At 71.4% G+C, this 104,186-nt stretch carries 98 protein-coding genes; 44 read left to right on the top strand and 54 right to left on the bottom strand.

All coding sequences use genetic code 11. The features are described from left to right. Positions 1-55: 55 nt before the first annotated feature. The gene (locus tag BKE38_RS01050; protein ID WP_076955513.1) at positions 56-469 is read right to left on the bottom strand and encodes a rhodanese-like domain-containing protein; all 414 of its coding nucleotides are present in this window, start codon (positions 467-469) and stop codon (positions 56-58) included. Positions 470-587: 118 nt separating this feature from the next. Here BKE38_RS01050 and parA point away from each other — a divergent pair, with 118 nt between their 5' ends. Both parA and BKE38_RS01040 read left to right on the top strand, forming a co-directional pair. Beyond that, positions 588-1,220, top strand: a complete 633-nt coding sequence (gene parA, locus BKE38_RS01045) for a ParA family partition ATPase (RefSeq protein WP_076955512.1) — start codon at positions 588-590, stop codon at positions 1,218-1,220. Positions 1,221-1,226: 6 nt separating this feature from the next. Next, a complete protein-coding gene (locus tag BKE38_RS01040; protein WP_083747214.1) occupies positions 1,227-1,670 on the top strand; it encodes a GNAT family N-acetyltransferase in 444 nt (147 codons plus the stop codon). A 42-nt stretch (positions 1,671-1,712) separates the two neighbouring features. Here the strand turns inward: BKE38_RS01040 and glgX are convergent, their stop codons facing one another. Beyond that, positions 1,713-3,863: a glycogen debranching protein GlgX gene (gene glgX / locus BKE38_RS01035; protein WP_076955511.1), complete on the bottom strand. Its 2,151-nt coding sequence runs from the start codon at positions 3,861-3,863 to the stop codon at positions 1,713-1,715. A gap of 252 nt (positions 3,864-4,115) precedes the next feature. On the opposite strand from glgX, the gene BKE38_RS01030 reads away from it, so the two are divergent. Further along, positions 4,116-4,916 carry a hypothetical protein gene (locus BKE38_RS01030; protein WP_076955510.1) on the top strand — a complete coding sequence of 267 codons (801 nt, stop codon included), beginning with the start codon at positions 4,116-4,118 and terminating at the stop codon, positions 4,914-4,916. Then, the gene (locus BKE38_RS01025; RefSeq protein WP_076955509.1) at positions 4,913-5,296 is read left to right on the top strand and encodes a hypothetical protein; all 384 of its coding nucleotides are present in this window, start codon (positions 4,913-4,915) and stop codon (positions 5,294-5,296) included. The genes BKE38_RS01030 and BKE38_RS01025 overlap by 4 nt, the downstream gene beginning before the upstream one ends. 19 nt (positions 5,297-5,315) lie before the next feature. Here BKE38_RS01025 and metC read toward each other — a convergent pair whose 3' ends face one another. From metC to BKE38_RS01005, 4 genes are read right to left on the bottom strand one after another with little or no spacing between them, the layout of a single operon-like run. After that, positions 5,316-6,533, bottom strand: coding sequence for a cystathionine beta-lyase (gene metC / locus BKE38_RS01020; RefSeq protein WP_076955508.1), 1,218 nt, complete (start codon positions 6,531-6,533; stop codon positions 5,316-5,318). After that, a complete protein-coding gene (locus tag BKE38_RS01015) occupies positions 6,533-7,375 on the bottom strand; it encodes a sulfurtransferase (RefSeq protein WP_076955507.1) in 843 nt (280 codons plus the stop codon). The genes metC and BKE38_RS01015 overlap by 1 nt, the downstream gene beginning before the upstream one ends. Positions 7,376-7,382: 7 nt before the next feature. Further along, a complete protein-coding gene (locus BKE38_RS01010) occupies positions 7,383-8,096 on the bottom strand; it encodes an alanyl-tRNA editing protein (RefSeq protein ID WP_076955506.1) in 714 nt (237 codons plus the stop codon). Then, complete coding sequence (locus tag BKE38_RS01005; RefSeq protein WP_076955505.1) at positions 8,093-8,737, bottom strand: NUDIX domain-containing protein; 645 nt, start codon at positions 8,735-8,737, stop codon at positions 8,093-8,095. Before BKE38_RS01005 ends, BKE38_RS01010 begins: the two co-directional genes overlap by 4 nt. A 40-nt stretch (positions 8,738-8,777) precedes the next feature. On the opposite strand from BKE38_RS01005, the gene BKE38_RS01000 reads away from it, so the two are divergent. Both BKE38_RS01000 and BKE38_RS00995 read left to right on the top strand, forming a co-directional pair. After that, positions 8,778-9,719, top strand: a complete 942-nt coding sequence (locus tag BKE38_RS01000; RefSeq protein ID WP_076955504.1) for a DMT family transporter — start codon at positions 8,778-8,780, stop codon at positions 9,717-9,719. Between the two features lie 75 nt (positions 9,720-9,794). Then, on the top strand, positions 9,795-10,673 hold the full coding sequence (locus BKE38_RS00995) for an NAD(P)-dependent oxidoreductase (protein WP_076955503.1): 879 nt from the start codon (positions 9,795-9,797) through the stop codon (positions 10,671-10,673). A 37-nt stretch (positions 10,674-10,710) separates the two neighbouring features. Here the strand turns inward: BKE38_RS00995 and BKE38_RS00990 are convergent, their stop codons facing one another. Continuing rightward, on the bottom strand, positions 10,711-11,133 hold the full coding sequence (locus BKE38_RS00990) for a cupin domain-containing protein (RefSeq protein WP_076955502.1): 423 nt from the start codon (positions 11,131-11,133) through the stop codon (positions 10,711-10,713). 64 nt (positions 11,134-11,197) lie between these two features. Then, on the bottom strand, positions 11,198-11,716 hold the full coding sequence (locus BKE38_RS00985; RefSeq protein WP_076955501.1) for a Fur family transcriptional regulator: 519 nt from the start codon (positions 11,714-11,716) through the stop codon (positions 11,198-11,200). A 64-nt stretch (positions 11,717-11,780) separates the two neighbouring features. Between BKE38_RS00985 and hisI the strand changes: the two genes are divergently transcribed. The 5 genes from hisI (at position 11,781) to BKE38_RS00960 (ending at position 15,409) form a co-directional block, all read left to right on the top strand. Then, a complete protein-coding gene (gene hisI / locus BKE38_RS00980; RefSeq protein WP_076955500.1) occupies positions 11,781-12,188 on the top strand; it encodes a phosphoribosyl-AMP cyclohydrolase in 408 nt (135 codons plus the stop codon). After that, complete coding sequence (locus BKE38_RS00975; protein WP_076955499.1) at positions 12,178-13,272, top strand: CobW family GTP-binding protein; 1,095 nt, start codon at positions 12,178-12,180, stop codon at positions 13,270-13,272. Before hisI ends, BKE38_RS00975 begins: the two co-directional genes overlap by 11 nt. Before the next feature lie 151 nt (positions 13,273-13,423). Beyond that, positions 13,424-14,074, top strand: a complete 651-nt coding sequence (locus BKE38_RS00970; protein ID WP_076955498.1) for a GOLPH3/VPS74 family protein — start codon at positions 13,424-13,426, stop codon at positions 14,072-14,074. Between the two features lie 86 nt (positions 14,075-14,160). Beyond that, the gene (locus BKE38_RS00965) at positions 14,161-14,871 is read left to right on the top strand and encodes an SDR family oxidoreductase (RefSeq protein WP_076955497.1); all 711 of its coding nucleotides are present in this window, start codon (positions 14,161-14,163) and stop codon (positions 14,869-14,871) included. A 94-nt stretch (positions 14,872-14,965) separates the two neighbouring features. Continuing rightward, positions 14,966-15,409, top strand: coding sequence for a lysozyme inhibitor LprI family protein (locus BKE38_RS00960; RefSeq protein WP_165694086.1), 444 nt, complete (start codon positions 14,966-14,968; stop codon positions 15,407-15,409). On the opposite strand, the gene BKE38_RS00955 is transcribed toward BKE38_RS00960, so the two are convergent. Together BKE38_RS00955 and BKE38_RS00950 are read right to left on the bottom strand one after the other, a co-directional pair. After that, entirely contained in the window at positions 15,406-16,464 is a 1,059-nt protein-coding gene (locus tag BKE38_RS00955) for a 2OG-Fe(II) oxygenase family protein (RefSeq protein WP_076955495.1), read from the bottom strand. The genes BKE38_RS00960 and BKE38_RS00955 overlap by 4 nt on opposite strands. A 46-nt stretch (positions 16,465-16,510) precedes the next feature. Further along, on the bottom strand, positions 16,511-17,182 hold the full coding sequence (locus BKE38_RS00950) for a GntR family transcriptional regulator (protein WP_076955494.1): 672 nt from the start codon (positions 17,180-17,182) through the stop codon (positions 16,511-16,513). A 275-nt stretch (positions 17,183-17,457) separates the two neighbouring features. On the opposite strand from BKE38_RS00950, the gene BKE38_RS00945 reads away from it, so the two are divergent. The 6 genes from BKE38_RS00945 to BKE38_RS00920 are packed head-to-tail and all read left to right on the top strand — an operon-like array spanning position 17,458 to position 22,542. After that, on the top strand, positions 17,458-19,062 hold the full coding sequence (locus BKE38_RS00945) for an ABC transporter substrate-binding protein (RefSeq protein WP_076955493.1): 1,605 nt from the start codon (positions 17,458-17,460) through the stop codon (positions 19,060-19,062). Between the two features lie 59 nt (positions 19,063-19,121). Beyond that, positions 19,122-19,721 (top strand): GNAT family N-acetyltransferase, encoded by a 600-nt coding sequence (locus BKE38_RS00940; RefSeq protein WP_207553452.1) that lies wholly within the window; start codon positions 19,122-19,124, stop codon positions 19,719-19,721. Beyond that, positions 19,718-20,605 carry a carbon-nitrogen hydrolase family protein gene (locus BKE38_RS00935; protein WP_076955492.1) on the top strand — a complete coding sequence of 296 codons (888 nt, stop codon included), beginning with the start codon at positions 19,718-19,720 and terminating at the stop codon, positions 20,603-20,605. The genes BKE38_RS00940 and BKE38_RS00935 overlap by 4 nt, the downstream gene beginning before the upstream one ends. Then, positions 20,602-21,765 carry a lipid-A-disaccharide synthase gene (gene lpxB, locus BKE38_RS00930; RefSeq protein ID WP_076955491.1) on the top strand — a complete coding sequence of 388 codons (1,164 nt, stop codon included), beginning with the start codon at positions 20,602-20,604 and terminating at the stop codon, positions 21,763-21,765. The genes BKE38_RS00935 and lpxB overlap by 4 nt, the downstream gene beginning before the upstream one ends. Before the next feature lie 56 nt (positions 21,766-21,821). Beyond that, complete coding sequence (locus BKE38_RS00925) at positions 21,822-22,247, top strand: Nif11 family protein (protein WP_076955490.1); 426 nt, start codon at positions 21,822-21,824, stop codon at positions 22,245-22,247. Positions 22,248-22,269: 22 nt separating this feature from the next. Next, complete coding sequence (locus BKE38_RS00920; protein WP_076955489.1) at positions 22,270-22,542, top strand: hypothetical protein; 273 nt, start codon at positions 22,270-22,272, stop codon at positions 22,540-22,542. 87 nt (positions 22,543-22,629) lie between these two features. On the opposite strand, the gene BKE38_RS00915 is transcribed toward BKE38_RS00920, so the two are convergent. From BKE38_RS00915 to BKE38_RS00880, 8 genes are all read right to left on the bottom strand, one after another. Continuing rightward, positions 22,630-23,697 (bottom strand): ABC transporter ATP-binding protein, encoded by a 1,068-nt coding sequence (locus tag BKE38_RS00915; protein ID WP_076955488.1) that lies wholly within the window; start codon positions 23,695-23,697, stop codon positions 22,630-22,632. Beyond that, on the bottom strand, positions 23,694-24,695 hold the full coding sequence (locus tag BKE38_RS00910; protein WP_076955521.1) for an ABC transporter ATP-binding protein: 1,002 nt from the start codon (positions 24,693-24,695) through the stop codon (positions 23,694-23,696). Before BKE38_RS00910 ends, BKE38_RS00915 begins: the two co-directional genes overlap by 4 nt. Next, positions 24,695-26,128 (bottom strand): amidohydrolase family protein, encoded by a 1,434-nt coding sequence (locus BKE38_RS00905; RefSeq protein ID WP_076955487.1) that lies wholly within the window; start codon positions 26,126-26,128, stop codon positions 24,695-24,697. Before BKE38_RS00905 ends, BKE38_RS00910 begins: the two co-directional genes overlap by 1 nt. Positions 26,129-26,160: 32 nt before the next feature. Further along, positions 26,161-27,753, bottom strand: coding sequence for an ABC transporter substrate-binding protein (locus BKE38_RS00900; RefSeq protein ID WP_076955486.1), 1,593 nt, complete (start codon positions 27,751-27,753; stop codon positions 26,161-26,163). 187 nt (positions 27,754-27,940) lie between these two features. Further along, positions 27,941-28,834 (bottom strand): ABC transporter permease, encoded by an 894-nt coding sequence (locus BKE38_RS00895; RefSeq protein ID WP_076955485.1) that lies wholly within the window; start codon positions 28,832-28,834, stop codon positions 27,941-27,943. A 3-nt stretch (positions 28,835-28,837) separates the two neighbouring features. Continuing rightward, positions 28,838-29,779: an ABC transporter permease gene (locus BKE38_RS00890; RefSeq protein WP_076955484.1), complete on the bottom strand. Its 942-nt coding sequence runs from the start codon at positions 29,777-29,779 to the stop codon at positions 28,838-28,840. Positions 29,780-29,783: 4 nt separating this feature from the next. Then, the gene (locus tag BKE38_RS00885) at positions 29,784-31,445 is read right to left on the bottom strand and encodes an amidohydrolase (RefSeq protein WP_076955483.1); all 1,662 of its coding nucleotides are present in this window, start codon (positions 31,443-31,445) and stop codon (positions 29,784-29,786) included. Beyond that, on the bottom strand, positions 31,442-32,224 hold the full coding sequence (locus BKE38_RS00880; protein WP_076955482.1) for a class II aldolase/adducin family protein: 783 nt from the start codon (positions 32,222-32,224) through the stop codon (positions 31,442-31,444). The genes BKE38_RS00885 and BKE38_RS00880 overlap by 4 nt, the downstream gene beginning before the upstream one ends. 351 nt (positions 32,225-32,575) lie before the next feature. Here BKE38_RS00880 and BKE38_RS00875 point away from each other — a divergent pair, with 351 nt between their 5' ends. After that, positions 32,576-34,192: an ABC transporter substrate-binding protein gene (locus BKE38_RS00875; RefSeq protein ID WP_076955481.1), complete on the top strand. Its 1,617-nt coding sequence runs from the start codon at positions 32,576-32,578 to the stop codon at positions 34,190-34,192. A 272-nt stretch (positions 34,193-34,464) separates the two neighbouring features. Here the strand turns inward: BKE38_RS00875 and BKE38_RS00870 are convergent, their stop codons facing one another. From BKE38_RS00870 to BKE38_RS00850, 5 genes are all read right to left on the bottom strand, one after another. Next, the gene (locus BKE38_RS00870; protein WP_076955480.1) at positions 34,465-35,235 is read right to left on the bottom strand and encodes a class II aldolase/adducin family protein; all 771 of its coding nucleotides are present in this window, start codon (positions 35,233-35,235) and stop codon (positions 34,465-34,467) included. Beyond that, entirely contained in the window at positions 35,235-36,185 is a 951-nt protein-coding gene (locus BKE38_RS00865; RefSeq protein WP_165694085.1) for a 2-hydroxyacid dehydrogenase, read from the bottom strand. The genes BKE38_RS00870 and BKE38_RS00865 overlap by 1 nt, the downstream gene beginning before the upstream one ends. Positions 36,186-36,337: 152 nt before the next feature. Then, entirely contained in the window at positions 36,338-37,237 is a 900-nt protein-coding gene (locus BKE38_RS00860; protein WP_076955479.1) for a DMT family transporter, read from the bottom strand. 133 nt (positions 37,238-37,370) lie between these two features. Further along, positions 37,371-39,074: a gamma-glutamyltransferase gene (ggt, locus tag BKE38_RS00855; protein WP_076955478.1), complete on the bottom strand. Its 1,704-nt coding sequence runs from the start codon at positions 39,072-39,074 to the stop codon at positions 37,371-37,373. Then, positions 39,071-39,790 (bottom strand): gamma-glutamyl-gamma-aminobutyrate hydrolase family protein, encoded by a 720-nt coding sequence (locus BKE38_RS00850; protein WP_278247593.1) that lies wholly within the window; start codon positions 39,788-39,790, stop codon positions 39,071-39,073. The genes ggt and BKE38_RS00850 overlap by 4 nt, the downstream gene beginning before the upstream one ends. A 130-nt stretch (positions 39,791-39,920) precedes the next feature. Between BKE38_RS00850 and BKE38_RS00845 the strand changes: the two genes are divergently transcribed. After that, on the top strand, positions 39,921-40,415 hold the full coding sequence (locus BKE38_RS00845; protein ID WP_076955476.1) for an ankyrin repeat domain-containing protein: 495 nt from the start codon (positions 39,921-39,923) through the stop codon (positions 40,413-40,415). A gap of 3 nt (positions 40,416-40,418) precedes the next feature. On the opposite strand, the gene cuyB is transcribed toward BKE38_RS00845, so the two are convergent. Both cuyB and BKE38_RS00835 read right to left on the bottom strand, forming a co-directional pair. Then, the gene (gene cuyB, locus BKE38_RS00840) at positions 40,419-41,135 is read right to left on the bottom strand and encodes a cysteate racemase (RefSeq protein ID WP_076955475.1); all 717 of its coding nucleotides are present in this window, start codon (positions 41,133-41,135) and stop codon (positions 40,419-40,421) included. Further along, on the bottom strand, positions 41,132-41,896 hold the full coding sequence (locus tag BKE38_RS00835) for a sulfite exporter TauE/SafE family protein (protein ID WP_076955474.1): 765 nt from the start codon (positions 41,894-41,896) through the stop codon (positions 41,132-41,134). The genes cuyB and BKE38_RS00835 overlap by 4 nt, the downstream gene beginning before the upstream one ends. Positions 41,897-42,008: 112 nt before the next feature. On the opposite strand from BKE38_RS00835, the gene BKE38_RS00830 reads away from it, so the two are divergent. After that, a complete protein-coding gene (locus BKE38_RS00830; RefSeq protein WP_076955473.1) occupies positions 42,009-42,839 on the top strand; it encodes a sulfite exporter TauE/SafE family protein in 831 nt (276 codons plus the stop codon). Here the strand turns inward: BKE38_RS00830 and BKE38_RS00825 are convergent. Together BKE38_RS00825 and BKE38_RS30300 are read right to left on the bottom strand one after the other, a co-directional pair. Continuing rightward, positions 42,821-43,279, bottom strand: a complete 459-nt coding sequence (locus tag BKE38_RS00825) for a MarR family winged helix-turn-helix transcriptional regulator (protein WP_076955472.1) — start codon at positions 43,277-43,279, stop codon at positions 42,821-42,823. The genes BKE38_RS00830 and BKE38_RS00825 overlap by 19 nt on opposite strands. A gap of 158 nt (positions 43,280-43,437) precedes the next feature. After that, positions 43,438-45,024, bottom strand: coding sequence for a YcjF family protein (locus BKE38_RS30300; RefSeq protein WP_106409098.1), 1,587 nt, complete (start codon positions 45,022-45,024; stop codon positions 43,438-43,440). A gap of 63 nt (positions 45,025-45,087) precedes the next feature. On the opposite strand from BKE38_RS30300, the gene BKE38_RS31710 reads away from it, so the two are divergent. Then, positions 45,088-45,867, top strand: a complete 780-nt coding sequence (locus BKE38_RS31710) for a hypothetical protein (RefSeq protein ID WP_076955471.1) — start codon at positions 45,088-45,090, stop codon at positions 45,865-45,867. Positions 45,868-45,993: 126 nt separating this feature from the next. Here the strand turns inward: BKE38_RS31710 and BKE38_RS00810 are convergent, their stop codons facing one another. From BKE38_RS00810 to BKE38_RS00800, 3 genes are all read right to left on the bottom strand, one after another. Next, positions 45,994-46,233 carry a hypothetical protein gene (locus BKE38_RS00810; protein WP_076955470.1) on the bottom strand — a complete coding sequence of 80 codons (240 nt, stop codon included), beginning with the start codon at positions 46,231-46,233 and terminating at the stop codon, positions 45,994-45,996. Positions 46,234-46,389: 156 nt separating this feature from the next. Beyond that, positions 46,390-47,463 carry a tartrate dehydrogenase gene (locus BKE38_RS00805; RefSeq protein ID WP_076955469.1) on the bottom strand — a complete coding sequence of 358 codons (1,074 nt, stop codon included), beginning with the start codon at positions 47,461-47,463 and terminating at the stop codon, positions 46,390-46,392. 104 nt (positions 47,464-47,567) lie between these two features. Further along, positions 47,568-48,515 (bottom strand): mitochondrial fission ELM1 family protein, encoded by a 948-nt coding sequence (locus tag BKE38_RS00800; protein ID WP_076955468.1) that lies wholly within the window; start codon positions 48,513-48,515, stop codon positions 47,568-47,570. A 53-nt stretch (positions 48,516-48,568) separates the two neighbouring features. Between BKE38_RS00800 and BKE38_RS00795 the strand changes: the two genes are divergently transcribed. Further along, a complete protein-coding gene (locus BKE38_RS00795; RefSeq protein ID WP_076955467.1) occupies positions 48,569-49,282 on the top strand; it encodes an orotate phosphoribosyltransferase in 714 nt (237 codons plus the stop codon). Between the two features lie 279 nt (positions 49,283-49,561). On the opposite strand, the gene BKE38_RS00790 is transcribed toward BKE38_RS00795, so the two are convergent. Next, a complete protein-coding gene (locus BKE38_RS00790) occupies positions 49,562-49,972 on the bottom strand; it encodes a DUF4345 domain-containing protein (protein WP_076955466.1) in 411 nt (136 codons plus the stop codon). 86 nt (positions 49,973-50,058) lie between these two features. Between BKE38_RS00790 and BKE38_RS00785 the strand changes: the two genes are divergently transcribed. The 4 genes from BKE38_RS00785 (at position 50,059) to BKE38_RS00770 (ending at position 54,652) form a co-directional block, all read left to right on the top strand. Beyond that, on the top strand, positions 50,059-51,729 hold the full coding sequence (locus BKE38_RS00785) for a peptide ABC transporter substrate-binding protein (protein WP_076955465.1): 1,671 nt from the start codon (positions 50,059-50,061) through the stop codon (positions 51,727-51,729). Next, on the top strand, positions 51,714-52,658 hold the full coding sequence (locus BKE38_RS00780; protein ID WP_083747208.1) for an ABC transporter permease: 945 nt from the start codon (positions 51,714-51,716) through the stop codon (positions 52,656-52,658). The genes BKE38_RS00785 and BKE38_RS00780 overlap by 16 nt, the downstream gene beginning before the upstream one ends. Next, entirely contained in the window at positions 52,655-53,482 is an 828-nt protein-coding gene (locus BKE38_RS00775) for an ABC transporter permease (protein WP_076955464.1), read from the top strand. The genes BKE38_RS00780 and BKE38_RS00775 overlap by 4 nt, the downstream gene beginning before the upstream one ends. A gap of 117 nt (positions 53,483-53,599) precedes the next feature. Beyond that, entirely contained in the window at positions 53,600-54,652 is a 1,053-nt protein-coding gene (locus tag BKE38_RS00770; protein ID WP_076955463.1) for an acyltransferase family protein, read from the top strand. Here BKE38_RS00770 and BKE38_RS00765 read toward each other — a convergent pair. Further along, the gene (locus tag BKE38_RS00765; protein WP_076955462.1) at positions 54,649-55,299 is read right to left on the bottom strand and encodes an IclR family transcriptional regulator; all 651 of its coding nucleotides are present in this window, start codon (positions 55,297-55,299) and stop codon (positions 54,649-54,651) included. The genes BKE38_RS00770 and BKE38_RS00765 overlap by 4 nt on opposite strands. A 57-nt stretch (positions 55,300-55,356) precedes the next feature. On the opposite strand from BKE38_RS00765, the gene BKE38_RS00760 reads away from it, so the two are divergent. Genes BKE38_RS00760 through BKE38_RS00750 form a run of 3 tightly spaced genes read left to right on the top strand, consistent with a single transcriptional unit; the run spans position 55,357 to position 58,296 of the window. After that, positions 55,357-56,553: a CaiB/BaiF CoA transferase family protein gene (locus BKE38_RS00760; protein WP_076955461.1), complete on the top strand. Its 1,197-nt coding sequence runs from the start codon at positions 55,357-55,359 to the stop codon at positions 56,551-56,553. Next, on the top strand, positions 56,550-57,488 hold the full coding sequence (locus tag BKE38_RS00755) for a hydroxymethylglutaryl-CoA lyase (RefSeq protein WP_076955460.1): 939 nt from the start codon (positions 56,550-56,552) through the stop codon (positions 57,486-57,488). Before BKE38_RS00760 ends, BKE38_RS00755 begins: the two co-directional genes overlap by 4 nt. A 46-nt stretch (positions 57,489-57,534) precedes the next feature. After that, positions 57,535-58,296, top strand: a complete 762-nt coding sequence (locus BKE38_RS00750) for a tetratricopeptide repeat protein (RefSeq protein WP_083747206.1) — start codon at positions 57,535-57,537, stop codon at positions 58,294-58,296. Here BKE38_RS00750 and BKE38_RS00745 read toward each other — a convergent pair whose 3' ends face one another. From BKE38_RS00745 to cydD, 3 genes are read right to left on the bottom strand one after another with little or no spacing between them, the layout of a single operon-like run. Further along, entirely contained in the window at positions 58,297-58,860 is a 564-nt protein-coding gene (locus BKE38_RS00745; protein WP_076955459.1) for a nucleotidyltransferase family protein, read from the bottom strand. After that, positions 58,861-60,519: a thiol reductant ABC exporter subunit CydC gene (cydC, locus tag BKE38_RS00740; RefSeq protein ID WP_076955458.1), complete on the bottom strand. Its 1,659-nt coding sequence runs from the start codon at positions 60,517-60,519 to the stop codon at positions 58,861-58,863. It lies immediately after the preceding gene. Positions 60,520-60,524: 5 nt separating this feature from the next. After that, positions 60,525-62,204 carry a thiol reductant ABC exporter subunit CydD gene (gene cydD / locus BKE38_RS00735; RefSeq protein WP_076955457.1) on the bottom strand — a complete coding sequence of 560 codons (1,680 nt, stop codon included), beginning with the start codon at positions 62,202-62,204 and terminating at the stop codon, positions 60,525-60,527. A 114-nt stretch (positions 62,205-62,318) separates the two neighbouring features. Between cydD and BKE38_RS00730 the strand changes: the two genes are divergently transcribed. Beyond that, positions 62,319-63,206, top strand: a complete 888-nt coding sequence (locus BKE38_RS00730) for a polysaccharide deacetylase family protein (protein ID WP_076955456.1) — start codon at positions 62,319-62,321, stop codon at positions 63,204-63,206. A 273-nt stretch (positions 63,207-63,479) separates the two neighbouring features. Here BKE38_RS00730 and fzlA read toward each other — a convergent pair whose 3' ends face one another. The 5 genes from fzlA to BKE38_RS00705 form a co-directional block, all read right to left on the bottom strand. Continuing rightward, positions 63,480-64,148, bottom strand: coding sequence for an FtsZ-binding protein FzlA (fzlA, locus tag BKE38_RS00725; RefSeq protein WP_076955455.1), 669 nt, complete (start codon positions 64,146-64,148; stop codon positions 63,480-63,482). Between the two features lie 176 nt (positions 64,149-64,324). Further along, a complete protein-coding gene (gene gltB / locus BKE38_RS00720; protein ID WP_076955454.1) occupies positions 64,325-68,878 on the bottom strand; it encodes a glutamate synthase large subunit in 4,554 nt (1,517 codons plus the stop codon). 61 nt (positions 68,879-68,939) lie between these two features. Continuing rightward, positions 68,940-69,515, bottom strand: coding sequence for a DUF2059 domain-containing protein (locus tag BKE38_RS00715; protein ID WP_076955453.1), 576 nt, complete (start codon positions 69,513-69,515; stop codon positions 68,940-68,942). Then, positions 69,515-70,954: an NAD(P)-dependent oxidoreductase gene (locus BKE38_RS00710; protein WP_076955452.1), complete on the bottom strand. Its 1,440-nt coding sequence runs from the start codon at positions 70,952-70,954 to the stop codon at positions 69,515-69,517. Before BKE38_RS00710 ends, BKE38_RS00715 begins: the two co-directional genes overlap by 1 nt. Positions 70,955-71,199: 245 nt before the next feature. Beyond that, positions 71,200-72,150 carry a complex I NDUFA9 subunit family protein gene (locus BKE38_RS00705; protein WP_076955451.1) on the bottom strand — a complete coding sequence of 317 codons (951 nt, stop codon included), beginning with the start codon at positions 72,148-72,150 and terminating at the stop codon, positions 71,200-71,202. A gap of 188 nt (positions 72,151-72,338) precedes the next feature. Here BKE38_RS00705 and BKE38_RS00700 point away from each other — a divergent pair, with 188 nt between their 5' ends. Continuing rightward, positions 72,339-72,902, top strand: a complete 564-nt coding sequence (locus BKE38_RS00700; RefSeq protein ID WP_076955450.1) for a DUF1013 domain-containing protein — start codon at positions 72,339-72,341, stop codon at positions 72,900-72,902. A gap of 137 nt (positions 72,903-73,039) precedes the next feature. Here the strand turns inward: BKE38_RS00700 and BKE38_RS00695 are convergent, their stop codons facing one another. Together BKE38_RS00695 and BKE38_RS00690 are read right to left on the bottom strand one after the other, a co-directional pair. Continuing rightward, a complete protein-coding gene (locus BKE38_RS00695; RefSeq protein WP_207553451.1) occupies positions 73,040-73,285 on the bottom strand; it encodes a DUF3126 family protein in 246 nt (81 codons plus the stop codon). Between the two features lie 227 nt (positions 73,286-73,512). Next, positions 73,513-73,683, bottom strand: coding sequence for a YdcH family protein (locus tag BKE38_RS00690; protein ID WP_076955448.1), 171 nt, complete (start codon positions 73,681-73,683; stop codon positions 73,513-73,515). Positions 73,684-73,947: 264 nt separating this feature from the next. On the opposite strand from BKE38_RS00690, the gene BKE38_RS00685 reads away from it, so the two are divergent. From BKE38_RS00685 to BKE38_RS00670, 4 genes are all read left to right on the top strand, one after another. Continuing rightward, positions 73,948-74,148: a YdcH family protein gene (locus BKE38_RS00685; protein WP_076955516.1), complete on the top strand. Its 201-nt coding sequence runs from the start codon at positions 73,948-73,950 to the stop codon at positions 74,146-74,148. A 34-nt stretch (positions 74,149-74,182) separates the two neighbouring features. Then, complete coding sequence (locus BKE38_RS00680; protein WP_076955447.1) at positions 74,183-75,037, top strand: helix-turn-helix domain-containing protein; 855 nt, start codon at positions 74,183-74,185, stop codon at positions 75,035-75,037. 69 nt (positions 75,038-75,106) lie between these two features. Further along, positions 75,107-76,348 carry a M20/M25/M40 family metallo-hydrolase gene (locus BKE38_RS00675; protein WP_076955446.1) on the top strand — a complete coding sequence of 414 codons (1,242 nt, stop codon included), beginning with the start codon at positions 75,107-75,109 and terminating at the stop codon, positions 76,346-76,348. Positions 76,349-76,495: 147 nt separating this feature from the next. Next, a complete protein-coding gene (locus tag BKE38_RS00670; protein ID WP_076955445.1) occupies positions 76,496-77,032 on the top strand; it encodes a hypothetical protein in 537 nt (178 codons plus the stop codon). Positions 77,033-77,212: 180 nt separating this feature from the next. On the opposite strand, the gene BKE38_RS00665 is transcribed toward BKE38_RS00670, so the two are convergent. From BKE38_RS00665 to def, 5 genes are all read right to left on the bottom strand, one after another. After that, on the bottom strand, positions 77,213-78,319 hold the full coding sequence (locus tag BKE38_RS00665; RefSeq protein WP_076955444.1) for an OmpA family protein: 1,107 nt from the start codon (positions 78,317-78,319) through the stop codon (positions 77,213-77,215). A 177-nt stretch (positions 78,320-78,496) separates the two neighbouring features. After that, positions 78,497-79,621 carry a 5-(carboxyamino)imidazole ribonucleotide synthase gene (locus BKE38_RS00660; RefSeq protein ID WP_076955443.1) on the bottom strand — a complete coding sequence of 375 codons (1,125 nt, stop codon included), beginning with the start codon at positions 79,619-79,621 and terminating at the stop codon, positions 78,497-78,499. Next, positions 79,618-80,073 (bottom strand): 5-(carboxyamino)imidazole ribonucleotide mutase, encoded by a 456-nt coding sequence (gene purE, locus BKE38_RS00655; protein ID WP_076955515.1) that lies wholly within the window; start codon positions 80,071-80,073, stop codon positions 79,618-79,620. Before purE ends, BKE38_RS00660 begins: the two co-directional genes overlap by 4 nt. Positions 80,074-80,295: 222 nt before the next feature. Then, positions 80,296-80,916: a COQ9 family protein gene (locus BKE38_RS00650; protein WP_076955442.1), complete on the bottom strand. Its 621-nt coding sequence runs from the start codon at positions 80,914-80,916 to the stop codon at positions 80,296-80,298. Further along, complete coding sequence (gene def, locus BKE38_RS00645) at positions 80,913-81,461, bottom strand: peptide deformylase (protein WP_076955441.1); 549 nt, start codon at positions 81,459-81,461, stop codon at positions 80,913-80,915. Before def ends, BKE38_RS00650 begins: the two co-directional genes overlap by 4 nt. Positions 81,462-81,685: 224 nt before the next feature. Between def and rpsU the strand changes: the two genes are divergently transcribed. The 7 genes from rpsU to BKE38_RS00610 all read left to right on the top strand — a co-directional run bounded on the left by rpsU (position 81,686) and on the right by BKE38_RS00610 (position 92,009). Further along, entirely contained in the window at positions 81,686-81,889 is a 204-nt protein-coding gene (gene rpsU / locus BKE38_RS00640) for a 30S ribosomal protein S21 (protein ID WP_007006360.1), read from the top strand. A 282-nt stretch (positions 81,890-82,171) separates the two neighbouring features. Continuing rightward, positions 82,172-83,356, top strand: a complete 1,185-nt coding sequence (locus BKE38_RS00635; RefSeq protein ID WP_076955440.1) for an efflux RND transporter periplasmic adaptor subunit — start codon at positions 82,172-82,174, stop codon at positions 83,354-83,356. 12 nt (positions 83,357-83,368) lie between these two features. Then, a complete protein-coding gene (locus BKE38_RS00630; protein ID WP_076955439.1) occupies positions 83,369-86,449 on the top strand; it encodes an efflux RND transporter permease subunit in 3,081 nt (1,026 codons plus the stop codon). A gap of 72 nt (positions 86,450-86,521) precedes the next feature. Next, on the top strand, positions 86,522-88,192 hold the full coding sequence (locus tag BKE38_RS00625; RefSeq protein WP_076955438.1) for a solute carrier family 23 protein: 1,671 nt from the start codon (positions 86,522-86,524) through the stop codon (positions 88,190-88,192). A 111-nt stretch (positions 88,193-88,303) separates the two neighbouring features. Next, the gene (locus BKE38_RS00620) at positions 88,304-89,683 is read left to right on the top strand and encodes an MFS transporter (protein ID WP_076955437.1); all 1,380 of its coding nucleotides are present in this window, start codon (positions 88,304-88,306) and stop codon (positions 89,681-89,683) included. Between the two features lie 60 nt (positions 89,684-89,743). Beyond that, complete coding sequence (locus BKE38_RS00615; protein ID WP_076955436.1) at positions 89,744-90,481, top strand: SDR family NAD(P)-dependent oxidoreductase; 738 nt, start codon at positions 89,744-89,746, stop codon at positions 90,479-90,481. 181 nt (positions 90,482-90,662) lie between these two features. After that, positions 90,663-92,009 (top strand): globin-coupled sensor protein, encoded by a 1,347-nt coding sequence (locus tag BKE38_RS00610; protein WP_076955435.1) that lies wholly within the window; start codon positions 90,663-90,665, stop codon positions 92,007-92,009. 135 nt (positions 92,010-92,144) lie between these two features. On the opposite strand, the gene BKE38_RS00605 is transcribed toward BKE38_RS00610, so the two are convergent. Continuing rightward, positions 92,145-94,196, bottom strand: a complete 2,052-nt coding sequence (locus tag BKE38_RS00605; RefSeq protein WP_207553450.1) for a GAF domain-containing protein — start codon at positions 94,194-94,196, stop codon at positions 92,145-92,147. Positions 94,197-94,307: 111 nt separating this feature from the next. Further along, positions 94,308-94,517, bottom strand: coding sequence for a TOBE domain-containing protein (locus tag BKE38_RS00600; RefSeq protein WP_076955433.1), 210 nt, complete (start codon positions 94,515-94,517; stop codon positions 94,308-94,310). Between the two features lie 184 nt (positions 94,518-94,701). On the opposite strand from BKE38_RS00600, the gene BKE38_RS00595 reads away from it, so the two are divergent. Beyond that, the gene (locus BKE38_RS00595; protein WP_076955432.1) at positions 94,702-95,103 is read left to right on the top strand and encodes a (R)-mandelonitrile lyase; all 402 of its coding nucleotides are present in this window, start codon (positions 94,702-94,704) and stop codon (positions 95,101-95,103) included. 52 nt (positions 95,104-95,155) lie between these two features. On the opposite strand, the gene BKE38_RS00590 is transcribed toward BKE38_RS00595, so the two are convergent. From BKE38_RS00590 to BKE38_RS00580, 3 genes are read right to left on the bottom strand one after another with little or no spacing between them, the layout of a single operon-like run. Continuing rightward, positions 95,156-95,854, bottom strand: a complete 699-nt coding sequence (locus BKE38_RS00590; protein WP_076955431.1) for a hypothetical protein — start codon at positions 95,852-95,854, stop codon at positions 95,156-95,158. Continuing rightward, positions 95,851-98,412, bottom strand: coding sequence for an ATP-binding cassette domain-containing protein (locus BKE38_RS00585; RefSeq protein WP_076955430.1), 2,562 nt, complete (start codon positions 98,410-98,412; stop codon positions 95,851-95,853). Before BKE38_RS00585 ends, BKE38_RS00590 begins: the two co-directional genes overlap by 4 nt. Continuing rightward, positions 98,405-99,523 (bottom strand): ABC transporter permease subunit, encoded by a 1,119-nt coding sequence (locus tag BKE38_RS00580; protein ID WP_242662125.1) that lies wholly within the window; start codon positions 99,521-99,523, stop codon positions 98,405-98,407. The genes BKE38_RS00585 and BKE38_RS00580 overlap by 8 nt, the downstream gene beginning before the upstream one ends. 47 nt (positions 99,524-99,570) lie before the next feature. Here BKE38_RS00580 and BKE38_RS00575 point away from each other — a divergent pair, with 47 nt between their 5' ends. Beyond that, a complete protein-coding gene (locus BKE38_RS00575; protein ID WP_165694084.1) occupies positions 99,571-101,388 on the top strand; it encodes an extracellular solute-binding protein in 1,818 nt (605 codons plus the stop codon). Between the two features lie 39 nt (positions 101,389-101,427). Here BKE38_RS00575 and BKE38_RS00570 read toward each other — a convergent pair whose 3' ends face one another. Together BKE38_RS00570 and BKE38_RS00565 are read right to left on the bottom strand one after the other, a co-directional pair. Next, the gene (locus tag BKE38_RS00570; RefSeq protein ID WP_076955428.1) at positions 101,428-103,728 is read right to left on the bottom strand and encodes a TonB-dependent hemoglobin/transferrin/lactoferrin family receptor; all 2,301 of its coding nucleotides are present in this window, start codon (positions 103,726-103,728) and stop codon (positions 101,428-101,430) included. Between the two features lie 98 nt (positions 103,729-103,826). After that, a partial coding sequence (locus BKE38_RS00565; protein WP_131829451.1) for an energy transducer TonB occupies positions 103,827-104,186 on the bottom strand: 360 nt, incomplete at its 5' end.

Raw genomic sequence — 104,186 nt, 5'->3', positions numbered from 1 at the left:
AGAAAAAAGAAGGGGTCGAGGGGAATTCATTCCCCTCGCCTACCCCTACCTTCTCTTACCGCTGCCGCCAGGCCAGCCCCTCAGCCTTCCACCCCGCGACTTGTCCGCGATGCCCTTCCGCATCCGGCGGCCCTTCGAAGCCGTCCGAGATGTTGAAGGAATGCGCGAAGCCGGCGGCCTGGGCGGCCTGCGCCGCGGCCAGGCTGCGCGCGCCGGAGCGGCACAGGAAATACAGCTTGTTCAGCGGCGTCAGCCCGGCCTTGCGCAGGTGGTCGACGAAGGCGGCGTTCACCTGCATCGAGGGGAAGACCTGCCAGGAGATCATCAGCGGCTCCTTGCCGGCCTCGGACAGGTCGGGAAAGCCGACGAAGTTCCATTCGGCATTGGTGCGCACGTCGATCAGCGCGGCGTCGGGATCGGCGCGCAGCGCGTCCCAGGTGGCGCGGGGGGTGATGTCGTCGACGGCCATGGCGTGTCTCCTCAGACGGTCGCCCCTAGTGTGGGGTGGCGGGGCGCCGACGTCCATGCTGGCCGGATGCGCGGGCAGCGGGCAGGATGGGCCTCGGGTCCAGCCGGGGGGCATCGGGATGGCGTTCGTGGTGGCGGTGGCGCAGCGCAAGGGCGGCGCGGGGAAGTCCACGGTGGCGGCGACGCTGGCCACCACCCTGGCGCGGACGGGCAGCCGCGTCGCCCTGCTGGACAGCGATCCGCAGCAGAGCCTGGCGCGCTGGCAGCAGCAGCGGCTGGGCCAGGACCTGGCGGCGCCGCTGCATTTCGAGGCGGTCTCGGGCTGGCGCATGCCGGCGGCGCTGGACCGGCTGCGCGGCGCGCATGACATGCTGGTGATCGACACGCCGCCGCATGCCGACAGCGACGCGCGCATCGCCATCCGGAGCGCCGACCTGGTGCTGGTGCCGCTGCAGCCCTCTTCGGCCGATCTCTGGGCGATGGATGCGACGCTGGAGATGGCGGCGGCCGAGAAGCGCGCGGTGCGGCTGCTGCTGAACCGGGTGCCGGCGACGGGGAAGCTGCGCGACGAGATCACCGCCGAGCTCGGCCGCCGCGAGCTGCCGCTGCTGGGGGTGGCGCTCGGCAACCGCACCGCCTTCGCCACCGCCTTCGCGCAAGGCTTGGGGGTGGCAGAGGCGGCGCCGCGTGGTACGGCCGCCACCGAAGCCCGCGCGCTGGCGCAGGCCGTGCTCGACGCTGCCAGGGGATAGACTGCGATGCCGCCACGCCTTGCCGCCATGCCGCCCATCCCGCCCGAGGACATGGCCGAGGTCGCCGGCGCCGTCCGCGCCGGGCTGCTGGCGCATCGCCGGACCATGATGCCGGAGCGGCGCGACGGCGGCCTTGGCCGCCCGCTGGCCTTCGCCCGCCGCGATGCCGAGGGGCGCGTCGTCGCCGGCCTGGTGGGCGAGGTGGCGCTGGACTGGCTCTATATCGACAAGTTCTGGGTGGATGAGGGTCTGCGCGGCCAGGGCCTGGGTAAGCGGCTGCTGGCAGCGGCGGAGCTGGAGGCGCAGCGCCTCGGCGCGGTGGGGGCGCATCTGAACACCAGCAGCTTCCAGGCGCCGGATTTCTACCTGGCGCAAGGCTATGTCGAGATCGGCCGGCTGAAGGGCCGCCCCGCCGGCCATGACCGCATCTGGTTTTCCAAGTCGTTTTGACAGCGGCCCCGGGACGCGGTCCCGGGGCGGCCGGTCTCAAGCTCAGCGCGCCCGGCGCCGCTGCGTCTTCAGGCAGAACAACAGGCAAGAACGGCCGGTGACGGTGTAGCTCTCGCCGATCGGGAAGACGGGCTCCTCCTCCTCCTCGTCGGGCAGGTTGGTGTCGAGCAGGCGGATCCAGCCGGCGCCGTCCTGCACCGCTGGCAGGGTGAAGTCGACCGCATCGTGATGCGCGTTCATGATCAGCAGCAGCGTCGCGTCATGCGCGGCGACGCGGATGTTGCTCTCCTGCGCCCGGCCGTCGAGCAGCTTGGCCAGGCACCGCGTGTTGGGGTCCTCCCAGTCGGCGCCTTCCATCTCCTCGCCCGAGGGCTTGATCCAGGACAGCGCCTTGGCGCCGCTGGCCTCGTGGTATTCGCCCGAGAGGAAGCGGCCGCGGCGCAGCACCGGGAAGCGCTGGCGCAGGGCGGCCAGACGCTGGGTGAAGGCCACCAGCCGCTCGCCGCGCTCGCCATAGTCCCAGTCGAACCAGGAGATCTCGTTGTCCTGGCAATAGGCGTTGTTGTTGCCCTGCTGGCTGCGGCCGAACTCGTCGCCGGCCAGCAGCATCGGCGTGCCCTGGCTCAGATAGAGGGTGGCCAGCATGTTGCGGATCTGCCGCTCGCGGACGGCGTTGATCTCCTCGTCGTCGGTCGGGCCTTCGACACCGTAATTGTGCGACAGGTTGTGCGAATGGCCGTCGCGGTTCTCCTCGCCATTCGCCTCGTTGTGCTTCTCGTCATAGGTGACGAGGTCGTTCAGCGTGAAGCCGTCATGCGCGGCCAGGAAGTTGATGCTGGCCCAGGGCTTGCGGCCATGGTGGTCGAACAGGTCGGCCGAGCCGGAGAGGCGGTTGCCGAGATCGGCCGCCTTGCCTTCCTCGCCCACCCAGAAGCCGCGCACGGTGTCGCGGTACTTGTCGTTCCACTCGGCCCAGCCGGGGGCGAAGTTGCCGACCTGGTAGCCGCCGGGGCCGATGTCCCAGGGCTCGGCGATCAGCTTGACGTCGGCGAGCACCGGATCCTGCATGCAGGCCTTGAGGAAGGCGGATTGCGTGTCGAAGCCGTCGGGCTCGCGCGCCAGGATGGTGCCCAGGTCGAAGCGGAAGCCGTCGACATGCATCTCGTTGACCCAGTAGCGCAGGCTGTCGTTGACCATCTGCAGCACCCGGGGGTGCGAGAGGTTCACCGTGTTCCCGGTGCCGGTGTCGTTGATGTAGTAGCGCTTCTGGTCGGGCAGCAGCCGGTAGTAGCTGGCATTGTCGATGCCCTTGAAGGAGAGCGTCGCCCCCTTCTCGTTGCCCTCCGCGGTGTGGTTGTAGACCACGTCCATGATGACCTCGAGCCCGGCATCGTGCAGGCGGGCCACCATCTCCTTGAACTCGGCGAAGGCGAAGTCCTGGTTGCGGGCATAGCGCCGCGCCGGGGCGAAGAAGCCGAGGCTGTTGTAGCCCCAGTAGTTCACCAGGTCCTTCTGCAGCAGGTAGTCGTCGTTCAGGAAGAAGTGGATCGGCAGCAGCTCGACCGCGGTGACGCCCAGCGACTTGATGTGCCGGATCATCTCGCGGCTGGACAGGCCCGAATAGGTGCCCTGGCGGTCCGGCGGGATCAGCGGGTGCCGCTTGGTGATGCCCTTGACGTGGGTCTCGTAGATGATGGTGCGCTCCCAGGGGATGCGCGGCCGGCGGTCGTCGCCCCAGGTGAAGGCGGGGTCGACCACGCGGCATTTCGGCATGAAGCGGGCGCTGTCGCGCTCGTCGAAGGACAGGTCCTCGTCCTTGTGGCCGATCGTGTAGCCGAACAGCGCATGGTCCCATTGCAGGTCGCCGACATGGCTGAGTGCGTAGGGGTCGAGCAGCAGCTTGTTGGCGTTGAAGCGGTGGCCCTCGGTCGGCTCATAGGGGCCATGGACGCGATAGGCGTAGATGGTGCCGGGGCGCGCGTCGGGCAGGAAGCCGTGGAACACCTGGTTGGTGTATTCCGGCAGCTCGATCCGCTCGAGCTCGGTCTCGCCGGCATCGTCGAAGAGGCAGAGCTCCACCTTGGTGGCATGGGCCGAGAACAGCGCGAAATTGACGCCGAGGCCGGTCCAGGTGGCGCCGAGCGGGTTCGGCCGCCCCTCGGTGACGCGGGACTTGTTGATCGCAGGCGGCACGGGGGTTTCCTTGACCAGAAGGACGGAGAGCGCAGCGCGATAGCGCCGCAGCCACGCCGCGGGTTGCCCTTTGCCCCCCGCTTTTCACACAAGCCCGTGCGCGGCCTGCGCATTTGCAGGGGGATCGGCCCGGCCGCGTCCAGGCTGGCGCGGCTGTGAAGCCTGCGCCGGCGCCGCTTCGCTAAAGCAGCCCGAGCCACAACGACGGGAGAGCGAAGGCGGATGTCAGCGACGACGGGAGCGGCGGCCGGGGTGAGGCATGCACAGGCCAGCGCGGGGGTCAGCGCGCATGACCGGGCGCAGCTGGTGCAGGCGGTGGACCGCCATCCGGAGCTGCGCGGCGCGGCGGTGGTCTTCTGCCAGGCCGGCGGCTGCGAGCAGCTGCGCGCCGCCGCGGTCTATGGCCCGAAGCGCATCGTCGTCTTCGAGCTCAACCCGGCGCCACCCAGCCCGGTGCCCACCGCCGTCCCCCCGGCCCGCAAGAGCAAGCTGGGCTGGGAGCTTTTTCAGATGGGCCTAAATTGCGGGGGCACCGCGCTGGCCGCGGTCGGCACCATCTTCTTCAGCGCCGCCGCCGCGCCCACGGGCGGCGTCGCCGGCGTCGCGGCGGTGGCCAGCGGGGCGGCGACGGTCGCGGGCGCCGCGCAATGCGCGGCCTCCGGCTATCGTGTCTACAACGAGGTCACCGACCAGGGCGCCACCAACGACAACCTGGACGCCTCGCCGGCCTATCAGAACACCATGCTGGCGCTGGACGTGGTCGGGCTGGCGGGTGCGGGGGCGGCCACCCGCGGCGCCTCGCGCTTCGCGGGGACGCTGGCCAAGGCGGGCGCCTCGCGCGGCGGCGTCATCGCCGGCCAGACCCTGTCGCGGCCGATGCGCAAGGCGATCACCGCGGGGCTGGGCGGCAGCGGCCGCTACACCTCGATCGCGCTCTCCGCCCGCGCCCGGCAGGAGCTGCTGGCGGTGATCGGCGCCGGGCTCAGCCTGACCGGCAGCGCCACCGGCGGCGCCTCGCGCGAGCTGGTGGTCTATGTCGCGGAGGCGCTGTGACCGCTGCCCTGCCCCGCCCGGCCGAGGCCGGCGCGGCGCTGGCGGTCTTCCTGGGTCAGGCGGTGCTGCCGACGCTTGCGCTCGCCCTCGCCTGGCTGGCGCTGGCAGGCGCCCCGGCGCCCTTCCCGGCCATCCTGGCGGCGGCGGCGGCGAGCATCGGGGCGTCGCTGCCGCTGCTCTTCGGACAGAATTTTGTCTGGTTCTGGTGGCTGCTGCCGGCGCTGGCCGGCGCCGCCGCCGCGCTGCGCCTGGCCTCCGGCGGGGTCTCGCCGGCCGAGGCCGCCTTCCTGGCGGCGCTGGCGCTGCTCGCCGCTGGCGTGGCGCTGGCCGCCCGCTCGGCGGCGTTGAAAAACTATCTGGAAAGGCGGCGGCCCGGCTGAGGCCGCCGCCCTCCTGTCTTCACTTCGGCAGGCCGTCCAGCGCAGCCTCGAGATCGGCGATCAGGTCGGCCGGCTCCTCCAGCCCGACATGGAAGCGCACCGTCGGCCCCTCCAGCACGTCGAGGCTGGTGGCCGTCCGCGTGATGCCGTTGGTGGTCGGCAGCACCAGGCTCTCATAGCCGCCCCAGGAGGCGCCGATGCCGAAGAGCTTCAGCCCGTCGACCGCCGCCTCGATCTGCGCGGGCGTGTAGCGCGGCTGGAAGACGACGCCGAACAGGCTGCAGGCGCCGGAGAAGTCGCGCTTGAACAGCGCGTGCTGCGGGTGGCTGGGCAGCGCCGGGTGCAGCACCCGGGCAACCTCGGGGCGGCTTTCGAACCACCGGGCGACGGCCAGCCCCGCCTGCTGCTGGTGCTTGAGCCGCAGCGCCATGGTGCGCAGGCCGCGCAGCGCCAGCCAGCAATCGTCGGGGCTGGCGTAATGGCCGATCTGCCGGGCGGCAGCGACCACGGTCAGCCAGTCTTCCTCGCTGTTGACGGTGACGCTGCCCAGCAGCACGTCGGAATGCCCGCCGACATACTTGGTCAGCGCCTGGATCGAGACGTCGACGCCCTTGGTGAAGGGCTGGAAGTGGTGCACGCCCCAGGTGTTGTCCATGATCACCTTGGCGCCATGCGCATGGGCGACCTCGGCCAGCGCCGGGATATCCTGCAGCTCGAAGGTGTGGCTGCCGGGGCTCTCGACGAAGAGGACCTTGGTGTTCGGCCGCATCAGCCGCTCCAGCCCGGCGGCGTCGGCCAGCGGGTCGTAATACTCGACCTCGATGCCGAAGCGGACCAGCATGCCGTTGGCCACGCGCCGGGTCGGGCCATAGGTGCTGTCGGGGATCAGGCAGTGGTCGCCGGCCGAGAGATAGGCCATCAGCGGCAGCGAGCAGGCCGCGAGCCCGGTGCCGACGATCAGCGCGCGGCTGCCGCCCTCGATCTCGGCGACCATATTTTCCAGTGCGAAATGCGTGGGACCGCCGGCGGTGCCGTAAGTCATCACCTGCTCGAAGGAGCGCTTGTTGATGGCGACCCCGTCCGAGCAGGACGGATACAGGACGGTGGAACCCCGGTAGACCGGGGTATTAACAAAACCATGCTCGCGAATGCCGGGGCGGCCGCCATGGGTGACGCGGGTGGCGAAGTCCTGGCCGGAATTCGAATGGCGCGTCGTCGGGGGCAGGTCGTCGGGCATCAGGGCGTGCTCTGCTTCGGGGTTTCGGGCCGCGCGGCCCATTCGGTCCAGGAGCCGTCGTAGATCGCCGGCTCGGGCAGGCCGGCGCGCACCAGGCCGAGGGCGATGATGCAGGCGGTGACGCCGGTGCCGCAGGAGGCGACCAGCGGCCGGCTGCCATCGACGCCGACGGCGGCGAAGCGGGCGCGCAGCTCTTCCGGCGGCAGCATGGTCTGGTCGGCGGCCAGCAGGCTGGTCGCCGGCACATTGGCCGCGCCCGGCATATGGCCGGAGGGCAGGCCCGGCCGCGGCTCCGGCGCGGTGCCGTCGAAGCGGCCCTTGGCACGGGCGTCGAGGATCAGCGCCGAGCGGTCGTGGACGATGCGCTTGACGTCGCCGATGCCGGCCATGCGGCGGGCGATGAAATCGGCCCAGAAATCCTGGCGTGCCGGCGCGACGACCGGGCCCGTGGCGGTCGCCCGCCCCTCGGCCAGCCATTTCGGCAAGCCGCCATCGAGCACCGCCGCACGCTCATGCCCGAACAGCCGCATCAGCCACCAGCCACGCGCCGCCGAGAACAGCCCCTTCTGATCGTAGAAGACAACGCGGTGCCGGTTGCCGATGCCGAGCTTGCCCAGCTCCCGCGCGGCACGGCCGGGGGTCGGCGCCATATGCGGCAGGTCGGTCTCCGGATCGGCCACCTGGTCGATGTCGAAGAAGCCGGCGCCGGGGATATGCGCCGCGGCATATTCGGCCAGCGCGTCCTTCGGCTCGTTCGGCAGGTATTTGGTGGTGTCGAAGACCAGCAGATCGGGCGCGCCGAGCTCGCCGGCAAGCCATTCCGTGGTGACCAGGTCCTGCATCGTGTCCCTACCCTTCCAGCACCAGATAGACGCGCCGGTTCTGCTTGCCCTTGTTCTCGAGCTTGGTGACGGTGACCGGGCCGATCTCGCCGGTGCGGCGCACATGCGTGCCGCCGCAGGGCTGCAGATCGACGGGGTTTTCTTCGGCGCCGATGCGGACCAGCCGCACCTGGCCGGAGCCGCGCGGCGGCTTCACCGACAGCGTGCGCACGAGAGAAGGATTCTCGTCGAGTTCGGCATCGGTGATCCAGCGATCGGTCACCGCATGGTCGGCGGCGGCCAGCGCGGTCAGCTGCTCGGACAGCCATTCCTTGGCGGGCGGCTCGGCCAGGTCGAAATCCAGGCGCGAGCGCTCCAGCCCGATCTGCCCGCCGGTCACCCCGGCGCCGGGGATCAGGCTGCAGAGCAGGTGCATCGCCGTGTGCATCCGCATCAGCCGGTGCCGGCGGTCCCAGTCCAGCACGATGGTGACGCTGGCGCCGACCGGCGGCAGCGAGGCGCCCTCGGCGGGGACGTGCAGCGGGCCGGCCTCGCCCTTGACGGTATTGGCCACCACCATCTCGCCGCCGTCCCAGCGCAGGATGCCGGTGTCGCCCGGCTGGCCGCCGGCCTGGACGTAGAAATTCGAACGGTCGAGCACGACGCCTTCGGGGCCGGCGGCGAGAACCTTCGCTTCGGTTTCGCGCAGATAGGCATCGCTGCGGTAGAGAAGTTCCGTCATTCGGCGGTCCATTCGCGGTTCAGGCGCTCGCGGTTCAGCTGCAGCCACATCAGGCACAGCGCCGCGGTGACGTTGCGGATTTCGCCGCGCGCCAATTGCGCAAGCGCGTCGTCGGCGGTGACCACGAGCACGCGGGTCTCCTCGCCCTCGTCTTCCAATCCGCGGGTGCCGACCAGGCCGGGCGCGGGCAGCCGGGCGCGGCCGGCATAGAAATGCATCAGCTCGTCGCTGCCGCCCTGCATCAGCATGTACTGCCCGATCTTCTCGACCCGGTCGGGGGTGAAGCCGGTCTCCTCCTCGGTCTCGCGCAGCACGGCGTCGGCCGGGTCCTCGCCGGGCTCCAGCAGGCCTGCCGGGCATTCGCGCATGATGGGATCCTCGCCGGCGGCCAGCGCCGGCAGGCGGAACTGCTCGACCAGCGCGATGCGGCCGGTCCAGGGGTCGTAGGGCAGCATCACCACGCCCTGGCCGCGCCGCCACAGCTCCCAGGTCAGCAGCGCCGAGGGCGTGCCGTCGCTGCGCCGATAGCGGAAGCGGACCCGCTGCAGCGGGAAGCGGCCGGACCAGGCGATCTCGTCGCTTTCGGGCTGGAACAGGGGATGCGCCGGGATCTCCGGCGCCTTGCTGGGTCTGGCCTTCATGCGGGGGCGCGCCTAACCTCTCTCGAACGAACGCCAGATCATGAGCCGGTCCATTCCCATCGTCCATGCCCCCCCTTCCGGGGCGACGCAGGCTGCCCAGCGCAGCCGCGCCATCCTCTGCGTGCTGGGCGCCGCGGCGACCTTCGCCCTGGCCGCGGTCGCGGTGAAGCTGCTCGACGACCGCATCCCCATCATGCAGGTGGTGCTGTTCCGCAACCTCTTCGCCATCCCGCCGCTGCTGGCCCTCGCCCTGTGGGGGGCGCCGCGCGGGTCGCGGCTGGCGGTGCTGGCCACCCGCAACCCGTGGTCGCATGCCCAGCGCATCCTCTACGGGCTGACCGGCATGGTCGGCAGCTTCTACGGCTATGTGCACCTGCCGCTGGCCACCGTGACCGCGCTGGGCTTCACCATGCCGCTGTTCCTGACCGCGCTGTCGATCCCGCTGCTGGGCGAGAAGGTCGGCTGGCGGCGGCTCTCGGCGGTGCTGGTGGGCTTCGGCGGCGTGCTGCTGCTGCTGCGGCCGGGCTTCGGCGGCACCGACCACCTGGACGGGCTGGCGGTCGGGCTGGTGCTGCTGGGCGCGGTCGCCTGGGCCATGGCGATGATCACCATCCGCAAGATGGGCGAGGCCGGGGAATCGGGCGCCGCCATCGTGCTGTGGTTCGCCATCGGCGGCACGCTGGTCGGCGGGCTGGCCGCCATTCCCGGCTGGGTCTGGCCGAGCCCCGAGCAATGGGCGCTGCTGGCCGCGGTCGGGCTGGTCTCGGCGCTGGCGCAGCTGTTCATGACGGCCGCCTATCGCAGCGGCGAGACCACGCTGATCGCGCCCTTCGAATATTCCGGCATCCTCTGGACCATGAGCTTCGGCGCGCTGTTCTGGGGCGAGCTGCCGAAGCCCTTCGACTTCGTCGGCATCTTCGTGCTGGTGGCCTCCGGCCTGTACATCTGGCACCGCGAGGTACGGGTCGGGCGGCGGCGCTGACCTGTCGCGCCCGCCGGCTTGCGCCTATGCTGGCCGGCACGGACGTCCCGAACGCCAGCAAGTCATGGAGCGACAATGAGCAAGAAGCCCGCCATCGGCATGATCGGCATCGGCCTGATGGGCCACGGCATCGCCTGGAACATCGCCCATGCGGGCTATGCGCTGACCCTGCTGGACCATCCCGGCAACCAGCCGGTCGACGACCTGAAGGCGATGGGCGCCGTCTCCGCCGGCAGCATCGCCGAGGTGGCCAAGGCGGCCGAGGTCATCCTGCTCTGCGTCACCGGCTCGCCCCAGGTCGAGGCCATCCTGGCCGGCTCCGGCGGCGTCATCGAGAATCTCCGCCCCGGCACGGTGGTGGTCGACTGCTCGACCGCGCTGCCGGAGTCCAGCGCCCGCATGGCCGCCGCCATCCAGGCCGCGGGGGGCGAGTTCCTCGACGCCGCCATGACCCGGCTGCCGCAGCATGCCCGCGCCGGCACGCTGAACCTGCTGATCGGCGGCGAGGCTGTTCTGCTGGAGCGGCTGCGCCCGCTGCTGGAGACCTTCTCCGAGAACATCACCCATATCGGCGCGGTGGGTTCCGGCCATCTGATGAAGCTGATGCACAACTACGTCTCGCTCGGCTTCATCGCGCTGCTGGCCGAGGTGGCCGCGCATGGCGAGAAGGCCGGCCTGTCGATGCAGACCCTGGTCGATGTGCTGAACCAGGGCGGCGGCGGCGGCGCGGCGCTGCAGCGGATTTCCCCCTTCCTGCTGAACGGCGACCCGTCCAGCGTGCCCTTCTACATCAGCAACGCCGCCAAGGACCTGGGCTACTACAACCAGGCGGCGACGGCGTCCGGCGTCGAGCGCGGCATCGCCGGCGCGGTCAGCACCATCCTGGACCGCATCGTCGCCGAGGGGCATGGCCAGGACTACGTGCCGCAGCTCGCCGCCCTGCTGAAGACGTGATTTCTGTCAGGGGGGGAGCGCGTTGCGCTCCCCCGCGTCACGCCGCGGGCACCAGCCCGTAGCGCAGCATGATCTCGCGCGCCTTCGCCGGATCCGGCTTGCCGCCGCCGGTCAGCAGCGCGGCGAGCTCGCGGAAATACTCCGGCCCGAGCACGCCCGGCGTCAGCACGCAGAGGCAGCGCGCCTCCGCCCCGCTCGGATTGCTGAAGCCATGCACTGTTCCACGCGGGATGAACAGGCTGTCGCCTGGGCCGATGTCGTGGTCGACGCCTGCCACCGTGTAGCGCAGGGTGCCGGACAGGCCATAGACCGTCTCCTCCCAGCTTTCATGGTGGTGCGGCACCGGCATGCGGCCCTCGGGCTGCAGGATCAGCTCGAACATGTCGAGGCTGCCGCCCGTCGCATGCCTGTCGCGCAGGAAGCGCAGCGCGAAGGACCCGAAGTCGATGATCTCCGGCACGGCGGCGCTCCCTGGCGGTTCTGCACCGTCTCGATAGCGCAGGAACAGCTCCGGCGGCAGCCCCTCAGCCGGGGGAGGCCGCCACGGCGGCGCCTGCGCCGGCAGCCAGGCAGGCGGCGCAGAGCCCCTCGGCCTCGACCGTGGTCTTGCGCAGCTGGAAGCCGACCCGCCGCGCCGCATCCGCCAGGGCATGCGCCACCGCATGGTCGCTGAGCTCGATGGTGGCGCCGCAGCTGCCGCAGATCAGGAACTGGTGGTCATGCGCATGGTCGTGGTCATGGCCATGGTCGTGCCCGGCCTCGACGCAGCCGATGAAGGCGTTCAGCCGCTCGACCTTGTGGATCAGCCCCTGCTCCAGCAGGAAGTCGAGCGCGCGATAGACGGTGGGCGGCGCCGCGCCCGGCCGCTGCGCCTTCAGCCGGTCCAGCAGCGCATAGGCGCCGAGCGGCTGGTCGGCCTCCAGCACCAGGGCCAGCACCTGGCGGCGCAGCTCGGTCAGCTGGGCGCCGGACCGGACGCAGCGGGCCTCCGCCGCATCCAGCGCGCGCGCCATCTCCGAAGCACTGCCCTGACCTGCCGCCATGCCCTCTCTCCTCTGCCGCACCCGCGTTATATAGTAACCGAATTCGCTTTGAGGAGCCGCCCCCATGCCGGTTGCCGATCCCGCCGCCCGCGCCCGCTTCCTGGCCGCCACCCGCTTCAACCAGGACGGGCTGGTGCCCGCCATCGCCCAGGACCATGCCACCGGCGAGGTGCTGATGATGGCCTGGATGAACGCGGCCTCGCTGGAGGAGACGCTCGCCACCGGACGTGTGGTCTATTTCAGCCGCAGCCGCAACGCGCTGTGGCGCAAGGGCGAGACCTCCGGCCAGATGCAGCAGCTGGTCGACCTGCGGCTGGACTGCGACGGCGACACCATCCTGGCGGTGGTCGAGCAGAAGGGGGTGGCCTGCCATACGGGGCGGCGGTCCTGCTTCTACCAGGCGCTGCGCGAGGGCGAGCTGGTCCCCATCGCGGCGCCCGAGGTCGATCCGGCGGTGCTCTATGGCCGGTAAGCAGGGGGCCGCTGAGCGCCTGATCCCGGTCACCCTGCTGACCGGCTTCCTCGGCGCCGGCAAGACGACGCTGCTGAACCGGCTGCTGCGGCAGCCCGCGCTCGCCGGCACCGCGGTGCTGATCAACGAGTTCGGCGAGATCGGCCTGGACCACCTGCTGGTCGAGACGCTGGACGGGGACGCCGTGCTGCTGCAGGCCGGGTGCCTGTGCTGCACCATCCGCGGCGACCTGGCCGGCGCCCTGGCCGGCCTGGTGCAGCGCGCCCGCGACGGCCAGCCGATCCGCCGCGTCATCATCGAGACCACGGGGCTGGCCGACCCGCTGCCGATCCTGCAGACGCTGATCGCCGACCCGGCAACGCAGCGCCACTTCGTCCTCGACGGCGTGGTCACCCTGGTCGATGCGGTGGCCGGCCTGGCGACGCTGGACGCCCAGATCGAGGCGCAGCGCCAGGTGGCCGTCGCCGACCGGCTGCTGCTGACCAAGTCCGACCTGGCCGCGCCCGAGGCCCTGGCCGCCCTGACCGGGCGGCTGCGCGCGCTGAACCCGGGCGTGACGCCGATCACCGCCACCGCCGGCGCCGTGGACCCGGCGGCCATCCTGGATTGCGGCCCCTTCGACCCTTCCGGGCGCCATCCGGACCTGGCCGCCTGGCTGGATCCCGCCGCGTGGGACGCGCCGCATGGCCACGATCACCACCATGGGCATGGCCATGGCCACCACCACCATCACGACCCGAACCGGCACGATGCCCGCATCCAGGCCTTCTGCCTGCGCTTCGAACGCCCGCTGCCCTGGGCTGGCCTCGCCACCTGGCTGGAGATGCTGACCGCCACCCGCGGCGATTCGGTGCTGCGGGTGAAGGGCATCCTCGACCTGGCCGGCCAGGAGGCACCCGTGGTGATCCATGGCGTGCAGGGCACCTGGCACCGCCCCACCCCGCTGCCCGCCTGGCCTGCCGGCGCGCCCCGCGAATCCCGTCTGGTCTTCATCCTGCGCGACCTGCCGCGCAGCGTGGTGGAGGAAGGCCTGGCCGCCTTCTGCCAGGCCGCCGAGGGCGAGGCCGCCATCGCCCGGCGCTGAGGCCGGAGGCGCGGCGCAGGGCCCTCAACCCCGCGCCGCGTCTCATTATTTTCGCGCAAGCCCGGCTGGCCGGCGCGCGGCGATTGACGCGCCGGGTTCCGCGCGCTTCCCTTCGCTCGAACGACCACAACCCAGAGCGGAGTGCGCCCCGATGTCGCTGACCATGCCGGAGGAAATCCTCCTGCTCATGCTCGATGACGAGACCGGCCGGCTGATCGATCGCGCCGCCCCGTCCGGCGACTATGCGCTGGCCGGCGCCATCCTGGCGGAGCTGGCCCTGGCCAACCGCATCGACACCGATCCGAAGCGCCTCTTCGTCGGCGACACCCGCCCCACCGGCGACAAGGTGCTGGACGGCGTGGTGCAGCAGATCATGGCCGAATCCGAGCCGCATGACAGCCGCTGGTGGATCGAGACCCTCGCCAAGGATGCCGACCGCTACCGCGACCTGTATTTCGACCGCCTGGTGCAGCGCGGCGTGCTGAAGCTGGAGGAAGGCCGCTTCCTGTGGTTCTTCGCCGAGCGCCGCTACCCGGTGATCTCGGACAAGGAGGAGCGCGAGGTGAAGGCCCGCCTGATGGCGGTGATCTTCAACGACGAGATCCCCGACCCGCGCGATTCGCTGCTGATCGGCCTGACCCGCGCCGCCGGCCTGTTCCCGCTGCTGCTGGCCCCCGCCGAGCTGGACCGCGCCCAGGCCCGCATCGACCAGGTCGCCAACCTGGAGGAGCTGAACCGCACCCTGTCGGATGCGGTGCGCGACATCTTCACCGAGGTCGCGCGCTACGCGCCGATGATGTGACGACGGCCGGGGGGCGGGCGACACCCCTCCCCCCAGACCTGTTGCGGGCGCAACGCGCCGCCGCGGCCCGTGTTAAGCCCGGCATCATGAGCAGCATCCAAGCAGAGCAGAAGGTGGCGCTGGTGACCGGCGCCGCGCATGGCATCGGCGCCGGCATCGCCGCCAGGCTGAAGCGCGACGGCTGGCAGGTCGTCACGGCCGATCTCAAGCCGGGCGAGGCCGGCAGCCGCCACGTCATCGCCGACATGGGCGACGAGGCGGCGGTAAACGCCCTGGTCGCCGGAATCGAGGCGACCGAGGGCAGGCTGGACGCGCTGGTCTGCAATGCCGGCATCATGATCCGCAAGCCGATCGCCGAGCTCAGCCTCGCGGAATGGCGACGCGTGCTGGACATCAACCTGACCAGCGCCTTCCTGCTGGCCAAGGCCGCCGAAAGAATGCTGGCGGCGGCGAAGGGCAGCATCGTCACCATCGCCTCCAGCCGGGCGCACCAGTCGGAGCCGGACACCGAATCCTATTCGGCGAGCAAGGGCGGGCTGCTGGCGCTGACCCATGCGCTGGCGGTCAGCCTGGGCCCGGCGATCCGCGTCAACTGCGTCAGTCCCGGCTGGATCGACGTGCAGGGGGAAGCGCTCCGCCCCGAGGACCATGCCCAGCACCCCGCCGGCCGCGTCGGCAAGGTCGACGACATTTCTTCCCTTGTCGCCTTCCTGACCAGTCCCGAGGCCGGCTTCGTCACCGGCGCCGAATTTCTGTCCGACGGCGGCATGACCCGGAAGATGATCTACGCCGATTGATTTCTCGCACGCGGAGGTGATGGCCGCTGGCCTTGCCCGGACGGCCCCGCGGGCCTGGACTGCGCGCCCGATCCACCAACCGAGCCCGCGGCCCATGATCCGTTGTTCTGTCCTCGCCCTGCCCCTGATGCTGGCGCCCCTGATGCTGGCCGCCCTGCCCGCCGCCGCCGCGACGCCGCCGGCGCCCGATGTCTCCCTGTCGCGCTGCCTGCGCGCGGCCCAGGGCGGCATCGAAGCCGCCCAGTGCTACGGCGAGGCCGAAGACCAGGCCCGCGCGCAGCAGGCCCGGCTGCTGACCACGATGCGGGCGAAGCTGGCGCGCCCCGGCCCCTCCGGCACCGACTACCCCGCCGCCGCCCGGCTGCTCGAGGAAGGCCAGGCCGCCTGGGAGAAATACGTCGCCGCCGATTGCCGCCTGCTGGAGACGGTCTTCGGCGATGGCAATGCCCAGTCCCTGGCCTCGGCCGAATGCGAGGTGAAGCACTATGTCGCCCGCAACCGCGGGCTCGAGCAGATCCGCAAGGACTTCCTCGACTAGCGCACCGCGACGCCGCGGTCGCCGGCGGCCTGGCGCTGGGCGATCAGCGCCTGCTCCTGGCGGGCGCCCTCGGCATCGGTCAGGAAGGTGAAGATGGCGAAGCGCTCGCCCTCGGTCACCGGCAGCGCCTCATGCATCAGGTCGCAGCAGAACAGCACGGCGCCGCCGGCCTCGGGCTCGTAGAGCTCGGGGCCGAATTCGGCGAAGCGCAGCGCGCCGCCGCGATAGGCGCCGGTGTTCAGGTTCAGGCTCATGGCGAAGCGGCGATGCGCGGTGAAGGGGGTACGGTTGTCGCGATGCGCGCCGAAGCCGCCCTGGTCCTCGGCCGCATAGCAGCCGATGCGCGGCGCCTCGAAGCTGGCGGCGCGGAAGCGATAGGCCCGCCACAGCTCGGGCAGCACGCGCCGCTCCAGCCGCTGGCGATAGGTGGCATAGAGCGCGCGGTCGTCCAGCCAGACATCGGTGCGGCGCTTGATCTGCTGCGCCGCCCCCGCCGCGCCCTCGGCGGAGGCGACGCGGTCCCGCGTCTTCTCGCCCTTCTTCCAGTGCGCGATCAGCGTGGCGCAGAAGTCCGGCTCCAGCACCCCCGGGATCAGCAGGGCCGGAGCGCCGGTGCGGCGGATCTCCGGGGCGGGCTGCGCCGTGGGCAGCAGGTCCAGCGCCATCTCCAGCGCCGCCTCGCCGGCGCGCAGGAACGCGAGCCGGCCGCGCGGCGACAGGACGGCAACCGCGTTGTCGGCCACGCCCAGGGCGTTGAAGAAGCGCCGCTCGGGGTCGAAGAGCCGCGCCGGGCCGTGGCTGCGCCGGGCGCCGTCGGGCCTGGCGGCGGCGATGATCACCAGCCGGGCCTGGCGCGCGGTGGCGGCGGCCTCGGCGGCGGCAAGGCGCTCGCCTGACGGCGCACGGCCCAGGATCATCACGACATGCAGACCCGCCAGGCTCTGGTGGAACAGGTCGAAGGCCTGGCCTTCGGCATCCGGCAGGGTGATCGGCGGCAGCAGGTCGCCGGCGATCAGGGGAACCATCTGAGGCTGGGGCGCGGTGGTGCTGGACATGCCGCCTTTGTGCACCGCGCTCCTGCAACTGACTAGCCTCGGGGGTTCAGGCGGACAGCTTGCCCTGTTCGCGCAGGAAAACCGCCAGGGCGCGGCCGACATGCTCGACATGCGCCTTCAGCAGCAGCCCGGCCTCGCGCAGCTGGCCGGCGCGGCACAGCCGCACCAGCTCGCGATGCTCGGTGTCGGCGCGCTGCAGGCTGGCCGGCTCGGTCGACAGCTGCAGCCGGGTGTAGCGGTCGCATTCCTGCAGCAGGCTGGCGACCAGCGCCGCGGTGCGCGGCTTGCCGGCCCGGGCATAGAGCGCCAGGTGCAGCACCGTGTTCAGCTCGCCCCAGCGGGCGGTGTCGCGGGCGTCGAGGGCGCGGGAATAATCCGCCAGCACCGCCTCGATCCGGGCATAGTCGGCCTCCGTCAGATGAGGGGCGGAATGGCGCAGCAGCCGCGGCTCCAGCAGGGCGCGCAGCTCGAAGGCCTCTTCCAGCTCGGCGATGGACAGCGCCGCCACCGTCGCCCCCTTGTGCGGCGAGATGCGGACGAAGCCCTCGGCCTCCAGCTGGAACAGCGCCTCGCGGACGGGGATGCGGCTGACCCCGAACTCCTCGGCCAGCATGTCCTGGCGCAGCTGGCTGCCGGCCGGATAGCTGCCGTCCAGCACGCGGCGTCGGATCTCCTCCAGCAGCGCCGCCGAGACGGTGCGGTGCTTCAGGGTGGTCATGCGCTCTCCTGTCGGGGCCGGCGCGGCGCGCCGTGCCGCGGGGCGGTGTATCGACCCCGCGGGGCGCTGTCAGCCCCGCCGACATTGTTGACGAATAGATTGTATAAATTCTACCGTTCTCAGAACACCGCCGCGCGAAACCCGCGTGATCGCCTCCTGCCCGGCCTGCCTTCACCGAGCCTGCCTTCCCCTGAACCCGCCTCCTGCTGAACCCGCCTCCTGCTGAACCCGAACCAGCCCTGGCCCCTGCGCCGGCCGCCGCCGAGGAGTTCCTGATGACGCTGAACCGTCGCCATCTGCTTGCCGGGGCCGCGGGCCTGGCCGCCGCGGGGGGCATGGCCACCCCGCATTTCGCCCGCGCCCAGGGGGCGTCGGCCAGCCGCGCCGCGACGCTGCGCTTCATCCCCTCGACGCCGCTGCCCTCGCTCGATCCGATCGTGGCCACCAGCTATGTCATCCGCAACCACGGCTATCTGATCTACGACACGCTCTTCGCCACCGACGCCAATTTCCAGATCCGGCCGCAGATGGTGCAGGACTGGGAGACGGCGGCGGACCAGCTGTCCTGGACCTTCCACCTGCGCGCCGGGCTGTCCTTCCACGATGGCCAGAAGGTTGGGGCGGCGGATTGCATCACCTCGATCCAGCGTTGGTCGAAGCGCGACGCCTTCGGCCAGACTTTCGCGACCTTCGTGGAAAGCTATGCGGCGGTCGACGCCCGCACCTTCCGCATCAACCTGAAGAAGCCCTTCCCGCTGCTGCCGGATGCGCTGGGCAAGCTTTCGTCCAACGTGCCCTTCATCATGCCGGAGCGGATCGCCTCGGCCGATGCCTCCAAGCCGATTTCGGAAGCCATCGGCTCCGGCCCCTGGATGTTCCAGAGCCGCGAATGGGTGCCCGGGCAGAACGCCATCTACACCCGCTTCGACAAGTACGTCCCGCGCGAGGAGCCGCCCTCCTGGGCCGCCGGCGGCAAGGTCGCCAAGATCGACCGCATCGAATGGCTGGCGCTGACCGAGCCGGCGGCGGCGGTCGGCGCCCTGGTCCAGGGCGAGGTCGACTGGTACGAGCAGCCGCCGGTCGACCTGCTGCCGGTGCTGAAGCGCGACCGCAACATCACCATCCAGAACGTGCCGCTCGGCCTGTTCCTGCTGATGCGCTTCAACCACCTGCAGCCGCCCTTCAACAACCCGGCCATCCGCCGCGCGGTGATGATGGCGGTGCGCCAGGAAGACTATATGCAGGCCGTGGTCGGCAGCCCCGACTACTACAAACCGGCCAAGACCTTCTTCACCCCGGGCTCGCCGATGTCGACCGGCGCCGGGGGCGCGGAGGCGATGAAGGGCGACCTGGAAGCGGCGAAGGCCATGCTGAAGGCCGCCGGCTATGCCAACGAGAAGGTGGTGCTGCTGGCCCCGGCCGACCAGCCGATCGCCTACAACCAGTCCCTCGTCACCCAGTCGCTGCTGCAGAAGCTGGGCATGAATGTCGAGCTGATCTCGACCGACTGGGCCAGCTTCATCGGCAAGCGCGCCAATCGCGGCGGGCCGGACCAGGGCGGCTGGTCGGTCTTCCACACGCTGTGGTCCTGCGCCGACACGCTGAACCCGGCGCTGCACCCGCTGGTCCGCGCCAATGGCGCCACCGCCTGGTTCGGCTGGCCGGAGGATCCGACGCTGGAGGGCCTGCGCGACCAGTGGCTGGCCACCGCCGACACCACCCGGCAGAAAGCCATCGCCGCCGAGATGGAGAAGCGCGCCTTCGAGACGGTGCCCTATGTCCCCGGCGGCCTGGTCGAGCAGCCCATGGCCTATCGCAACAGCCTGAAGGGGATGGTGCTGTCGCCGGTGCAATTCTTCTGGAACATGGAGAAGGCCTGAGACGAAGCGGGCGGCCGGGCTGCCTCGCGCCGCCCGGCATTCTGCGCTATCCGGGGGCCATGGCCCCCTCCCCCCTCCGTTTCGAGACGCTGCGCGGCGATGGGCTGCAGCCCTGGCTGGCGCAGCTGGCGCGGCTGCGCATCGCCGTCTTCCGCGACTGGCCCTATCTCTACGAGGGCGACGAGGCCTATGAGCGGCGCTACATGGCCAGCTATGCGGCCGGCCAGGGCGCCGCGGTGATCGCCTGCTTCGACGGCGACACCGCGGTCGGCGCCGCCACCTGCGAGCCGATGGCCGAGACCCATGCCTCGGTGCGGGACAGCTTCACCGCCGCCGGCCTCGACCCTGCTGAATATTGCTACTTCGGCGAAAGCGTCCTGCTTGCGCCCTATCGCGGCCGCGGCGCCGGCGTCGAATTCTTCCGCCGGCGCGAGGCGCATGCCGCCAGCCTGGGCCTGGCCCGCACCACCTTCTGCGCCGTCGCCCGCGACCCGGCCGATCCGCGCAAGCCGGCCGACTACACCCCGCTCGACGGCTTCTGGCGCAAGCGCGGCTACGAACCGTTGGACGGCGTCTCCTGCCGCTTCTCCTGGAAGGGACCCGGCGAGGCGGCGGAGCAGGAGCACCGGCTGGACTTCTGGCACAAGGCCCTCGCATGACCCGCCCGCTGCGCCTCGGCCTGCTGCAATATCCCGTCGAGCGTCCCGCCAGCGTCGAAGACTGGGGGCGGAAGCTAAATCGCTGGCTGGCCGAGGCGCGCGCCCAGGGGGTGGAGCTGGCGGTGTTGCCGGAATATGCCTCGGTCGAGCTCGGCGCCGCCCTGGTGGGCAAGGCGCCCGCCGGGGAGGCGGAAGAGCTCGCCGCCATGGTCGCCGCCGCCGAGGCCATCCTGGCCGAGATGCGCGCCGCCGCCCGCCGCCATGGGCTGTGGCTGCAGCCCGGCACGCTGGCGATGCGCGTCGGTGAAAAAATCATCAACCGGGCGCCGCTGATCGACCCGGAGGGCCGCCTGGCCTTCCAGGACAAGCACGCCATGACCCGCTTCGAGGGGGAGCGCTGGGGCGTCTCCCCCGGCGCGCCGCCGGCGGTCTTCGACACGCCCTGGGGCCGGATCGGGATCTCCGTCTGCTACGACAGCGAATTCCCCGAGCATGTCCGCCGCCAGGTCGAGGCCGGCGCCTGGCTGGTGCTGGTGCCCAGCTGCACCGACACGCTGCATGGCTTCAACCGCATCCGTCTCGCGGCCCGGGCGCGGGCGCTGGAGAACCAGTGCTTCGTCGCCATCTGCGCGACCGTCGGCGAAGCGCCCTGGTCGGCGGCGCTGGACGTCAACCGCGGCCTGGCCGGCGTCTATGGCCCGGTGGACCGCGGCTTCGCCGCCGATGGCGTGGTGACCGAAGGACAGCTCGACGCCGCCCAATGGGTCTATGCCGAGCTCGACCCGGCGCGGATCGACACCGTCCGCCGCGAAGGCGCCGTCTTCAACCACCGCGACTGGCCGCGGCAGCGCTTCGGCGACGCGGCCCCGGCGCGCTTCGCATGACGCTGGTCTATCTGGTGGCCGGCGAGGCCTCGGGCGATGCGCTGGGCGCCCGGCTGATGTCTGCCCTGCGCGAGATGCGGCCCGGGCTGGACTTCGCCGGCATCGGCGGCGAGCGCATGGCCGAGCAGGGTTTCTCCAGCCTGTTCCCGATGCGCGAGCTGGCGCTGATGGGGCTGCTCGAGGTGCTGCCCAATATCCGCAGCCTGGCGCGGCGGCTGGACCAGACCATCGCCGACATCGCGGCGCGCCGCCCGGCGCTGATCGTCACCATCGACAGCCCCGGCTTCACGCTGCGGGTCGCCGCGCGCGCCAGGCCGCTCGGCATCCCCGTGCTGCATTACGTCGCGCCGCAGGTCTGGGCCTGGCGCCAGGGCCGGGTGAAGAAGATCGCCCGCCAGGTCGACCGCATCCTGACCCTGCTGCCCTTCGAGGCGCCGTTCTTCGAGGGCGCCGGCATCCCGGTGCGCTTCGTCGGCCATTCCATCCTGGAATCGGGCGCCGACCAAGGCGATGCCGCGCGCTTCCGCGCCTGCCACGGCCTGGCGCCGGAGGAGCGCGTCGTGCTGGTCATGCCCGGCAGCCGCCGCAGCGAGGTCGGCCGCCTGCTGCCGGTCTTCGGCGAGGCGCTGCGCCGCACCGAGGCCGCCGTGCCCGGCCTGCGCCCGGTGGTCCCGATCGCCGGTCCCGTCGCCGAGGCCGTCCGCGCCGCGGCGGCGAACTGGCACCCGGCGCCGATCCTGATCGACGACATCGCGGAGAAATTCGACGCCTATGCCGCCGCGCGCCAGGGCGGCGCCGGGCTGATCAAGTCGGGCACCTCCTCGCTGGAGGTGGCGCTGGCGGGCGTGCCGATGGCCGTCGGCTACCGCGTCAACCCGGTCACCGCCGCCATCGCCCGGCGGCTGATCAAGGTGAAATACGTCTCCCTGGTGAACCTGCTGGCCGATGCGCCGGTCATCCCGGAATTCCTGCAGGAACGCTGCACGCCGGAGCTGCTCTCCGCCTGCCTGACGCAGCTGCTGACCGAGCCTGGTGCGGCCGCGGCGCAGCGCGAGGGCTTTGCCCGGGTGCTCGGTCAGCTGCGCCCGGCCGAAGGCAGGCCCAGCGCGGCCGCCGCCGCCGCCGTGCTGGAGATGCTCGATGCGAGACAAACTGCCTGAGGATTGAGACGGGGCCGCGGGGACATCCGCCGCCCCTCTGGCTAGGCTGCGGCCCCATGACACGCCGCCCTCCGCATGGCCTGCTGACGCGCCTGCCGCCCGGTGAGACCCCGGCCGCGTCGGCGCCCGCCGAATCGCTCGCCGCCCTGCAGGGCGCGGGCTATGCGGTGGATGACGACAGCGCCCGCGCCTTCCTGGAGGCCAGCCGCGCCCGACCCGCCCCCAGCCCCCGGAACGCCATCATGACCGAGCTGCAACGCCTGCTGCAGGAGCTGCCGCAGAACCCCTCGCTGCAGGCGAGCCTCGCCGCGCCCGGGCTGACGCTGGAGCAGGGCATCGCCCTGGCCCATGCCGCCGGCTATGCCGTCGAACCGGCGGAGGCCCAGCGCTTCCTGGCGGCGCGCGAGGGCGAGCTCTCGGCCGAGGAGCTCGACCGCCTGTCCGGCGGCGACCTGCTGGACCAGCCGCTGTTCAACAAGTGACGTCGAAAGTGGGGAGCCTCCGATGAGCCATGCCGAGATCGACCGCCTGCTGGCCGAGCTGGAGGGCCAGCTGGCGCTGCGCGCCGCGATGACCCGCCCCGGCGTGACGCTGGACGAGGCGATCATGCATGCCAATGCCGCCGGCTATGGCATCGACCGCCGCTCGGTGCAGAGCTGGATCCTGTCGCGCCAGGGCGAGATGTCCGAGGATCAGCTCGACGGGCTGGCGGGCGGCGCCAGCGCGGCCTCGACCATGCCGATCCCGGTCTTCTCCGACTACGCGCACGGCCTCTGAAACGAAGCGGGCCGGGGATCGCTCCCCGGCCCGGCCGATGTCTGCGCATGTGATCCCGGCGACGCGCCTCATGCGCGCACGCGCCGGTCAGGCCGCCTTGCGCCGCGCCGCGTCGTAGAGCGCGAGCCGCCGCGCCGCCGCATCGGTCAGCCCGCCGCTATAGTCGAGCCCGGCATCCGGCAGCGTCTCGGAGAAGTGGCAGGCCACCTGCTGGCCGTCGCCGACGTCGCGCAGCTGGGGAACCTCCAGCTTGCAGCGCTCCTGCGCGAAGGGGCAGCGGGTGTGGAAGCGGCATCCCGGCGGCACCGCCAGCGGGCTGGGCACGTCGCCGCCCAGCGGCGTCACCCGGCCGCGCCGCGCCGGGTCCGGATGCGGGATCGCCGCCAGCAGCGCCCGCGTATAGGGATGGCGTGGCTTGGCGAAGAGCGCCTGCTTGCCGCCGATCTCCATCACCGCGCCGAGATACATGACGGCGATGCGGTCAGCCATGTGCTTCACGACCGCCAGGTCATGCGCGATGAAAAGATAAGACAGGCCGAGCCGGGCCTGCAGGTCCTTCATCAGGTTGACGACCTGCGCCTGGATCGAGACGTCCAGCGCCGAGACCGGCTCGTCGCAGACCACCAGCTCGGGCTCCACCGAGAGGGCGCGGGCGATGCCGATGCGCTGGCGCTGGCCGCCGGAGAATTCATGCGGATAGCGCTCGGCATGGAAGGGCTGCAGCCCGACCAGCCGCAGCAGCTCCTGCACCTTGGCCTGGCGCGAGGCGGCGTTGCCGATGCCATGCACCGCCATCGGCTCGGCGATGGCGTCGCCGACCGTCAGCCGCGGGTTGAGCGAGGCATAGGGGTCCTGGAAGACGATCTGCATGCGCCGGCGCAGCGCCCGCATGGCGCCGCCGCCGACCTTGGTGACGTCCTGGCCGTCGAAGCGGATGGTGCCGGCGGAAGGCTCGATCAGCCGCAGCACCAGCCGCGCCGTGGTCGACTTGCCGCAGCCGGATTCCCCCACCAGCGCCAGGGTCTCGCCGCGGTTGACGGTGAAGGAGACGCCGTCCACCGCCTTGACCGCGCCGACCTGCTTCTGCAGCACGATGCCCTTCTTGACGGGGTAGTGCTTCTGCAGGCCCTCGACCTCGAGCAGCGGCGTGGTCATTGCGGCATCTCCATCGCCAGGGCGTTCTCGACGGGCGCGCGCAGGCAGGCCGCCTCATGGCCGGGCACGATCTCGCGCAGCGCGGGCATGTCGACCCGGCAGGGGCCGATCGAGAAGGGGCAGCGCGGGTTGAAGCGGCAGCCGGGCGGGAAGGCGAAGGGCGGCGGCACCGCGCCGTCGATCGCCAGCAGCCGGTCGCGCTCCTCGTCGAGCCGGGGCACCGAGCCCAGCAGCCCGAGGGTATAGGGGTGCTGCGGGTCCTCGAACAATTCGCGCGCCGTGGTGCGCTCGACCACGCGGCCGCCATACATGACGGCGACCTCGTCGGCCATCTCGGCGATGACGCCCAGGTCATGGGTGATCAGGATGATCGACATGCCCGTCTCCTGCTGCAGCTCGCGCAGCAGGTCGAGGATCTGCGCCTGCACGGTGACGTCGAGCGCGGTCGTCGGCTCGTCGGCGATCAGCAGCCGCGGCTCGCAGGCCAGCGCCATGGCGATCATGACGCGCTGGCGCATGCCGCCCGAGAGCTGGTGCGGGTATTCGTCGAAGCGCCGCTCCGGCGAGGGGATGCGGACGCGCTTCAGGGCGGCGATGCCCTTGTCGCGCAGGTCCTTGGCCGAGAGATGGCCGGAATGCACCTTCATCGCCTCGACCAGCTGGCGGCCGATGCTGTGCACCGGGTTCAGCGAGGTCATCGGCTCCTGGAAGATCATGGCGATCTGGCCGCCGCGCACCTGGCGCATCTCGCTGGTGGAGAGCTGCAGCAGGTCGCGGCCCTCCAGCAGCACGCGGCCTTCGGTGGTCCTGCCCGGCGGCGGCACCAGCCGCATGATGGAGAGCGACAGCATCGACTTGCCGCAACCGCTCTCGCCGACAATGCCCAGGGTCCGGCCGCGGGGGACCGACAGGTCGACGCCGTCGACCGCACGCACCAGGCCGGAGGAGGTTTTGAAGACCGTGCGAAGGCCTTCGATACGCAGAAGATCCGGCTGCATCACGCCCATCGAAAAGTGGGAGGAGAAATCTTGTCGACCGGGCGATGCGCCCAGTCCTGCTGCGGCGCCCGCGCGATGATTCTCTTTTGCGCTTCATCGAGGTGCGCCGCCGCACCTTCATAGTCCATGGTCAGCACCTTGCCGTCGCGCACAACGGCCTGGCCGTCGATATGGACCGAGCGGATCGCCCGGTCGCCGGCCGCGTAGATCAGGCTGCGCATCGGGTCGCGGGCGGGGCGCATCTGCGGATGCGTGACATCCACCATGACGAAATCCGCGCGGCAGCCCGGGGCCAGCCGGCCGATATCGTCGCGGTTCAGCGCCTGGGCGCCGCCGATGGTGGCGGCGTCGAACAGGTCGGTGGAGCTCAGGCTGCGCGGGTCCTCGGACTGGGTGCGCGCCAGGTAGGAGACGAGCCGCAGCTCATCCAGCATGTTGTGCGGATAGGTGTCGGTGCCGACGCCCATGTTGACGCCGCGCTTGCGGTAGCGGCCGAAGGACCGCATCGCGATGCCGCGCCGGGCGAAGACCGTCGGGCAATGCGCCACCGTCGTTCCCGTCGCCGCCAGGCGATCCAGGTCGTTCTCCGTGTGCCACTTGGTGCGCGGGTGGTCGTCGAGGAAAATCCCGTGGCCGATGATCGAGCGCTCGGACAGCAGGTCCATGCTGTCGAGCCAGCCGATCGGCGTGAAGCCGCTGCGGCGGGTGATCTCGTGGAACTCGTGCACGCTCTGCGCCGCGTGGATCTGCCAGGACAGGTTCTTTTTCGCAGCTTCCTGGAAGCTTTCGCGCAGCAGCGTTTCGGAGCAGGTGTCGATCTGGGCGGGCACCACCATGCCGAAGAGGCGCCCCGAGGGGTGCTGCTCGGCGCGCTCGATCAGGCTGAAGGCCTCGGCCATCGACTTCTCGCCGGCGGCCTCGTCCCAGGCATATTCGACCGTGTGGCCGTTCTTGGTGGCCCAGCGCGCCGAGCGGAACATCGGCGCGATGCAGACCCGCATGCCGCTCTCGCCCAGCAGGTCGAGCCAGCCGGGATGCGCCATGGACAGGTCGGCGACCGTGGTCACGCCGGAGAGCAGCAGCTCCGACAGGGCCACGCGGACGCAGGACGGGACCGCCTCGGCGTCCGCGCGGAAGATCGGCATGTATTCGTAGAGCGAGGAATTATAGAGCCCGGGGGAGCCGATCTCGTCGATCAGCCCCTTGTTCATCGGCTCCGAGGAAGGATGGCAGTGGATGTTCACCAGGCCGGGCATGACCATCATGCCCTTGCCGTCGATCACCTCATCGGCCGGGCCGTCATAGCCGCGGCCAACGAAGGTGATCTGGCCGTCGCGATAGGCCACCTCCGCATCCGTGAGATAGATGTGCTGCTTCTCGGTCGCGTCCCAGGCGATGACCAGGTCGGCGTTGCGGATGACGGTGGTGGCCATGTCCCTGCCCTTTCCTTCTTCTTGCTTCTAGATCAGCGCGTCAGCCGCAGGTCGAGGCCCTTGTAGAGGCCCGCGCCATAGATGCCGTGCGCCCGCGCGCCCTCGACCCGCTGGGAGGAGGCCACGTAGAGATTCTCCCGCGCGATCGGGAACCAGACGTTGTTCTGCGCGATGATGCGCTGCGCCTCGCCGATGGCGGCGGCGCGGGCTTCCGGCGTCAGCCCGGTCTTGGCGGCGGCAAGAAGCTGGTTGGTGCGCTCGTCGTTCCAGTTCATCCGGTTCGGCGTCGGCCGGTTGGCGCCGTCGAAGTAGAGCGCGAAGCCGTCGGTCGCCGAGATATAGGGATAGGACATGACGAAGCTGTCGAATTCCTGCGTCGCCAGCTTGCCCCAGGCCACCGTCGCATCCCACAGCTGGATGCGCATCTCGATGCCGACGCGGCGCAGGTCGGCCTGCATCGCCTCGGTCATGCGGCGCCATTCGGCGTTCTGGATGCCATAGACGTTGAAGGAGGCGCGCTCGCCATCCTTGAAGCGGATGCCGTCGGGGCCCGGCACCCAGCCGGCCTCGTCCAGCAGCTTCTTCGCCGCCTCGAGGTCATAGGCGGGCACCAGCTTGGCCGCCTCGGCGTCGTAGCCCAGGGTGTTCGGGTTGACATAGGCGTCGGCCGGCTGCGCCGCGCCGAAGAACACCGCCTTGACCATGGCCTCGCGGTTGATCGCCATGTTGATGGCGCGGCGGACCACCGGGTCGTTGACGACCGGCTTGTCGACCTTGAAACCCAGGAAGAAGTCCCAGAAGTAGTTGGGCTGGGTCGCGACCTTGACCGTCGGCACCCGCTGCAGCTGCGCCACCGCGAAGGGCGGGACGTACTGGGTGATGTCGCCCTGGCCGGTCTGCAGCGCGGCGAGGCGCGTGTTGGCCTCGGGGATGATGCGCCAGATCACGCGGCCGATCTGCGGCGTGCGGTTCTGGTAGATCGGCGGGCCCCAGGTGTAGTTGGGGTGGCGCGTCAGCACCATGTCCTGCCGCGGCGTCCAGGACTGCCAGCAATAGGGGCCGGTGCCATTGAAGCCCTGCACGCCGAAATTGGCGCCCAGCTTCTCGACATTGTCCTTGTCGACGATGGACGCGAAGAACAGCGTCAGCTGGTAGAGCAGCTCGCCGAAGGGCTCGGTCAGCTCATACTCGACGGTGTAAGGGTCGGTGGCGCGCACCTCCTTCACCGGGCCCGCGCGCCAGCGCACCGGGCTGCGGGTCTCGGGCGCGATCCAGCGGTTGATGGTGTAGACCACGTCGGCCGCCGTCATCTTCTTGCCGTCGCAGAAGGTGACGTCCTGGCGCAGCTTGAAGGTGTAGAGCTTGCCGTCGGGGCTGACCGTCCAGCTCTCGGCCAGGCCCGGGCGCACCGTCTTCTGGTCGAAGTCGAGCGAGACCAGCGTGTCGGACATCATGTAGATGACCTCGCCGGCGCTGCGCGCGGTGGAGCGCGCCGGGTCGTAGCGGTCGGCATCGTATTCGCGCAGCACGACCAGCGTGTCGCGCGGGGCGGCCTGGGCCAGGGCATCGGCGACGGGCGCCACCGCGGCCAGCGACAGCATGGCTGCCGCCAGGGTCTTCTTCATCACGCCTCTCCTGCGGATCCCGCTTTCGGGGCTCCGTTCTCGCTGAAAGGATCGGGCCCACCCGCGCGGGCCGCGCAAAACCGTCCTGGGGCCTTATTGACCCTGGTGCCGGCGGCGCTCGGGGAAGCACCGCCGGAAAGCTCAGAGGGTCCGGTCCGCGGGCAGGCGGACCGGTCCCGCAAAAGAATCAGCTGCGCAGCCGGGGGTCCAGCGCGTCGCGCAGCGCGTCGCCCAGCACGTTGAAGGCCAGCACCACCACGAAGATCAGCACGCAGGGGATGACCGCGATATGCGGGGCGAAGAACAGGAAGTTGCGTCCCTCGGAGGCCATGGCGCCGAGCTCGGCCAGCGGCGGCTGCGCGCCAAGGCCGAGGAAGGACAGCGCCGAGCCCAGCAGGATCACCTGGCCGAAGCGCAAGGTCGCGAAGACGAAGATCGGCGACAGGCAGTTGGGCGCCAGATGCCGCAGGATCAGCCGGGCGTCGCCCATGCCGGTCGAGCGCGCCGCCTCGATATAGTCCATGCGCATGACGACCAGCGCCGCGCCGCGGACGATGCGCGCCATCAGCGGCACGGTCGCGACCGAGAGCGCCAGCACGACCGCCGGGATGCCCGGGCCGAAGATGGCGGCGATGGCCAGGCCGAACAGGATCGCCGGGAAGGACAGCAGCACGTCCATCAGCCGCATCAGCACGCCGTCGATGCGGCTGTAGAAGGCGGCCGAGAAGCCGACGAGCGCGCCGACCACACCGCCCAGCAGCACCGAGGCCAGGCCCATCGTCATGGTCACCCGCAGCCCGTAGAGCAGGCGGGTGATCATGTTGCGGCCCTGGCTGTCGGCGCCGAGCAGCAGCCCCTCGGTCCCCGGCACCGCCATGGCATTGGCCAGGTCATTGTCGAAGGGGTCGGTCGGCGCCAGCCAGGGGGCGAAGACGGCGGCACCGATCAGCGCCACCACGAGAGCGAAGGCGATGGCCGCCACCGGCTCCTTCAGCAGGCGCTTCATCATCCCCGGGCGCTTCGGCATCGAGGCCGGCACCGGCGTCGCCGCGGCGGCCGCCGTGGAGTTCACGCTGGCCATGGCTCAGTGCCCCCGCATGCGCGGATCGAGCGCGACATAGAGCACATCGACCACCAGATTGACGATGATGAAGCCGAGCGACAGCACGATGATCGTGCCCTGGGCCATCGGGAAGTCGGAGGACAGGATGGCGCCGACGGCCAGCCGGCCGACACCCGGCCAGGAGAAGACGGTCTCGGTCACGACCGCGCCACCGAGCAGAAAGCCGATCTGCAGGCCGATCAGGGTGACGACGGGGATCAGCGCGTTGCGCAGCGCATGGTGCAGCACCACGGCGCCCTCGCCCAGGCCCTTGGCGCGGGCGGTGCGGACATGCTCGGCGCTCAGCACCTCCAGCACCGCGGTGCGGGTCATGCGGGCGACCGGCGCGATGAAGGTGCCGCCGAGCGTCAGCGCCGGCAGGGCGATGGCCTGCCAGCCCTCCAGCGTCCAGAGCGGGCCGCCGCGGCCGGTGAAGGGCAGCAGCTGCCACTGGAAGCCGACATACCAGATCAGCATCAGGCCGAGGAAGAAGACCGGCACCGAGCCGCCGGCGACGGAAAACGCCGTGACCGCACGGTCCAGCACCGAGCCGCGCCAATAGCCGGCGACCGTGCCCAGCGCGATGCCGATCGGGATCGACCAGAACAGCGAGGCGAACATCAGCTCGAGGGTCGGGCCGATGGTGCCGGCGAGTTCCTGGGTGACGGCGACGTTGTTGATGATGGAGACGCCCAGGTCACCCTGCAGCAGCTTCCACAGGTAGATGCCGAACTGGACATAGAGCGGCTGGTCGAGGCCCAGCTCGCGACGGATCTCGTTGACCAGCTCCACCGTGGCGGTGGGGCCGGCGCGGACGATGGCAGGGTCCGTCGGCACCACCTGCATCAGCAGGAAGCCGATCAACAGCACGCCCAGCATGACCGGAACGGTCAGCAGCAGGCGTTGAAGCACATGACGCAACATGGATTTAGTCCGCAGCCCCCGCGAGGGCCGCAGCCTCGCCATGCCGATCGAAGATCGCGCGGCCGCCCCGGAAGGTAAGGTCGGCCTTGGTGGTCAGGATGTCTTCCGGCGCGCAGGCAAAAAGGTCGCGCGAGAAGACGGCGATATCGGCCTGCATGCCCGGCTCCAGCGTGCCCCTGTCCGCTTCCGCGAATTGCGCATGGGCGCCGCACCAGGTGTAGCAATGCATCGCCTGCTCCGGCGTCAGCGTCTCCTCGGCGCCGAGCACGGTGCCGCGGCTGCTCTTGCGGGTCACCATGGCATAGAGGTTGATGAAGGGGTCGACCGTGCAGACCGGGCTGTCCGAGGAGGCGACCGGGTGGTGCCCTTCCTCCAGCCAGGTGCGCATCGGATAGGCGACCTCGGTCCGGGCGAGGCCGAGGTTCTTCACGTAGAGATCGCCGAACTCATACATGAAGACCGGCTGCGGCACGGGGATGATGCCGTGCTTGAGCATCCGCTTGCGCTGGTCGCGGTTGAGGAAGCCGCAATGCTCGATGCGGTGGCGGCGGCCGTCGATCGGCATCTCGGCCGAGCTCGCCTGCTCCATGCCGACCAGCACCTGCTCGATCGCCGCATCGCCGATGGCGTGGATGTCGAGCTGCCAGCCCTGGCGGTGGAACTTGGCCAGCAGGGCATGCATCTTGTCGTCGGGGAAGCAGAAGATGCCCGTGCCGCCCCCGGCGCTTTCCAAATAGGGATCGAAGAAAGCGGCCGTGAGCCCGCCCGCGGAACCATCGCCAAAAACCTTGACGGCGCCCCAGGCCAGCAGCTCGTCGGCATCCTCGCCGCGGGCGAAGTTGGGGCGGAGCCCGGCGGCATAGGCCTCGTCGGCGATGCCTTCCGGATTGCCGGCCAGCACCTGCCACATGCGCTGCAGCAGGCGCCCGTCGGCGGCCGCGCGGCGGAAGGCGTCGATCTCGGCCATGCCGGCGGTCATGCCGACATTCATGTCGGAGGCCGAGGCGAAGCCCAGCGCCGCCAGGTTGCGGCCGGCGGCCTCGATGGCGTCGACCATCGCGGCTTCCGAGGGCGGGGCCATCTTGTCGCGCACCAGGCGCATGGCGCGCTCGGCGAAGAGGCCGGTGAGCTTGCCGTTCTTGCGCTCGATGGCGCCACCCTCGGGATCGGGGGTGTTGTGGGTGACGCCGGCGATCTTCAGCGCCGCGGTGTTGGCGACGGCGACATGGCCGCAGGTGCGGGTGATGAAGACCGGATGGTCGGGCGCCGCGCGGTCCAGCTCCTCGGCCAGCGGGTGGCGGCCGATGTCGAGCTCGCCATGGTCATAGCCGCGGCCGAGGATCCACTGGCCCTTCGGCGTGGCCTTCGCGGCCTTGGCAATGCGCGACAGCACCTCGTCGAGGGTGCGGACCTCCTCGGCGCGGAGGTTCACCTGGCTCAGGCCGAGGCCGTAGGAGAGCAGGTGCATATGCGCTTCGTTGAAGGCCGGCGCCGCGACGCGGCCGCCGAGGTCGATGCGCTTGGTCGCGGCACCCGCGGCATCGGAGACGCTCGCGGCATCGCCCACGGCCAGCACGCGGCCGTCCTTGATGGCGATGGCTTCGGCATAGCCGTGAGCCAGGCCGCGGAAGATGCGGCCGCCGGTGATCAGAAGGTCGGCGGTCATGCGCGCCAGTCCAGCTTGCTGCCTTCGATCAGGCGCAGCGCCGAGGCCCAGGCCCATTCGCTATGCGCCAGCGACTTCTCGGGATTGCCGTTGAACTGCGCGGCGGTGCGCTGGCGCACCTCCTCGGGCGGCAGCACCAGCTGGTCGACGCCGCCGCCGGCCAGGGCCTGGACCTGCGCCTGGCAGGCGCGCTCCAGGTAGTAGATCAGGTTGAAGGCCTCGGGGATGCTGCGCCCGGCCACCAGCAGGCCGTGATTCTGCAGGATCATCGCCTTGTGCGAGCCGAGATCGTGCACCAGCCGGTCGCGCTCGTCGAGGTCGAGCGCGATGCCCTCATAGCCATGATAGGCGAGGTGGCCGTAGAACTTCAGCGCATGCTGGCTGATCGGCAGCAGCCCGTGCTTCTGCGCCGAGACCGCGATGCCGGCCGCGGTGTGCGTGTGGACGACGCAGAAGGCGTCCTCCTTCGCCATGTGCAGCGCGGAATGGATGGTGAAGCCGGCGGCGTTGACCGGCTTGGACTCGCCATCCTCCTCGACGACATTGCCGTGCAGGTCGATCTTGACGAGGTCGCTGGCGCGCATCTCGTCGAAGAGCACGCCATACTTGTTGATCAGGAAGTGGTGCTCGGGGCCCGGCACGCGCGCGCTGATATGGGTGTAGATGAAATCCGTCATCCGGAAATGCGCGACCAGGCGATACAGCGCCGCGAGGTCGCAGCGGACGCGCCACTCATCCTCGGAGCAGGCAAGCCGTGCCGGCGGCGTTGCGATGTTCATGAGCCCCAACTCCCTTTGAGGGAGGGACTGTCCAACGCCGCGCTCGGCCCCGTCAACCGGTCGTGAGAGTTGTGCAACGCAGCACTAAACGGACTTGCCTGTGCTCGAGGCAAATCCGTGCTTTACGCGCCCAAGGCAGGGGCATTTCGCTGCACTGCGGCGAAACCCGCTGCGCGCCCTGCGATACCTGGCCAGGATGGACCCGCCAGCGAAATCCTGCAACCGGCAGCGCAACACTTTTGTCGCCGCGGAAGTTGCTGCCACCCTGCTGCAAACTTCGCGACCCTGATAGGGTGAAACGACGCGGAATCGCCGCCCATCCCATCAGCCTCTCGCAAGGATGCCCTCGCCGTGCTCCAGCGCCTCCAATCCGCGTCGCGCCGCGCGCTTCTTCTCGCGGGCCTTGCCGCCCTGCCGCTCGCCCCCGCCCTCGCCCAGACGGCGCCCGCGCCGACCGGCACTTCCACGGGCACGCTGCGCGTCGTGCTCAGCAACGAGCTGACCAGCATCGACCCGGTGGTCTCCACCGCCGCCTTCGTGCGCAACCACGGCTTCATGGTCTACGACCAGCTCTTCGCCCTCGACGGCAAGGGCCTGCCGCAGCCGCAGATGGTCGGCGCCCACACCGTCTCGGCGGACGCCATGACGCACCGCTTCACGCTGCGCGACGGCCTGGCCTTCCATGACGGCCAGCCGGTGCGCGCCGCGGACGCCGTGGCCTCGATCCGCCGCTGGGGCGCGCGCGACGTGGTGGGCAAGGCATTGCTCGCCGCCACCGCCTCGCTCGACGTGATCGACGACAAGACCTTCGAGCTGAAGCTGGCCCGCCCCTTCGGCCCGGTCACCGAATCCCTGGCCCGCGCCACCGGCAGCGCGCTGTTCGTCATGCCGGAGCGCATCGCCCAGACGCCGGCGACGACGGCCATCACCGACCCCACCGGCTCCGGCCCCTTCATCCTCGACCCCGGCGCCTGGCGCATCGGCGACCGCACGGTCTATCGCCGCAACCCGAACTACCGCCCCCGCCCCGAGCCCGCCGACGGCCTGGCCGGCGGCAAGGTGGTGAAGATCGAGCGGCTGGAATGGGTCGCCATGCCCGACGCCGCCGTCGCCGGCAGCGCGCTGACCAACGGCGAGATCGACTTCATCGAGCACCCCGCCCCCGACCTGCTGCCCCTGCTGCAGCGGTCGCGCGGCGTCACCGTCGGCCTGATCAACCCGATCGGCAGCATGGTCTGGCTGCGCCTCAACCACAGCCAGCCGCCCTTCAACGACCCGCGCGCGCGCCAGGCCCTGCTGCACGCCATCGACCAGAAGGAAGTGCTGCAGGGCATGGGCATCCCCACCGAGGACCAGGTGCCCTACTGCCCCGCCTACTTCATGTGCGGCACGCCCATCGAAAGCGCCGCCGGCGCCGTCGGCCTGCGCAACGCCGAGCCGGAGAAGGCCCGCGCCCTGCTGCGCGAGGCCGGCTACGCCAACCAGCCCGTCGTTTTCCTGAATGGCGCCGACAACCCGCTGAACAACGGCGCGACCCTGGTGCTGGCCGAGCAGTTCAAGCGCGCCGGCCTGACCATGGACGTGCAGACGATGGACTGGGCCACCGTCACCGTCCGCCGCAACCGGCGCGAGGCGCCGAGCCAGGGCGGCTGGAACGCCTTCGTCACCATCGCCAACGCGCTGGACGCCGGCAACCCGCTGTCCAACTTCTACATGGCCAGCCCCTGCGAAGGCGGCCTGACCGGCTGGCCCTGCGACACGAAGTTGGACGAGCTGCGCCGCGCCTGGTGGGAAGAAGCCGACGCCACCAAGCGCGCGGCCCTGCTGGAGGCCGTCCACGCCCGCGCCTACGAAGTGCTGCCCTATATCAACGCCGGCCAGTTCCGCACCAAGTCGGCCTGGCGCAGCAACCTGTCGGGGATCCTCGCGGCCACCGTTCCGGTCTTCTGGAACGTCGAGCGGAAGTAAAGTCAGGTTTAGGAAGACAGGGTTGAAGGCTGGGGGAATGAATTCCCCCAGACCCCCATCTTTTTTCTGATGACCGGCCGTTGCCGGACCTGCGCCTCAACGGCACCCTCGCCCAGGCATCACGGCGGGACGCCCCTATACAAAAACAGCGCGACCTCAAAGGTCGCGCTGCGATTCAGTGATGTGTCCCATGTGGCCAAGGCCGCGCGGCAGCACTGACAGAAAAAAAGAAGGGGTCCAGGGGAATTCATTCCCCTGGCCTGCCGCGAACCTTAATCCCGATATCCCGGCTGTTCCCGATCCATCTTCCGCTTCAGGGCCTGCCACGGCAGCCAGCCCTTCACCGGCGAGTCCTTCGCCTGGGCGCGGACGCGGGCGACCATCTCGGCCGGCGGCATGGACAGCGCGACGCCAGTGGACTGGGCGGCGACCTGGATGCGGCAGGACTGCTCCAGGTAGTACATCCAGTAGAAGGCCTCGGCGACCGTGCGGCCGATGGTCAGCAGGCCGTGGTTGCGCAGGATCAGGCAGGGCTTGTCGCCCAGGTCGGCCACGATGCGCTCGCGCTCGTCCAGGTTGTCGTCGGCGGCGATGCCTTCGTATTCATGGATCGCCACGCGGTCGTGCAGCTCCATGTTCATCTGGTTCAGCGGCAGCAGCCCGCCGGCCTGGGCGGCCACCGTCATGCCGGCCAGCGTGTGGGTGTGCATCACGCATTGGGCGCGCTCGACGGCGCGGTGGACCGCCGAGTGGATGACGAAGCCGGCCGGGTTCACCGGCCAGCTGGTGCTCTGCAGCGGCTCGCCCTCGGCGTCGACGGCGACCAGGCTCGAGGCGGTGATCTCGTCGAACATCAACCCGTAGGGATTGACCAGGAAGCGGTGGCCTTCGCCCGGGATGCGCACCGACAGGTGGGTGTAGACCAGGTCGCTCATGCCGAAATGCGCGATCAGGCGATAGGCGCAGGCGAGGTCCTCGCGCAGCTCCTGCTCGGTGTATTCGCGGCCGGGATCGGGGCGGACGGGCGGCGGGGGCAGTGCCATCAGTAGCCTCGCTCGGGGTCGAAGAGGTTGGGCAGCGGCCGGCCGGCCTCGAAATCGGCGATGGCGGCGGCGACGTAGCGGGCGCGGTCCAGGCGGCTGGGCAGCGAGGCGGCGTGCGGCGTCACGATGATCTTGGGATGCGACCACAGCACGCTGTCGGCCGGCAGGGGCTCGACCTCGAAGACGTCGAGCACGGCGCCGGAGAGGTGGCTGGAGTCCAGCGCCGCCAGCAGGTCGGGCACCACCAGGTGGCTGCCGCGGCCGGCATTGACCACGGCCGTGCCCTTGGGCAGCTGGGCCAGCAGGTCGGCGTTGATCAGCCCAGCGGTCTCGGGGGTCGAGGGCAGCAGGCAGACCAGGATGTCGGTGCTGGCCAGGAAGGCGGGCAGCTCGGCGGCGCCGGCGAAGCTGACCACCCCCGGCAGCTCCTTGCGCGAGCGGGCCCAGCCCTGCACCTGGAAGCCGACGCCCTGCAGCATGCGCGCGGCCTGGCTGCCCAGGTTGCCCATGCCCATGATCCCGACGCGGCGCTGGGTGGCGGTGAAGCAGCCCTCGCGCACCGACCAGGTCTTCGTCGCCTGGCCGATGGCGTAGTGGCGGGTGTCGCGCAGCAGCGACAGGCAGGACCAGACGATGAACTCGCCCATGCGCTGGGCGACGGCGTCGCCGCCCATGCGGACCAGCGGCAGGTGGCGCGGCCATTCGGGGTCGCAGGTGATGTGGTCGACGCCGGCGGCGGAGGAGAAGACGACCTTGAGGTTCGGCAGGGTCTTCAGCCAGCCGGGCTTGGGTTCCCAGACGACGACATAGTCGACCGCTTCCGGCGCCACGCTGGCATCTTCCCACCAATGCGCGCTGACCCGCGGGTCATAGGCCTGGAAGCCTTCGCGCCATTCCGGCACGGCCGCCTCGCCGCCCGACTTCACCAGTACCTTCACCACGTCCCGCATACCTCTTCTCAAGCGGCCGGAGCCTGCCTCCGGCGCGGCGCCGCGTCCAGGGGCCGGCGGGTGCCGCGGCAGGGCTTTTTGCGGCGCAGCAGACACCATACGCCGGATGATTGATCAGGATGGCCAAGCGATGGGCAATCCTGCATCGCCGCTTAGTTCCGCCGCCGCCCACGCAGCTGCTGCTCGCGCAGAAAGATGAAAAGCCCGGCGCCGACGATGATGGCGGCGCCGGCCAGGGTCGGCGGCGACAGCACCTCGCCGAAGAACAGATAGCCGAAGAGCATGCCCCAGAGGATCAGCGTGTACTGGTAGGGCACCACGACCGAGGCGGGCGCGACGCGCAGCGACTGGTTGACACAGAGATTGCCGATCAGCGAGCCGACGCCGAGGAAGAGCATCAGCACCAGGTCCACCAGGCTGGGCGTGGTCCAGCCTTCGATGGCGACGAAGACGGCGCCGAAGATCAGGGCGGCGGTCAGCTGATAGGTCATCAGCACCTCGCCGCGGGTGCCGGCCAGCTTGCGGGTGGCGACCATGAAGCAGGCGTAGCTGAAGCTGCCGACAAGGGCGCAGACCGCGCCGAAATTGAGGCTGTCCGGCGAGGGGTGCAGGGCCAGGACCACGCCGCCGAAGCCGATGGCGACGGCGCTCCAGCGGCGCCAGCCGACCTGCTCGCCGAGCAGGAAGGGCGAGAGCGCGGTCACGTAGATCGGGCCGGCCATGTAGTAGGTCATGACCTCGGCCAGCGGCAGCTCGGTCAAGGCCCAGAAGAAGAGCGAGGTCTCCAGCGTCGAGAAGGCGATGCGCAGGAACTGGATGCCGGGGCGCGCGGGGCGCAGGAAGGCGGCGGGGGCCAGGCGGCGGTTGAAGGGCGCCATGACGCAGAGGCCGGAGATGCTGCGCACCAGCAGCAGCTGGCCGACGGAATAGGCGCCGACGAGCCATTTCCCGAGGGTGTCGTTCACAGCGAAGAACAGCACCCCCAGCAGCATCAGGGCGATGCCGCCGGAGGCGCCTGATGGCAGGCGCAGGCGCAGAGACACAGCGATCATCCCGTGCGGCTCTTCTCGCCCGGAGTTGGGGGGAGCCGACGAGGTGGTGCTTAGCGTGGTTTGTTGGCGCGCGGCAGCACAGACAGAAAAAAGATGGGGTCCAGGGGAATTCCTTCCCCTGGCCTTGCTTTTGTTAGCGGCGTCCGACTTCCGGGTCGAAGCGCACATCCGCCCGGGCCAGCCCGCCCGAGATGCCGACCGGCGTCCCGTCCGCGCGCCAGCAGGCCGCCCCTTCGATCATGCCGTCCGCATGGAAGCGCACCGCGCCCATGCCGCCGCCGATATGCTTCATGCGCTGGACCTTGTGGCCCAGGGCCGAGAGCCCGGCGTCCAGGCTGGGGTCGATGGTGGGCTCGAGCTCCAGGGTATGGCCGTTGGTCCAGATCCGGGGGGCCTCGACGGCGTCCTGCAGCTCCATGCCGTGGTCGATCAGGTTGATCACCGCCTGCATGGCGGAGCCGAAGATGCGCAGGCCGCCCGGCAGGCCGAGGGCGAAGACCGGCTTGCCGTCGCGGCGGACGATGGTCGGCGCCATGGAGGTGAAGACGCGCTTGCCGGGCGCCACGGACAGCGCCTTGCCCGGATGCGGGTCGAAGTTGAACATGTAGTTGTTGGCGATCAGCCCGGTGCCGGGGATGGAGAAGCGCGCCCCGAACAGGCTGTTGATGGTCTGGGTGCTGGCCACGATGTTGCCGGCCGCATCCGCCACCGTCACGTGGGTGGTGTTGGCCGATTCCGCCTGGGGCACGCCCGGGGTCCAGTCCTGGGCGGCGTCGAGCTTCATCAGGGCGCGGCGCTCGGCCGCGTAGTCCTTGGAGGTCAGGCGCTCGACGGGGACCTTGACGAAGGCGGGGTCGGCGGTGGCCACGCCGCGGTCGGCGAAGGCCATCTTCAGGGCCTCGGCCAGCAGGTGGACCGTCGCGGTGCTGCCGGAGCCGAGGGCGCCGAGGTCATAGCCCTCCAGCAGGTTCAGCATCTGCGTCATGTGGACGCCGGAGGAGGAGGGCGGCGGCGGGGCCAGCACCTCGAAGCCGCGGTATTTTCCGACAATTGGGGCGCGCTCGACCACGCTGTAGGCTTCGAGATCAGCGAGGGTGATCAACCCGCCGCTGGCCGCCATGTGCTCGGCCAGGGCCCGGCCGATCTGGCCGCCATAGAGGACAGCGGGCCCCTGCCCGGCCATCATCCGCAGGCTGTCGGCCAGCTGCGGCTGGCGCAGCAGGGTGCCGGGCTGCGGGGGGGCGCCGTCGGGCAGGAAGGTGGCGGCCAGGCCAGGGTCGCGGGCCAGGTCGGTCGCGGCGTCGGTGATGGCGCCCGTCAGATAGGCGGTGACGCGAAAGCCCTCGGACGCCGCGCGGATGGCGGGGCGCAGGATTTCTGCCAATGGCAGGGTGCCGTGGTCGGCCAGGGCCTGGCACCAGCCGGCGAGCGCGCCGGGGACGCCCATGGCGAGGACGCCGACCGCGTTCTTGCGCCCTTCCGTCTCCTGGTAGTCGGGCAGGGTGTCGGAGACCGGGCGGTACATGTCGGCCGTCGCCGCCGCCGGCGCGGTGGACAGGCCGTCCAGCACCACATGCCGGCCATCGGTCAGGCGGATATGGGCGACGCCGCCGCCGAGGGTGCCGACCATCATCGGCTCGACCACGGTCAGCGTGAAGAGCGCGGCGATGGCCGCATCGATGGCGTTGCCGCCGGAGAGCAGCATCTCGGCGCCGGCGGCGGAGGCCACCGGGTGGTTGGTTACCACCATGCCCCTGCTGGCCAGGGCCGGCTGCTTCTCGCGGGTGAAGCGGCTGCCGGCGCGGTCGCGCCAGGAGGAATTCGGAGCAGAGGTCATGGGGCGATCCCGGTGCAGGCGGCGCCGAAGGCGCGGAAAAGGGCGGTGCTGGGCGCGTCCTGGTCGAAGCGCCATTCGGGGTGCCATTGCACCGCGAGCTGGAAGCCGGTGGCGGAGCTGGGCCGCAGCGCCTCCACCGTGCCGTCGGGGGCCAGGGCCTCGATGGCGAGGCCCTCGGCCACGCGGTCGACGCCCTGCAGATGGGAGGAGTTCACCAGCATCCGCGGCCGGCCGACGACGGCGCGCAGCAGGCCCTGCATCTCGACCGGATGGCTCAGGCGGTTGCGCTCGGCCGGGCTCTGGCCGTCGGTGCGATGGTCCATCCGGCCCGGCACCTCATGCAGCGCCGCATGCAGGCTGCCGCCGAAGGCGACGTTCATCTCCTGCAGCCCGCGGCAGATCGCCAGCACCGGCATGCCGCGGGCAATGGCGGCGCGGATCAGCGGCATGACGGTGGCGTCGCGCGCCGGGTCGAGCAGAAATTCCGCGCCCAGCGGGGGAGCGCCGTAGAGGGCGGCATCGACATGGCTGGGCGCGCCCGGCACCAGCAGCCCGTCCAGCCGGTCGAGGTAATCGTCCACGGCGACATACCGGCCCGTCGGCGGCAGCTGGACCGGCACCGCCCCGGCGCCGCCGACCAGGGCGGCGGCGTAGCGCGAAGGCGACATGTGCTGCCATCGTCCCCTGACTTCCCGACGGCAGGCCACGATCCCCACCCATGGCTTGCGCCGCTGCGACACGTCCGAGCTCCAGATCCGGCCGACAAGCTCGCGCCGCGGTGCTGCCTTGTCCAGGGGGGTCGCCTCGCTACATCTGGGGCGCACATTCCCTGCAGGAGCCGCGGCCATGAACCAGGACGACCCTGAAGCCCTCCGGGCACTGGCCGCGAAGATCTTCGACGCGGCGCGGGCCGGCGACACGGCGCTGCTGGAGGATGCGCTGGCGCATGGCCTGCCGCTGGAGATCCGCAACGAGCGCGGCGACGGGCTGCTGATGCTGGCCGCCTATCACGGCCGCGAGGCGGCGGTGCGGCTGCTGCTGGACCGCGGCGCCGATCCGGACCGGGCCAACGACCATGGCCAGGTGCCGCTGGCCGGCGCCGTCTTCAAGGAGGCGACGGCGGTGGTGGAAGCGCTGCTGGAGGGCGGCGCGCAGCCCGACGCGGCGGGGCCGGACGGGCGCACCCCGCTGATGCTGGCGGCCATGCTGAACCGCGACATGATGGTGCAGCGGCTGCTCGATGCCGGCGCCGACAGGACGCGGCGGGATGCGACCGGCAAGACGGCCGCCGAGATGGCGCGGTCGATGGGGGCGAGGAACGCCCTCGCCCTCCTGGAATAGCCCTTACCGGCCCGCCCAGCGCAGCGCGGCCAGCGCCAGGGCATCGATGGTGTCGATCAGCGGCAGGCCGATCTCGGCATGCGGGCCGGCCAGGATGCCGAGCGGGATCTCGGTGCAGCCCAGCACCACCGCCGCGGCGCCCCGCGCCTTCAGGGCCGAGGCCGCCTCGGCCAGCGGGGCGTAGGCCTTCTGGACGTCATTCGCCTTCACCAAGGCGATGCCGGGCGAAACCCGCGCCGCCATTTCTTCGTCGGTCGGCAACAGGCAGGAATAGCCACGCGCCTCCAGCCGGTCCTGGTAGAGGCGCATCGCCAGGGTGCCGGCGGTGCCCATGACACCGATCGGCCCCGCATGAATGCCCTGCCGCGCCAGCTCCTCGGCGGCGGCGTCGACGATGTGCAGGATCGGCAGGCCAGAGGCCGCGCGCATCCCCTCGATCCAGCCATGCGCGGTGTTGCAGGGGATGGCGATGGCGCCGCAGCCGGCCGCCTCCAGCCCGCGGAGGCCCCGCACCAGCCAGGGCAGCGGGTCCTCGCCGCCGGCGAGGCGGGCCGCGGTGCGGTCGGGGATGCGCGGGTCGGACCAGAGCAGCGCCGGCAGGTGGTCCTGGTCGCGCGCCGCCGGCGTCAGCAGGGTCAGCCGCAGCATGAACTGCGCGCTGGCCAGCGGCCCCATGCCGCCGAGCACGCCGAGAAAGGGAGTCTCAGGAAAAACGCTCACAGCCCCACCCCATCCGCCACCAGCTTGATGCCGGTGACCGCCAGAAGAACATGGATCAACCGATAGAAGACCTTGTCGCTGATGCGACCCTGCAGCCAGACGCCGAGCCGCACGCCGACCGGCGCCAGCGGCAGCAGCACCAGGCTGGTCAGCAGGTTGGTGGCGCTCCATTGCCCGAGCGCCGCATAGGGCACAAGCTTCACGTAGTTCACCACGCCGAAGAAGACGACGGTGGTGGCCGCCAGCTGCGCCCGCTCCAGCCGCAGCGGGTAGAGATAGACGGCCAGCGGCGGCCCGCCGGCATGGGCGATGGTGCTGGTGAAGCCGGAGACGGTGGACCAGAAGCCGCCGCGCCAGCGGCTGGGGACTGCCGGCGGCGGCAGGGTCCCGCGCCGCGCCAGCCACAGGCTGCGCGCCAGGAAGGCCAGGGCGATGACGCCCACCATCAGCCGGGTCATGCGGTCGCTCATGGCGCCGAAGGCCAGGCTGCCGAGCAGGATGCCGAGCAGCCCGCCGGGGATGATGGCCAGCATCTCGCGCCGGCTCCAGCGGCCCCACCAGGCGCGCAGCCCCGCGATATCCATGGCGCAGAGCACGGGGAGCGAGATGGCGGCCGCCTGCGGCGCCGGCAGCAGCAGCGCCATGGCGGGAACCGACAGATTGCCGCCGCCTGAGGCGAAGCCGCCCTTGCTGATGCCGGTGATGAGCAGCGCCGGGACGGCCAGCGCATAGAACCAGGGATCGGTGATCAGAGGGGGCATCAGGGGGGCACGGGCTGACGGAACCGGATGGGGGGTGTAAGCAGGTCAGGCGGCGCCGCCCGCGAAACACGAAACTGCAACGTCCAGACCCCGCCGCCAAGGTATCCCCTGCATGGAACATATGTCCGACCCGCTCTGGCTTGCGGGCCTCGCCTTCGCCATGGCGCTGACCGGCCTGCTGTCGGGGACCCTTGCCGGGCTGCTCGGCGTCGGCGGCGGCATCGTCATCGTGCCGGTGCTGTTCAACGTCTTCCCGATCCTCGGCATCCCCGAGGCGGTGCAGATGAAGCTGGCGGTGGGCACGAGCCTTGCCACCATCATCCCGACCTCGATCGTCTCGGCGCGGAAGCATTATGCCAAGGGCGCCATCGACACGGCGCTGCTGAAGGCGATCTGGCCGTCGATGATCCTCGGCGTGGTGCTGGGCACCGTGCTCGCCATCTGGCTGAAGGGCGACGCGCTGTCGGCGGTCTTCGCCACCATCGCGCTGCTGGTCGCGGTCAACATGGGCTTCACCGGCGTCGACTTCAAAATCCGCGAGACGACGCCGCGCGGCCCCGGGCTCTGGGGCATCGGCGGCTTCATCGGCACCGTCTCGGCGATGATGGGCATCGGCGGCGGCACGGTCGGCGTGCCGATCCTGTCGATGTTCGGCACGCCGATCCGCTCGGCGGTCGCGACGGCCTCGGTCTTCGGGCTGATCATCTCGATCCCGGCGACGCTGGGCTTCCTGTACGGCGGGTGGGGCGCGCATGACCTGCCGCCCTATTCGGTGGGCTACGTCAACCTGATCGGCTTCGCGCTGATCGTGCCCAGCTCGATCCTGGCGACGCCCTGGGGCGTGCACCTGGCGCACACCATCCCGCCGCTGATGCTGAAGCGCGCCTTCGCCATCTTCCTGGCGATCACCGCGATCCGGATGTTCTACGCGCTGTTCTCCTGAGGCGCGACGCCCGGGCGGTGGGCGGCGAGCTTGATCATCGCCCCCGCCGCCTGCTGCAGCGCGGCGCGCTCGGGCGGCGCCAGCGCCTCGTCCATGGCGCGCTCCAGCCAGGCGCGGCAGGCCTGCAGGTCCTCGTCCAGGGCGGCGCGGCCATGCTCGGTCAGCGCGATGACGATCTCCCGCCGGTCGGCCTGGCTGCGTCGGCGGGCGATGCAGCCGGACCGCTCCAGCCCGGCGATCAGCCGGGTCAGCGACTGCGCCTGCAGCCCCTCCGCCTCGGCGAGGCGGGCCGCGGGCATCGGCCCCTGCCGGCTCAGCGTGCCGAGCATCGCCATGCCGGAGAGCGAGACGCCGCCCGCCGGCCGCTCCGTCCGCAGCCGCCGCCCCAGCGACAGCACCGCGCGCAGGATCTCCGCGGCATCCTGGACCTCGACCGTCACGCAAGCCTCCGCTGGCCTGATGCGTCACCCCGACGGCATCGAGACTAGACCCTGATCAGCGCCGATAGAAGCGCTGACCATGGTCCAGGTGCTTTGTCGGTCCGCGTGATCCGCGCCTTCGACGAAGCCGTCGCAGGCGATCACGCTGGGCATGGTCCTCAGGCCTTCGGGGGCGCCTTCTCCTTCTCGCCCCAGCTTTCCCAGAATTTCCGGAACCCCTCGCGCAGCTCGTCGCCGGCCGGCATGTGGCCCTTGGCCGCGTGGAAGCGGCACAGGTATTCGGTGAAGCCGTAGCCCAGGCCATAGGTCGCGCTGCCGGCGACGGCGGCGGTGATGGCGCCGCCGGCCAGGCTGCCGATGCCCGGCACCAGCTTCAGCACCTGCCCGGCGATCATCCGCCCGCCGGCCGAGGTGGCGAGCGCGCCGGCCAGGCTCGCCGCCATGGCGATCATGCTGTCGCGGTCCATGGACACCCCCATGGCCACCGCGATGCCGGCCACCATGCCGACATTGATGGCGAAGATGCCGGCGGCATCCGCCAGCGGAATCGGCACCGCAGCGGCCCCGGCCGCCGAGGCCGCGGCACCTGCCGCGATCTTCATGGCGCGCTTGCGCTTGCGCTCGACATCGACCCGCTGCGCCGCGATGAAGGCGGCCTGCCGCGCCTCCGGCAGCAATCTTTCGGTGGCCTGGATCAGGGCGTCGAGGCCGAAGGGGGCGCGGTCGTCCCAGTTCTCGGCGAGGACCCGGACAAAGGCGCGGGCTGCGGGCAGCTCGCGCCGCGCCACCTCCTCGAAGGCGCGCGGGCCGATCGCCTTGGTCAGGATGACCAGCGCCGGGATGCCGTGGCGGGCGCAGAGCTCGACCACGGCGCGCTCCCCGGCCTCGACCCGGGCGCCGGGCTCGGCGATGCAGAGCCAGAGGATATGCAGCCGCCGGTCGAAATCGCCCGAGGCATTGCCTTTTTCTATCTCCGCTTCCAATGCGCCGAGAGTCGCGGAAAAGTCCGCCATCTCCAGCCCCTTGGTGTCGCAGAGGCGCAGCGGCAGCTGCGGCGGCTCGTACCAGGAAATATCCTGGGTGACGGGGCGGCCCATGCCGGTCAGCGCCACCTGCTCGCCGAAGACGGCATTGACCAGCGTGCTCTTGCCCACGCCCGTCTTGCCGGCGATCAGGATGTTCACCCGTCCCATGCGGCGTCGTTCCTCCTCGGCCTTCTGCTGGAAATCCGCAAAGAGCGGGTTGTTGCCGACCAGGCCGCGCAGCGCCTCGAAGACCGCGGTCGCCGAGGCCAGGCGCCGGGTCGCGCCGGCCTTGCGCGTCAGCACCGGCGCCGGCGGCGCGATGCCCAGGCGCCGCGCCCGCCGCAGCCGTTCCTGCCGCAGCCGCGCCACCGCCAGCGCCAGGGCCTGCAGCGGCGCTGCCTCGGCGCCCGACAGCCGCGTCAGCACTTCGGCCTCGAGCTCGGCCAGGGTGGCGCTGCCCGGCACCGGCTGGTCGCCGGCGACCAGGGCCACGGCGGCGAGATCCGCCTGCGGCTCGCCGAAGCCGCCGGCCCCGGCCAGGCCGCGGCCCAGATGCTCCAGCGCCTCGGCCAGCAGATGCGGCGCGCCGGGCGGCGGCGGCGGATGCGCGGGGTCGGGGCCGAGGCGGCGCAGCGCCTCCTCCACCGGGACCAGGGCGGCGGCGGGAACGGCCAGGAACAGGCCGGGCAGGTCGAGCAGCAGCGAAGCAGGGTGATCCATCGGCCAGCCGGTTGCGTTCAGCCCCCAGGCTAGCAAACTGGGTCGAAAGGTCGAGGAGCCGGCATGGCGGATGGCGCGTTGACGGGGGCCGCAGCGGCGGCGACGGGGCGGCAGCTGGGCGACTGGCTGGCCGCCCGCTGGGGCGGGCAGCTGAAAGAGGCCTTCGAGAACGGCAAGGGGCTGACCGGCCCGCTGGCCCGCGCCCTGCTGGACACGGCGGTGGTCGACCAGATCGTCGGCGCGCTCTGGCCCTCCTTCGCGCTGCTGGCGGCGCTGCTGCTGCTGCATGGCGGCACGGTGGCGCTGGGCCTGCCGGAGGTGGAGCGGATCTGCACCGGGCTGGTGGTCTTCGCGGCGCTGGCCTGGACCGCCTACGGGCTGGTCGCCGCCGCCCGCCTGGCCTGGCCGCAGCTTCGATTCTGGCTGGTCACCCGGCTGCCGCCGCTGGCGCAGACGCGGCTGCTGCTGTTCCAGCTGATCCGCGCCCAGCATCGCGAGCTGCGCGACGAGCTGCCGCGGGAGGGCTTCGGCGCCCAGGTGCTGCAGGAGACGCTGCTGGTGCTGGAGCGCCGGCTGGGCCTGACGCCGGACCGGGCCGCCTATGCCCTGGCCGACCACCTGGCGCCGATCCTGCTGGGCCACCTGCTGGGCCGGATCTTCCTGCTCGCTGCCCCGGTGGCGGGGGCGCTGCTGTATTACCGGTTGGCGATCTATCCGGGGCTGCTGGCCTTCACCGGGGCGGGGCCCTGGTCGATCGCTGTCTATCCCTTCGCCGCCCTGGTCGATGCCCTGGCCGATACCGGCCTGCGCGCCTCCCTGCTGCGCCCTGCCCCCGTCCCCTGACCTGCCGCCGTGCCCTGACCGGTGCCCTGAGCGCCTGCTCCGCGGAGGGGGGGGCCACGAAAAAACCGCCCTCGCGGGCGGTTCGATCGTTCGACCTGGTCCGCCGCGCCGCAGGCGCGGCTCAGCTCACGGACATTCGCAGCCGTCAGTCGGGCCGGCCTCGCCGCGCACGATATGGTGGTCGATCCATTCGGACACCAGCCGGCGCGCCTCGTTCACCGAGGCCTCGGGGTGGTGGATCCGGTACAGCGCCGTGCAGGCCCGGAACGACGACAGGTCGTTGTTCCCGGTCTCCCGCAGCTCGCGGTACGCGGTCACCACAGCCCGCTCACAACGGCGGGTGATGTGGCTGAAGTCGTTGCCCATCCGCATTCTCCTGCAGTTGCGAGCCAATTGAGAATAACTCGCAACTCATCCCGCCGTTTTATAGGCCCATCCGGGAGAGGGTTCAAGTTTGGTCTCCACCTCCCCCGCAAGCCCTTGCCGCGCAACGGCGACTCAGGCCTCCACTCAGCCCCCTACTCAGCCCCCCTGGGCGATCGCCTCGGCCAGCGCCTTGCCCACGTCGGAGGTGGCCGCCTGGCCGCCCATGTCGCGGGTGCGCGGGCCGCCCTCGGCCAGCAGCTTCTCGATGCTGCGGGTGATGGCGTCGGCGGCCTCCTTCTCGCCCAGATGCTCCAGCATCATGGCGCCGGACCAGATCTGGCCGATCGGGTTGCAGATGTGCTTGCCGGCGATGTCAGGGGCCGAGCCGTGCACCGGCTCGAACATCGAGGGATGCGCCTTCTCGGGGTTGATGTTGGCGGACGGCGCAATGCCGATCGAGCCCGCCACCGCCGGGCCCAGATCCGACAGGATGTCGCCGAACAGGTTGGAGCCGACGACCACGTCGAACCAGTCGGGATGCTGCACGAAATGCGCGCAGAGGATGTCGATGTGGAACTGGTCGGTGGCGATGCCCGGGTAGTTCTTCGCCATCTCGGCGAAGCGCTCGTCCCAGTAGGGCATGGTGTGGATGATGCCGTTCGACTTGGTGGCGCTGGTCACCTTCTTGCGCGGCCGGGTCTGGGCCAGCTCGAAGGCATATTTCAGCACGCGGTCGACGCCCTTGCGGGTGAAGACGGCATCCTGCGACACGAATTCCCGGTCGGTGCCGGCGAACATCTTTCCGCCCGACGACGAGTACTCGCCCTCGGTGTTCTCGCGGACGACGTAGAAGTCGATCTCGGCCGGGGTGCGATTCGCCAGCGGCGTCTTGGCGCCCGGCATCAGCTTGCAGGGGCGCAGGCTGATATACTGGTCGAACTCGCGGCGGATCGGGATCAGCAGGCCCCAGAGCGAGACGTGATCGGGCACGCCGGGCCAGCCCACGGCGCCGAGGAAGATGCTGTCGCTGTCGCGCAGCTGCTCGATGCCGTCCTCCGGCATCATGCGGCCGGTCTGGGCATAGGTCTCGCAGGACCAGTCGTAATGGCTCAGGCTGATCTCAAAGCCGAAGCGGCGGGCAGCGGCGTCCAGCACGCGCAGCCCCTCCGGCACGGTCTCCTTGCCGATGCCATCCCCGGGGACGACGGCGATACGGTACTTGCGCGACATGCGGGCTTCCCTCCGATCCTGATCAGGGCCGCGAAGGTGACCGGGTGCAGGCGGCAGGGCAAGGTCCCCCCGCCCGCCGCCGGCAGCAGTTTATGCTGTCGCGCTCAGGCCCAGCCGCGCGCGCGGATCTCGGCCGCGACCCGCGCCGCCTCGTCCAGGGGCGCGCGGTCGAACAGCGCCGCCGCCGCGCCGAAGGGCCGCGCCTGGCCACTGTCGAACAGGCTCTGCCACAGCCGGCGGTGGCGCGGGGCGTCGGTGGTCTTGGCGATGAACAGGGCGGCGCGGGTGGCCAGGGCCTCGCTCAGCATCGAGACCGAATCGCCGGTCACCACGATGGCATCCGCCCAGGCCAGGAAGCCCATATAGGGGTTCGGCCCGTCAGCCCCCCAGCCGTGCAGCCGCTGCGGCACCCCCTGCAGCGCGGCCGCCACCGCGGCCGTGGCGCCGGCGCCGCTGCGGCGGGAGGTGGTGGCCATGACGCTGCCGCCGAACCCCGCCGCCTGCGCCGCCAGCGTCGCGGCCAGCGCCGGATCCAGCCCCTGCCCGCGCACCGCGCCGCCCAGCAGCAGCGCGACGCGCGGCCCGGGCAGCGCGCCGAGGGCCGGCCATTCGGCCCGCGCCCGCGCCAGCGCCGCCGGCGACACCCGGTGGCAGGCGCCCAGGATGGGAAAGACGTTGCCGGCCGGCTTCGGCGCGTCATGCCGCCCGAGCACCAGGAGGGAGAAATCGGCCGCCCCTGTCCCCGGGCGCATGCAATGCACCAGCCGGGCGCCGCGCCGCCCCAGCCAGCGCGCCACCGGCACCGAGCGCCGCCCGGCCGAGATGACGAGCTCCGGCCAGGGCGCCGCCAGCCGCGCCTGCGCGGCGGCGGTCAGCCCGGCCCGCGTCGGCCAGGGCCAGGGCAGCCCCGCCAGCCGCCCCCATTCAAGCGGAATCGTGCGGAACGGCCGGTCGAGCCGCTCGGCGATGCCCAGCGCCTGGGCCGCGGTCCCGGCCCGCGGGTCAGCCAGAACCCAGAGGCGCGACTCGGCATCCGAAATCGCTTCCGTCATGGACGCGCCGCGCGCCCGGCGTTACCAACCCCGACCAAAGGAGACCCCCTGCCATGCCCTCGACCCACGCCTCCGACTGGGACCGCGACGCCGCGCTCACCACCGCCCGCATCCTGCTGGAGATCAAGGCCGTCAACTTCCGGCCCGAGGAGCCCTATACCTTCACCTCGGGCTGGAAGAGCCCGGTCTATATCGACTGCCGCAAGATCATCTCCTTCCCGCGCGCCCGCAACCGCATCTGCGACCTGGCGGTGGAGAAGATCGGCCGCCACATCGGCTACGAGACCATCGAGGCGGTGACCGGCGGCGAGACGGCCGGCATCCCCTACGCGGCCTGGATCGCCGACCGCATGATGGCGCCGATGTCCTATGTCCGGAAGAAGCCCAAGGGCTTCGGCCGCAACGCCCAGATCGAAGGCGACGTGCCGGAGGGCAAGCGCACCCTGCTGGTCGAGGACCTGACCACCGACGGCGCCTCGAAGATCCGCTTCGCCCAGGCGCTGCGCGACGCCGGCGCGATCTGCGACCACACCTTCGTGGTGTTCTTCTACGGCGTCTTCCCGGGCGGCCAGGAACGCCTGAAGGAGATCAACCTGAACCTGCTGCACCTCTGCACCTGGTGGGACGTGCTCGAGGTCTGCCGCGAGCGGCCCTACTTCTCGGAGGGCGCGCTGAAGGAAGTGCGCAAGTTCCTGGAGAACCCGACCGGCTGGTCGAAGGAGCATGGCGGCATCGGCAGCGTCGAAGAGATCACGGCCGCCGGCTGAGGCGAGGACAGGGGCAGGCTGGGGGAATGAATTTCCCCCCGCAAACCTACAGGTTTGCGCCCAACTTCTTTCTGCTCACCGGCCGCTTAAAGACCAGCACCTCGCCGGCACCCCGCCAGGGCATCACGGCGGGACGAAAGTGAACGCATCGGCACCGCCTTGCAGGTCGTGCTTCGGCTGGGCCGTTTCATCTACCGTCTCCACGTGGACACGGCAGTCCGAAAGAAAAAAGAAGGGGTCGAGGGGAATTCATTCCCCTCGCCTTTCCCTTCCTGTTCTTCAAATCTCTTCCTGGCTGATCTGGCTGACCTTCCCCTGCCAAAGGCAGAGCAAGGGCGTGACCAGCAGTTCCATGAACAATCCGAAGAGCATCCCCGCCCCCGGATTGCCGTCGATCACCAGGCCGAACAGCCGGGCGATGCCGCCGAGGAAGACGATGAAGCCCAGCAGGCGGAAGCGGGCGCCGTGCTGGTCGATGCGCGGCAGGCTCCACCAGAAGGCCAGGCCGATCCCCAGCAGCAGGCCGGACAGGTAGCGGTAGTGGCTGTCGAGGTTGACCGGCTGGGGCGCGGCGTTCTCCGGCAGCATGGCGGTGCCGAGCACCAGCCCGGCGAGGCCGGCGCTGACGGGCACCAGCCCGGCGAGCGCCACGGCGGCGCGCAGCCAGCGCCTGTGTTGCGATGCGGTCATTCGGGCTTGGCGTTCCTCCGGCGCTGACGCTATCCGGGTAAGCTGGCAGCGCGGCCTGCGGTTGCCGCAAGCAGGAGGTTTGCTGGATGGGTCATGCCTGGCGTCGCGCAATCCTGGCCAGCCTGGTGCCGCTGGGCCTGACGCTTCCCGCCGCCGCCCAGGCGCCGCGCGACCGGCTGACCATCGGGCTGGCGCAATACCCCTCGACCTTCCACCCCAATATCGAGGCCATGGCGGCCAAGTCCTATATCCTGGGCTTCGCGCGCCGGCCGCTGACCGCCTATGACGCCGACTGGAAGCTGACCTGCCTGGCCTGCGAGCGGTTGCCGACGCTGGAGAATGGCGACGCGGTGCTGGAGCGCACCCCGGATGGCAAGGATGGCATCCGCCTGACCTACCGCATCCGCGAGGGCGAGCGCTGGGCCGACGGCACCCCGGTCTCGGCGGACGACCTGCGCTTCGCCTGGGAGGCCGGCCGCAGCTTCGAGACCGGCTTCGGCGGCGCGGAATTCTACCGCTCGGCCTACGAGCTGATCGTGGTCGATGCCCGCACGGTGACGCTGCGGCTGGACAAGGTGACCTACGACTTCGCCGCCATGGGCGACTTCCAGCCGCTGCCGTCGCGGATCGAGCGGCCGCGCTGGCAGTCGGACCCGAAGACCTATCGCAGCCGCACCGCCTATGACACCGAGACCACCAATCCCGGCTTGTGGAACGGTCCCTACCGGGTGACCGCGGTGCAGCCCGGCGCCGGGGTGACGCTGGAGCGCAACGCGCACTGGACCGGCCCTGCCCCGGCCTTCGAGCGCATCGCCATCCGCACGGTGGAGAACAGCGCCGCGCTGGAGGCGCAGCTGCTGGCCGGGCAGCTGGACATGGTGGCCGGCGAGCTCGGCCTGCCGCTGGAGCAGGCGGTGGCGCTGCAGCGCCGCACCGGCGACCGCTTCCGGGTCGAATACGTCCCCGGCCTGACCTACGAGCATATCGACCTGAAGCTGGACAACCCGATCCTGGCCGACCGCCGGGTGCGGCAGGCGCTGCTCTACGGCGCCGACCGGGCGCAGATCGTCGAGCGGCTGTACCAGGGCCGGCAGGAGGTCGCCGCCGGCGGCGTGCATCCGCGCGACCCCATCTACGAGGCCGATGTGCCGCGCTATGCCTTCGACCCGGCCCGTGCCGCGGCGCTGCTGGAGGAGGCCGGCTGGAAGCCCGGCCCCGACGGCATCCGCCGCAATGCCGCGGGGGAGAAGCTGTCCTTCGAGTTCATGACCACCGCCGGCAACCGCGCGCGCGAGCAGGTGCAGCAGGTGCTGGCCGGCATGTGGCGGGCGATCGGCGTCGAGGCGCGGATCCGCAACGAGCCGCCGCGGGTCTTCTTCGCCGAGACGGTCAGCCGCCGCCGCTTCGACGCGCTGGCCATGTTCGCCTGGGTCAGCAGCCCGGAGAACGTGCCCCGCAGCCTGTTCCATTCCGACGAGATCCCGCGCGCCGAGCGCAACTGGTCCGGCCAGAACTACACCGGCTATCGCGACGCCGAGGTCGACCGGCTGATCGAGGCCATTCCCGTCGAGCTCGACCCGGCGAAGCGCCGGCCGATGTGGGCCGCATTGCAGAGAAAACTCGCCACCGACCTGCCGGCGCTGCCGCTCTGGCACCGCTCGGACGCGCATGTCTGGCCGCGCTGGCTGGAGGGCATCCGCCCCACCGGCCACCAGAATTATTCTTCGCTCTGGGTGACCGAGTGGCGGGTTCGCTGAGGCTCGTGGCAGCGCGGCTGCCGCAGATCGCGCTGACGCTTGTCCTGTTGTCGCTGGCGGCCTGGTTCGCCATCGGGCTGATGCCGGGCGACCCGGCGTCGCTGGCCATGATGGCGGACCCGAAGCTGACGCCGGCCGATGTCGAGCGGCTGCGGGCGCTGCACGGGCTCGACCAGCCCCTGCTCGCCCGCTACGGCGCCTGGGTTCTTGGACTGCTGCGTGGCGAGCTTGGGTTTTCCCGGCTCTTTGCCCAGCCGGTCTGGATGGTGCTCTGGCCGGCGCTGCTGTCGACCCTGGTGCTGGTGGGCATGGCGGTGGCGCTGGCCGCCGTGATCGGCGTGGCGCTGGGCGCGCTGGCGGCGATGCGGCCACGGCTGGCGCCCCTCGTCGATGGCCTGGCGCTGCTCGGCCAGGCGGTGCCCAGCTTCTGGCTCGGGATTCTTTTCATCATCTTCTTTGCGGTCCAGCTCGGCTGGCTGCCGGCGGGCGGGCTGCCGGAGCCGGGGTCGTCCTCCCTGCCCTTCCTGGTGCTGCCGGTGGCCACCATCGCCTTCGGCCAGCTCGCCGGCTATGCCCGCCACGCCACCGCCGCCCTCGGCGCGGAACTGCAGAAGCCCTTCATCACCAGCATCCGCGCCCGCGGCGCCGGCGAGGCCCGGGTGGTCTGGCGCCATGCCCTGCCCAACGCCGCGGTGCCGCTGCTGACCCTGCTGGCGCTGGATGCCGGGGCGCTGGTCTCCGGCGCGCTGGTCACCGAGACGCTCTTCGCGCGGCCCGGCATGGGCAAGCTGCTCTACGACGCGGTGATGGGCAACGATTACAACCTGGCGCTGCTGGCGCTGCTGCTGGTGGCGCTGGCGACCATGCTGGCGACGCTGGCGGCGGACCTGGCGCAGCTCTGGCTCGACCCGCGGATCGAGACGCGATGACCCGGCTGCGCCTCGGGCTTTTCCTGCTTGTCCTGCTGGCGTCGGCCGCCGTCGCCGCGCCCTGGCTGGCAGGCCTGCTCGGGCGCGACCCGCTGGCGCCCGACCTCTTCGCCCGCTACGCGCCGCCCGGCGCTGGCTTCCCGCTCGGCGCCGACGAGCTCGGCCGCGACCTGCTGCTGCGGCTGTTCTTCGGCGCGCGCGTCTCGCTCGGCGTCGGGCTGGCGGCGGCGCTGGCGGCGACCCTGCTGGGCACGGCGATCGGCCTGCTGGCGGCCTGGCGCGGCGGCTGGGTCGATGCCCTGCTGATGCGGCTGGCCGATGGGCTGCTGGCGCTGCCGGCGCTGCCGATCCTGGTGCTGCTGGCCGCCATCGACCCGGCCCGCTTCGGCCTGCCGCGCGGCGAAGCGATGACCGACATGATCCGCATCACGACGATCCTGGTGCTGTTCGGCTGGGTCGGCGTGGCGCGCCTGGCCCGGGCCGGGGCCATCACCATCCTGGCCAGCGACTATGTCCGCGCCGCCCGGGCGCTGGGTGTCTCCGAGGCACGGCTGCTGCTGCGCCATGTGCTGCCCGGGCTGCGCGCGCCGGTGGCCGTCGCCGGCGCCTTGGCCGTCGCCGGCGCCATCCTGGCGGAAAGCGTGCTCAGCTTCCTGGGCCTCGGCATCCAGCCCCCCGCCCCCTCCTGGGGCAACATGCTGGCCAATGCGCAGGAGGCGGTGTTCGAGGCGCCGCTGGCGGCCCTCTGGCCGGGCCTGGCGATTCTGGCCGCCGTCGCCGGCTGCAGCCTGGTGGCCGACGGGCTGTCGCGCGCGCGGCGCTGACGTCTCCTTGATGCCCGCGGGCTTGATGTCGAGGCGAGCCTCAAGGCTAAGCTGCACGCCAGGGTTGCAGGGGGCCGGCGCCGAGTCTATGCCGGCGCGCCGCCGCAGGAGAGGCCGATGCCGCGACATCTCCCCCATTCGCCCGGCGATGCGGGGGCCCGAAGCCGCTGGGCCGACCATGCCCGCGCCATCGGCATCACGCTGGTGGTCATCGGCCATGTGCTGCGCGGGCTGGTGCAGTCCGGCATCCTCCCGCCAAGCCCCGCGGTGCTGCTGCTGGACAGCGTCATCTACAGCTTCCACATGCCGCTGCTGTTCTTCGTCTCCGGCCTGCTCTTCGCCGGCTCGCTGGCGCGGCATGGCCGCGGCGGCACCTTCCGCGGCAAGCTGGAGCGGCTGATACCGCCCTACCTCGTCTGGTCGCTGCTGCAGGGCAGCATCGAGGTGATGCTGGCAGGCGCCACCAACAACCGCACCGGCTGGGCCGAGGTGCTGGCGCTGCTGTGGCAACCGCGGGCGCAGTTCTGGTTCCTCTATGCCCTGGCGCTGGTGATGCTGCTGGCGCTGCTGCTCTACCGCGACGCCGCCGCGCGGCGGTCGCTGGCGCCGCCGCTGCTGGGGCTGGCGCTCTACCTCGCCGCGCCCTGGCTGCCGGACAATCTCTACCTCGACTATCTCGCCGGCTATTTCGTCTTCTTCGCCTTCGGCGTCTGGGCCGAGCAGGCCCTGCCGCGTCTGGCGGCGCGCGCCTGGCCGCTGACGCTCTGGGGCCTAGCGGTGGCCGCGCTGCTGCAGGTCTATGTGCAGCTGCTGCTGCAGGCCGGCGATGCCGGGCCAGGCCCGGCCAGGCTGTCGCTGGCCGCCACCGCCATCCTGGCCACGCTGGCCCTGTCCATGCTGCTGGGCCGCCGGCGGCACCCTTGGGCGGAGGCGGTCGGCCGCGCCTCCATGCCGATCTTCCTGATGCATATCCTGGCCGCCAGCGGGCTGCGCGTGGTGCTGCAGCGGGGCCTGGGCCTCGACGACCCGGCGCTGCATGGGGTGCTGGGCATTGCGGCCGGGCTCGCGGCGCCGATGCTGGCGGCCAGCCTCTGGGCGCGCCACCTGGCACCGGCGCTGCCGGTCTGGACGGCGCGGCTCGGCTGGCGGCTGGCAGCCGATCGCGGCTAGAGCCCGCGCAGCTCCGCCACCGCCCGGGCGAGGATGGCGGACAGCGCCTCGCGCTTCCGCGCGAAGCGCGTCGCCGTCCCGGACAGGCACAGCGCCCCCAGCAGCGCGCCGGTCGAGGCGAAGACCGGGGCGGCCACGGCCGCCAGCTCCGGGTCGCGCTCGCCGAGCGTCACCGTCAGCCCGGCGCCGCGCAGCACATGGCCAGCCGCCCCCCGGTCTAATGGCAGCAGGCTGCCCGGCGGCAGGTGGTCGCGCACCGCATGCCGCCCTTCGATCCGGAAGCGGCAAAGGCGGTTTTCACCGTCGCGGACATAGAAACTCGCACTTTCGCCGGTGTCCTCGGCCAGGCGGCGCAGCACGGGCAGCAGCACTGCCTCCAACAGCGACTCTGACGCGGCGGCGCGCAGGCCGAGGCCAACCAGCGCCGGGCCCAGCCGCCATTCCGCCGCCGTCCCGTCCCGCAGCAGCATCCCCGCCCGCTCGAGGGACGCCATCAGCCGCAGCAGCGTGCTCTTGTAGAGGCCTGTGCGGCGGGCCAGCTCAGCGAGGCTCAGCGCCGCCTCGCCGGCGCGGAAGGCCAGCAGGATCGACAGCGCCCGGTCGACCGCGCCCACCCCTTCTTCGGGAGCTGCCGGCTTGACGGCCATGAGCAAAGACCTTCATTCTGTCTGACGAAAAGAAATTCTGTCAGACGGAACGGTCCTTTGTCAACGAACCCCCTGCCGCTGACCGGCCTGCGCGTGCTGGATTTCGGCCATACGGTGATGGGGCCGAGCTGCGGCGTGGTGCTGGCCGATCTCGGCGCCGAGGTCATCCGCATCGAGCCGCCCGAGGGCGACCGCACCCGCCGCCTGGGCGGCTTTGGCACCGGCTTCTTCGCCACCTACAACCGCAACAAGACCAGCCTGGCGCTGGATCTGAAGGATCCGCGCGGCAAGGCGGTGCTGGAGAAGCTGATTCCGACGGCCGACGTGCTGATCGAGAATTTCGCGCCCGGCACCATGGAGCGGCTCGGCCTGGGCTGGGAGCAGCTGCGCGAACAGAACCCGCGCCTGGTCTATTGCGCGCTGAAGGGCTTCCTTCCCGGCCCCTATGAGGACCTGCCGGCGCTGGACGAGGTGGTGCAGATGCAGGGGGGCCTGGCCTTCATGACCGGCCTGCCGGGGCGGCCGCTGCGCGCCGGGACCTCGGTGGTCGACATCATGGGCGGCGTCTTCGGCGTGGTCGGCATCCTGGCGGCGCTGCGCCAGCGCGAGGCCACCGGCGCGGGGCAAAAGGTGCAGTCGGCGCTGTTCGAGAGCGTCGCCTTCATGGTCGGCCAGCACATGGCCGCCGGCGCCAGCGCCGGCCAGCGGGTGCCGCCGATGACCGCGCGGCGCATCACCTGGGGCATTTACGACGTCTTCCAGGCGGCCGATGGCCAGGTCTTCGTCGGCGTTACCAGCGACCAGCACTGGCAGCGGCTGGCGCCCCGCCTCGGTTTGCACGACCTGGCCGCCGATCCGTCGCTCGCCAGCAATGCCGGCCGCGTGGCAGGCCGCGACCGCATCATGCCGAGACTGGAAGAAATCTTCGCGACCATGACGGTGGCCGAGGTGCAGGCGCTGGGCCGCGAGGTGCTGATCCCCTGCGCCCCGGTGGCCCATCCCGAGGACCTGTTCGACGACCCGCATCTGGCGGCCAGCGGCATCATGGGTGCAACCCGCCTGGCGGAAGGCATCACCGCCAGCCTGCCGATGACGCCGCTGCACTTCGAGGCGGCGCAGATCCGCCTGGACCGCCAGCCGCCGGCGGTGGGCGAAGGCGCCGCGGCCCTGCTCGACAGCCTCGGCATCGGGGCGCATGAACGTCAGGCCCTGGCCGAGCAGGGCATCCTCACCCTGCCGGATGACGCGCCATGAGCCAGCTGCCCGCCCGCATCGAGATCCGCGAAGAAGGCCCGCGCGAGGGCTTCCAGTTCGAGCGCGGCCCGATCGCCACCGCCGACAAGCTGCGGCTGATCCAGGCGCTGGCCGGCACCGGGCTGAAGCGGATCCAGACCGTCTCCTTCGTCGATCCGCGCCGCGTCCCCGGCATGGCCGATGCCGAGATGGTCTGCCAGGGACTGCGCGACGTCGACGGCGTGGCCTTCGGCGCGCTCTGGCTGAACGCCAAGGGGTTTCTGCGCGCGCTCGTCGCGCCGCATCTGACGATCGACGGCAGCGTCTCGGTCTCCGCCTCCGAGGTCTTCGGCAAGCGCAACCAGAATCGCGACCGCGAGGAGGACCTGGCCGCCGCCGCCGCCCTGATGGCGCTCTATGCCGAGCACCGGGTGCCCTTTGCCCGCGCCACCATCATGGCCGCCTTCGGCTGCAATTTTCAGGGCGAGGTGCCGGTGGCCGCGGTGATCGACCGCATCGCCGCGGTCCTCGCCCTGGCGGGCGGCGTCGGCCTGGCGCCGCCGGTCATTTCCCTCGCCGACACCATGGCCTGGGCCACCCCGCGCCGGATTTCCGCCGTGGTCGGCGCCGTGCGGGACAAATGGCCGGATCTGGAGCTGTCGCTACACCTGCACGACACCCGCGGCATGGCCATGGTCAATGCCTGGGAGGGGATGCGCCTCGGCGTCGCCCGCTTTGACGCCGCCATCGCCGGGCTGGGTGGCTGCCCCTTCGGCAAACATGCAGGTGCCGCGGGGAATATCTGCACCGAGGACCTGGCGCTGCTCTGCGCCGAATCCGGCATCGAGACCGGGTTGGACCTCGAGGCGCTGATGGCATGCGGCCGCCTGGCCGAGGAGGTGGTGGGCCACCCCCTGCCCGGCCGCGCCAAGCAGGGCGGGCTGCTCGCGGTCTGAATTTCGGACCTTGTTGCGAGCGGGTCGCAACAGCATAACCGGCGGCATGTTCCGCCGCCGCCGCCCCGCCCCCGAACCTTCCTTGCCGCCTTTGGCCCCTGGCGTGGTGCGGGAGGCGACGGCCGAGCAGCTGGCCGCCGCCTTTGCCGGCCCGCCCGAGGAGGCCGCCCGCTGGATCGCCGCCGCCGCCCGCGCCGGCATGGTCGAGGCGCAGATCCTCTACGGCCAAATTCTTCTCGAGGGCCGTGGCCTCCCCGCGGACCAGGCCACCGCCTTCGCCTGGTTCAGGACCGCGGCGACCACGGGGAATGTCCGGGCGGAAACCATGCTCGGCCGCTGCCATGAGCTGGGCTGGGGCACGGCCGTCGACCTGCCGAAGGCGCTGGCGATCTACGCCGAGGGGGCCAGGCGCGGCTATGACTGGGCGCAATACAACCTGGCCAGCCTGCTGGCCCGCGACGGGCAGCGCGCCGAGGCATTCCGCTGGTTCCGCGCCGCCGCGGACCAGGGCCATGCCAAGTCGATGACGGTCCTTGGCCGCTATCTGGAAGAAGGCTGGGAGACGCCGCGCGACCCCGCGGCGGCCCATGCGCTCTATGCCCGCGCGGCGGCGCTGGGCGATTTCCGCGCGCAGTTCAACATGGGCACGCTGGCGGCGACGTCCGCGGAAGCGCTGGACTGGTTCACCAAGGCCGCCGCCACCGGATCGCCCGGCTTTCTGGGGCAGATGGCGGAAGCGCTGAGCAGAAGGCCGGAGCCCGAACTGCAGGCGCTGTCGGCCGAGATCTTCCGGAAGCTGGGCGCCTGATCAGGCCTCGATGCGCAGATGCGGCCAGCGCCGGCGGTAATCCTCGGCCTTGCGGGCGAACTGCGCCGGCTGCGGGTGGCGCGGGTTGATCCGCAGCACGCCGGCAAAGACATCCTCCAGCCCGCTGGGGGCGTAGAGCGCGCCGGTGGCCGCCTCGATGCCGATGCAGGTGCAGTCGATCAGGTAGCGGTCGATGCCGTCTCTGGCAGAGGCCAGCGCCGGATAATCCTCGCCGAAGCGGGCGCGGTACCACAGATGCACGCGGGCCTGGTTCTTCACCTCCACCACCGCGCCGAGATCGGCGAAGGCGGCGGCGCAGCGGCGGATCACCGCATCCTCGGCCTCGAAGGAGAGGTCGGAGGGATCATAGTAGAAAACGTCGTAGTCCTTGACGCCCCAGCCGGGCGGATGGCCGGCTACTTGGTTCCACACCGCCTGGAACAGGCAGCCCGCCGTCAAAAAACCCTGCGGCAAGGCGAGCGCGCGCAGGCGGTCCAGCAGCGCGGCATTGACCGGGTCGGCGAAGGCCGCCGCGCGCAGCGCCGTCTCCAGCGCCGCGCCCATTCAGCCCATCGCCGCCATGGCGCGGCCGCCGATCAGCCGCAGGATGCGGGTCGGCCGCTCGACACCCAGCAGCCGGTGCGCGATCAGGATGACGCTGCGGCCGGCGGTGGCCGTCTCCAGCGTCTCCAGGAAGGCGCGCTCCGCCTCGGGGTCGAGGCCGGCGCCGGGCTCGTCCAGGATCAGGATATCGGCCGGCGCCAGCAGCGCCCGGGCCAGCGCCAACCGCCGCCCTTGCCCGCCGGAGAAGCGCGCGCCGCCCTCGCCGCAGCGGGTCGCCAGGCCTTCCGGCAGGACGCGCACCACATCGGCGACGCCGGCGCGGTCGAGCGCCTGCCACAGCGCGGCGTCATCGGCCTCGGGGGCTGCGAGGCGGAGGTTGGCGGCGATGCTGTCGTCGAACAGCCGCGCATCCTGGGTCAGGCAGGCGATGCGCGCCCGCACGGCATCGGCCGGAAGCTCGGCGATATCGACGCCGCCCAGCAGCAGCCGGCCTTCCTGGGGGGCGGCCAGCTTCAGCAGCAGCGCCGCCAGCGTCGACTTGCCGGCGCCCGAGGGGCCCAGCAGCGCCAGCCGCCCGCCTTCCGGCAGGTCGAAATTCAGCTCGGTGAAGACCGGCTCGCGGTCGGCCGCCCAGGCGAAGCGGACGCCCTCGGCGCGCAGGGCATGGCCGCGGGGGGCTTCGGCCGGGGTGGTCGGCTCGGCGACCGGCGGAGGGGTGTCGGCGGCGTCGAACAGGCGGCGGGCGCTGGCGCCGGCGGCGGCGAGCGCGGCGCCGGCGCGCGGCAGCCCGGCCAGGGCCTCGCCGGCGGCCAGCGCCAGGAACAGCCCGATGATGGTGCCGCCGACCGCGCCGGGGCCGCCGGCCAGGCCATAGCCCAGCGCGGCGAAGAGCGCGGACTGGGCCAGCAGGCTGCCGGCGGCGCCGCCCCAGGCAGCGCGGCGCGCCAATCTCTTCTGGGTTTCGGCCAGGGTCGCGCCGCTTTCCGCCAGGCGGGCGGCGGCGCGAGGCTCGGCATTGGCGGCCAGGACGTCTTCCAGGCCGAGCAGCGGGTCGACGGCGGCGCGCCGCAGCGCGCCTTGCGCCTCGGCCACCTCGCCAGCGGCGCGGGCGGCGCCTGGGGCCAGCAGCGGCGGCAGCAGCAGGGCCAGCGCCAGCGGCAGCGCCACCAGCACGGCGATGCCCGGGCCGGCGAAGCCCAGCAGCACGGCGACGGCCACCACCACGGCCAGCGCCGCGACGCCGGGGACCAGGGCGCGGAGATAGAGCCCGTCCAGCGCCTCGACATCGGCCACCAGCCGGCCCAGCAGGTCGCCGGCGCCGCGATGGCCGATGCCGCCGGGCAGCCGCTCGGCCAGGCGGCGGAAGAACCAGATGCGGGTGTCGGCCAGCGCCCGGAAGGTCGCCGAATGCGTCACCAGCCGCTCGAGGTAGCGCGACGCCGGGCGGACAAAGATCAGCGGACGCAGCAGCAGCAGCGAGCCGACGGCGATGCCGGTCAGCGCGCCGGTGCGCAGGCCTTCGGAGACGCCGCGCCCGGCCAGCGCCAGCAGCGCCACGCCGGCCAGCGTCGCCAGCACGGCAACGATGGCGCCCGACCACAGCCAGGTGCTGCGCGCGCGCCACAGGCCGAGCACGCGGGTCAGGTCGGTCAGCATCATCCGGCTCACTCCCCGGCCATCCGCGGCAGGCCGGCGCGGCCCTTCTCCAGCTCCAGCACCCGGCCGAAGCGGGCGCGCAGCGCGGAGGAATGGGTGGCGATGATGGCGGTGCGCCCGGCGCAGAGGCGGCGCAGGCTGTCCAGCAGCTCGCCCTCGGTCGCCGGGTCGAGATGCGCGGTGGGCTCGTCCAGCAGCACCAGCGGGCGGTTGCGCAGGAAGGCGCGGGCGATGGCCACCCGCTGCGCCTGGCCGCCGGACAGGCCGAGGCCGCCCTCGCCAATCATGGTGTCGAGGCCCTCCGGCAGGCTGGACGCGAAATCGGTGACATGGGCTGCGCGGGCCGCCGCCTCGATCTCGGCCTCGCTGGCCTCGGGCCGCGCCATGGCGATGTTGGCGCGGATGCTGTCGCGGAACAGATGCGCCTTCTGGCCGACATAGGAAGACAGGCGGCGCAGCTCCTCGGGGCGCAGCGCGGTCGCGTCGCGGCCGTTCAGCGCGATGCGGCCGCCATCCGGCCTGCAGAAGCCCATCAGCAGCCGCAGCACCGACGACTTGCCCGAGCCGGACGGGCCTGCCAGCACCAGGGCTTCCCCCGGCATGACTCTGAAAGAAAGGTCGGTCAGGGCCGGGCCGCGGGCGGGGTCATAGGTCAGGCCCACCTGCTCGAAGGTCACCACCACCGTCGGCGGGATCTCTGCGAGCTGCAGCCCGGGCTCCGAGTCGGGCGCGGCCAGCAGCGGAGCCAGGGCGGCGGCGGCGCCGTTGGCTGCCATGCGCTCGTGATAGGCGGCCGAGAAGGCCCGCAGCGGCGCGAAGAAGCCCGGCACCATCAACAGGCAGAAGAGAGCCGCCGCCGGGTCGGGATGGCCGCCGACCAGCAGGTTGCCGTGGCGCCAGGCGAGGCAGCCCAGCACCGCGGCGGCGATCACCTCCAGCGTCAGGCCGGACAGGAAGGCCACCCGCAGCACCTTCATGGTGCGGCGGCGCAGCTCGTCGGCGGCCTGGCCCAGCGCCTGGGCCTCGGCCTCCTGGCGGCGGAACAGCACCAGCTGCGGCAGGCCGCGCATCCGGTCGAGGAAGCGGCCCGACAGCGCCTGCAGCGCATCGAACTGCTGCCGGCTGGCCAGCGCCGCGCCGATGCCGGTCACCGCCATGCCGACCGGCACCATGGCACCGGCGACGAAGAGGATCAGGCCGCTCAGCGGGTCCTCAAAGGCGACGACGCAGGCGATCAGCAGCGGCCCCGCCGCGGCGAGCACCGCCGCCGGCAGCCAGCGGGAGAAATAGCCGTCCAGCGCCTCGATGCGGTCGACCACCAGGCCAGAGCGCTCGCCGACCGGGCGGTCATCCGCCGGGCCCGCTTCCAGCAGCCGGTCGAAGGCGCGGCGGCGCAGATCGGCCCGCGCCGCGGCGCCGGCGGCGGCCTGGGCCCGCTCCTGCGCGACGCCGAGCGCGATGGACAGCAGCGCCAGGCTGGCGGCGGCGAAGAACTCGCTCCAGCCGGCCGAGCCATGGCCGAGCAGCGCCGCCAGCAGATGGGCGATGAACCAGGCCTGGGCCAGGCCGCAGGCGATCGAGGCAAGGCCGAGCAGGATGGGGCGCGCCAGCCGCGACCGGCCCTGACGGGCGGTGGCGGAGAGCAGGGCGCGCGCCGACGCCGCCTCGGCCGGCGGGGGCTTGGACATGCAGCGGCTTCTAGCGGGTTTCTGGCGCCGCGGGAACCGCGCAGCAACAAGCTTGCTTCAGGCTGGTCCGGCGCTTGCTTCGCCGCCGCACCGGATACCTCGAGGAGACCGCCGATGCTGCCGACCCATGGCCGCTACGACTACCACCCCTGGCCTTCCCGGGCGGCCTATGGCTGGCCGGCGGGGAAGAAGCTGGCGGTCTATCTCGGCATCAATCTTGAGCATTTCGCCTTCGGCGAAGGCCTCGGCATGTCGCTGGCCCCGGGCGGGCCGCAGCCGGACGTGCTGAACTACGCCTGGCGGGACTATGGCAACCGGGTGGGCGCCTGGCGCATGCTGGAAATGCTGGACGAGCTGAAGCTGCCCGCCACCGTGCTGCTGAACAGCGCCATGTATGACTACGCCCCCAGCCTGGTCGCCGCCCACCGCGCCCGCGGCGACGAGATCGCCGGCCACGGCCGGACCAACAGCGAGCGCCAGTCGCTGATGAGCGAGGCGGAAGAACGCACCCTGATCGCCGAAGCCACCGCCGCCATCGCCGAGGCCGAGGGCAAGCCCCCCGCCGGCTGGCTGTCCCCCTGGATCGCCGAGACCCTCTCCACCCCCGAACTGCTGGTCGAGGCCGGCTACCGCTACACCCTCAACTGGTGCCACGACGACCAGCCGACCTGGCTGAAGACCAAGGCCGGACGCCTGCTCTCGATCCCCTACCCGCAGGAAATTAACGACATCCCCTCGATCGGCGCGCGCAAGGACAGCGCCCAGCAATTCGCCAACATGATCCTGAACGACTTCGAGGAGCGCCGACGCCAGGTGCGCGACAACCGCCCCCAGGTGATGGGCATCGCCCTCCACCCCTATATCGTCGGGCAGCCCTACCGCCTGCGCGCCCTGCGCGAAGCCCTGCAACACATCGCCGCCCAGCGGGACACGGTGTGGCTGACGACCGCGGGGGCGATCTGCGACCACGTTCATGGGTTGAAGGAAGGGTTGGTGCCTTGAGAGAAGCATCGGGCAGGTCGGGGGAATGAATTCCCCCGGACCCCCTTCTTTTTTCTGATCACCGGCCGTGGTGGGACCTGCGCCTCATCGGCACCGTCGCCAGGGCATCGCGGCGGGACGCCGTTTTCATAAAAAAAGCGCGCCCTGACAGGTCGCGCTGCGGTTCAGTGTGGTGTCCCGCCTGGCCAAAGCCGCGCGGCAGCACTGACAGAAAAAAGAAGGGGTCCAGGGGAATTCATTCCCCTGGCCTGCCCCTGCCTTCTCTGAAAACCCTTAAAAATCCAGATCCGCGTAATGCGGCGGCGGGTTCACCCCGCTGACGCGGTCGGCGAGCAGCGGGCGGAAAGCCGGGCGGGACTTCACCCGGGCGTACCAGTCCTTGGCGGCGTCGTTCAGGGACCAGTCGAGGTCACCGATGTAGTCGAGGGCCGACAGGTGCGCGGCAGCGGCCAGGTCGGCCATGGACAGGGAATTGCCGGCCAGCCACAGGCGGGTTTCGGCCAGCCAGCCGAGGTAGTCCAGATGCGGCTTCAGGTTGGCGTAGCCGGCGCGCAGCGAGGCGGCGTCGGCGCTGCCGCGGCCCATCAGGCGCTTCCACTGCTTCTCGACGAGGAGGTTGTCGGTGACCTCGCGGGCGAACTTGCCGTCGAACCAGGCGACCAGGCGGCGGACCTCGGCGCGCTCACCCAGCGTCCGTCCCATCAGGGGCAGGTCGGGATAGGCCTCGTCGAGGTATTCGCAGATGGCGTAGCTGTCGGCCAGGATCAGGCCGTTCTCTTCCACCAGCACGGGGACGGTGCCGCTGGGGTTCATTTCCATGAACTCCTCCCGCCGCTCCCAGACCCTTTCGATCCGCACCTCGAAGGGGATGCGTTTCTCACTGAGGACAAGGCGAACCTTGCGCGAATAAGGGCAAAGAGGCTGGTGGTAGAGGATTCTCATGCACAACGCCGCAGCAAGGTCAGGGGTCGCGCTTATCGCATGCCCGTCCCTGAGCGCCTAGCCGAGCATCACGCCAAGTTTCCCAGGCTTAACATTTTTAAGGCGTTAGCCGGGCTGTTTGACGCGGCTGCTCCGGTGGCGACCGGTCCCATCGAGGACCGGTCGAACCGAAAGAACTACTCGGCGGCGATGGCGACCTGCTCCATGGGGTGGGGCAGGTACTTGGCGTATTCCTTCGGCACCACGTGCCAGAAGTGGCCGCGCTCCGAGGCCCAGTCGTTCAGCAGGCGGGCGGCGTGGCGCGACCCGGTCTCGGCGGCGTGGCGGCCGATGAGACCCTGCAGCACGCCCTCCCAATGGTTGGAGGAGAGGCGCTTCCACAGCAGCGTGTCCGGGTTCAGCCGGTGCTCGAAGGTGGCGTCGCGGTCATGGATGAAGGCCTGGCCGCCGGTGAAGCCGGCGCCGAAATTGTCGCCGACCGCGCCGAGGATCACCACCGTGCCGCCGGTCATGTATTCGCAGCCATTGGCGCCGACGCCCTCGATCACCGCGGTGGCGCCAGAGTTGCGCACGGCGAAGCGCTCGCCGGCCTGGCCGGCGGCGAAGAACTCGCCCGCCGTCGCGCCATAGAGGCAGGTGTTGCCGACGATGGCGTTCTCGTTCCAGACCAGCGGCGAGGAGGGCGCCGGGCGGACGACGATGCTGCCACCCGACAGGCCCTTGCCGACATAGTCGTTGGCGTCGCCGAGCACTTCCAGCTTGAGGCCCCGCACCGCGAAGGCGCCGAGCGACTGGCCGGCCGAGCCGCGCAGCCGCACGGTCAGATGGCCGGGCTGCAGACCGGTCATGCCGAACTTGCGGACGATCTTGCTGCTGATCTTGGTGCCGATGGCGCGGTGGGTGTTCCGGATGTTGTAGGCGAGTTGCATCTTCTCGCCCCGCTCGAAGAGCGCCGCGGCGTCCCGGATCATGTCGGCGTCCAGCGTCTCCGGCACCTCGTTGCGGCCTTCCAGCGTGCAGTAGCGCGGGAAGGGCCCGGCATCGGCCTGGACCAGCAGCGGGTTGAGGTCGAGGTCGTCGAGATCCTCGGCGCCGCGGCTGACCTGCTTCAGGTATTCGGTGCGGCCGATCACCTCTTCCAGCTTGCGGAAGCCGAGGCTGGCCAGGATCTCGCGGATTTCCTCAGCGATGAAGGAGAAGAGGTTGATGACCTTCTCGGGGCTGCCCTCGAACTTCTTCCGCAGCTCCTCGTCCTGGGTGCAGACGCCGACCGGGCAGGTGTTGCTGTGGCACTGCCGCACCATGATGCAGCCCATGGCGACGAGCGAGGCCGTGCCGATGCCGAATTCCTCGGCGCCCAGCATGGCGGCGATGACCACGTCGCGGCCGGTCTTCAGCCCGCCATCGGTGCGCAGCTTCACCCGGTGGCGCAGCCGGTTCAGCAGCAGCACCTGGTGCGCCTCGGACAGCCCCATCTCCCAGGGCAGGCCGGCATACTTGATCGAGCTGACCGGCGAGGCGCCGGTGCCGCCCGAATGGCCGGAGACCAGGATGGCATCGGCCTTGGCCTTGGCGACACCGGCGGCGATGGTGCCGATGCCGGAGCGCGCCACCAGCTTCACGCAGACCGAGGCCTCGGGGTTGATCTGCTTCAGGTCGTAGATGAGCTGCGCCAGATCCTCGATCGAATAGATGTCGTGGTGCGGCGGCGGCGAGATCAGGGTGACGCCCGGCGTCGAGTGGCGGAGCCGCGCGATGATGCCGCTGACCTTGAAGCCGGGCAGCTGGCCGCCCTCGCCGGGCTTGGCGCCCTGGGCCACCTTGATCTCGATCTCGCGGCAGTTGTTCAGGTATTCCGCGGTGACGCCGAAGCGGCCGGAGGAGATCTGCTTGATCGCCGAGTTCGCGTTGTCGCCATTGGCGCGCGGCTTGGCGCGCTCAGGGTCCTCGCCGCCCTCGCCGCTGTCGGAACGCGCGCCGATGCGGTTCATGGCGATGGACAGCGTCTCATGCGCCTCGGGGCTGAGGGCGCCGAGCGAGATGCCGGGCGCGATCAGGCGCTTGCGGATCTCGGTGATGCTCTCGACCTCCTCGATGGCGATCGGGCGGGCGGTCTCGGCGCGGAAGTCGAGCAGGTCGCGCAGCGCCACGGGGGGCAGCTTGCGCACCGCCTCGGAATAGCGCTTGAAGGTCTGGTAGCTGTCGCTCTCCACCGCGTTCTGCAGCAGGTGGATCAGGCTGCCGTCGAAGGCATGCGCCTCGCCCTTGCGGCGCAGCTTGTAGAGGCCGCCGACCGGCAGCATCACCGTGTCGCCGTCCCAGGCCTTGCGGTGCATGCTGAGCACGCGCCGCGCGATGCCGGAGAGGCCGATGCCGGAAATGCGCGACTGGGTGCCGGGGAAGAATTCCGCCACCAGCGCCCGCGACAGGCCGATCGCCTCGAAGTTCATGCCGCCGCGATAGGAGGACAGCACCGAGATGCCGATCTTCGACATGACCTTCAGCAGGCCCTTGTCGACCGCCTTGCGGTAATGCGCCACGCAGTCGCGCAGCGAATCCTCGCCGAAGAGGCCGCGGCGGTGCCGGTCGGCGATGCTCTCCTGCGCCAGATAGGCGTTCACCGTGGTGGCGCCGGCGCCGATCAGCACGGCGAAATAATGCACGTCCATGCATTCGCCAGAGCGGACGTTCAGGCTGGTGAAGGTGCGCAAGGAGTGCCGCACCAGGTGGGTGTGCACGGCGCCGACCGCCAGGATCATCGGGATGGCGGCGCGCGCGCTGTCATGCGCCTCGTCGGTCAGCACGACATGGGCGCAGCCGGAGCGCACCCCCTCCTCCGCCTCGCGACGGATCCGCTCCAGCGCGCGGCGCAGGCCGGGCTCGCCCTCGGCGACCGGGAAGGTGGCGTCGACCGTGCAGGCGGTGCTGCCCATGTATTCCTGCATGGCGGCGAATTCCGCATTGGAGAGCACCGGGCTCTCCAGCTGCAGCATGTCGCACTGGGTCGGATCCTCGTCGAGGATGTTCCCCAGATTGCCCAGACGGGTCTTGATGGTCATCACCCGCGTCTCGCGCAGGCTGTCGATCGGCGGGTTGGTGACCTGGGCGAAGCTCTGGCGGAAGAAATGGTGCAGCCCGCGATACTGCGCCGAGAGCACCGCGATCGGCGTGTCGTCGCCCATGCTGCCCACCGCCTCGGCGCCGTCCTCGGCCATCGGGTGCAGGATGGTCTCGAGATCCTCCAGCGTCACGCCGAGCGCCAGCTGGCGGCGGCGCAGCGCCTCGGTCGACAGCACCGGCGTCTCGTCCACCTCGGCGCGGACGATGCTGTCGATCTTGGTGGTGCGGTTGACCCAGTCGCCGAAGGGATGCCGCGCGGCGAGCACGTCCTTGAGCTCGGTGTCGCCATAGAAGCGCTGCGCCTCCAGGTCGACGGCGATGCACTGGCCGGGGCCGACGCGGCCCTTGGCAACGATGTCGCCCTCGGCCAGCTTCACCATGCCGGTCTCGGAGCCGACGATCAGCAGCTTGTCGGCGGTGACATTGTAGCGGATCGGGCGCAGCCCGTTGCGGTCGAGGCCGGCGATGCACCAGCGGCCATCGGTGGCGCAGACCGCGGCCGGCCCGTCCCAGGGCTCCATCACCGCGTTGCAGTACATGAACAGGTCGCGATGCGCCTGGGGCATGGTGGCGTTGCTGCCGATGCTCTCCGGGATCAGCATGGCCTTGGCCATCGGCGCGTCGCGGCCGCCGCGCACCAGCAGCTCGAAGACGTTGTCCAGCGTCGCGGTGTCGGAGCCGCCGGCCTGCACGACGGGCTTGATGTCCTCCATGAAGGGATCGAGCAGGTCATGGGCGAGCCGCGTCTCGTGGCTCTTCATCCAGTTGATGTTGCCGTGGACGGTGTTGATCTCGCCGTTATGCGCGAGCATCCGGAACGGCTGGGCCAACCTCCACGTGGGAAACGTGTTCGTGGAGTAGCGCTGATGATAAATGGCGAAGCGACTAACAAAACGCTCGTCGAGCAGGTCGGGGTAGAAGTCGGTCAGGTTCTCCGCCAGGAACATGCCCTTGTAGACGATCGAGCGCGTCGACAGGCTGCAGAGATAGAGCTCCGGCACCTGCGCGGCGATGGCCTGCTTCTCGATGCGGCGGCGGATGACGTAGAGGTCGCGCTCCATCGTCGCCGGGTCGCGCTGCTCGGGGTCGAAGATCAGGATCTGCTCGATCTCGGGCCGCGTCGCATTGGCCTTCTCGCCGATGCAGGCGACGTCGATCGGCACCTGCCGCCAGCCATAGATGCTGTAGCCGGCGTTGAGGATCTCGGTCTCGACGATCTGGCGGCAGCGTTCCTGCGCGCTCAGATCGGTCTTCGGCAGGAAGACCTGGCCGACCGCGATGCGGCCCGGGCGCAGCCGGTCGCCGCCGCGCTCGACGACTTCCGCGAAGAAGTCCTGCGGGATCTCGATATGGATGCCGGCGCCATCGCCGGTCTTGCCGTCGGCATCGACCGCGCCGCGGTGCCAGACCGCCTTCAGCGCGTCGATGCCGGCCTGCACCACGTCGCGCCGCGGGCGGCCGTCGAGCGCCGCGATCATGCCGACGCCGCAGGCGTCATGCTCCATGGTGTCGACATGGGCGGCGCTGTTCAGCAGATCGGCGTTGCGGCGGAAACGCTCGGCGAAGGCAGCACCGCTCTCGGCCGGCACGTTCAGGGGCAGGTTGCTCATGGTGCGATCCCTCTGGATTCGCGGCCGGGACAGGGGAGCCCGGGACGGCGTCGTGTTCGGTTCAGATCTTCAACCCGCGGGCGCGCAGCGCCTCGCGATGCTTGGTCAGCGCCTCGAGGCCGATGCGCTGGCCCCATTGCGCGCCGAAGGCCAGGCTTTCCTGGGTGACCGCCTGGGTCGCCACCTTCAGCCGGCCGCCCAGCGGCGAGCGGTAGAAGGCGGTGAGCTCGCGCAGGTCGGCGGCGCTCAGATGGCTGGCCCAGGAGGCGGCCATGGCGTCGAGCAGCTCCGGCAGCCGGGCGCGGAACTCGGGCAGCAGGATGCCCTCGAAGATCTCGGTGACGCGGGCCACCGGCTGGCCGCTCTGCTGCGCCACGATCTGCGCCATCTGCGCCATGCTGCCATGGATGCCGGCCTCGGCCTGGGCCTGCGAGCCGCTCGCCTCGATCAGTTCCCTCGCGGCGGCCAGCGCCTCGGCGCGGTCGCCGGCCGGGGGCGCTGCCGGGGCGGGCGCCGGGGCCGGCACAGCCTGGGGCGCGGGCGTGGCGCCCGGCGCCTGGAACTGCGACGGGCCCGACTGCGCGAAGGCGGGCGCGGCGGCGAGGAGCAGGGCGAGGCCGGGGACGAGCGCGCGCATCACTCGGCCGCCATGGCCGGGGCGGCCTTCTTGGCCAGCACATAGGCCTCGATCTGGTCGGCGGCGTCGCGGCCGTCGCGGATGCCCCAGACCACCAGCGAGGCGCCGCGGACGATGTCGCCGGCGGCGAAGACGCCCTCCAGCCTGGTCATCATGCTGCGGCGGTCGATGGTCAGCGTGCCCCAGCGGCTGACGGTCAGCCCCGGCTCGCCGAACAGGCTGGGCAGGTCCTCGGGGTCGAAGCCCAGCGCCTTGATCACCAGATCGGCCGGCTCGGTGAAGCCGCTGCCCGGGATCGGCTCGACCTGCTGGCGGCCGGTGGCGTCGGGCAGGCCGAGATGCATCTTCACCGCGCGGACGCCGGTGACATGGCCCTCCCCTTCAAACCCTTCGGGCGCGGAGAGCCAGGAGAAGGTCACGCCCTCCTCCTCGGCATTCGCCACCTCGCGCATCGAGCCGGGCATGTTGGCCTTGTCGCGGCGATAGAGGCAGGTGACCGCCTCGGCGCCCTGCCGGATGGCGGTGCGGACGCAGTCCATGGCGGTGTCGCCGCCGCCGATGACCACGACCTTCTTGCCGGCGGCGTTCAGCGTGCCGTCGATGAACTCCGGCACCTGGTCGCCCAGGTTCTCGCGGTTGGAGGCGGTCAGATAGTCCAGCGCCGGCACGATGCCGGCCAGGTTGGCGCCCGGCCCGCCGATGTCGCGCGCCTTGTAGACGCCGGTCGCCACCAGCACCGCGTCATGCTTCGCCCGCAGATCGGCCATGGAGATATCGATGCCGACGCGGCAGTTGAGGACGAACTCGATGCCCGCCTCGGCATATTGCGCGTGGCGGCGGAGGACGACCTCCTTCTCCAGCTTGAAGTTCGGGATGCCGTAGATCATCAGCCCGCCGACGCGGTCGTAGCGGTCATAGACCGTGACCTTCCAGCCGCGCAGCCGCAGCCGCTCGGCCGCCGCCAGGCCGGCGGGGCCGGCGCCGATGATGCCGACCGAATGCTCGACCTCGCGCCGCGGCTTGGGCGGCTTGACCCAGCCCTGCTCCCAGGCGGTATCCGTGATATACTTCTCGACCGCGCCGATGGTGACGCTGTCAAAGCCTTTCTCGATGACGCAGTTGCCTTCGCAGAGCCGGTCCTGCGGGCAGACGCGGCCGCAGATCTCGGGGAAGGTGTTGGTTGCCGAGGAGACCTCATAGGCCTCTTCCAGCCGGCCTTCGGCGGTCAGCTTCAGCCAGTCCGGGATGTTGTTGTTCAGCGGGCAATGGATCGAGCAGAAGGGCACGCCGCACTGGCTGCAGCGGCTGGCCTGCTCGGTGGCGCGCTCGGCGCTGAAACGCTGGTAGATCTCGCCGAAATCGGCCCGGCGCTCGCTGGCGGTGCGCTTGTCGGGCGTCTGTTGCGTCAAGCGCACGAATTGCAGCATGCGTTCGGCCATCGGGCAGGTTCCTTCGGGCAGGAAGGCTTTTCTCAACAAAGGCGTCTGAGGGGCGGCCGTCGCGCGGCCATGCGGAGCCGGGCAAGGCTTGCACCCCGTTGCGCGCAGCTTTGCCACAGTCACCCGGGGGTTGCGAGTCCTATTTACGCCATAAGGACAGTCTTTCTGTCCTTGTTTCCCCCGGGCATTTGCGGTCATGCGGGCCTCACCCGATATTTCCGGCAAGAAAGGCCCGATCCGGACTTTTAGGCAGGATAGGCGGCGCGGCGGCCGCCGCCGGGACGGAAGCGGGTCAGGTAGGACGGCACCACCGCCTCCATCGCCTGCGGCGCAATGCCGAGCTCGGCGAAGCCCTTCGCCCCGGGAGACACCACATTGTCCTTCTGCAGCAGGATCAACTGGTCGCGGGTCAGCGGCGGGTTCGGCAGGAACTCGCCCAGCCGGGCCTGCAGCCGCACCAGCCCGGGCGGCAGCTCGACCAGCCGCTTCGGCCGGCCGGTGACCTCCAGGACATAGCCCATCAGCTCGCGGAAGCTGGCGACCCGCGGGCCGCCCAGCTCGAAGACCTGGCCCTCGGCGCTGGCGCGGCGGGCGGCGGCCAGGGCGGCGGCGGCGACGTCACCGACGAAGACCGGCTGGAAGCGGGTGGCGCCGCTGACCACGGGCATGAAGGGCAGCAGCTGTGCCATGCCGGCGAAGCGGTTGAAGAAATGGTCCTCCGGGCCGAAGACCACCGAGGGGCGCAGGATGATGGCGCGCGGAAAGGCGGCCTGCAGCCCGGCCTCGCCGGCGGCCTTGCTGCGGGCATAGCCGCTGGCGCTCGCCGGATCGGCGCCGATCGCCGAGAGATGCACCAGCTTCGGCACCCCCGCCGCCGCCGCAGCGCGGCCGATGCGGCCGGGCAGCTCGCCCTGCAGCCGCTGGAAGTCGCCGGAGCGGGGTTCCGCCAGGATGCCGATGGCGTTGACCACCAGGCCGGCGCCCTCGACCGCGCGCGCCAGCGCCGCGTCGTCGGACAGGCTGGCGCGGAAGGCCACCACCTGGCCGACATTGCCCTGGGTCATCAGCGGGCGGACCGCCTCGGCATGGCGGGTGACCACGCGCACCTCGTAGTCCAGCCGCGCCAGGCGCGACACGATATGCTGCCCGATGAAGCCGGTGCCGCCGAACACCGTGGCCAGTCGCCGCGTCGCCATGCCGCTCTCCTGTGAGGTAGCCCTGCGGAACGATATGGCCTGCCATGCCGCGCCGCCAAGGATGCGGCGATGCGCTGGCGGCCGGGCCGCCGCGACGCTAGGACTTTGACCCCATACCTCCCCCTCTCTATATGCAGTGCGATCCGGGGCTGTCCCCGCGCCAGCCCGACCGACTCGTAAGGTTTCCGATGACCCTGCCGCTGATGCCCAAGGCCACCGCTGTGTGGCTCATCGAGAAGACGTCCCTCAGCTTCGAGCAGATCGCCGATTTCGTCGGCATGCATCCGCTGGAAGTGCAGGCGATCGCCGATGGCGAGGTCGCGCAGGGGATCGTCGGCTATGATCCGGTGCAGAACAGCCAGCTGCGGCGCGAGGAGATCCTGCGCTGCGAGGGCGATCCGAACGCCCGGCTGCGGCTGATGGAGACGGCGTCCCCGGTGCCGAAGGCGCGCGGCAAGGGCGCCCGCTACACCCCCGTCTCCAAGCGCAACGACCGGCCGGACGGCATCGCCTTCCTGCTGCGCAACTTCCCGCAGCTGACCGAGGCGCAGATCGGCAAGCTGCTGGGCACCACCAAGGACACCATCGCCAAGGTGCGCGACCGCACCCATTGGAACAGCGCCAACATCAAGCCGCGCGACCCGGTGATCCTGGGCCTGTGCAGCCAGTCCGACCTGAATGCGGCCATCCTGGCCTCGGGCGGCAATCCCTCCGCCCCGCTCGCCCCGGCCGAGGACGACGAGATCGCCTGATTTCCGGTTCCAGCCGGGGTCACGCCAAAAAAGGGGGCACGCGCCGCGTGCCCCCTTTTTCATGCCCGGCGCCGACCGCGCGCCTCGGGACGGCTGCCGCGCCCCGCGTCACCGCGCCGGCACGGCAGCCCTGGCGGTCAACGGCGCGGCGGCGCGGCCGGCTTCTTCGGCGGCGGCGGCAGATCCTCCTCGAGGATCGTCAGGTGCAGGGCGTAGGAAACCTCGCCATCCTCGGCATCGCGGTGCAGCGTGCCGACCACCTCGTCCTCGACCGCGACCTCGACCGACAGGCCCGGGCGGGCCGGGCGGATCAGGTTGATGCGGTCCGTGCCGAAGAGACGCCGCAGATAGGTCTGCACGCGCGTGATATCGGTGGCGTCCATGCCGTCCATCAAGCTCCAAGCAAAAAGGGAAGCCGGGGTTATAGTCCCGTCGCGGCGCCGCACCTAGTGCCTGCAACCGTTGCGCATCCGCTGTTCATCGGGATGGGCGGGAATCTCGCCCGGGTGGCCCGGGACCTCCCGTGAAGGAAGTCCCGCGCCTTTCCCGGTGATGCGGGGCCTCCCGGACCCCGTGAAAAACCCCTCGTGAAGGGGCCGTCTGCCGGTGCTTACCGCGCGGGGCGCAGCCTTTGCATTTCTTCCTTGAGTCGCAGCTTGGCGCGTTTCAGTCGGCCCAGCGACAGGGCGTCCGGCTGCGGCCGGCTGCCCTCGGCGGCGATCTGCCGTTCGAGAGTGGCATGGCGTTCCTGCAGGCTGAGCAGGCGAGGCTGCTGCGTCATCGGCACACGATCCTCCAGCGGTTGAAACGACCGGAGGGACGGAGAAGCCAGCCTTCGCCCGCCTGGCGGCAGGGTGAGCCGGTCCGGGCCGTCCCCCGGGACGGGCCGCCAGCCCTCTGCCAGAAATCCCCATCTTCCGCGCCGCAAACCAGACCGCGACAGGAAGCGGGGCTGATGGTCAGACCGTGCTGTGCGACCACGCCAGGACATGATATGGCCTTTCTGCGCCCAGATGCGACTCAAACCGATCAACCGATGAGGCCCATCCTGGCCGACCGTGACAGCCTGCTCCGTCGCCTGCACGAGCTCCGCAGCGAACACCGCGATCTGGACACCGTGATCGCCACCCTGGCCCTGTCGCTGCCCGATCAGCTGCAGGTGCAGCGCCTGAAGAAGCGCAAGCTGAAGCTGAAGGACGAGATCACCTGGCTGGAAAGCCGGCTGGTGCCCGACATCATCGCCTGAACGGCTCTCCATCACGATAAGCGGCGGCGGCGACATGGCGCTGGATATGCGGCAGATCGGCGCCCGGCTGCGCGCCTGGCGGCTGGGGACGGGACTGGCCCCCGACGTGGTGGCGGCCCGCCTCGGCGTCTCGCGCGCGGCGCTCTACACCTATGAGAAGGACGGCATCCCGCGGCTCGACCTGCTGGAGCGGGCGGCGGCGCTGCTCGGCGTCTCGCTGGCGGCGCTGATCGGCATCGAGGTCGAGCATTTCGCCTCCGCGGCCGGCTTCTTCGAGCGGATGCGCCAGGCCGAGGCCGAGGCCGACCAGATCCTCGCCTGCTTCGACCCGATCTCCATTCTCCTGGCCTCCCCCGCCTATCCCGACCGGCTGCGGCAGATGCTGGCGGAGGCCCCCGGCGGCGATGCCGGGGCCGGCGCCCGGGCGCTGGCCGTGCTGGAGGCGCGCCGTGCCCAGCAGGCCGGCCGCGCGCGGCCGCTGACGGCGCTGGTCGCCCTGCCCCGGCTGGCGCAGCTGCTGCAGACCGGGCTGGTCGGCCGCGACGGGCTTGCGGCCCAGATCCTGGCGGAGCGACGCGGCTGGGCCCGCGAGGAGGTCGCCGCCATCGCCGCGCGGCTGGAAGCGCCCGCGATCGGCGTGCAGATCGGCCTGCTGGAAGCCGTGCCCCCCAGCCAGACCTTCGAGGTGCTGCTGGGCGGCGGGACCGAGCGGGTGGCGGTCAGCCCCTTCCGCCTCGGCGAATACCCCAATGTCACCGATGGCATCGCCACCCTCTCGGCCGAGCCGGCGACGGTCGCGCTCTATGCCGGCCTGGCCCGGCGCCTCTGGGACGGGGCGCTGAAGGGCGAGCGGGCGGCGGCCCGGCTGCGGCAGCTCCTGGCCGTCTGAAGGGCCGGCGCGGCGCGGCACAGCATTGACTTGCCCGAACAGTCCATCAAAATGGATTTTTCCGGTTTGATGGATTCCATGCTGGTCCCCGATTCCGACGCTGCCCTGGCCTCGCATCTGCTCGCGCTGTTCCGCCGGCTGTCGGCGGATGGGGACGGCGTCACCCGCCCCGCCTATGGCGCGGCCGAGACCGCCTGCCTGCAGGCCCTGGCCGCCATCGCCGGCGAGCAGGGGCTGGAAAGCTGGTGGGATGCCGCCGGCAATCTCTGGATGCAGCCGCCCGGGCTGGGCGACGCCCCTGCCCCGGCCTGTGGCAGCCACATGGATTCGGTGCCGCAGGGCGGCAATTTCGACGGCGCCGCGGGCGTGGTGGCCGGCTTCCTCTGCGTCCGCCAGGCGATGCGCGAAGGCCGGGCGCTGCGCGCCGTCGCGCTGCGCGGCGAGGAATCGCCCTGGTTCGGTGCGCCGCATGTCGGGCTGCGCGCGGCCTTCGGCGCGCTCTCGGCGGCCGAGCTCGCCATCCCGCGCCGGGACTCGGGCCAGACGCTCGCCTGGCACATCGCCGAGCAGGGCGCCGATCCCGCCGCCGCCGGCTGCGGCGCCCCCGCGCCCGAGATCGCCCGCACCAGCTTCTTCTGGGAGCTGCATATCGAGCAGGGCCCGGTGCTGGTCGACCGCGCCCTGCCGGCCGCTCCGGTCTCGGCGGTGCGCGGGCATCTGCGCTTCCCCGCCGCGCGCTGCCTGGGCGAGGCCGGGCATTCCGGCGCGGTGCCCAGGCATCTGCGGCGCGACCCGGTGCTGGCCGTGGCCGAGCTGCTGCACGAGCTCGACACGCTCTGGGCCCGCAGCCTGCAGGACGGCGCCGACCTGGTGCTGACCGCCGGACAGCTGCTGGTCGATCCGGCGAGCGCGGCGCCGACCCGGATCCCCGATGCGGTGCGCTTCAGCCTCGACCTGCGCAGCACGCAGCAGGAGACCCTGGCTGGCCTTTCTTCCCTGCTGCCGCGGCGCTGCGCCGAGATCGGGGCGCGGCGCGGCGTGACCTTCGATCTGGGCGCGCCGGTGACCGCGGCGCCGGTGGTGCTGGATGCCGGCGGCCGCGCGGCGCTGGAAGCCGCCCTGCCCGGGGTGCAGCCGGTGGCCTCAGGCGCCGGGCATGACGCGGCCGAGTTCCTGCGCCGCGGCGTCCCGGCGGCCATGGTCTTCGTCCGCAACGAGCACGGTTCCCATAATCCGGCAGAGGCCATGGCGCTGGAGGATTTCCTGGCCAGCCTTGCCGCGCTGCAGTCGGCGATTCGCGGCCAGGGCTGAAAGCCAGGCCGGGGCTCAGCCACGATCTGCGCGACATCCCGCAAGAGATTGCCAAATCATCATTTCGATCACGCTTCCGTAACCCTCGGCCCTTGATGTAGATTCGCAACGGGCCAAGCCGGCTCAGGGAATCGGGGGTTTCGCCGCATGGCTCGGATCAACCAGCGTCTGGCGGGGTTCGCCCTGGCCGCGGGCGTGGCGCTCGCCCTGCCCGCCGCGGCGCAGAGCTGCCTGCAGTCGGCCGAGAAGACGGCGATGGACGTGCGCGCGCTGCAGAGCCAGCTGATGGTGGCGGCGCTCAGCTGCGACCGGCACGACCAGTACAATGCCTTCGTGACGCGCTACCAGAAGGAGCTGGGCACCGCCTATCGTTCGGTGGCCGGGCATTTTCGCCGGGTGCATGGGGGCAACGGCCAGCGCCAGCTCGACATCTACATCACCAGCCTGGCCAATGCGCAGAGCCAGGAAGGCATCCGCCAGGGTTCGTTTTTCTGTCAGAACGTGGCGCCCTTGTTCCAGCAGGCGCTGTCGCAGCCGGGGATGACGGAGTTGGCCGCGCTGTCGGTGTCGCAGCAGGTGACCAACCCCTATGAGGCGCAGATCTGCCCGGCCCCGGCGATCCGCAGCGCAGCCGCGCCGCGCCGCAGCACCCCGGCCGCGCCGACCCAGGTCGCGACGCGCTGATCGTCTCCAGCTGACAAGAAAGGGCCGCCCCTGCGAGGGGGCGGCCCTTTTTGCGTCCCGCCTCCCCGCCAGGGCAAGGCCGGTCCGTTCGGCCACCCTTTCCACCGACGGCGGCAGCCAGACAAAAAAAGGGCGCCCCGAGGGGCGCCCTTTCTCTTTGCCGGGAAACCGGCCTGCGGATTAGCGCAGGACGATTTCGACGCGGCGGTTCTGCGGCTCGCGCACGCCGTCGGCGGTCGGGACCAGCGGACGGCTCTCGCCGAAGGCCTGGACCGTGATGGCCGAACGGGCGACGCCCAGGCGGACCAGCTCGGCGGCCACGGCGTCGGCGCGACGCTGCGACAGGCGCTGGTTGTACTGCGGCGAACCGGCGCGGTCGGCATGGCCGGCCACTTCGATGCGGGTCGCCTGCACGCGGCCGGAGTTCTGCGCGGCCTCGGCGATGATCTGGCGGGCACGGTCCGTCAGGTCAGCGCGGTCGAAGTCGAAGAACACCAGGTAGGTGCGGGCCGGAGCCGGGGCAGCGGCCGGAGCCGGGGCGGCCACCGGGATCGGCGCCGGCGGGACCGGGGCGTTGAAGGCATAACGCAGGCCCAGGAACACCGAGTGGTTGTAGTTCTCGGAGTCGACCTTGGTGCGGGCCGTGGTCACGCCAGCAGCGTTACGCGAGACCGCGGTGAACTCCGGGTCCAGCGAACCCAGGAAGCGGTACTCGGCGGTGATCGCCAGGCCCGGAACGGCGGCGATCGGGAAGGCGGCGCCGGCGATGCCCTGGAAGGCGAACTGGCCGTCGTCACCATCGATCGTCACGCGCGAGGCGCCAGCGCCGCGGCTGCGGACGACGTCGTAGTCGTGCCACACATAGCCGACGCCCGCGCCGATGTACGGAACAACCGGGAGGCCCAGGTTGAAGTCGTACAGGGCGTTGACCATCGCGCCATAGGTGCGGACGGTGCCGCCGATGCCCGGCAGGGTGCCGCGCGACGACAGGGTGTCCACGTCGTTCTGGCGGTAGTTGCCCTCGACCTCGGCGCGCAGGCCGTTGCCGAAGCCGTAACCGATGCTCAGAACGCCACCGAAGCCGTGCTCGAACTCGGCTTCGATCTTGTTGGTCGCGCCGCGGGCCGTCTGCATCGCAGCGGTCGAACCCGAGGACGTGATGTCCGCGTCCTGCAGGTAGTTGTAGCCAGCGCCGGCGCCGAGATAGACGCCAGTGATCGGCTGCGCCTGAGCCGCGAGCGGCAGCGACAGAACCGTCGCGGCCAGAAGCGCCTTCTTGAGGCTCATTAGAATTCTCCTCGATCCACCAAAGGCATGCTCGCAGCGCGCATCCACGAAGATCCCCCCCGAGTCACGACGCCGCGTGAACCCTGAAGTAGCACTCCTTGCGGCGCGGTGCAGTAGGCTGTGCCACCTTTCCCACGACCTGTGTCTTTCGCGCCACAGGACCCATGGGCATTTTGGTCACAGCCCCGCGAGCAGCTTAGAATTATCCTGATCTTTCAGGCTGTTGAGCGGGAGCACCCGATTGGCGTGCCCCATCTTCCGGCCCGGCCGCGCCGCCGCTTTGCCGTAGAGATGCACGGCCACGCTGTGGTCGCCCTGCAACGCCGGCAGCTTTGCCATGCCCTCAGGGCCGACCAGGTTGCGCATCACCGCGTCGGAATGCCGCTCGGGGCTGCCCAGCGGCAGGCCGGCGACGGCGCGGATATGCTGGTGGAACTGGCTGGCCAGGCAGGCATCCATCGTCCAGTGGCCGGAATTATGCGGCCGCGGCGCGATCTCGTTGCCCAGCAGCGCGCCGTCCGGCAGCAGGAAGAACTCGACGGCCAGCACCCCCACCAGCTCCAGCGCCTCGGCGACGCGGCCGGCGTGACGGCGGGCAGCCTCGCCGGCACCAGGGGGCACGCGCGCCGGGGCGAAGGACAGGTCCAGGATGTGGTGGTGATGGTGGTTCTCGACCGCGTCGTAGACGGCCGTCGTGCCGTCCAGACCGCGGGCGGCGACCGCCGACAGCTCCTGGGTGAAGGGAACGAAAGCCTCGAGGATCAAGGGCTTGGGATCGAGGCGGGCAAAGGCGGGGGCCAGGTCGGCGGCCTCGCGCAGCACCGCCTGACCGCGGCCGTCATAGCCCAGCCGGGTGGTCTTCAGCACCGCCGGCAGGCCGATCCCGGCGACGGCCGATTCGAGCTCCGCCAGGCTGTGGACCGCGCGCCAGGGAGCGACGGGCACGCCCGCCTTCTCCAGGAACTCTTTTTCCAGCAGGCGGTCCTGGCAGACGGCCAGCGCCGTCTTCCCCGGCCGGCAGGGCACCAGAGGGGAGAGAATCTCCAGGGTGCGGGCGGGGACGTTCTCGAATTCGAAGGTCACCACGTCGACGGCGGCGGCAAAGGCCTGCAGCGCCGCGACATCCTCGTAATCGGCGACAGTGCTGGCGGCGGCCACCTGCATGCCGGGCGAATCGGCGTCGGGCGCATAGATGTGGCAGCGATAGCCGAGCTCGGCGGCGGCCAGCGCCGACATGCGGCCGAGCTGCCCGCCGCCCAGGATGCCGATGGTGGCGTTGGGGGGGAGCGGCGCCTGGCTCATGCCGGCTCCTCCGCGACCGAGGCGGTCTGCGCGGCGCGGTACTCGTCGAGCCGCCGGGCCAGCGCGTCATCGGTGGTGGCCAGCATGGCGGCGGCCAGCAGCGCGGCATTGACCGAGCCGGCGCGGCCGATGGCCAGGGTGCCGACCGGGATGCCGGCCGGCATCTGCACGATGGAGAGCAGCGAATCCATGCCCTTCAGCGCATGGCTTTCGACCGGGACGCCGAGGATCGGCAGGCGGGTCATGGCGGCGGCCATGCCGGGCAGATGGGCCGCCCCCCCGGCGCCGGCGATGATGGCGCGCAGGCCGCGCCCGGCGGCGGCATGGGCATAATCATAGAGCCGTTGCGGCGTGCGATGCGCCGAGACCACCCGGGTCTCGTGCGGGATGCCCAGCTTTTCCAGGGTCTCCGCCGCGTGCCGCATGGTCTCCCAGTCGGAACGGCTGCCCATGATGATGCCGACCAGCGGCGCGGTGGGGGTCTCGGTCACGCGGGAGATCCTTGCAGCAAGGGGCGGCCTGTGCCGCGACTCGCCCCTGCTTGCAAGCGCAAAGCGTGCAGGAACGCCGTGTCCGGCGCCTGACGGCCTGAAGCGGGCTCGCCGAGAAGCCTCGATCGCGCGATCGGGCAAAGCCAGGGCGGACTGCCTGCGCCCTGCCGCAGGCACCCCGCCCTAGGCGGCTGATCGCGCGCTGCCGGCCTTCGGGCGGCGCTTCTGCAGCCGGGCGAGGCCGGCCAGCCGCCGGTCGAGGAAGCCCATGCTGGCCGCCATGTCGCCGGAGCGCAGCCAGAAGGCCAGCGTGCCCGCATAGATCCCGGCCAGCGTCATCCGCCGCGTGTGGAAGGACAGGTCGGTGGAGGCGTCGCCGGCGGCGATCCACATGGCATCGGCGGTGCGGGCGGTGGCGCGGGTGGCGATGCCCAGATTCCAGGGCAGCGCCAGCAGGGCCAGGGCGCGGCGCAGCGCCGCGCGATGCGGCGCCGCCTGCTCCAGCCGCAGCGCGACGAGCGCGCGGATGCGGCCGGGGATGCGCAGATCCTCGAGCCCCTGCCCCGCCGCGGCGGCGGCCATGTCGCGGTCGGCGAGGTCGCACCAGGCCTCGACCATGCCGGCCGGACCGTCCGGGAACAGCCAGGCGGCGTCGGCGGGATCGCGCCCCCCGGCGGCCAGGCCGGCGCGCAGGGCGGCCAGGCTCCAGCCCAGCCGCGGCACCTCGGGCAGCATGGCGCGGAGGGCGGCGTCGCGCCCGGCGCTGCGCTCGAGCCCCGCGCCCGGACAGGCGCCCTGGCTCATCGGGCGGGCTCCTTCGCCACCGGCTGGGCCGGGACGTGGGAGGGCGCATGCTGGGCGGCGGCGGCGCGGGCCAGCTCCTCGGTGAAGCCGAACAGCGCGTGGTCGGTCATCCGACTCGGATAGAGGATGCCGTCCAGATGGTCGTATTCATGCTGCATGACGCGGGCCAGCATGCCCTCGGCCTCGCCCTCGACGGAGTCGCCATCGATGTCGATGCCGCGGAAGGCGACGCGCTGGGCGCGCTCGACATTGCCGCGCAGCCCGGGGATCGACAGGCACCCCTCCCAGCCGCGCTGGTCCGGCGGGCCGAGCAGCTCCAGCTCCGGATTGATCAGCGCGGCCACGCTGTCGCCGTTGCGCCAGACGAAGATCCGCAGCGGAACATGCACCTGCGGCGCCGCCAGCCCGAGTCCCTGGGCGTCCAGCATGGTGTCCGCCATGTCGGCGACCAGGCGGCGGATCTCGGGGGCGCGCGGATCCTCGACGGGCGCCGCACGCTGCAGCAGGACCGGGTGGCCCATGCGGGCGATTTTCAGGATGGCCATGCGGGCGTCCTCCGTGACGAGCGTGAGAGGCGATCGCCCTAGATTGGGGGCCGCCGCGCCCGCGGGAAGGGCTTTCATTCCGCCGGCCCGGCATGCTAAGGGCTGCCGCACCTTGCAGGAAGGCACCGGCGCTTGCACCGGCGCTTCGTGCTTTCGTTTTTCACACCACCCGTTGTGCCAGGACCTGGTGCCGGGCCTTGCTCAGATAGAGGAGACCGCACAGCGTGCAGGTCGTCGTTCGGGACAACAATATCGATCAGGCCCTCAAGGCCCTTAAGAAGAAGCTGCAGCGCGAAGGCGTCTTCCGCGAGATGAAGCTGCGCCGCCACTACGAGAAGCCGTCGGAGCGCCGCGCCCGCGAGGCCGCCGAGGCCGTCCGCCGCGCCCGCAAGGTCGAGCGCAAGCGCCTGGAGCGCGAGGGCTTCTAAAGAGCTGCCCGGGACTCGGTCGGCCGCCTCCAGGCACGCCCTGGGGGAAGCCGGCCCGGTCCCGAGAGCGACTCGACAGCCGTGGAGCGGGGTCCATCCGGGCCCTGCCATCCGCGGCTTTCTTGTTTGCGGGCAGGCTTGCGCAGGATTTGCGCCATGCTTCCACGTAATGGCAGCCCCGCCATCGCGATAGGGCACCGCGCCGCTCATTTTGATGATTTAATGTAACAGAAGGCATCCGTCGCTTTGCGCTGACGGCATGGCAGCTTAATGCCGTGGGTCATGATGCCCTCGCGTTCGCTTTTCCCCCTGCTGGCGGGCGCGGTCAGCGCCGGCCTCGTCGCCATGCTCGCCGGCAGCGCCACGCTGCAGGCCCAGACGCCGACCTCCCAGGCACCGGCGTCCCAAACGCCCGGGCCCGGCGCCACGCCGGCGCCCGCCCCTACCCTGCCGGTGGTGGTCAGCAGAGCCGAGCGCGGTCCCGTCCCGCTCGAGATCACCACCAACGGGAACGTCGTCGCCGAGGCGACGGTCTCGGTGCGCAGCCGGGTCGACGGGCAGATCGAGAAGCAGCATGTCGAGGAAGGCCAGCGGGTCGAGCGCGGGCAGCTGCTCTTCACCCTGGATTCGCGGATGACCCAAGCGCTGCTGGCGCAGCAGGAGGCGCAGCTGGCGCGCGACCGCGCCCAGTCGGTGCGGGCCCGCTCGGACGCCAACCGCTACGCCTCGCTGCGCGGCGAGGGCTTCACCGCCGCGCAGCGCTACGAGCAGGCCCAGGCCGATGCCGCCGCCGCCGAGGCGACGGTCAGGGCCGGCGAGGCGCTGATCAGCCAGACCCGCCTCACGCTCGACTTCGCCAGCATCCGCGCCGAGATCGCCGGGCGGCTCGGCGCCCTGCCGCTGACCGAGGGCAATCTGGTGCGCGCCGGCGAGAACACGCCGCTGGCCACCATCACCCAGACCGACCCGATCCAGGTGCAGTTCTCGGTGCCGGAGCGCTGGCTGCCCGAGGTGCAGGCCTCACTGCGCGGCGGGCGTCCCGTCGTCACCGCGCATCCGCCGGGCGACCGTCACCCGCCGGTGCAGGGCAGCGTGGTGTTCCTCGACAGCCAGGTCGACACCACCTCGGGCACCGTCCAGATCAAGGCGCGCTTCGCCAACCCGGACAACGCGCTGTGGCCGGGCCAGTATGTCAACGTGGTGCTGGTGCCCCGCGTCGAGCCGGACGCGCTGAGCGTGCCGGTGCAGGCGGTGCAGACCGGCTCGGGCAACAGCCGCTACGTCTATGTCGTCGACGGCGAGAGCCGCGCCCGCCGCCGCGCCGTGACGCTGCAGCGGGTGGTCGGCGGCCGCGCCGTGCTGAAGGCCGAGATCGCCGCCGGCGACAAGGTGGTGATCGAGGGCGCCCAGCTGCTGTCCGACGGGGCCCGCGTCGTCGAGCGTCCCGCCGCCCGCCCGCAGAGCTGAGGAAGCACCGGGATGCATATCTCCGAGCTCTGCATCCGCCGCCCGGTGATGACCGGGCTGCTGGCGGCCGCCGCGATCCTGGCCGGCATCGTCGCCTATTTCCAGATGCCCGTCGCCGCGGTGCCGCGGGTCGACTTCCCGGTCATCTCGGTCTCGGCCAGCCTGCCGGGCGCCAGCCCGGAGACCATGGCCAATTCGGTGGCGCTGCCGCTGGAGCGGGAGTTCTCGACCATCGCCGGCATCGACCAGATGTCGTCGACCAGCGGCCAGGGCACCACGCAGATCACGCTGCAATTCGTGCTCGGCCGCAGCATCGATGCCGCGGCGCTGGACGTGCAGGCGGCGCTCAGCCGGGCCCAGCGCCGGCTGCCGGCCGAGATGACCAACCCGCCGAGCTTCCGCAAATCCAACCCGGCCGACGCGCCGGTGGTGCTGCTCAATCTCCGCGGCGGCGACGTGCCCCTCTACCGCCTGAACGAGGTGGCCGCGGTGCTGATCTCGCCGGCGCTCTCGCGCATCCCGGGCGTCGCCCAGGTGGTGACCTATGGCGAGCAGAAATACGCGGTCCGCGTGCAGCTGGACCCGGACCGGGTGGCCGCACTCGGCCTGGGCTTCGACGAGGCGCAGCGGGCGATCGCGGCGGCCAACAGCAACACCCCGGTCGGCACGCTGAACGGCCCGCGGCAGCAGCTGACGCTGCGCGCCAACGACCAGCTGCAGGATGCCGAGGCCTTCGGCCGGCTGATCATCGGCGGCCGCGGCTCCACCCCGATCCGGGTGCAGGACGTGGCCCGCGTGGTCGACGGGGTGGAGAACAACCGGGTCGCCGCCTGGATGAACGGCAATCTGGGCCTGACGCTGGCCGTGCAGCGCCAGCCCGACGCCAACACGGTGGAGGTGGTGGACGGCGTCCGCGCCGCACTCCCCGGCCTGCAGGCGGCGCTGCCGCCGGGGGCCGAGGTCACCGTCATGCTGGACCGCTCGGTCTCGATCCGCGACGCGGTGCATGACGTGCAGCACCACCTGATGATCGCCATCGGCCTGGTGGTGCTGGTGATCTTCCTGTTCCTGCGCAAGATCAGCGCGACCCTGATCCCGGGCATCGCCGTGCCGATCTCGCTGGCCGGCACCTTCGGCGTCATGTACGCGCTGGGCTACGGCATCGACAACATCACCCTGCTGGGGCTGACGCTGGCCGTGGGCCTGGTGGTGGACGACGCCATCGTCATGCTGGAGGCCATCGTCCGCCACATGGAGGAGGGCATGGCCCCCTTCCCGGCGGCGATCCGCGGCGCCAAGGAGATCGGCTTCACCATCATCTCGATCACCCTGTCGCTGATCGCGGTGTTCCTGCCGATCCTGATGATGGGCGGCGTGGTGGGGCGGGTGTTCAACGCCTTCGCCGCCACGGTCTCGCTGGCGGTGGTGGTGTCCTGCGTGGTCTCGCTGACGGTGACGCCGCTGATGGCGCGCTACCTGCCGGCGCATGGCCATCCCAGCCGCTTCGACGCCTTCCTCGAGCGCGGCTTCCGCGCGGTGGAGCGCGGCTATGGCTGGATGCTGGACCTGACGCTGCGCTTCCGCGCCGGCGTCTGGCTGGTCTTCCTGGCCTCGATCGGCCTGTCGGTCTGGCTGGCGGTGACCATCCCCAAGGGCTTCTTCCCGGTCGAGGACACCGGCCTGCTGAATGTCGGCACCGAGGGGCCGCAGGACGCCTCCTTCGACGACATGAGCACCCGCCAGGCACGGGTGGTCGAGATCATCCGGGCGCATCCCTCGGTCGAGCTGGTCAATTCGATCATCGGCATCAGCGGCAACAGCCAGGCGCTGAACCAGGGCCGCATGTTCGTGCAGCTGAAGCCGCGGGCGCAGCGCAAGCCGATCACCGAGATCATCCAGGAGCTGCGGCGGCAGACCGGCGGCATCCCCGGCATGCGGGTCTACTACAACCCGATCCAGAACCTGAACTTCGGCGCCCGGCAGTCGCGCACCCTCTACCAGTACACGCTGCAGGGGCTGCGCTCCGAGGAGCTCTATGACTGGTCGCAGCGGATGACCGAGGCGCTGCACAAGCTGCCCGAGCTGCAGGACGTCAATTCCGACCTGCAGATGGCGGCACCCATCCTGTCGGTGAATGTCGACCGCGACCGCGCCGCGGCGCTGGGGGTGACCGTCGACCAGGTGCGGCAGGCGCTGTACTCGGCCTTCGGGGCACGGCAGATCAGCACCATCTTCGGCGCCTCCGACAGCTATTCCGTGATCCTGGAGGCGCTGCCGCGCGACCAGCAGGACGAGGCCGGGCTGTCGAAGATCTACCTCCGCGGCAGCTCGGGGCGGCTGGTGCCGCTGGCCGGCATCGCCACGCTGGAGCGCCGGGTCGGGCCGCTGACGGTGGCGCATCAGGGCCAGCTGCCGGCGGTCACCATCGGCTTCAACACGGCGCCGGGCGTGGCGCTGGGCCAGGCGACGCTGGCGATCGCGGCGATGGAGAAGGAGCTCGGCCTGCCGCCGACCATCGTCTCGGGCTATGCCGGCACGGCGCAGATCTTCCAGCAGGCGCTGGCCGGCCAGGGGGCGCTGCTGATCGCCGCCGTGCTGATCGTCTATGTCGTGCTGGGCGTGCTGTATGAAAGCCTGGTGCATCCGCTGACCATCCTGTCCGGCCTGCCGCCGGCGGCGCTGGGCGCGCTGGCGACGCTGTGGTGGTTCGGGCTGGACCTGTCGGTGATCGCGGTGATCGGCGTGCTGCTGCTGATCGGGCTGGTGAAGAAGAACGCCATCATGGTGGTCGACGTCGCCCTGGCCCGGCAGCGCGCCGGCGAGGACCCGCTGGTCGCCGTGCGCGAGGCCTCCATCCTGCGCTTCCGCCCGATCATGATGACCACGCTGGCCGCTGCCGCCGGCGCCGTCCCCATCGCCGCCGGCTGGGGTGCCGCCGCCGAGCTGCGCCAGCCCCTGGGCCTGGCCGTGGTGGGCGGCCTCGCGGTCTCCCAGGCGCTGACCCTGTTCGTGACGCCGGTCTTGTATCTGGCGTTCGAAAGCCTGGCGCGGAAGTTCAGCCGCGGCGGCGTGGCCGCGCAGCCCGCGGAGTAAAACTGAAGGCGGGGTCCGGGGGGATCCTGTCCCCCCGGCCTTCTCTTGCTTTCTTGGCTGTGGAGGCCGGGTTTGGACAGCTACGGCCGCGACGACCCCGTCCCCTTCGGCACGCTGCTGGTGGCCGTCCTCCAGCACATGGGGCTGATGAGCATCATCCTCATCTTCCCGCTGCTGGTCGCGGATGCGGCGGGGCTGGACCTGGTGACCACCGCCCGGCTAGTCACCCTGTCGTTGGTCGCCATCGGCCTGGCCACCTTCCTGCAATGCCTGGGCTGGCGTGGCATCGGCAGCGGCTTCCTGCTGCCGGTGGTGTTCAGCGCCGCCTATCTGCCGCCGCTGCTGGCCGCCGCGAAGGGCGGCGGCCTGGGGGCGGCGGCCGGTCTGATCATGGTGGCCGGGCTGACGCAGATCCTGCTGTCGCGGCTGCTGTTCCGCATCCGCCGGCTGCTGCCGCCGGAGATCATGGGGCTGGTGGTGCTGCAGATCGGCATCACGCTTGGGCTGATCGCGGTGCGGCTGATGCTGACCGGCGGCGATGTCGCGGGGCGTGGGCGGGCCGACTTCTATGGCGTAACGATCGGGGTGACGCTGGCGCTGACCGTCGGCGCCGCGGTCTGGGGCGGGCTGGGCTGGCGGCGGGCGGCGATGCTGCTGGGCATGGCGGGCGGGACGGCGACGCATCTGCTGCTGCCGCTGCTGGCCGGCGGCGCCCTGCCGGCCGCCCCTCCCTTGCCGCTGGAATGGGTGGTCTGGCCGCTGGCCGCGCCCAGCCTCGACCTGGTGCTGGTGCCGGGGGTGCTGGTCGGCGCCGTCGCCTGCACGCTGCGCGCCGCGGGCGACATCGTGGTCAGCCAGCAGGCGGTCGATCCACGCTGGCGCCGGCCGGATTTCGAGACGATCCGCGCCGGCGTCCTGGCCGACGGGCTGGGCACGCTGGTCGCCGGGCTGCTGGGGACGGTGGGCGTGAACACCTATTCCGCCTCGGTCGGCCTGGCGCGCGCCACGGGGGTGCTGTCGCGCCGCGTCGGCTTCGGCATCGCGGCGGGCTGGCTGCTGGTCGGGCTGGTGCCGGGCAGCGCGCGTCTGCTGCTGGCCATCCCGCTGCATGTGGTCGCCGCCTGCCTGTTCTTCGCCGCCACCCATATCGTGCTGGCGGGCATGGGCATCCTGACCCAGCGCGTGCTGGACACCCGGCGCATCCTGGTGATCGGCGCGGCGCTGATCCTCGGCCTGTCCTTCGATGCCATGCCCGGCTTCTATGCCGATCTGCCGGATTTCGCGCGCGGGCTGGTCAGCTCCTCGCTGGCGCTGTCCGTCGTCGTGGCGCTGGCGCTGAACGCGGTGCTGCAGATCGGCACGGCGCCGCGCAGCCGGGTCGACTGGCAGGCGGGCGACCCTGCCCCGGACCTGGCCGCGCTGACCGAGGGCGCCGCGCGCGGCTGGGGGCTGCGGGCCGACACGGCGACGCGGATGGCCATGGTGGCGGGCGAGCTGGGCGAGGTCGCCGCCCTGCTGGCGGCGCCGGGGACGCCGCTGCGGCTCGACCTGGCGCTGCTCGGCACCACGGTGCGGCTGACGCTGGCCTGGCAGGGCGAGGCTCTGCCGGAGGCGCCCTGGCAAGGCGCCGAGTCGCTGGAGGAGGCGCCGGGCGCCATCGCGCTGGCCCGCCGGCTGCTGGAGCATCTGGCGGACCGGACCCAGCTGGCGCCAGGGCGGATCACCGCGGAGATCGAGGACTAGCCCTGCGGCTGGCCCGGCTGGCCGGGCGCCGCCAACGGGACTAGCTTGGCACCAATATGAGATGCCCGGCGGAGCCTGATGCCCCAGGAAGACGCGCGACCCGAACCGAAGATGCCCGATCCCCGGGTGATGGCTGCCATCGTCGCCAGCGCGCTGTTCATGCAGAACCTGGACAGCACGGTGGTGGCCACCGCCCTGCCCGCCATGGCGCGCTCGCTGGGCGAGGACCCGCTGGTGATGGGGGTGGCCATCACCTCCTACCTGGTGGCGCTGACGGTGTTCATCCCGCTCTCCGGCTGGGTCGCCGACCGCTTCGGAGCGAAGCAGGTCTTCATGGTGGCGATCGCCACCTTCACCCTGGCCTCGGCCTTCTGCGGGCTGTCGGATGGCCTGGCCGAAATGGTGGCGGCCCGCGTGCTGCAGGGGCTGGGGGGCGCCATGATGGTCCCGGTCGGGCGGCTGCTGCTGCTGCGCCGGGTGCGCAAGGAGGAGCTGCTGTCGGTCACCACCTGGCTGACCATGCCGGGGCTGCTCGGGCCGCTGCTGGGGCCGCCGGTGGGCGGGCTGCTGACCGACCTGATCTCCTGGCGGGCGGTGTTCTGGATCAACGTGCCGGTCGGGCTGCTCGGGCTGCTGCTGGTCTGGCGCGTCATCCCCGCGCTGCCGCGCAGCCTGCCGCCACCGCCCGACCTCGCCGGGCTAACGCTGGTCGGCGCCGCGCTGGCCGCGCTGATGTTCGCCTTCGAGACGCTGGGCCGCGGCCTGGTCGCGCCCTGGGTCGCCGAGGCCGCGCTGGCCGCGGGCCTCGTGCTGAGCTTCGTCGCGGTGCGCCACTGCCTGCGGGTGGCCAATCCGGCGCTCGACTTCTCCCTGCTGGCGATCCCCAGCTTCCGGGTGCCCAACGTCGCCGGCACCATCTTCCGCGTCGGCGCCGGCGCTGTGCCCTTCCTGGTGCCGCTGACCCTGCAGCTGGGCTTCGGCGCCAGCGCCTCGCAGAGCGGCATGGTCAGCTTCGCCACCGCCCTCGGGGCATTCGCCATGAAGCCGATGGCGAAATTCGCGCTGCGCCGCTTCGGCTTCCGCAACGTGCTGATCTGGAACGCGGTCTGCGCCGCGCTGACCATCGCCGCCTGCGGCGCCTTCCGCCCCGGCTGGCCGATGGCGGCGGTCTTCGTCGTGCTGCTGCTGGGCGGGCTGTTCCGCAGCCTGCATTTCACCACGCTGAACACCTTGGCCTATGCCGATGTGCCGCAGGAGAAGCTGTCGGCGGCGACCAGCCTCTACAGCACGGCGCAGCAGCTGCCGCTGGCGCTGGGCGTGGTGGTGGCCTCGGCGGCGCTGCAGCTGAGCGTCGCGGCCGGCGGCCGGGCGGTGGCGGCGATGCCCGACTTCACCGCCGCCTTCCTGACCGGCGCGCTGCTGACCCTGCTGGCGGCGCCGCTGGCCATGCGGCTGCCGAAGGAGGCCGGCGAAGGGATCGTGCAGCGCTGACCTTGCGGCCCTCGCCATCCCTGCCGAGACTGCAACTTTGCGCAGCGGAGAGCAGGCGAGATGGCGACAGTTCTGGTGACGGGCGCGCAGCAGGGTATCGGCCGGGCGATGGCGCTGGCCTTCGCGGCGACGGGGGCCGATGTCGCGGTGAACTACCTGGACGACGCCGACGCCGCCGAGGCGGTGTGCGCGGAGATCCGCGCGCGCGGCCGCCGCGCCGTGGCGCTGCCGGGCGACGTGCGCGAGGTCGCCACCGCCCGCGCGCTGGTGCAGCAGGCGAGCGAGGCGCTGGGCGTGCCCGAGGTGCTGGTGAACAATGCCGGCATCTTCCCGCGCGTGCCCTTCCTGGCGATGGAGGAGGCCGAATGGGACGCGGTGCTCGACGTCAACCTGAAGGGCAGCGCCTTCTGCGGCCAGGCGGCGGCGCGGGCGATGGTGGCGGCGGGGCTGCCGGGCTGCATCATCAACCTCTCTTCCGGCGCGGTGCGCGGCAATCCGCTGGGGGCGCATTATGCCTCCAGCAAGGCCGGGCTGATCGGGCTGACGCGCTCGATGGCGCTGGCGCTGGCCCCGCACAACATCCGGGTCAATGCCATCGCCCCCGGCCTGACCGACACCGCCCAGCCGCGCTTCGGCAATGACGAGGCGGAACTGGCGGACATGGCGCGGGCCCTGCCGCTCGGCCGCATGGGAAGGCCGGAGGAGATCGCGGCCATGGCGGTCTACCTGGCCTCGGCCGCGGCGGGCTGGGTGACCGGGCAGGTCTATCACATCAACGGCGGCAGCTACATGCCCTAGTACTTACTTAACATCCGACGACATCCGCCGACATGGCAGCATCGCACGACAAATCCCTGGCCGTGACTGGGCGCAAGGAGCCGGTTGGGTAACGAGGCATTCACGAATATTTGGTCTGATCAGGAGAACGGGCGTCGCCGCCCCCGCACGCCCCTCCGCCCTCGCCAAAAAGGCAGACCCCGTGGCCTCTCACGACATCAGCGACCGCCTGCGCTTCCTCGGCATCGACGCCGCCACCCGCAGCGCCCTGGCCGAGTTCCTGCCGGTCATCCAGCGCGAGCTGCCGGGGGTGCTGAAGGCCTTCTACGCGCATCTTGCCGCCTGGCCCGAGCTGGCCCGCATGTTCGACGGCCCGGCCGCGACGGCCCGCGCCGAGAAGGCGCAGGGCGACCACTGGATGAAGCTGTTTTCCGGCCGCTTCGATGAGGCCTATTCCGAAAGCGTCCGCCGCATCGGCCTGATGCACAGCCGCATCGGGCTGGAGCCGCGCTTCTACATCGGCGGCTATGCCTTCATCCTGAACCTGCTCTACGGCGCCGCCTGCCGCGCCTATGCCAGCCGCATGAACCCGGCCGCCGCCCAGGCCAAGACGGCGGCGCTGCTGCGCGCGCTGAACCAGGCGGTGATGCTGGACATGGACCTGGCGATCTCGATCTACCTGGACGAGAACAAGAATGTCTTCAACCGCAAGATCGGCGGCCTGTCGGAATCCTTCGAGAGCCGCGTCGGTCCCCTGGTCGGCGAGGTCGCCAGCCAGGCCGCCGCGCTGAAGGGCGCCGCCGAGACCATGACCGCGACGGCCCGCCAGACCGCGCAGCAGGCCGGCATCGTCGCCAGCGCGGCGCGCGAGGCCTCGGGCGGCGTCAACACCGTCGCCGCCGCGGCGGAGCAGCTGTCGAGCTCGGTCGACGAGATCTCGCGCCAGGTGGCGCATTCCTCGGCCATGACGCAGCAGGCGGTGGAGACGACGCACCGGACCGACGGCTTCGTGCGGGCGCTCGCCACCGGCGCGCAGAAGATCGGCGAGGTGGTCGGGCTGATCGACACCGTCGCTGCCCAGACCAACCTGCTGGCGCTGAACGCCACCATCGAGGCCGCCCGCGCCGGCGAGGCCGGCAAGGGCTTCGCCGTGGTGGCGTCGGAGGTGAAGTCGCTGGCCGGCCAGACCCGTTCGGCGACCGAGGTGATCGGCCAGCAGGTCAACGAGATGCAGGCAGCGACCCGCGACGTGGTCGAGGCGATCGGCGGCATCACCGCCGCCATCAGCGAGCTGAACAAGGTCGCCACCGCCATCGCCGCCGCGGTCGAGCAGCAGGGCGCCGCGACCCGCGAGATTTCCCGCAGCGTGCAGGAGACGGCGGCCGGCACCCGCCAGGTGACCGACAACATCGCCCGCGTCGGCGAGGGCGTGCATGAGACCGGCGAGGCCGCCGCCGAGGCGCTGCGCGTCGCCGAGAACCAGGAGCGCCAGGCCGCCAACCTGCGCAACGAGGTCGCCGCCTTCGTCAGCCAGATCCGCGCGGCGTAAGCAGGGAGCCCCTCCGGGACAGCGCCGGAGGTCTGGAGCCGATCGGCTTCTGACCGGTGAAGCCGGTCGGCTCCAGGACTTCGTTCGATCGCGCGATTGAGGCGTTCCGGTGAGTCCACCTCAAGCCGTCTCGCTCTACGCCGCCTCCACCTCGTGCAGCAGCGCCACCAGCTCGACCTGCAGACCTTCCGGCAGGAAGTCGAGCCGGGCGCCGCCTTCGCCCAGCAGGCCGCGGCGGATCAGCATCGAGCCGAAGCCGCGCTGCCCCGGCGCCGCCACCCGCGGGCCGCCGCTTTCCTGCCAGGTGACCACCAGCTCGGTCTCCGCCCCGGCGCCGCGCAGCGACCAGCCCAGCGCGACCCGGCCGCCCTCCGCCGAGAGCGCGCCATATTTCAGCGCGTTGGTGCCCAGCTCGTGCAGCAGCAACGAGACGCCCTGGGCGCAGCGCGGTCCCAGCGACACGTCGGGGCCGGCGGCGGAAAAGCGCTCGCGCTGGCCGATCAGCCCGACCACCTGGTCGACCACGGCGCCCAGCCGGGCCGCCCGCCAGTCCTGCTGCAGCAGCACCGCATGCGCCGCCCCCAGCGCCTGGATGCGGCTTTCCAGCGCCTCGACGGGGGCGCGCGGCGTGACCCCGCGCAGCGTCTGCGCCGCGATCGCCTGCACCATGGCCAGGCTGTTCTTCAGCCGGTGGCTCAGCTCCTGGTTCAGCACCGCCTGGGCCGCCTGGCCGCGCAGCCGCTCCAGCGCCGCATGGCAGCGGTCGGCGACGCCGCGGACGAAATCGACCTCGCCCTGCGACCAGCGCCGCGGCTGACCGTCCTGCACGAAGAGCGCCGCGGTCAGCTCACCGCGCTGGCGCAGCGGCACGGTGATCTGGGCGCGCACCCCGATGGCGGCGAAGCCGGCGCGATCGGCGGCGGGCGCGTCCGCCGCCTCGCTGTCGGCCATGGCCTCGACCCGGCCGGCGGCCAGCCGCGCCACCAGCCCGGCGAAGCCGGCCAGCGAGCGCGGCCCGGCCAGGCTGCCGACGCCGCTCGCCTCGGGCGCCACCCAGTCCTGCTGCAGCAGCGCGGTGCCGGCGCGCAGATCGAGTTCGGCATAGCCGGCGCGCAGCGCGCCCAGCGCCTCGCCCAGCGTCGCCGTCGCCGCCTGCGCCACCGCCGCGGCCGAACCCGCGTCGCGCAGCGCGTCGCCCAGCGCCACCATGGCGGCCAGCCGGATCTGGTCCAGCTTGCGCTCGGTGATGTCGTGCACCGTGCCGAACATGGCGACCACCCGGCCATTGCCATCGCGCTGGAACACGGCGCGGCGGCTCAGCCAGCGCAGCGCCCCGTCATCGGCGCGGTGGATGCGGTATTCGACATTCCCCTCGGCCGAGCCGTCGCGGCGGCCGGCTTCGTTCGAGCGGCGGCCGCGGTCGGCCGGCAGCACCAGCCCTTCCAGCACGGCGGCGTCGTAGCCCGGCGCCTCGGGCAGGCCGAACAGCCGGCAGAACTCGGCCGAGACCTGCATCCGGCCGCTGTCCACCGCCATCTCGAAGGTGCCGATGCCGCCGGCCTCCTGGGCGATGCGGGCCCGGGTCTCGGCCTCCAAAGCGCGGCGGCGCTCGGCCTCGCTGCGGGCGGCGCGCTCGCTGGCAGCGGCATTGGCGCGGCGGGCGGCCACCGCGATGCGGCCGCGGTCCTGCGCCTCGCCACGCAGCTCCAGCAGCGCCATCACCTGGCCCGCCAGGCCCGCCAGCGCGAATTCCTGATCCGGTGTCAGCCCTTCCGGCCGCGGCGCCAGGTCGATGACGCAGAGCGTGCCCAGCGCCTGGCCGGTGCGGCTGCGCAGCGGCGCGCCGGCATAGAAGCGCATCCCCGGCGCCTCGGTGACCAGCGGGTTGTCGGCGGTGCGCGGGTCGACGGCCATGTCGGGGATGACCAGCACGCCTTCGCCGCGGATCGCATGGGCGCAGACCGCCTGGCCGATCGGCGTCTCGCAGGCTTCCAGCCCGACGCGCGCCTTGAACCACTGCCGCTGCTCGGCGACCAGGCTGACCAGCGCGATCGGCGTGCCGCAGAGCCGCGCCGCCAGCTGGACGATGCCGTCGAAGGCCGGCTCCGGCGGCGTGTCCAGCACCGCGTAATCCTCCAGCGCGGCCAGGCGGGCGGCCTCGGAGGCGTCGGACGGGGCGGCGTGCACGGATGCGGTTCTTTTCATGGGGAGGGGTGGCAGCCGGCGGCAGGCGGCCCGCCTTTCATGAGGCTTGTGACAGGTCCCGTCGGGGCTGGCCAGCGAATCCCGTCTTCCGCCTCAGGCCTTGCCGATGATGACGTCCGAGGCCTTGACGATGGCCGAGGCGACATCGCCCGGGGCGAGCGCCAGCTCGTCCACCGCCTCGTTGGTGATGGCTGCGGTGACGATGGCACCACCGTCCAGCTGCAGCTTCACCTGCGCCGTGGTGGCGCCCTTGCGGACCTCGAGCACCTTGCCGGGCAGCACGTTGCGGGCGGAAAGCTTCATGGGGCGGTTCCTGATGGCGGCGGACCCTCCACATGGCGCCGCCGCCGCGCCTGGCAAGCCTTGCCGGGCCCAGGCATCGCCTCGCGCTTTGATGAACGCCGCTCATCGCCGCATGCAACCCGCCGGCGGTCATGCCGGCGGCCTTCCCGGCCTAGGATGCGGCGCAGCAGCAAGGAGCCTCGTCATGGAGATCACGCGCAGCGGCAGCCAGCCCTCGGGCGTCGGGCCGGCCGACTGGTTCACCGGCCGGGTCCGCATCGACCCGCTGTTCCAGGCCGCCGACCCCGCCCGCGGCGCCGGCGCCCTGGTCACCTTCGAGCCCGGCGCCCGCACCGCCTGGCACACCCATCCGCTCGGCCAGACGCTGATCGTCACGGCGGGCCTCGGCCGCGTCCAGCGCGAAGGTGGCCCGGTGGAAGAGATCCGCGCCGGCGACGTCGTCTGGTTCCCGCCCGGCGAGAAGCACTGGCACGGCGCCGGCCCCGCCACCGCCATGTCCCACATCGCCATCCAGGAGCGCCTGGACGGCCGCGCGGTCGACTGGCTGGAGCATGTCACTGACGCGCAATACGGCGGACTGAAGTAACAACAAGCAAGGCCAGGGGAAGGAATTCCCCTGGACCCCATCTTCTCTCTGTCTATTCAGGCAGCGTGACGCCCACGGGCAGCTCGAACTCCAGGCCCAGCGCAGCGCCAGAAGCACCCTCGGCCACGACACGCTGCCCTTCGAAACGCCAGCGCGCCACAGCGCTATCCGCCAGATGCAGATGGAAATCCGCCTGGATCAGATTCTGGTGGCCACCCATCTCGCGCGACGCCGGCAGCAACCCCTCGTAATCCTGCACGACCGAAGCGCTCTCCAGGCGGACCTTCACCGGCACCGCAAGCGCCTGCAGCGCGGCCAGCATCCGGGCCACCTCCGGCGAGGCCTCGCCCTCGGCACCGGCCTCGGGCAGCACCCGCGGCGGCGCGACGTCACCGGCCACCGGGCCGAGCGCGGCATCGAAGCCCTCGCCGCCATCCAGCCCGTGCAGCGTCATCAGCGACACCCCGTCGGCGCCCTGCAGCTCGACCCGCGGCAGCGCCTTGTCGGGCATCCGCGGCGTGCGATCGAGCACCAGCGCCGCCAGCGCATCGCGCCGCACCCGGGCGGTATGGGCGGCGCCGCGGAATTCCAGCCAGCCGTCACGCTCGACGACGTCTTCCAGCGTGCCGATGCGCTCCAGCAGCACCCCCGGCCCGGACAGCACCGTCATCACCCGCCCGGCGGCCGACAGGCGCGACAGCACGGCGGCAGGGTCGCCGGTCAGGAAAAAGCGATCGGGAAGCTCGGTCATGCCAGGGAATCCTCAAGGGCACGGGGAACGGCGCCGCGGGCCGCGACCGGACGGCCGCCTGCCAGCGTCAGGGTGTCGTCGGCCAGCGCCGCGGCGATGCGCAGGTCGTGGGTGACCAGCAGGCAGGCAAAGGAACGCTCGGCCTGCAGGCGGGTCAGCAGCGCCACCACCTCGGCCTCGACGCTGCGGTCCAGCGCCGAGGTCGGCTCGTCCAGCAGCAGCAGCGCCGGCTCGGTGACCAGGGCGCGGGCCAGCGCCACGCGCTGCCGCTGCCCGCCCGACAGCCGCGCCGGCATCCGCCCGCCGAACAGATCGGGGTCCAGCTCCACCGCCGCCAGCGCCTCGCGCGCCCGGGCGATGCGCGACCGCCGGTCGCCCAGGCGGTGGATCGCCAGCGGCTCGGCAACGATGTCGAGCACCGTCATCCGCGGCGACAGCGCGGTGGCCGGGTTCTGGAAGACGACGCCGATGCGGGCGCGCCAGTCGCTGCCCGGCGGCAGCGGCTGGCCGTCCATCAGCACCTCGCCCTCGGCCGGCACCAGGCGCAGCAGGCCGGCGACCAGGCTCGACTTGCCGCTGCCCGAGGCGCCCAGCACCGCCAGCGTCCGCCCGGCGCGCAGCTCCAGGTCGATGCGGGACAGCGCCTGCACCGGCGCTCCCGCGCCCCGCCCGGGATAGCTGACGGAAAGCTCCCGCACCGATAGCAGCGCCGGCCGCGCCGAGCGCAGCGCCGAGCCCGGCCGCCGCGGCAGCACCGGCCGCAGCAGGCGGGCAAGCTCCGGATCGCCCTCGCCCGCGGCTTCGGCCTGGGCCTCGACGGCGGCGGCCGGAAGATCGGCGACGATGCGCCCGGCGCGCATCACGGCGATGCGGTCGGCGACGGCCCGGGCGGCCTCGACGTCATGCGTGACCAGCAGCAGCGCGGCGCCGCGGCGGCGGCGCTCCTGGTCCAGCAGCCGCAGCACGGCGCCGCGCAAAGCGGGGTCGAGGCTGGCGGTGGGCTCGTCGGCGATGATCAGCATCGGGTCGCGCGCCAGCGCCATGGCGAGCACTGCGCGCTGCTGCTGCCCGCCGCTGAGCTCATGCGGGAAGGCGCGCGGCCGGTCGCGCAGCACGGACAGTTCCAACCCGTCCAGCAGCTCGCCCAACCGGCTGCCAGGCTGGGCGCCGATCGCCTCCTGCAGCTGCCGCAGCACCGGGCGGGTCGGGTTCAGCGCCGCGCCGGCCTCCTGGAACACCATGCCCAGCGCGGCGAAGCGCAGCTTTCTCAACTGCTCGGCCGGGGCGTCGATGATCTCGACGCCGTCCAGCCGGACGCTGCCGGCGATGCGCGTCGCCTGGGGCGGCGGCAAAGCGGCGGCCAAAGCGGCGGTGGCCGATTTCCCGCCGCCGGAATCGCCGAGCAGCGCCACCGCCTCGCCGCGAGCGATGCGCAAGCTGGCGCCGCGCACTGCCTCCACACTGCCGAAGGACAGATGCAGATCGGTGATCTGCAGGGCCGCGTCCGGATCGGCCGTGGTGGCGACAGGGATCTCTTCGCGTCGGGCGGGCAGCAGCCGCGGGTCGAAGGCGTCGCGCAGCGCCTGGCCCAGCTGGGTCGCCAGCAGCAGCAGCAAGGTCAGCATGCCGACCGCGGCCCCGGCCAGCCAGGGCGCGTGCAGGTTGTTGCGCGCCTGGGCCAGCAGCTCGCCCAGCGACGGCGTGCCCACCGGCATGCCGAGGCCCAGCAGGTCGAGCCCCGCCAGAGCCGTCAGCCCGCCGGCGAAGAGGAAGGGCGCAGAGGCCAGCACCGGTGCCAGCGCATTGGGCAGGATGTGGCGCGCCATGATCCGCCGCCAGGACGCCCCCGCCGCCCGCGCCGATCGAACAAAATCCTGGTTGCGCAGGCGCAGGCTCTCGGTGCGGGTGAAGCTGGCGACGCCCATCCAGGTGAAGGCCGCCATGGCGCCGGCCAGCACCCAGAACCCCGGTGCCAAAACCGAAGAAAGAATCATCAGCAGCATCAGCAGCGGCACGGCGCCCCAGATTTCCGTCAGGCGCTGGCCGATCAGGTCGATGCGCCCGGCCAGCGTCCCCTGCAGCAATCCCAGCGGCAGGCCGATGACGAGGGAAAAAAGCGTCAGCGCCAGGCCGAAGCCGAGCGACAGCCGGGTGCCCCAGATCAGGCGCGCCAGCACGTCGCGGCCCTGCTCGTCGGTGCCGAGCCAGTGGCGGGCGGAGGGCGGCGTCGGCGCCGTGCCGTCCAGGTCATGCACCGGGTCGACCGGGTTGCTGCGCACCGGTGGCCACAGCGCCCAGGCGCCCTGCTCCGCCAGCAGCCGCGCCACCAGCGGGTCGTGGAAATCGGCCGGCAGCGACAGGGTGCCGCCGAGGTCGCGCTCGGTGGGGCGCGACAACACCGGCGAGGTCAGCGAACCTTTCATCCAGAGCAGCACGGGCCGGTCGTTCGCCAGGAACTCGGCGGGGGCCACCAGCAGCGCCAGGGCAACGAGAAGAAAACCGGCCCGCCAGGCGCGGCGGGTGGCGGCGGGGCGGGCGTTGGCGAGGCGCTCAGCCACGGGCGGCGGCCTGGAAGCCGATGCGCGGGTCCAGCGCCGCCGCCAGCAGGTCGCCCGCCAGATGCAGCACCAGCCCGAGCAGGGTGAACAGCCAGAGCGTGCCGAAGATCACCGGGTAGTCGCGGCTGGAGATGGCCTCGAAGCCGAGCAGCCCGATGCCGTCCAAGCCGAAGACCACCTCGACCAGCAGCCCGCCACCGAAGAGCAGCCCGATCAGCGCCGAGGGCAGCCCGGCCAGGATCACCAGCATGGCGTTGGGGAAGACATGGCGGAACAGAACGCGCCGTCCTGCCAGCCCCTTGGCCAGGGCCAGCTGGACGTAAGGCTTGCCGATCTCCTCGAGGAACAGGCTGCGGGTCATCAGCGCCAGGCTGGCGAAGCCGCCCAGCACCAGCGCCGTCACCGGCAGCGCCAGGTGCCAGAGCCAGTCGAGGATGCGCGCGCCCCAGGACAGGTCCTGCCAATGGGCGGAGACCAGCCCCTCGGTCGGGAACCAGGCGAAGACGCGGCCGCCGGCGAAGAGCACCAGCAGCGCCACCGCCACCACCACGCCCGGCACCGCATGGGCGAGCGCGATGGCGAAGGTCGCGCCGCGATCCAGCCCCGTCCCTCGCCGCACCGCCAGGATGATCCCCAGCGGCAGGGCGATGCCATAGGTCAGGAAGGTCGACCAGGCGCCGAGCGAGGCGGAGACCGGCAGGCGCTGCCACAGCAGCTCGGCCACCGGGCGGTCGAGGAACAGGCTGCGGCCGAGATCGAAGCTGAGGAAGCGTTTCAGCATCAGCCAGAAGCGCTCCAGCGGCGGGCGGTCGAAGCCGAACATGCGCTCGATCTCGGCGATGGTGGCCGCATCCAGCCGCTCGGCGCCGCGGTAGCGCATCGTGGGGTCGAGGTCGGGCGCCAGGGCGGTGGGGGCGCCGAGCACGCGCTCGGCACCGCCAGAATCATCGTTGCCGGGGGTCAGCTGGGCGATCAGATGCTCGACCGGGCCGCCGGGGGCCAGCTGGGTGACGCCGACATTGATGATCAGGATCGCCAGCAGGGTCGGCGGCACCAGCAGCAGGCGCCGCGCCGCATAGCGCAACAGCGGATGGCGGAGGCGAAGCAGCATGCGGCGAGGCTCTTGCGGGTTGCGCGGTGGGCGGGGAGAATATGAGAATGACTCTCAACCGCATGTATCCGCGAAAGCGGGGGCTCGGCAAGGCGCTCTCCGCCGTCCTGCTGGCCAGCCTGGCCACGGCGCCCGCGACGCTCGCGCGGAGCGACGCCTTCTCGCTGCACGGCACCCCTGCCCTGCCCGAGGGGTTTTCGCATTTCCCGCATGTGAACCCGGACGCGCCGCTGGGGTCCTGCAGCCTGCGCAGCGTGCTGCAGGGCAGCTTCGACACGCTGAACCCCTTCACCCTGCGCGGCCGCTTCGTGATGGGCGTTTGGAGCTGGGTCTACGAGACCCTGATGGTCGACAGCCCGGAAGAGCCGTTGGTCGCCTATGGCCATCTGGCCGAGAAGGCGGAGCTCGACGAGGCCGCCGGCGTGATCCGCTTCACGCTGCGGGAGCAGGCGCGCTGGCATGACGGCAGGCCGGTCACCGCCGAGGACCTGGTGTTCAGCGCGACGCTGCTGGGGAGCAAGGGAAGGCCGCATTTCCGCGCCGCCATGGCGGGCGTGCGGCTGGAGCAACTCGACGGCCGGAGCGTCGCCTTTCACCTGCCCGCGGGCACGACGCCGACCCAGGCGCGCGACCGGATGACGCGGCTGGGCAGCTTCTTCGTGCTGCCGAAGCATTATTGGGAAGGCCGCGACTTCACCGCGCTGACCATGGACCCGCCGCTGGGCAGCGGGCCCTATCGCGTGACCGCGGTCGAGCCCGGGCGCCGCGTGGTCTTCGACCGGGTCGAGGACTGGTGGGCGCGCGACCTGCCGACGGGCCGCGGCCGCTGGACCATCGCGCGGATGGAGGTGCAGTACCTGCGCGACCGCGTGGCCGCGCTGGAAGCCGTGCTGGCCGACCGCGCCGACATGATGCGGGAGATGGATCCGCGGCGCTGGGCCACCGGCTATGACGCGGAAGCCGTGCGCAGCGGCGCGGTGCGCAAGGTCGAGCAGCCGCATTGGTATGTCACGGGGATGAACGGCTTCGCCTTCAACCTGCGGCGCGCGCCCTTCGACGACGTGCGCGTGCGGCAGGCGCTGGCCGGGCTGCTGGATTTCGACTGGGCCAACAAGGCGCTGTTCCACGGCGCCTTCCGCCGGACCTCTTCCTATTTCAGCAATTCGCCGATGGCGGCCGTCGAGGCGCCGGACGCGGCCGAGCGCGCCGCCATGGCCGAATTCCCGGAGCTGTTCCCGCCCGAGGCCTATGACGCCGCCTGGACGCCGCCGCCGACCGATGGCAGCGGGCGGGATCGCGCGGCGCTTGAACGGGCGATCGCGTTGCTGGAGCAGGCCGGCTGGGTGCTGGACGATCGCGGCCGCATGGTGAACCGCGCGACGGGGCAGCCGCTGCGCTTCAGCGTGCTGGCGCAGTCGACGGCGCAGCAGGCGTTGCTGACGGTGTGGTTCCGGGGCTTGCGGCGCATCGGCATCGAGCCGTCGCTGGAGGTGCTGGACGCCGCAGCCTTCACCGACCGGCAGCGGAAGCGCGAGTTCGACCTGATCTATCGTTTCATCATCGGCTCCTCCTGGCCCGGGGAGGAGCAGCGCAGCTACTGGGGGTCCGGCGGTCCCAACAACCTCTCGGGGTTTGCGTCGCCTGGCGTCGACACGCTGCTGGACCGGTTGGTGCGGGCCGAGGGTGTGGATGAGATGCAGCGTTCCGCGCGGCTTTTGGACCGTGCCTTGCAATGGCAGTGGCTGACGGTCCCGTCGTATTATGAGCCGAACCGGCTGACGGCGCTGCGGGACCGTTATGCGTGGCCCGCCCGCGCGCCCGCTTACGCCTATGGCGATGATGCGTGGTGGTGCAAAGAAAACTGAGGGGGTCTGGGGGAGCTGCGCTCCCCCAGCCTTGCTTGCTTAGAAGATGACACGGGCCCCGAAGCGCAGCCACCGGCCGGGAGCGACCTGCAGCTCGATCGGGTTGGCCGACTTGACCGCCGCGGTGGCGAACTGGCTCTGGTCGTAGCCGGTCACGTCCTGCGGGATGTAGCGCGCATCGAACAGGTTGAAGATGCCGAGATTGAGCTCGACATTCTCCACCGGCCGCCAGGTCGCGACGGTGTCGAAGACCTGGTAGGCGCGGGTGCGGTAGCGCTGCGGGGTCGATGCCTCGTCGGCGGCGGCGGCGAAGGTGCCGGTGACGTCGATGCTGGTGCGCCAGTCGGGTTGGGTCCAGTTGACGCCGGAGACCACCTTCAGCGGGCGGGCGCCTTCGAAGGGCGCGCTGGCGCTGGTGGGGGTGGCGCGGGCGCGGCCGCGCTGCCAGGAGGCCGAGGCCTGCAGCGTCCAGTTCTGCACCACCTCATAGGCGCCGGCGAGCTCGATGCCCCAGACCTTGACCGAGGAGAGGTTGCGGCTGGTGTAGTCGACAGTGCCGGCGATGTTCACCAGGGATTCGATGAAGTCCTCGTACTGGGCGTTGAAGGCCGAGAGGCTGAGATAGCCGCGCGGCAGCCGCATGCGGATCCCGGCCTCGTAGGAGCGGACGCTTTCCGGCTTCAGCTCGGGATTGGGCACCAGGTTGAAGGCGGCGCCGGGCAGCGAGGTGAAGAGCTGCTCGGCGGTCGGCATCTTGAAGCCTTCGCCGTAATTGCCGAAGAGCGACCAGGTCTCATCCAGGCGCAGCACGGCGCCGAGCTTCAACGCCAGGTCGTCGGCATCCAGCGTGCGCGGCTCGGCGCCCGGCGAGGCGCGGTAGTCGGCATCCGGCTGCGGGGTGATGCGGTAGGTCGAGTAACGCAGGCCCGGCGTCACCGTCAGCCGGTCGCCGAAGACGGAAATCTCGTCCTGGATATAGCCATCCAGCCGCCGCGTGTCGCCATTGGCGAAGTTGAAGCCGCCGGCGCGGGCGACGGTGGAGACGCCGGTGGCCAGGTTGGTGGTGACGTCGCGGCGGCGGTAGTCGGTCTCGGTGAAGCTGCCCTGGACGCCATAGGTCAGGGCGTGGCGCATGCCGAGGACACTGAAAGACGAATTCAGCTGGACGTCGCCCTGCCAGAAGTCCTCGCTGTACTGCAGCTCATCCTCGACGCGGCCGAGCTGGCCATTGGCCAGGCGGCGGATCTGCACGCCGGTGCGGCGCAGCTCCTGCGGGTGGTAGCCGACCTGCCAGCGCAGCGCATCCAGCCAGCCCAGGCCCGGGGTCCATTCCTGGTCGAGGCCGAGGCGGTAGCGGTCGAGGAACTGCTTGCGCTCGCGCGACAGGTTGGTGATGCCGCCGGTCGCCGGGCCCAGGTCGAAGCGCTGGTCGACGGTGGTGACGCGCTGCATGCTCTCGGCGGTCAGGCGGAAGCGGTTGTTGGGCGCCGCGTTCCAGACCAGCTTGCCGAGCAGCGAATCGGAATTGATGTCGGCCGGGTTCAGCCGGTTGCAGGGCAGCGCGACGGCGGCGCGGGTGCAGTTCCAGATGCCGTCGGGCGAGCGCGAGTTGTTGCGGTTCTGCTCATGCGCCTGGCGCCGCTGGTAGGCGATCATGCCTTCGAACGCGCCGGCCCGCCAGGCGCCGGTGACGCGGCTGCGCCAGCCGCGGTCGAGGGTGGAGTAATCCGAATCCGCCTCGGCACCCCAGCTGCGGCCGGGCTGGATATAGTCGGCCGGGTCGCGGGTCACATACTGCACCACGCCGCCCAGCGCGTCGGAGCCCCAGAGCGTCGAGGCCGGGCCGCGTACGACCTCGACCCGCTTCAGGTGCCAGGGCTCGACGACGTCGCGGGTCTGGTCGGTGATGCGCTCCATGGTGCGGGCGCCGTCGATGATGGTCAGCACGCGGTTGCCGCCGACGCCGCGGACGGAGATGCCGCCCAGGCTGCCGAAGGGATCGGTGCCGCTGGTCTGCTGGTTGACGCTGACGCCGGGCGTGTAGCGGAACACGTCCTGGATGTCGCGCGCCATGCGCCGCTCGAGGTCGCGGCCGGGGATGATGTCGACCACCGCCGGCGTGTCGAAGAGCAGCCGGCTGTTGCGGGTGGCCGTGGTGTTGACGCCGGGCAGGACGGTCGGCGCCAGCGCTTCCAGCCCTTGCCCCTGCCCTGCATCGTCGATCTGGACGGCGACGGGCTCGGCGACGGTCTGGGTGGTCGTCTGGCCGAGCGCTGGCGCAAAGGAAGGCAAGACCAGGCAGCTGCCGAGCAGCGCCAGTCTCAGAGGGAAGCGGAGCATGGAAACCCTGTGTGACGTTGTGATGCGAATGTAACTTAGAATCATTCTCAATAAACCGCCAGGGGCCAAGGCCATGCTTCGTTCCCTCTTTCCGCCGCCTATTGCAGGCGGAAATGCACCTGCACCTCGACCCAGGCATGGACCGGGCGGCCGCCGACGGAGGCGGCGCGGAACTGCCAGCGCTGCACCGCCGCCAGCGCCGCCTGGTCGAGCAGCGACGAGCCGGAAGAGCGATGCACCCGGGTGGTCCGCGTCTCGCCATCCGGGGCGACAAGGGCGCGCAGGGTGACGCTGCCGGTCTGGCCCATCTCCAGCGCGCGGGCGGGATATTCAGCGGGCTGCGGGCGGGTGCGGAAACCGGGATTGGTGACCAGGACAGGCGATGCGGCGTCGCCGGGGCGCGATCCGCTGCCGGGGCTGCTCTCCGCGGCGCCGTCGCGCGCGGCGGCGCCGCGGAG

The sequence above is a fragment of the Teichococcus deserti genome, assembly GCF_001982615.1.
GTDB lineage: Bacteria > Pseudomonadota > Alphaproteobacteria > Acetobacterales > Acetobacteraceae > Pseudoroseomonas > Pseudoroseomonas deserti.
Note: the sequence above shows the minus strand (reverse complement) of the source record. Positions and strands in the feature narration are given on the sequence as shown.

Bases quoted from the DNA above. Each gene is read 5' to 3' on its own strand.
- BKE38_RS01050 (WP_076955513.1), bottom strand. From the start codon at position 469: ATGGCCGTCGACGACATCACCCCCCGCGCCACCTGGGACGCGCTGCGC.
- parA (WP_076955512.1), top strand. From the start codon at position 588: ATGGCGTTCGTGGTGGCGGTGGCGCAGCGCAAGGGCGGCGCGGGGAAG.
- BKE38_RS01040 (WP_083747214.1), top strand. From the start codon at position 1,227: ATGCCGCCACGCCTTGCCGCCATGCCGCCCATCCCGCCCGAGGACATG.
- metC (WP_076955508.1), bottom strand. From the start codon at position 6,533: ATGCCCGACGACCTGCCCCCGACGACGCGCCATTCGAATTCCGGCCAG.
- BKE38_RS01015 (WP_076955507.1), bottom strand. From the start codon at position 7,375: ATGCAGGACCTGGTCACCACGGAATGGCTTGCCGGCGAGCTCGGCGCG.
- BKE38_RS01010 (WP_076955506.1), bottom strand. From the start codon at position 8,096: ATGACGGAACTTCTCTACCGCAGCGATGCCTATCTGCGCGAAACCGAA.
- BKE38_RS01005 (WP_076955505.1), bottom strand. From the start codon at position 8,737: ATGAAGGCCAGACCCAGCAAGGCGCCGGAGATCCCGGCGCATCCCCTG.
- BKE38_RS01000 (WP_076955504.1), top strand. From the start codon at position 8,778: ATGAGCCGGTCCATTCCCATCGTCCATGCCCCCCCTTCCGGGGCGACG.
- BKE38_RS00995 (WP_076955503.1), top strand. From the start codon at position 9,795: ATGAGCAAGAAGCCCGCCATCGGCATGATCGGCATCGGCCTGATGGGC.
- BKE38_RS00985 (WP_076955501.1), bottom strand. From the start codon at position 11,716: ATGGCGGCAGGTCAGGGCAGTGCTTCGGAGATGGCGCGCGCGCTGGAT.
- hisI (WP_076955500.1), top strand. From the start codon at position 11,781: ATGCCGGTTGCCGATCCCGCCGCCCGCGCCCGCTTCCTGGCCGCCACC.
- BKE38_RS00975 (WP_076955499.1), top strand. From the start codon at position 12,178: ATGGCCGGTAAGCAGGGGGCCGCTGAGCGCCTGATCCCGGTCACCCTG.
- BKE38_RS00970 (WP_076955498.1), top strand. From the start codon at position 13,424: ATGTCGCTGACCATGCCGGAGGAAATCCTCCTGCTCATGCTCGATGAC.
- BKE38_RS00965 (WP_076955497.1), top strand. From the start codon at position 14,161: ATGAGCAGCATCCAAGCAGAGCAGAAGGTGGCGCTGGTGACCGGCGCC.
- BKE38_RS00960 (WP_165694086.1), top strand. From the start codon at position 14,966: ATGATCCGTTGTTCTGTCCTCGCCCTGCCCCTGATGCTGGCGCCCCTG.
- BKE38_RS00955 (WP_076955495.1), bottom strand. From the start codon at position 16,464: ATGTCCAGCACCACCGCGCCCCAGCCTCAGATGGTTCCCCTGATCGCC.
- BKE38_RS00950 (WP_076955494.1), bottom strand. From the start codon at position 17,182: ATGACCACCCTGAAGCACCGCACCGTCTCGGCGGCGCTGCTGGAGGAG.
- BKE38_RS00945 (WP_076955493.1), top strand. From the start codon at position 17,458: ATGACGCTGAACCGTCGCCATCTGCTTGCCGGGGCCGCGGGCCTGGCC.
- BKE38_RS00940 (WP_207553452.1), top strand. From the start codon at position 19,122: ATGGCCCCCTCCCCCCTCCGTTTCGAGACGCTGCGCGGCGATGGGCTG.
- BKE38_RS00935 (WP_076955492.1), top strand. From the start codon at position 19,718: ATGACCCGCCCGCTGCGCCTCGGCCTGCTGCAATATCCCGTCGAGCGT.
- lpxB (WP_076955491.1), top strand. From the start codon at position 20,602: ATGACGCTGGTCTATCTGGTGGCCGGCGAGGCCTCGGGCGATGCGCTG.
- BKE38_RS00925 (WP_076955490.1), top strand. From the start codon at position 21,822: ATGACACGCCGCCCTCCGCATGGCCTGCTGACGCGCCTGCCGCCCGGT.
- BKE38_RS00920 (WP_076955489.1), top strand. From the start codon at position 22,270: ATGAGCCATGCCGAGATCGACCGCCTGCTGGCCGAGCTGGAGGGCCAG.
- BKE38_RS00915 (WP_076955488.1), bottom strand. From the start codon at position 23,697: ATGACCACGCCGCTGCTCGAGGTCGAGGGCCTGCAGAAGCACTACCCC.
- BKE38_RS00910 (WP_076955521.1), bottom strand. From the start codon at position 24,695: ATGCAGCCGGATCTTCTGCGTATCGAAGGCCTTCGCACGGTCTTCAAA.
- BKE38_RS00905 (WP_076955487.1), bottom strand. From the start codon at position 26,128: ATGGCCACCACCGTCATCCGCAACGCCGACCTGGTCATCGCCTGGGAC.
- BKE38_RS00900 (WP_076955486.1), bottom strand. From the start codon at position 27,753: ATGAAGAAGACCCTGGCGGCAGCCATGCTGTCGCTGGCCGCGGTGGCG.
- BKE38_RS00895 (WP_076955485.1), bottom strand. From the start codon at position 28,834: ATGGCCAGCGTGAACTCCACGGCGGCCGCCGCGGCGACGCCGGTGCCG.
- BKE38_RS00890 (WP_076955484.1), bottom strand. From the start codon at position 29,779: ATGTTGCGTCATGTGCTTCAACGCCTGCTGCTGACCGTTCCGGTCATG.
- BKE38_RS00885 (WP_076955483.1), bottom strand. From the start codon at position 31,445: ATGACCGCCGACCTTCTGATCACCGGCGGCCGCATCTTCCGCGGCCTG.
- BKE38_RS00880 (WP_076955482.1), bottom strand. From the start codon at position 32,224: ATGAACATCGCAACGCCGCCGGCACGGCTTGCCTGCTCCGAGGATGAG.
- BKE38_RS00870 (WP_076955480.1), bottom strand. From the start codon at position 35,235: ATGGCACTGCCCCCGCCGCCCGTCCGCCCCGATCCCGGCCGCGAATAC.
- BKE38_RS00865 (WP_165694085.1), bottom strand. From the start codon at position 36,185: ATGCGGGACGTGGTGAAGGTACTGGTGAAGTCGGGCGGCGAGGCGGCC.
- BKE38_RS00860 (WP_076955479.1), bottom strand. From the start codon at position 37,237: ATGATCGCTGTGTCTCTGCGCCTGCGCCTGCCATCAGGCGCCTCCGGC.
- ggt (WP_076955478.1), bottom strand. From the start codon at position 39,074: ATGACCTCTGCTCCGAATTCCTCCTGGCGCGACCGCGCCGGCAGCCGC.
- BKE38_RS00845 (WP_076955476.1), top strand. From the start codon at position 39,921: ATGAACCAGGACGACCCTGAAGCCCTCCGGGCACTGGCCGCGAAGATC.
- BKE38_RS00835 (WP_076955474.1), bottom strand. From the start codon at position 41,896: ATGCCCCCTCTGATCACCGATCCCTGGTTCTATGCGCTGGCCGTCCCG.
- BKE38_RS00830 (WP_076955473.1), top strand. From the start codon at position 42,009: ATGGAACATATGTCCGACCCGCTCTGGCTTGCGGGCCTCGCCTTCGCC.
- BKE38_RS30300 (WP_106409098.1), bottom strand. From the start codon at position 45,024: ATGGATCACCCTGCTTCGCTGCTGCTCGACCTGCCCGGCCTGTTCCTG.
- BKE38_RS31710 (WP_076955471.1), top strand. From the start codon at position 45,088: ATGGCGGATGGCGCGTTGACGGGGGCCGCAGCGGCGGCGACGGGGCGG.
- BKE38_RS00810 (WP_076955470.1), bottom strand. From the start codon at position 46,233: ATGGGCAACGACTTCAGCCACATCACCCGCCGTTGTGAGCGGGCTGTG.
- BKE38_RS00805 (WP_076955469.1), bottom strand. From the start codon at position 47,463: ATGTCGCGCAAGTACCGTATCGCCGTCGTCCCCGGGGATGGCATCGGC.
- BKE38_RS00800 (WP_076955468.1), bottom strand. From the start codon at position 48,515: ATGACGGAAGCGATTTCGGATGCCGAGTCGCGCCTCTGGGTTCTGGCT.
- BKE38_RS00795 (WP_076955467.1), top strand. From the start codon at position 48,569: ATGCCCTCGACCCACGCCTCCGACTGGGACCGCGACGCCGCGCTCACC.
- BKE38_RS00790 (WP_076955466.1), bottom strand. From the start codon at position 49,972: ATGACCGCATCGCAACACAGGCGCTGGCTGCGCGCCGCCGTGGCGCTC.
- BKE38_RS00785 (WP_076955465.1), top strand. From the start codon at position 50,059: ATGGGTCATGCCTGGCGTCGCGCAATCCTGGCCAGCCTGGTGCCGCTG.
- BKE38_RS00775 (WP_076955464.1), top strand. From the start codon at position 52,655: ATGACCCGGCTGCGCCTCGGGCTTTTCCTGCTTGTCCTGCTGGCGTCG.
- BKE38_RS00770 (WP_076955463.1), top strand. From the start codon at position 53,600: ATGCCGCGACATCTCCCCCATTCGCCCGGCGATGCGGGGGCCCGAAGC.
- BKE38_RS00765 (WP_076955462.1), bottom strand. From the start codon at position 55,299: ATGGCCGTCAAGCCGGCAGCTCCCGAAGAAGGGGTGGGCGCGGTCGAC.
- BKE38_RS00755 (WP_076955460.1), top strand. From the start codon at position 56,550: ATGAGCCAGCTGCCCGCCCGCATCGAGATCCGCGAAGAAGGCCCGCGC.
- BKE38_RS00750 (WP_083747206.1), top strand. From the start codon at position 57,535: ATGTTCCGCCGCCGCCGCCCCGCCCCCGAACCTTCCTTGCCGCCTTTG.
- BKE38_RS00745 (WP_076955459.1), bottom strand. From the start codon at position 58,860: ATGGGCGCGGCGCTGGAGACGGCGCTGCGCGCGGCGGCCTTCGCCGAC.
- cydC (WP_076955458.1), bottom strand. From the start codon at position 60,519: ATGATGCTGACCGACCTGACCCGCGTGCTCGGCCTGTGGCGCGCGCGC.
- cydD (WP_076955457.1), bottom strand. From the start codon at position 62,204: ATGTCCAAGCCCCCGCCGGCCGAGGCGGCGTCGGCGCGCGCCCTGCTC.
- BKE38_RS00730 (WP_076955456.1), top strand. From the start codon at position 62,319: ATGCTGCCGACCCATGGCCGCTACGACTACCACCCCTGGCCTTCCCGG.
- fzlA (WP_076955455.1), bottom strand. From the start codon at position 64,148: ATGAGAATCCTCTACCACCAGCCTCTTTGCCCTTATTCGCGCAAGGTT.
- gltB (WP_076955454.1), bottom strand. From the start codon at position 68,878: ATGAGCAACCTGCCCCTGAACGTGCCGGCCGAGAGCGGTGCTGCCTTC.
- BKE38_RS00715 (WP_076955453.1), bottom strand. From the start codon at position 69,515: ATGCGCGCGCTCGTCCCCGGCCTCGCCCTGCTCCTCGCCGCCGCGCCC.
- BKE38_RS00710 (WP_076955452.1), bottom strand. From the start codon at position 70,954: ATGGCCGAACGCATGCTGCAATTCGTGCGCTTGACGCAACAGACGCCC.
- BKE38_RS00705 (WP_076955451.1), bottom strand. From the start codon at position 72,150: ATGGCGACGCGGCGACTGGCCACGGTGTTCGGCGGCACCGGCTTCATC.
- BKE38_RS00700 (WP_076955450.1), top strand. From the start codon at position 72,339: ATGACCCTGCCGCTGATGCCCAAGGCCACCGCTGTGTGGCTCATCGAG.
- BKE38_RS00695 (WP_207553451.1), bottom strand. From the start codon at position 73,285: ATGGACGCCACCGATATCACGCGCGTGCAGACCTATCTGCGGCGTCTC.
- BKE38_RS00690 (WP_076955448.1), bottom strand. From the start codon at position 73,683: ATGACGCAGCAGCCTCGCCTGCTCAGCCTGCAGGAACGCCATGCCACT.
- BKE38_RS00680 (WP_076955447.1), top strand. From the start codon at position 74,183: ATGGCGCTGGATATGCGGCAGATCGGCGCCCGGCTGCGCGCCTGGCGG.
- BKE38_RS00675 (WP_076955446.1), top strand. From the start codon at position 75,107: ATGGATTCCATGCTGGTCCCCGATTCCGACGCTGCCCTGGCCTCGCAT.
- BKE38_RS00670 (WP_076955445.1), top strand. From the start codon at position 76,496: ATGGCTCGGATCAACCAGCGTCTGGCGGGGTTCGCCCTGGCCGCGGGC.
- BKE38_RS00665 (WP_076955444.1), bottom strand. From the start codon at position 78,319: ATGAGCCTCAAGAAGGCGCTTCTGGCCGCGACGGTTCTGTCGCTGCCG.
- BKE38_RS00660 (WP_076955443.1), bottom strand. From the start codon at position 79,621: ATGAGCCAGGCGCCGCTCCCCCCCAACGCCACCATCGGCATCCTGGGC.
- purE (WP_076955515.1), bottom strand. From the start codon at position 80,073: ATGGGCAGCCGTTCCGACTGGGAGACCATGCGGCACGCGGCGGAGACC.
- BKE38_RS00650 (WP_076955442.1), bottom strand. From the start codon at position 80,916: ATGAGCCAGGGCGCCTGTCCGGGCGCGGGGCTCGAGCGCAGCGCCGGG.
- def (WP_076955441.1), bottom strand. From the start codon at position 81,461: ATGGCCATCCTGAAAATCGCCCGCATGGGCCACCCGGTCCTGCTGCAG.
- BKE38_RS00635 (WP_076955440.1), top strand. From the start codon at position 82,172: ATGATGCCCTCGCGTTCGCTTTTCCCCCTGCTGGCGGGCGCGGTCAGC.
- BKE38_RS00630 (WP_076955439.1), top strand. From the start codon at position 83,369: ATGCATATCTCCGAGCTCTGCATCCGCCGCCCGGTGATGACCGGGCTG.
- BKE38_RS00620 (WP_076955437.1), top strand. From the start codon at position 88,304: ATGCCCGATCCCCGGGTGATGGCTGCCATCGTCGCCAGCGCGCTGTTC.
- BKE38_RS00615 (WP_076955436.1), top strand. From the start codon at position 89,744: ATGGCGACAGTTCTGGTGACGGGCGCGCAGCAGGGTATCGGCCGGGCG.
- BKE38_RS00600 (WP_076955433.1), bottom strand. From the start codon at position 94,517: ATGAAGCTTTCCGCCCGCAACGTGCTGCCCGGCAAGGTGCTCGAGGTC.
- BKE38_RS00595 (WP_076955432.1), top strand. From the start codon at position 94,702: ATGGAGATCACGCGCAGCGGCAGCCAGCCCTCGGGCGTCGGGCCGGCC.
- BKE38_RS00590 (WP_076955431.1), bottom strand. From the start codon at position 95,854: ATGACCGAGCTTCCCGATCGCTTTTTCCTGACCGGCGACCCTGCCGCC.
- BKE38_RS00580 (WP_242662125.1), bottom strand. From the start codon at position 99,523: ATGCTGCTTCGCCTCCGCCATCCGCTGTTGCGCTATGCGGCGCGGCGC.
- BKE38_RS00575 (WP_165694084.1), top strand. From the start codon at position 99,571: ATGACTCTCAACCGCATGTATCCGCGAAAGCGGGGGCTCGGCAAGGCG.
- BKE38_RS00570 (WP_076955428.1), bottom strand. From the start codon at position 103,728: ATGCTCCGCTTCCCTCTGAGACTGGCGCTGCTCGGCAGCTGCCTGGTC.